Origin of the sequence: Pseudomonas sp. FP1740 (assembly GCF_030687165.1) — a bacterium.
Classification (GTDB): domain Bacteria; phylum Pseudomonadota; class Gammaproteobacteria; order Pseudomonadales; family Pseudomonadaceae; genus Aquipseudomonas.
In genome coordinates this window covers 2,260,851-2,373,292 of sequence record NZ_CP117461.1, presented here as the reverse complement: position 1 = coordinate 2,373,292, position 112,442 = coordinate 2,260,851, and the positions used below count along the sequence as shown (strand labels likewise).

Sequence of the window (112,442 nt, the reverse complement as noted above, 5' to 3'; positions counted from 1 at the left end):
CACCATGCCGAGGATGCGCGAGCTCATTTCGCGCTGGAAGCCGTTCATCACCGACAGCACCACGATCATCGCCAGCACGCCCAGGGCGAGGCCGATCATCGAGGTCATCGAGATGAAGGAAACAAAGCGATTGCGGCGCTTGGCGCGGGTATAGCGCGTGCCGATAAAGATCGATAACGGTCTGAACATTCGCTGGGGCACCGTATAAAAATAAAAGACCCGACGCACTGTTCAGTGTGCCGGGTTTCGGCCAATCAGATGGGGGTCAGGCAACCTTCCTGCAAATGCAGGACGCGATCCATCTGGCGAGCCAGGTTCATGTCGTGGGTCACCACCAGGAACGCCGTGCGCATCGAGGTGCTGAGTTCCAGCATCAAATCCTGAATGCCCTGGGCGGTGTGGGAGTCGAGGTTGCCGGTCGGCTCGTCGAGCATCACCAGGCCTGGCTTGTTCACCAGGGCGCGGGCAATGGCCACACGCTGGCGTTCGCCACCGGACAATTCCGCCGGTTTGTGCTCCAGGCGATGGCCCAGCCCTACCCGCTCCAGCAACGCCGTCGCACGCTGACGCGCTTCCGGGATCGCGGTCTTGCCGATCAGCAGCGGCATGCAGACGTTTTCCAGCGCGGTGAACTCGGGCAGCAAGTGGTGGAACTGGTAAACGAAACCCAGCGACCGGTTGCGCAACAGGCCACGGGCCTTTTCGTTCAATGCCGAGAGTTCTTCACCGGCCAGCCAGACGCTGCCCTTGGTCGGCGTATCGAGGCCGCCCAGCAGGTTGAGCAAGGTACTTTTGCCCGAACCCGACGTACCGACGATCGCCACGCGCTCCCCCGGATGCAGTTCCAGTTGCAGACCGGCCAGAACCTCTACCGATTCCGGGCCTTCCACGTAGGATTTGCCCAGGTTGCGGCAGCTCAAGATTGCTTTATCACTCATGCCCGACTCACTCATAACGTAGCGCCTCCGCAGGCTGGGTGCGCGCGGCACGCCAGGCTGGATACAGGGTGGCGAGGAAACTCAGGACCAACGCGGCGGCGCAGACCATCAACACGTCCTGGCTCTGCACTTGCGACGGCAGGTAATCGATGAAATACACGTCGGCGTTCAAGAACTTGTGGCCGATCAGACCTTCCAGGGCCGAGATCGCGGCGCTGACGTTCAGCGCGGCGAAGATCCCGACCACGGCGCCGATCAGCGTACCGACCACACCAATGACCGTGCCCTGGACCATGAACGTCGCCATGATCGAGCCCGGCGTGGCGCCCAGGGTACGCAGGATCGCGATGTCGCCCTTCTTGTCGTTCACCACCATCACCAGCGTGGAAATGATGTTGAACGCAGCAACGGCGACGATCAGCAGCAACAGCAGGCCAATCATGGCTTTTTCCATGCGGATTGCCTGATACAGGTTGCCGTGGGTACGAGTCCAGTCGCGGGCGTAGTAACGGTCTTCGCCGAGCTGCTGGGCGATGGTCCACGCGGTGCGCGGCGCCTGGAACAGGTCGTCGAACTTCAGTCGCAGGCCCTGGACCTGATCCGGTTGCCAGCGGTGCAACCTGGCCAGATCCTGCAGATTGGTCAGGCCCAGATAGCCGTCCAGCTCACCGGCGCCGACATGGAAGATGCCGACCACGGTAAAGCGTTTCATGCGCGGGAACATCCCGGCCGGGGTCACGGTGACTTCCGGCGCGACAAACGTCAGCTTGTCGCCAACCGCCGCGCCGAGCTTGGCTGCCGCCTTGTCGCCGATGACGATGCCGAAACTGCCCGGCGCCAGGTCGTCGAGTTTGCCCTGCTGCATGAAGTTATCAATGATCGACACCTGCCGTTCCTGCACAGGGTCGATGGCATTGAGCAGCACTTTGGAAACCTTGCCGTTGTTGGTCAGCAGACCCTGCATCTGGACGAAGGGCGCAACCGCCGCCACCTGCGGGTTCTGCTTGACCTTGGCGGCCAGGCTTTGCCAGTCGCTGATCGGCTCGCCGGACTCGATGGTCGCGTGGGGCACCATGCCCAGTACGCGGGTGCGCATCTCATGATCGAAGCCGTTCATGACCGACAGCACCACGATCATCACGACCACGCCGAGGGCGAGTCCGATCATCGAGGTCAGGGAAATGAATGACACAAAATGATTGCGACGTTTTGCACGGGTATAACGCGTGCCGATAAATACGAAGAGAGGTCTGAACATGTCGGGGCTTGTTCGGAGGGAAAAGGAACGTCCTTGTGGCGGGGGTCGATAACCAGCTTTACACTCAGACCACCGCCGCTACCATGGGTTCGCCATGTCGACATTAGATGAAGAAGATCGCCGCGAATACTACCGTATCGAGGACACGATCGCACTGGAAATTCGGCCCCTGTCTGCTCCCGAAGCCGCAGGCCAGGAAGTGTTGCAGGATGCTTCCCCGCTATTCAACCTGCTCAGCGAACTGCACCTGAGCGAATTCGAGTCGCAACACCTGTTGCGCCAGATCAACGAACGCGACAGGACCATCGCCGCGTTCCTGAAATCACAGAACAAACGCATCGATCTGCTGAGCCAGGTGGTCGCCCTGACCGTGCTCGGACAGATCGGCGAACCGCAGCCGGTGATCATCTCCGAAGGCGGCATCGACTTTCAGCATCCGACGCCCATTGCCGTCGGCGCGCACTTGTCGGTCAAGCTGGTGCTGATGCCACAAGCCCTCGGCCTGTTGCTGCGGGCCCGCGTCACCCATTGCGACCGCAAGGGCGGCGGCTACGACGTCGGCACCGAGTTCGAATACCTGTCCGATGCCCAGCGACAACTGCTGGCCCGCTACATCTTGCAGCGACAGGCACAAGAACGACGCCTGGCGCGCGAACAAAACGAATCCGGCCATTAATTAAGGAAGAACCGTGACTCTCATCTACGGCCATCGCGGCGCCAAGGGCGAAGCACCGGAAAACACCCTGACCAGCTTTCAGCAATGCCTCAAGCACGGCGTGCGCCGCTGCGAACTGGACCTGCACCTGTCCAAGGACGGCGAGTTGATGGTCATCCACGACCCGACCCTCAAACGCACCACCGACCGCCGCGGCAAAGTGGCCGAACACACGGCTGCGGAACTGGTGACTTATGATGCGCGCAAGGGCGGCCCGGGCTGGATCAAACCCTGCCCGATCCCGACGCTGGAAGAATTGTTCGAAAAATGCGATTTCGAGCATTGGCAGCTGGAAGTCAAAAGCGCTTCACGCACCCGCGCGGCAACCACCGTGCTGGCGATTCGCGAAATGGCCCAGCGTTTCGGCATGCGGGACAAGGTCACGATTACCTCGAGTTCACGCGAAGTGTTGAAAGCCGCGCTGGACCTGGTGCCGGACGTGTCTCGCGGACTGGTGGCCGAGTACGCCTGGCTCGACCCGTTGAAGGTCGCGCAAAACTATGGCTGTGAGATGCTGGCGCTGAACTGGACCCTGTGTACGCCGGAACGCCTGCAGAAGGCGCAGCGTCAGGGGTTGCATGTGTCGGTGTGGACAGTCAACGAGCCCGCGCTGATGCGCAGGCTCGCCGACTTCGGCGTTGACAGCCTGATTACAGACTTTCCCGGTTTGGCCACCGCCACGCTCGAGAATTGCTGAAATCGGTCTCCCCGGCCGGCTCAGGCCACCGGCCGGAGCCGCTCAAAAAAGCCGGTTGAGGCCATCGTACGCCGCTACCCGATAGGCTTCGGCCATGGTCGGGTAGTTGAACGTCGTGTTGACGAAGTACTTCAGGGTATTCAGTTCGCCCGGCTGGTTCATGATCGCCTGACCGATGTGCACGATCTCCGACGCCTGATAACCGAAGCAGTGAACGCCCAGCACTTCCAGCGTCTCGCGATGGAACAGGATCTTCAGCATGCCCTGAGGCTCGCCGGCGATCTGCGCACGCGCCATGCTCTTGAAGAATGCCTTGCCCACTTCGTACGGCACCTTGGCCTGAGTCAGCTCCTGCTCGTTCTTGCCGATCGAGCTGATCTCCGGAATGGTGTAGATGCCGGTCGGCACGTCGTTGACGAAGCGCCAGCTGCCGTTGTCGACGATGCTGCCAGCGGCCGAACGGCCCTGGTCGTGTGCGGCACTGGCCAGGCTTGGCCAGCCAATCACATCACCGGCGCCATAGATGTTCGGCACGCAGGTGCGGTAGTTCTCGTCGACTTCGATCTGGCCACGGCTGTTGACCTTCACGCCGATGTTTTCCAGACCCAGCTGATCGGTGTTGCCGGTACGGCCGTTGCACCAGAGCAAGGCGTCGGCCTTGATCTTCTTGCCGGACTTGAGGTGCAGGATCACGCCGTTGTCCACGCCTTCGACGCGGTCGTAGTCTTCGTTGTGGCGAACCGTGATGTTGTTGTTGCTGAAGTGGTAGCTCAGGGCCTGGGAAATTTCCGAGTCGAGGAAGCTCAGCAACTGACCGCGGTTGTCCACCAGTTCAACCAATACACCCAGACCACTGAAGATCGAGGCGTATTCGCAGCCGATCACGCCGGCGCCGTAAACAATGAGTTTACGCGGGGTGTGGCCGAGGCTGAGGATGGTGTCGCTATCGTAGATACGCGGGTGATGGAAATCGATGTCCGCCGGGCGATAAGGACGCGAACCGGTGGCGATGATGATGTGCTTGGCCACCAGTTTTTCGACCACGCCGTTGGCGCAGACGACTTCGATGGTTTGCTCGTCGGCGAAGCTGCCGGTGCCGAAGAACACGTCGACGCGGTTACGGGCGTAGTAGCCGGTGCGCGAGGCGACTTGTTTGGAGATGACTTTTTCAGCGCTCTTCAACACGTCCGGGAACGAGAACCAGCGCGGCTCACCAATGGCCCGGAACATCGGGTTGGTGTTGAACTGCATGATCTGCCGGACCGAGTGACGCAAGGCCTTGGACGGGATGGTGCCCAGGTGGGTGCAGTTGCCGCCGACCTGGCGACGGCTATCGACCATCGCCACCTTGCGCCCTGCCTTGGCGGCGTTCATTGCCGCGCCTTCTCCCGCCGGGCCGGAACCCAACACCACCACATCGTAGTTGTAGACAGCCATGCGTACTCCTCAGAACAGGCCGCGGCACCTTCGGCGCCTGCGGCTAAATCACGCCGATCGGCGGCGTGAAGGAACAATTTGGGGCCAGTGCAGAACCCGGACACAGTCTATAGAAGCGTCAACGCCGCGCACATTAACCCTTGGTCGCGTCGTAGGCTAGTTTTGCCTGCACTACAAAGCCATCGAAAAATGCTTTTGCAGCCGCAATCACTCGGTTTTCTCACCGGCCAGGCGCTCAAAAGCCTGATTGGTGCGTGTGACAAAACCTGTATCGGCACGAATCACAAAGAATGCAGCAATGTCATGCGTTTGGGCATAGTCCCAACCCCGTTCAGGGCCAAGAATCAGCAACATCGTCGATAAGCCATCGGCCATCAACGCTGAAGGATGAATCACCGTAACTGACGCCAGGGTGTGTAGGACCGGTGTTCCGGTGCGGGCATCGAAGGTGTGGGAATAGCGCCGGCCACCCTGCTCGAAATAGTTACGGTAATCACCGGAGGTGGACACGCCGTAGCCGTCGACGGCGATGACACGCTCGGCCACTTGCTGATCATCACGGGGTTCTTCCAGGGCGATGCGCCACGGTGAGCCGTCGAGTTTTTTGCCGACGGCCTTGAGTTCACCGGTGGCTTCAGCGAGGTAGTCGTGGATGCCCAGCGCTTCGAGTCTGGCGGCAATCGTGTCAACCGCGTAACCGGCAGCGATGCTGTTGAAGTCGACCTCGACCGCGGCATCCTTGCACAACTGGTCGCCATCGATGCGCAAGTGACTGTGGCCGACGCGCTGCTGCACCTCGGCCAGTGCTTCGGCGCTCGGGACTTTTTCCTCACGCGCCTGCGGGCCAAATCCCCAGAGGTTGAGCAACGGCTCCACCGTCAGGTCGTAGGAGCCGTCACTTTGCAAAGACAAGCGCTCGCCGACACGGACCAATTCGAGGATCGGCGCAGGCATTGTCTGGCAGTGGTTGGCGGGCAAGTTATTGAAGCGTTCGATGTCGGAGTCTCTGCGATAGGTCGACATTTGCCGATCGACATCAGAGAGGATTTTTTCGACCTGGACGCGGACTTCCGCCGATGCGGGAAGACCGGCATGGCGCACATATTGGATCGAATAGCTGCTGCCCATGGTCGGGCCGTCGAAGCGTTCCAGGCTGTCGCCGTTGCCACAACCGGACAAAACGCCGACCAGAACCACAAGTCCACTCCAGCGTCCAGTTAACAAATCTTCATCTCCCCTCAAAACCGCGCCCGCCATTATGGGCTTCAGAGCGCATGGGAGCGAGCCTGCTCGCGATAGCGGTGACCGGTTTTACGATTGCTGCGCAATCGAACGGGAGCAAGCTCCCTCGCCACATAGGTGCAGCGCTTTCAAACAAGATCGACCAGAGTGAGTACCTACACATGTCTTCCAATACGAGCAAAGGCAAAGCGATTTTTCGCGTTGTCAGCGGTAACTTTCTCGAAATGTTCGACTTCATGGTCTATGGCTTTTACGCCACGGCCATTGCCAAAACCTTCTTTCCCGCCGATAGCGCATTTGCTTCCCTGATGCTGTCTCTGGCCACTTTCGGGGCCGGCTTCCTGATGCGTCCGCTGGGGGCGATTTTCCTCGGGGCCTACATCGACCGTCATGGCCGCCGCAAAGGTCTGATCATCACGCTGGCGATGATGGCCGCCGGCACGGTGCTGATTGCCGGTGTGCCGGGTTATGCCACGCTGGGCGTCGCGGCGCCGCTGATCGTATTGTTCGGCCGACTGCTGCAAGGCTTCTCGGCGGGCGTGGAACTGGGTGGTGTGTCGGTGTACCTCGCCGAAATTTCCACACCGGGTCGCAAAGGCTTCTTCGTCAGTTGGCAGTCCGCCAGCCAGCAAGCCGCGGTGGTATTCGCCGGCCTGCTCGGCGTGGGTTTGAACCACTGGCTGAGCCCCGACCAAATGGGTGAGTGGGGCTGGCGCGTGCCGTTCCTGATCGGCTGCATGATCGTGCCAGCGATCTTCGTGATCCGCCGTTCGCTGGAAGAAACCCCGGAATTCCAGGCACGCAAACACCGCCCTACCCTGCGGGACATCGTCCGCTCGATCGGTCAGAACTTCGGCATCGTCCTCGCTGGCATGGCGCTGGTGGTGATGACCACGGTGTCGTTCTACCTGATCACCGCCTACACCCCGACCTTCGGCAAAGCCGAGCTGCATCTGTCGGATCTGGATGCGTTGCTGGTGACGGTGTGCATCGGCCTGTCGAACTTCTTCTGGTTGCCGGTGATGGGCGCGCTTTCCGACAAGATCGGACGCAAACCCCTGCTGCTGGGTGCGACGATTCTGGCGATCCTCACGGCTTATCCGGCGCTGTCATGGCTGGTGGCGAATCCCAGCTTCAGCCATCTGCTGATCGTCGAGTTGTGGCTGTCGTTCCTGTATGGCTCGTACAACGGCGCCATGGTGGTGGCCCTGACCGAGATCATGCCGGTGGAAGTGCGTACGACCGGTTTCTCCCTGGCCTACAGCCTGGCGACCGCAACGTTCGGTGGTTTCACCCCGGCGGCCTGTACGTACCTGATCCATGTGCTGGACAACAAGGCAGCGCCGGGGATCTGGCTCAGTGGCGCGGCGGTGCTGGGGTTGATCGCGACACTGGTGTTGTTCCGTGGCAATCGGCATGCGTTGCGCACGGCGCAAGCGGCTGTCATCAGAGGCGCTCACTAAAAGGAACGCAGTCAGGTGCAGATCCTGTGGGAGCGGGCTTGCTTGCGAAGAGGGAGTGTCAGTAAACACTGATGTTGCCTGACACACCGCCTTCGCGAGCAAGCCCGCTCCCACATTTAATCGGCGTGCCCCATAGGTTTTAGTTCGCTTCGGTCCACATGCAGCCAAGGCGGCCCCTCTGCAAATCTGGCCTCCAGCCATGTCTTGAACGCCATGAGCGTCGACTGCGCGATGTTCAGGCAGTATCGGTATTCGATTTTATATGAACAATATAGGCTCACTGCAGTTCATTGCTGCACACAGTGCAGCAGTCTGAAGCCCGTGGAAACAGGGCCACGGCAAGGGCCAGGATGATCAGTGCCACGGCGACGGCAAACGTTGTCCGCATGCCGCTGGCGACGGCTGCGGGAGACGCGCTGGTGATGTCTGTCGTCGCCGAGGCAAGCGCAAACACCGCGCCCATCACCGAGGCTCCGGTGATCAGGCCGAGATTGCGTGACAGGCTGAGCATGCCGGAAATCACGCCGCGCTGGTCCGGGCGGATGTCGGTCATGATCGCGGTGTTGTTGGCCGCCTGAAACAACGCGTAGCTGGCCGTGATCACCGCGATGGGCGCGAGGTAACCGAGGAGGCCGAACCCCGCTGGCATCATTGATAAAGCACTCGCGCCGAGCGCCATTGTCGCGAGCCCGAGACGGGTCATGCGCCGAGTGCCAAAACGGTCCACCAGGCGACCGGCCGGCACGCCGGTCAATGCAGCCACCAACGGGCCGACCGACAAGGCGAAACCGACAAGTGCCGTGCCGAGGCCAAGCGCACCCGAGAGATAAAACGGCCCGACCACCAGCGTCGCCATCATCACCGTCGAAACGAGCGTGCTCATGGCCAGGCTGGCGCTCAATCCCTGTTGGCGGAACAGCGCTAATGTGATCAATGGCGATGCGACCGTGGCCTCAACGAAGATGAAAAGCCCAACGCCGAAAACAGCCGCCAGTAGCAGCGCGATATTGAGCGGTCCAAAATCACCGTGCCCGATCGTCATGGCCAGCGCGTACGCTGCGAGCGTCAGCGCCAGCAGCAATGTGCCGGCCTTGTCGAACCCCACCCGCCCCGCTTTCACTCGCCGAACATCCGCCGGTAAATAGCGATACGCGAGCCAGATGTTCAGCACACCCAGCGGTATGTTGATCAGAAAAATCGCCTGCCAGCCAACGCCGGCAATCAACATCCCACCGAGCGACGGCCCCAGCGTGGTGCCGATCGCCGACATCGTTCCAAGCAACCCCATGGCGCTGCCGGTCTGCGCTTTCGGCACCGTTTCACCGACAAACGCCACGGTCAGCGCCAGCATGATCGCCGCCCCAAGCCCCTGCACCGCCCGTGCGCCGACCAGCCACCCGAGCGACGGCGCGACACCGCAGGCCAGCGATGACAGGGTAAAAATGGCGATGCCCACCAGTAGCAAACGCCGACGGCCGAGCATGTCGCCAAGCCGTCCGACGCTGACGATCAGCGTGGTGATCGCCAGCAGATACGCCAGCACAATCCACTGCACGTGCTGGAAGGAAGCATCGAACGCCTCGGCCAACGTCGGCAATCCTGCATTGGCGATGCTGGTGTCGAGTGAAGGCATCAACATCGACAGCGAAAGGCTGGCGAGCGCCCAGCGCACCGAACCTGATTGAGTGATGGATTTCATTGTCTGGCCACGTCTGAAAGGTAGATCAGCAGCGTATGCCCGCGTGTGACAAGGCGGAAGGCGCAGCATTTGCACTTGATAGATGCGTTTGACGCCATGTCAGCCCCGCGCCGTGCTAACGTTGCGGCATGACCACTCCCGATCTCAATCTGCTGATTACCCTGGACGTGCTGCTCGCCGAAGGCAGCGTCGCCCGCGCCGCCCAACGACTGCGGCTGAGCCCGTCGGCCATGAGCCGGGCGTTGGCGCGGTTGCGCGAAACCACGGGCGACCCGCTGCTGGTCCGGGCCGGACGCGGCCTGGTGCCAACGCCCCGAGCGCTCGAATTGCGCGAACACGTCAGTCGATTGGTGCAAGACGCCGAAGCGGTTTTGCGCCCCGCCGAACAGCTCGACCTCAAGCAACTGGTTCGAACATTCACGCTGCGCACCAGTGACGGTTTCGTCGAAAACTTCGGCCCGGCGCTGATCGCCCGCGTCGGCGAGGAAGCCCCCGGCGTGCGTTTGCACTTTGTGCAGAAGCTGAGCAAGGACAGCGCCGCACTTCGCGACGGTACCGTTGACCTGGAAACCGGTGTGGTCGGCGGCACGACCAGCCCGGAAGTGCGCACCCGTGCATTGTTCGAGGATCGTTTCGTGGGCGTCGTTCGCACGGGGCATCCGCTGAGCGAGGGCGAGATCACTGCCTCCCGTTATGCCGCTGGCCGGCACATCCTGGTCTCACGGCGCGGGCTCGATAAGGGGCCGATGGATGAAGTGTTGGAAGCGCTGGGACTGCAGCGGGAGATCGTCACCGTCGTCGGCGGTTTCTCGGCCGCCCTGGCGCTGGCTCGCGCCTCGGACCTGATCGCCACCGCACCCGCCCGACACACCCGAAACTTGCGTGCCGGCCTGCACAGTTTCGATCTGCCGTTCGAGCTGCCGCCAATCACCATTTCGATGCTCTGGCATCCACGGATGGATGCCGACTCGGCGCATCGCTGGCTACGTGAATGTGTTCGAGAGGTTTGTGCGCGGCCCTGAGGAACCCTCAACCCTTCCTTTTCTGAAGCCCTTTCAACCGCACACTCGCCCGTTGCGCCGCCGCCATTTTTTCCGGACGCTTCATGCGTTTCCATTTTCTGATGTCATCCTTGGTGCGACCACAACTGACACACAGCTCACCACTGAGCTGGCAAACGGAAATACACGGATTTTCGATATCCTTGGCCACGTTTCAACCCCGCGTCGAGCGCTTGGGCGCCAGGCGTTGCTGCCAGTTGCCGCCATTGGCGCGCTGACATTGTTCTTCAGAATCAAACTGCACATGGGCCGCGACGGGGCTGACGAGAACGTCCGCTTCATTTAATGCTACGGCCGTCAGTTCGACCATGCGCTCGCCCTGCCCGCTCGCCAGCGCCTGATCCTTATGGGCCAGGGTATCGAAGACCCAAATCACCCGCAGGCTGGATGGAAAGGCGTCGTAATCGATTTCGTGGGTCAACCAGCAAAACCCGACTATTTCTGCTTTGGCTGTTTCGCACGCCTCGGTCAGAGTGGCGACCAGGCGACGTTCGATGTGTGCCTGATCGCGTTTGCTTAAAGACATCGGGTGGATCCTTGGGTGGCGGTCAACGAAAAAGGCCCATCATACGTGACCTCACTCGCCTTTTCGGCTCGTTCCTTAAACAAGACACGGAACGAATGCGAAGTTGATTTTCCCCTCAGACCTGCCGCCATCGTCCTACTTGCTTGTCTTTCGCATGTGTATCAGGGCGACACGGCGCCCATCCTGCGACACCCGCTCCTCAACCCCAAACGGCACAAACCCGAGCTGCGGATACAAAAGCAGCCCCGCTGTGTTCTCGTTGAAGCACGAAAGCTGCACTTCGCTTGCCCGATGACGTTCAAACGCCAGCCCCACCATCGTTTCCACCAAAAACCTCGCGACACCTTTCCCCCGAGCCTTGGGTGAAACGATCACATTGCCGATCGCGCAAACGCCATCGCGCTCAAACGAATAAAAGTTAGCAAAACCGACAACCGCATTATCCCCTTCAACCACCGTTGAGTCCGAGCGTTGAGCTATTGATGCAAGCAACTGAGCTTCCGTCAGCGGGTACTGCGCCTTCGGGAACATGAAAAAAAGCTCTTGGGGAGTTTGAGGAAAGTCGCAAATCGTCAACACGTCTTCAGCACTGACGGGGCGGTGGGTTAGCAGCATTGGTTTGGTTCCATCCAAAGGTCGATGCGACAGATTACGTTTTGCCGGCGCTGGATAAAAGAAACGCGTAACAGCGACTCCATCTCGACGGCTCAGATAAAAGACTATCCCTATCACCTCCCAATACTCCCCCTATTAGCTGACTGCTTTATAGGCGTCTAACCTTACTGGAGCGCTGGCGTCAGCCGGCCGGTTGAGACCTGAGAAGAGATACGAATGAGTCAGGAAACGTACTAGGCTTGCCGTGGGCCACCGTGCTGGCAACTCGATTGCCGCTATCCGGATTTCCCGTGTGACCACGACGATCAATTGATCGCACGGCTGCAGCCTATGTCATTGATTCCGCTCGTCGCTATTGCGTGCCCAACCCCGGGCCGGATAGCCGGATGAACACGACCAAAGGTAGCGCACACATGGCAAATGAATCGAAATGCCCGTTCAATCACGCCGCCGCTGGCGGTGGCACGACGAACCGCGATTGGTGGCCGAACCAACTGAATCTGAAGATCCTGCACCAGAACTCGCGGCTGGCCGACCCCACGGACGAGGGTTACAACTACGCCGAAGCGTTCAAAAAACTGGACTTTGCGGCGGTCAAGCAAGACCTGCATGCACTGATGACTGATTCACAAGACTGGTGGCCTGCGGACTTCGGTCACTATGGGCCACTGTTTATTCGCATGGCCTGGCACGCCGCCGGCACCTACCGCGTCGGTGACGGTCGTGGCGGTGCCGGCTCCGGTCAGCAGCGCTTCGCCCCGCTCAACAGCTGGCCGGACAACGTCAGCCTCGACAAGGCGCGCCGGCTGCTTTGGCCGATCAAGCAAAAGTACGGTCGCAATATCTCCTGGGCTGACCTGATCGTCCTCACCGGCAACGTCGCACTGGAGTCGATGGGCTTCAAGACCTTTGGCTTTTCCGGCGGCCGGCCAGACGTCTGGGAACCGGATGAGGCCGTCTACTGGGGCTCCGAAAACAAGTGGCTGGCAGGTGACACCCGCTACGAAAAAGACAAAAAAGAACCCATGCAAGAACCCGGCGAAGGCCCTCTCGTCGCTGAGCCGGGGAAAAATGAGGACAGCCGCACCGAGGGCGGACGCAACCTGGAGAACCCGCTCGCCGCCGTGCAAATGGGCCTGATCTACGTCAACCCCGAAGGCCCGGAAGGCAACCCGGACCCGGTCGCTGCGGCGATAGATATCCGCGAAACCTTCGGGCGCATGGCAATGAATGACGAAGAAACCGTGGCGCTGATCGCTGGCGGCCACGCTTTCGGCAAAACCCACGGCGCCGGCCCTGCCGACAACGTCGGTGCCGAGCCCGAAGCCGCGGGTCTCGAACAACAGGGCCTGGGCTGGAAGAGCAAATTCGGCAGCGGTAAAGGCGGCGACACCATCACCAGCGGCCTGGAAGTGACCTGGACCACCACGCCCACCAAATGGAGCAACAACTACCTGGAAAACCTGTTCGGCTTCGAGTGGGAGCTGACCAAGAGCCCGGCGGGTGCAAACCAGTGGACGGCAAAAGGCGGTGCTGGCGCGGGCATCATTCCAGATGCTCACGACCCGTCCAAGCGGCGTAATCCGACCATGCTGACCACGGACCTGTCACTGCGATTCGACCCGATCTATGAACCGATTTCGCGGCGCTTCCTCGCCAATCCGGACCAGTTGGCCGACGCCTTCGCCCGCGCCTGGTTCAAACTGATCCACCGCGACATGGGCCCCCTCTCCCGCTACCTCGGCCCGGAAATGCCCAACGAAGTACTCCTGTGGCAAGACCCGATCCCACCGGTCGACCATGCCTTAGTCAACGACAGTGACATCGCCGCTCTCAAAGGCAAGCTCCTGGCCAGCGGCCTGACCGTCTCGCAACTGGTGTCGACCGCCTGGGCAGCGGCTTCCACCTTCCGCGGCTCCGACAAACGTGGCGGCGCCAACGGCGGACGCCTGCGTCTGGCCCCGCAGAAATCCTGGCAGGTCAACCAGCCTGAGCAACTGGCGAGCGTGTTGGCGAAACTCGAAAGCATCCAGAACGAGTTCAACAGCGCGCAAACCGGCGGCAAGAAAATCTCCCTGGCCGACCTGATCGTGCTGGCCGGTTGTGCCGGCGTCGAACAAGCGGCAAAAAATGCCGGCCATACCATCACGGTGCCTTTCACACCGGGACGCATGGACACCTCGCAAGAGCAAACGGACGTTGAATCCTTCGGCTACCTCGAACCCGCCGCCGATGGCTTCCGCAACTACCTCAAAACCCGCTACAGCGTACCGGCCGAGGCCCTGCTGATCGACAAGACCCAGCTGCTGACCCTCACCGCGCCGGAAATGACCGTGCTCATTGGTGGCCTGCGCGTGCTGAACACCAACGTCGGCCAAACCCAACACGGCGTGTTCACGAAGCAACCGGGAGCGTTGACCAACGACTTCTTCAAAAACCTGCTCGACATGGGCGTGGAATGGAAACCGGTGTCAGAGGCCAATGAAGAGTTCGAGGGACGCGACCGCAAAACCGGCGATCTCAAATGGACAGGGACGCGTGTTGATCTGGTGTTTGGCTCGAATGCCCAGCTGAGGGCGTTGGCTGAGGTTTATGCCAGCAACGACGCGAAGGAGAAGTTTGTGAAAGACTTCGTGGCAGCCTGGGTCAAGGTGATGAATCTGGATCGGTTTGATCTGAGGTGATGCTGGCGCTCAATCCAGCGTGAAAAAAGCCCACCGACCGTTACTGGTTCAGTGGGCTTTTTATTGCTTGGCCTCAGGCTCAATCCCAAGTGGAACCGAAGCACTAGCGACAAAGGTTTTTCCCAACTAGGGTTCTCTGTGTCATTGCGATTAAACCACCGATCGCAGTGGCGCATCACCGACGTGGCGAACCGAAGGAGCCAGATCAATTGATGAGGTCTTTTTGTGTCGCGGTCGCATTCGTAGCGCCCATCGTGTTGTCCACCACGGTCACGGCTGAAGTACTTGCGCATAAGACAGCGCTCGCTTTTGTTGCTCAAACCCATGTGGGTGACAGCCTGCCAACACTGGCACTGTTGGCGGCAAAGAAAACCCAAACCTTTGCGATGCTCATTGAAAAGTTAGGGAGTGAAAAAGCATACAGTGCCGTATCGAGCGAAATTGACGCGCTACTTCCGCAGTACCAGCCGAAATGGAATCAAAATCTTGCTGCGGCTTATGAGAAGTCTTTTACTGAAGAAGAGCTGTTATCACTCACGTCTGAAGGCCAGGCATCCAAATACGCTGGCAAAGTGCTGGAACGGCGAACTGACATTGGCAGAGACATGCAGTCCAGCTCTACCCCGATACTGATTGCCCTTGTATCCGAGGCACTTAAGGCGGCCTATTCCAAGCATATTCGTTGAAGCAGTCTTGCCCCCCTCTGCCATCAGCTTGTCCGAAGAAAACCAACGCCTCCCAGTGTGGAGGCGTTGTGCTTTTTGCTGATCGCAGGACGAGACTAAACGGGAGAAATCGTGGCCAGCGCGCCAATCAAAATGGTCAACACCAGAAATCCACCCAGGAAAATTGCCATCTTGCCCATGGGGCCTCCTACGCTATGAGTTTGCGGTGCAGCGGTTACCGCCACTGCTGACCGTGCCGTCATTGTGAGCCGCAGACTGATCCCATTACAGATGCAGATAGTCGAGAAAAATACGGATCAGATCCGCGATTCACGCCCCTGTAGGAGCTGCCGAAGGCTCGGGCCGCGTTCGGACGATCTTTTGATCTTAAACACGTCGCCCTGGCTATGTGGCATCTGCTAATGATTTCACATGAGTCGCAAAATCATCGTGTATCTGTTGAAACCCGCAGCGAAGGTAAAATGCCGATCCCTCAGGTGTATCCGTGGATAGGCGCACAACACGGAATCTCTGAGCCGCATATTCCAGAAGCTGCTGTACCAGAGCTTTACCCACGTTCTGCCCCCTTGATGCACGCGCGACGTATACCCTCCGTAGCCTCCCGGTATCCGACCTGGCATATGGATCATATGAAAGACCACCGATGGCAATCAGTTGTCCGTTGCGGAAGGCTCCCAAAAGACATTCACCTGGTTGGTCGAATCGATTCGACCCGTTTTTCCAATCTGCAACCAAGCGTGTGAGAAACCTGAAACCCTCTGTAACGGCCTCCGCTTCCAGTACCAGGATTTCCGGAGGAAGTGCTGATATCTGACGTATCGTCAGTTCGCCCGTTGACGTAATCACTCGATATCCCTTGTTTGCTTTGGCACCCTGCCTGACTCATCTGCGCGGAAGGTGTTTTTACACAGGACCGCGTAGGAGCTGCCGAAGGCTGCGATCTTTTGATCTTTTGTAGCTACGACTCTTCAATTGGCGCTCTCTAATCTCTTGTCGAGTGTATGGGTGAGACACAACGCCTCATCTTTCAACGAGCTGCAGAAGGCGTCGACGAAGATTGACGAGGGTCGATAGTCAGGCCTGATCAACATAACGCGATAGGGAATAGACACGCTGATCGGCCGAATGGCCAATCCTCTGCCTGACTCCTCCACGGCAGTCAACGGGTTGATAATCGCTACCCCCAACTGTTGCCTGACCATGGCGCAGACCGATGTGGCGTTGGTTGTTTCGATGACGGTATGCCGATCGACTCCGGCCCGGCGAAAGTGCTCATCGAGCGTCTGACGATAGATATCCAGACCCGAAAAGTTGATGAAATCGACACCGCAAAAGTCTTCCATTACGAGGAGTGACCTGGACAGCAAAGGGTGACCCTCTGGAAGTATGCAGACCATGTCGGAACAAAAGAGCAATTCCCCTTGGGTGCCTCGAGGTACATGCTCACCTTCGGTCAGTCCGAGGTCGTAACGCTGGGCGCTGAGTGACTCTTCCAGTAAGGGGGATTCCTGTGCAGCAATGCTCAAGCCTATGCCGACATGCCGTTGCTGAAAGTGCTTACAGGCCTTGGGCAACAAGGTCTGGGACAACATCGGAAGACAGGCAATGCTCAGTTGGCCATGTTCGAAGCGACGAATCGATTGTGCAACGCTGTTGATTCGTTCCAACCCAATGTAGGACTGTTCTACCTCTTCGAACAGCATAATGGCCTGAGCCGTCGGTACCAGTCTCCCTCCCTCTCGGTCAAACAGCCGAAGGCCAGAGATACTTTCAAGCCGCGCCAGTTCTCGGCTGATCGTGGGTTGGGAAGTAAATAGTAAACGCGCTGCGCCGGTGACGCTCCCTGCCTGCATGATGGCGCGGAAGACTTCGATATGCCGTATGGAAATTCCCACATCTGGCCTCCGCCAGTTGATCAAGTCCCATATCAAAACTGAATCGACCAGCAAAGAATAGATATTTTATTGAATACAGAATGGTCGACATGATGGCTTCTCTCTTTACTTCAGATTGAATACCTCCATGCCCAATCATTCCGTTTTCCTGCCATTAGCCGAGACTGCGAGACAGCACGGCACCCCGCTCTGGTGTTATGACGCCCAGACCATCAGGGCACGCATCGACCAACTGCAAGGCTTCGATGTCATTCGATATGCGCAAAAAGCCTGCTCGAACCTGCATATTCTCCGGTTGATCCGCGAACAAGGCGTGCGGATCGATGCCGTATCACTGGGTGAAATCGAGCGGGCGCTGCTCGCTGGATACAGCCCAGCAGGTGACCCGGCGGGTATTGTTCTGACCTGTGATCTGTTCGATGAAGCGACATTGCGACGCGTCGTCGAACTGAACATTGAGGTCAATACCGGCTCGATTGATATGCTCCGTCAATTGGGCCAACAGTCTGCGGGCCATCGCGTCTGGCTGCGGATCAATCCTGGGTTCGGCCACGGCCACAGCCGCAAGACCAATACCGGTGGTGAAAACAGCAAGCATGGAATCTGGCATGGTCAGGTTCAGGAAGCCCTCAGCGTGATTCGGCAATTCGGACTGAAACTGGTGGGATTGCACATGCATATCGGTTCCGGTGTGGATTACGTACACCTTGAGCAAGTGGGCTACGCAATGGTCTCGGCCGTGAAGGCACTCGACCACGATATCGAAGCATTCTCCATCGGCGGGGGGCTTTCCACACCTTATCGTGTGGGGGATGAGCCGGTGGATATCCAGCGTTATGCGAACGCCTGGCGCCAGGCCAAACAGGACATCGAGGCTTTTCTCGCTCACCCGGTACGGATGGAGATCGAGCCAGGCCGATTCCTGGTAGCCGAGTCAGGCTATTTGGTCACCGAAGTCCGTGCGGTAAAAAAAGTGGGCAATCGAAACTTCGTCCTGGTGAATGCCGGCTTTAATGACCTGATGCGACCAGCCCTCTATGGCGCCTATCACCACATGACCTTGCTGGACTCCCAGGGTGTCCCGGTCAGTCGTCCGGAGCACCTCTATGCAGTGGGAGGTCCCTTGTGCGAATCCGGTGATATTTTCACGCAGGATGAACAGGGGGTCACACCCCGTTTGCTACCTGAAGCGCAGGTTGGCGACTTGCTGGTCATGCACGATACCGGCGCGTACGGTGCCTCGATGTCATCCAACTACAACAGCCGGCCACTGTTGCCCGAAGTGTTGATCGAGCAAGGGCAAGCTAGATTGATTCGACGCCCGCAGCCATTGTCGGATTTGCTGGCCTTGGAGTTGGGGCTTTAAAAGCCAGTCGGTGATCGAAACAATCGCTTGATAAAAATCCATTGAAGGAGCTGAGTACGTGAAAAGCACTATCGATCACCTTGTTATCGTGGCGCCGGACCTCGATACAGGCTGCGCGTTCGTCACTGACTTGCTAGGTGTCGACCTTCAACAGGGCGGTGCCCATCCACGCATGGGCACCCACAACAGGTTGCTTCGCCTTGGCCCCCAGCTCTACCTGGAAGTGATTGCCGTGGACCCATCAGCCAAATGCCCGGACCGACCTCGCTGGTTCGGCCTTGATCAACTTACTCCCAACTCGCCGGCGCGCCTGGCGACATGGGTTGCACGGACCGACGATATCCACAATATTAGTGATTCCTGCCACGACATCGTCGGGGTTGTCGAACCCATGACACGAGGAACATTGTCCTGGCAAATAACGATACCGAAGGACGGAGGCCTTCCCTTGGCAGGATCAGCCCCCACCATAATTCAATGGGGACATGGGACTCATCCCGCGAGCGCACTCCAGGATAAAGGCTGTTCTCTGCTGGCATTGGACGTCTTCCATACGGATCCGGAAAGAGTCAAAGCTATTCTGACGGCCATAAACTTTTCTGGTCCGGTTTATCTTCATGCGCTCAAAAATGCTTTAACACCCCATCTGCTCGCGCATATTCAAACGCCAAATGGCTTAAAAACATTGACGATTTCGAGAGTGTGAGTCGCACTCCGAATATTCATCTGTGCATACATTGCATTACCGTTAGCGGACGTAAACCGACGCATCAATCCACAATGAACAACTTCGCACCGCTAGTGGTAAACGAGCGATGTCCCTCGGCATCGTTGCCCACCTGATAGCTCATTCCGGCAGTCAGCGTGAACTGGCGGCCATCTTCCAGTTCTGTGTGTAACTCGCCTTCCAGGCACAACAGGATATGACCTCTCCAGCACCAGTGATCGGCCAGATATCCGGGGCTGTATTCAACCATCCGCACACGTATCGAACCAAACTGGCAGGTCCGCCAATAGGCCATGCCCGTCTGGCCGGCATGTTCGACCGGTTCAATCTTCGACCAATCGGTAGTCCCAAAGGGGATGGCGGTAAGGTCCATTATTGCCTCATCAACGTGGAGTGAGTACGGACCCTATCAATCGGGCCACGCTGCCGATAGACACAGATAGCCCACATTTACGGAATACAGGCTTGAGAGCAAAAACTAGTTGCCCCGCCCGCCACCAAACGACCACTCATCTGCCGCTGTCGTGGTAATCACCACCATCACGTCCTCAGAATCGATGCCCGGCGCTCGGCCCAGTCTCTCGACCAGGTTGCGATAGAAACGCTGTTTCGTCTCGATGTCTCGAGGGCGACCGGCAGTAATCGCGATCAGCACAAAGTCATCACTACGAGGACCGCCCAGGTAGTCGGGATCAAAGATCAGCTCGCCCGTTTCATGTTGGTGAATGACCTGGAATCGATCAGCCATCGGCACTTCGAAGCTTTCTACCAAGGCGTCGTGCAGCCCTTCTGAGAGGGCCTGTAAATACTCGGCAGACTTTCCCCGGTGCAGTGAAATACGTGCAAATGGCATTAAGACCTACTCCTGAAAATCCAACTGACAGGGGAAAACTATCAAGTCGCGATCATTCCGAATATCAGATTTAATAGCGGCCTTAGTCCCGAATTAATGGATGATTCGATGCGCCGTCCGACCTTCGATCTTGATGTGCTGCGTACTTTCGTGACCGGCGTGGAGTTCAACAGCTTTGCCAAGGCGGCAGATCGGCTCAATCGCTCGACGTCTGCCGTGAGCGCACAACTCAAGAAGCTTGAGGAACAGGTAGGCACGCCAGTGCTGTCAAAATCCGGTCGAGGGCTGGTGTTGACGCCGGTGGGTGAAACCCTGCTCAGCCATGCACGCCGACTGCTTGAACTGAACGACAGCATTTTCCAGACCCTCCACGAAAGCCAGACCGCCGCCACGGTACGCCTCGGGCTTCAGGAAGACTTTGGCGAACACTTTCTCAGCGACATTCTGCGACGCTACGTCAAGATGTACCCGATGGTGAGCCTCGAAGTCAGGATCGCACGTAATACCGAACTGCTTGCATTGATTGACAGCGGTGGCCTTGACCTGGCCCTGTCTTGGGACACAGGGCACAAGTCCCCCTACGCCACGCGCCTGGGTGAAACACAGATGCACTGGATCGGGCCTCGTGACACGCCCCCCATCAGCGGTTCTGTCGATTCCCCCCTGCCATTGATCATGTTCGACGCCCCTTGCGTGTTACGCAGCGCGGCCACCCAGGCACTGGATGAGGTGCGGATTCCCTGGCGAATCGCGCTGACCAGCCCCAGCGTTGGTGGAATCTGGGCGGCCGTTGCGGCCGGTTTGGGCCTCACCGTGCGAACCCGCATTGGTCTGCCAGGACATCTCGCCGTGATTGCCGGTCTACCCACGCTGCCGACCCTCGGCTATGTGCTTTATCGAGGGGCAGAACACTTGGCGCCTGCCACCCGACAATTGGCTGCGTTGATACAAACGAGTCTGGAAGCGCAGGCATTCAGTATCACTGGCGGAGCCCCCGAGGCGGGTAGCGAATAACTAACGAGCCTGCGGATCAATCTGACCCAACAGTATATTGACGTCAAAAAATAGAAGTCGCGCGATTACAGCTGAGGGGTTGGGCGTGAAATATAGGCCTATGATTTATATAGACTTTTAAAAAAGTCGGAATTGGTAGCGCAGAGTTATCTAGAGGCTTCTATTATTTCGTTACCGCCGAATTCGGCCCAATCATTGTTATGCGTCAACGACAACGCAAGCCCTTAATCAATAATTATGGGAGGGTAACATGTCGACAAAAAAAATAACTGCCTTACTCGTGCTGGCTTTTAGCTTTTTCGGAGTGACGAGTTGCGCCAACATAAGAAATTATTCAGAAGTCTCAAGCGAAAGAAACAAGAGCATTGTTCCTGATATTGACTATTATGACCTTGCATACAACATAGACATTATTGTGCTTCCTGCAGAAATAAAAATCAAAGAAAATGCAGATATAGACAAGAACATTTCAGACGAATTACAAATGTCAAACTGGGGTAATAGCATCAAGAATGCGACCCAGAAAGAAATCCATAACAGTGATCGCTTTATCGAATTTGGAAATTACAGCGGCCGCATTGAAATAAGCACAGAAGTATCTTCAGTGTCTACAAGCAACGCCCGGAGTGGAGCTCGATCAAAAAGCAATGTTATTTACACATATAAAGATTTAGTGTCAGGGAAAATACTTTCCAAGCACGAGAGCGCCATTGAATTAATAGCTCCACCCTCTGCCATACCAGAAACCAGCAATAGTTCTTCTTACAGCCTTGATCAACTGACATATGCTATTGCTCGCGAGGCGATTTTTGGCCTCATTCGATTGTCGCCTGTTGCCGATATCCAGCTAACGCAGAAGCAAGTGAAATTTTATAATTCAAATATTAAAAGAAAACCCAACCAAATTATTAGCTATGTGCCGATCGATAGTCTTATTCACAAGAACAAAAAAGAACTAAACTCCGCTTTTTCAATGGCTAAGAAAACGCAAAAAAATAGTAACAAGTCGACGAAGAAAAACAAGCCAACCGTTAGAGTAGACACCGTCTCCGCTCCCGCTACCCTCCCTCTGAAACCTGGCACAGCTAGTGAGCCCCCCACCGCAAACACCGTTACATCGAGTAAAAACCCTGTCAGTCAGAACTCAAGCCAGGCCGCGACTGAAACTAAAACAGACGATAACAGTTCAAGCGGCATTACTAGCTCATTGGAGCCATTGAAGGATGACACCATTAAAAACGACGCGCCAAGTTATGACACCAGCAGACCTCAAATCGATGTATCGGCAGAGCAAGAAAGAGCAATGGATGAATGCTTGAAGGAGGAAAAAGCAAAGTTACAGGGATCGACAGGCAATGCCGCCTCACGCACCGGATATACAGCCATCCCGGTACGCTATCAACCTCAAATCAAGGTATCGGCAGTGCAAGAAAGAGCAATGGATGAATGTTTGAAGAGGGTAAAAGCAAACTTACGGTGAGCGACTGGCAATGCGGCTTCACGTACCGGATATAAAGCCGCGCCAAGACGCTATCAACCTCAAAGCAAGGTAGAGGCAGAGCAATGGATGAATGGACGACATTGAAGCGGCCGGCCCAGACTTCGCCGTACCCCCGGGTTTCCAAGCGATGCCGGTTCGCCCCGCGACTCAACAGAAATAGCGAAAGGCTGGCACCCGATAGGGGGGAATGTACACCCCATGGCCGGGGCCGATCTGCCCAAACGAGTATTCGTGCGCTGGCAATCCGCTATGACCCCAAAAACCTAATCAGACTACTTTTGCAACGCTGCCTCAGACTGAGTCTCGATAAACTCGAGATAAGGTGTACCATCAGGCTCTGTCCATCAGATATTAGTCCGTCATGTCCACGCTAAGCGAAGAGAGCCGCCAGATCGTAGCTTCTCTGGCGCACCGTGTTGGCCCCGACGCGGACATTGCAAGGGTCGCCCAGGCGATCGTTTCAACCTTGCAGGATATGGACGCAGCCCTCACGCCCATCATTGGGCCGCAAGGGGTTGCCGCGCTTTACCGCCGTAGCCTCCAGCTTTGCACTTGCGCTCATCCGCGCCTGGCCGGGACCTATGACCGCGTGCAGGCCGCGCTGGATCTGGCTGCCCTCAAATCCGTACTCGTTGAACAAAGCGAAGCCGATGCGTTGTTTTTCGGTGAAGTGATGCTGATCACCTTCTACGAACTGCTGACCACGCTGATCGGGCCCTCGCTCACCGCACGGTTGCTTCGTGACGTGTGGGAACCTTCTTTGAGCGACACCCCATCGCAGGAAAATTCGCCATGAGCACCAAAGTGACTATCAACCGCTTGGCCACCGGCGTGCCAGGATTGGACGAAGTGCTGGGCGGAGGTTTGCCGGAGTTTTCGTTCAACTTGATCGCCGGCCCTCCCGGCTGCGGCAAGACCACCCTCGCTCACCAGATGATGTTTGCCCTGGCGACGCCCGAACGTCCGGCGCTGTTCTTTACGGTGCTTGGCGAGCCGCCGCTGAAGATGCTGCGCTATCAACAGCAATTCGATTTTTTCGACAGTGAAGCAATCAACCATTCGATTCGCTATATCAACCTGGCCAACGACACTCTCGCCGGAAATCTGGACGAAGTGCTGCGGCGCATCGTCAGCGAGGTGGAGGCGCACTCTCCGTCACTGGTGTTCGTCGACTCGTTCCGTTCGGTGGTGCTGGCCAGCCAAACCCAGGACAACCCCAACAACAACCTGCCGCAGTTCATTCAGCAACTGGGCATGTTGATGACCACCTGGCAGGCGACGACCTTCCTGATCGGCGAATATTTCACCGAAACCGACACCAACCCGATTTTCACCGTGGCCGATGGCCTGATCTGGCTGCGTCAAAGCGTTCAGCGCAATTCCATGGTGCGCAAGATGGAAATCATGAAGATGCGCGGCCAACCGACACTGCCGGGGCTGCATACCTTCCGCATCGCGACGTCGGGGATCAAGGTCTTTGCGCCAGCGGCACCCAACCCGGTTGAAGCGCCGCTGGAGTTCCCTATCAAGCGCCTGAAGATGGGCGTGCCGCAGCTCGACGAGATGCTCGGCGGCGGTCTGCCCCGTGGTTATTCCTTGCTGGTAGCCGGGCCGTCGGGCTCGGGCAAAAGCATTCTGGCCGCGACATTTCTCGCTGAAGGCGCGCGCAATGGCGAAACCGGCGTGATCGCGGTGTTCGAACAGCGGCCCAATCACTCCCAGAATGCCACCCTCGCTGGCCTGATCCAGAGTGGCCAGGTCGGTCTGGTGGACAGCCGGGCCCCGGACCTCTCCATCGACGAAATCGTGCAGTTGCTGTTGAGCGAGATCACCCGGCTGAAAGCCACCCGCGTGGTCATCGATTCGCTGTCGGGCTTCGAACTGGCGCTGGCGCCGACCTTCCGCGATGACTTCCGCGAGTCGCTGTCACGCATGGTCACCGCGCTGACCGGCGCCGGGGTCAGTGTGTTGATGACCTCCGAGCTGGAAGACCGCTACACCGATCTGCGGTTCAGTCCTTACGGCACCGCCTTTCTCACCGATGCGATCATCGTTCAGCGCTATATTGAAGTAGAGAGCCGCTTGTTGCGGATCATGGCCGTGGTCAAGGTTCGCGCCAGCGCCCATTCAGATCAGTTGCGCCAGTACCACATCGACGATAACGGCCTGCAGATCGGCGAAATGCTGCCGGACCAGGAGGGGCTGCTCGGTGGTCGACCGACAAAACAGAGTTCAGGAGCGGTACGTACGGGAGATAAAAATGTTTGAGCCCGACTCATGAGTAAAGCCGGTGGCAAGAAGGAACGTGAGATGGCCAATGCTGCTCACGAACTCTTCCTGCTTGGCCAAAAAACTGTTGAGGCACGCGCGGTGCTGGCAGCACTGCAAAAACAGTTGAGCGACGCCAGCAGCCGGTTGGTGAATACCCAGCAGGTCGAGCAAGTGATCGAGGCCAATCAGCAGCTGGTACTGGCGATACTCTTGGCGCAATCAGACGCTGTCCCCCCCCCTCGTCTGGAGGAGCAGCGTTTGTACCAGCAATTGCGCGAGGCTAATGCGCAGCTGGTAATGGCTGCGCTCAGCGCTCAAGACCTTCAGGCTACAGCCGAGCGCGCATTGAGCCAGCAGAAAAGCGTACTGGCGATGGTGGCCCATGAGCTGCGAAATCCGTTAACACCTATCAGCATGATTGCAGAGCGTATGGTTCGACTGCCCAGCGACCAACTGCCGCGAATGCGTGAGTTGATTGAGAGTCAAGTACAGCATATTTCACAGCTGGTCGACGATCTGCTCGACGTCTCCCGCGCCAGCACGGGCAAGCTGCGAATCAATCGCCGCGATGTCGACATGATGCAAATTCTGATTGAGGCTGTTGATGCGTGTGGTCCTGTGATGATCGCGCAACAGCAGCAGTTCGACGTCCACCTTCCAGATGGCACCTTGATGGTGAATGGTGATTCAGGACGCCTCGCTCAGATTCTCCACAATCTACTGGCGAATGCGGCCAAGTACACTCCGGCCGGAGGCAGAATCAAGCTGTCTGCCACGGTAGAGACCGACGTTCTGAAAATAAGTATTTCCGACAATGGAATCGGCGTTTCGGCTAAAGCACTCCCTTTTATTTTTGACCCTTATGTTCAAGACGAACACGCCATAGGTTTCAACGGCTCCGGTTTGGGCATCGGGTTGACCGTCGTTCGGGAGCTGGTCGAAGCACACGGTGGCAAGGTCACCGTCACGAGCGAGGGTAATGGTAAGGGAAGTGAGTTCGTGGTGATGTTGCCGCTGGTGAGCCATTGATGCTTCTTTAAAGCTAATCGACAGAAAACTACTGCTTGTATTTGGATCAAGCTCTCTTTGGAAGGTCATATGAAAACTATTAAAGGGGCGTTGTTCGTCATTCTTATTGTTGCCCTGGCCATTGGAGCGTTTAACTTGATATTCATGGCAGTGTCTGGCTACTTTGGGCCGTTCTACAAGAGTGAGGCAGACCAAAGTCGGAACTTTGCAATTTGGCTTTTGGGTAATGCGGGGGTTGGGTTGCTTTCGGTTGTCATGGGTGTCGTTTTGTATCGGCGATATCTGCGCAGGGCACGACACGCAAACACCACGAACTCGTAGGAGCTGCCGAAGGCTGCGATCTTTTGATCTTTCGCCCACAAAAAAGCCCACTGACCGTCACCGGTTCAGTGGGCTTTTGACAGGGCCTCTAGTTACAGAGCCATATCCGTCGCAGCATTCTCTTTCACAGCCTTAGGCTTCTCAACCGGAGCAGCAGGAGCCGCTGCCTGACCAATCACCGGCGGCGGAGTCAGCTCCAGCACCTTGGCGGTGTAAGCCCACTCTTGAGCCACTTTCTCAGGGCTGCTGTTCAGCTGAGTGCCGTAGCTAGGCACGATCTGGTGCAGTTTTTCCTGCCAGGCTGGGGTGGCAACCTTGTCCTTGAACACTTTCTGCAGCACGGTCAGCATGATCGGTGCGGCAGTCGATGCGCCTGGCGATGCGCCCAGCAGGCCGGCGATGGTGCCGTCAGCGGAAGCAACGATTTCGGTACCCAGCTTCAGCACGCCACCGGCGGCTTCATCACGCTTGATGATTTGCACGCGCTGGCCGGCTTGCCACAGGCGCCAGTCTTCGGCTTTGGCGTTCGGGAAGTATTCTTTCAGGGCGTTGAGGCGGTCTTCGTCAGACAGCATCAGTTGGCCTGCGAGGTACTCGACCAGTGGGTATTCCTTGATGCCGACGCGGGTCATTGGCCACACGTTGTGTGTGGTAGTGGTGGTCAGCAGGTCCAGGTACGAGCCTTCTTTGAGGAACTTGGTGCTGAAGGTCGCGAATGGGCCAAACAGGATGACGCGCTTGCCGTCCAGGACACGGGTGTCCAGGTGCGGAACCGACATTGGCGGTGCGCCAACGGAGGCTTTGCCGTAGGCCTTGGCCAGGTGTTGTTCGGCAATGGTCGGGTTATCGGTGACCAGGAACGAGCCGCCAACCGGGAAGCCTGCGTATTCCTGGGCTTCAGGAATGCCGGACTTCTGCAGCAGGTGCAGTGCACCGCCGCCCGCGCCGATGAACACGAACTTGGCGTCGGTTTCGGTTTTGGTGCCGTCTTTCAGGTTTTTGTAGCTGACGCGCCAGCTGCCGTCTGCGTTCTTGGTGATGTCTTGCACTTCGCTAGACAGCTTCAAGTCGAATTTCGGCGTGGTTTGCAGGTGCGCAACGAACTGGCGGGTGATCTCGCCAAAGTTCATGTCGGTACCGATCGGGCTCCAGGTGGCCGCGACTTTCTGGTTCGGGTCACGCCCTTCCATCATCAGCGGAACCCACTTCTTGATCACAGCCGGGTCTTCGGAGTACTGCATGCCGGCGAACAGCGGGCTCGCTTGCAGGGCTTCGTAGCGCTTTTTCAGGAACTTGATGTTGTCATCGCCCCACACAAAGCTCATGTGCGGAGTGGAGTTGATGAACGAACGCGGGTTCTTCAGCACGCCTTGCTGAACCTGCCAGGCCCAGAACTGACGGGAGATCTGGAAGGCTTCGTTGATTTCAACGGCTTTCGCGATCTGGACGTTGCCCTTGTCGTCTTCCGGGGTGTAGTTCAGCTCGGCCAGGGCGGAGTGACCGGTACCGGCGTTGTTCCAGCCGTTGGAGCTTTCCTGGGCGACGCCGTCGAGGCGCTCGACCATTTCCATCGACAAGTCGGGTTCCAGCTCATTGAGCCATACGCCCAGCGTTGCACTCATGATGCCGCCGCCAATGAGCAGCACATCGACTTTCTTTGCCTCCGCGTAAGCGGACGTGATCCCCATCGACAAAGCCAGCCCCAGCAGGGCTGTGTTCAGTTTCTTAAACATTTGTAGCACCTATGATAAACGCCATCCGCCTCCAACCTTCATTCATGAGCAACCCAGGTTCACGGGTACGCAGGCAGCGTGCCGCGGGTTTCTGCATTCAGAAAGATTTGAAGGTGGGCACACAAGGCCGACGTGTCTCCATCGACCTCAGTTATATGTCCCTCGTGCACTGACTTCTTATCATTATTGGCTCAGCTACTTGAGCGACATTGATTCTGTCGCACGTCTGTGGACGTACGAACCGAATAAGTCAAACCAAGTTAATGCGACAGAATATCACGCCTCGGCCAGCCTGCGCGCCCGAAAGGACTCGACAGTCTAGACGGGACGAGGCCCGCGCTCGGCGTTTTTGCTCAAACGATCCAGCACAAACGCCTTGGCGTTGCGCGTCATTTGGTCGAGATGCCGGTCGCGTTGCTTCTCTGCATCGATCATTGCCCGCTTGCCGTGTTTTTGCAGCAGATACGTATGTATCTGCCGCACCTCCAAAGAACTGTAGATCGAGGTGACATCCAACAGGCCCATCAGGCCTTCAGTGCCGTGATCCCGGGTGTTCATCAGCACCTGAGTGCCGCGCACGCCCAGCACTTGAAAACCCATCGACTCGAACCAGGGCACCTTGGCGACGGTGCACGTCAACTCGGCATGGGGGTAGCGACCGAGCATGTCTTGCAGCATCGCCCGCGCGACACCCTGTTGCCGGTGACTGGCCTGCACCGCCATGTACGCCACGCCGCAGGCCTCGGGATCGTCCTTGACCGGCAGGTACAGCAAAAACCCGATGACCTTCTCGGGATCTTCATCATCCATGGCGACGATCAGCTCGACCGCAATGCCTTTGGCGCCGCCGAGCGCTTCCAGGTAGAGATGAACCTCATAACCCACCGTGTATTGATAGACGTTGTACAACGGGTTGCTCGGCGCGATGCCTACCATGCTGATGTCGGTCAGGTTGTCGACGACCATCTGCAGAATCTGGCTGTTGATGGGCTCCGGGCATGGAGTGGCAAAGTGGGTGAGCTGGGGCATTGCGTTTCTGACTCCGGGTTAAGGCTTACTGAGCATCAGCCCCGCCATTGTCACAGATCGAGCCCCTCGCAGGAAAATCAACGCTGCGGCGCGACGATGCGGAAGCGGATGTCGATGTCGTTGGAGACCACCGTATCGGCCCACTCCCCCTCCCCGATCTTGAAGTCACTGCGTTTGAGAATGATGTTGCCATCGAAAATCCCGATGGCCTGCTCCGGCTTCAACAGCACCTTTACCTGCAGCTCACGCGTCATGCCCCTGAGGTTAAGTTTGCCGGTGATCAGATAGCGCTGATTGCCCAACGCTTTCACCCGGGTCGATTCAAAGGTCGCCACCGGATAGTCCGCCGTGTTGAACCAGGCAGGCTTTTGCAATTCGGCATTGGCATCGCTGCTGCCGGCGTCGATGCTGGCAAGGTCGATGGTCATCCTGGCGTGGGCCGCCTCGGGGTTTTTTGTATCGAAATCGAGTGTGGCGTCGAACTTGCCAAAGGTGCCGTAGACCCTGGAGCCGAACTGGTTATAAGTGAAGGAGATCTTGCTGGCGGTGGTGTTGACCCGGGTGTATTCAACGGCTTGGGCACAGGGCAAGACGCCAATCGTGAGGATGGCGAGCAATGCGGCTAAACGCGGGAATCGAAGGTGCATGGAGTTCTCCGGGTGGAACGCCCTTCAGGGATTGAAGTGCTGCACCCGTGTGGCTGCGATAGCTGGACTTAAGCAAATATTCGGAGGTTATTCCAGCCAAACTACGCTCCGTAGCAGCTGCCGAGCTCGCGAGGCTGCGTTCGGCTGCGCAGCAGTCGTAAAATCAGGCACTGCGGTCCGTCAGGCACACTGTGCATTCAGGGTTTACGACTGCTGCGCAGCCGAACGCAGGCTTCGCCAGCTGCTACGGAGCGCATCACAACTTAAGACTTCGTCTGTAGAGGCTGACTATGTATAAGCCCCCACCACCCACTTCACTTTCTCCAGCGCCTCCCTGAGCGCCCCCATCTCCACGGAGCCCAGCGCCAGGCGAAACGCATGTGGAACGTTGGCCGATGTGGCAAACGGTTCGGCGTTTGAAACCGAGACGTTTTCCCGCATCAACGCCATGGCGATCTGGTCGGCCCGTGCGTCTTCCGACAATGGCAGCCAAAGAAAATACGACGAGGGATGGCGAATACAGCGCAGCCCCGCCAGTACCTCGCCGGCCACGATTTGCCGGGCCTGCGCGTCCCGGCGCTTTTCGGCTTCCAGTTGCATGACGGTGCCGTCGTCAAGCCAGGTGGTGGCAATCGCCGTCATCACACCCGGGGTATTCCAGGTGGTCGCTTTGATTGTGCGTTCCAGCGCGGGCACGTTCTGCAGGGGGGCGGCGACGAAGCCGACGCGCAGTCCGGTGGCCACGCTTTTGGACAGCCCGGACACATAAATCGTCCTCTCGGGGGCGAGTACCGCCAGCGGCGCGGGCGGATTCTCCGCAAGGAAGGCATAAGCGGCGTCTTCAATGATCAGCAGCCCATGCTGGCGCGCAATCGTCACCAGGTGTTCCCGTTGCTCGGCACTCATCACCCAGCCCAGCGGATTGTGCAGGGTCGGCATCGTGTACACGGCCCGCACGCGTCGATGCCGGCACAGGCTTTCCAGCGCTTGCAGATCAGGCCCGTGATCGAGCACCGGAATGGGCACGATTTCAAGGTGCAGGGTGTCGGCCAGGGCCTTGAACCCCGGGTAGGTCAACGCGTCCGCGGCAATCACGTCACCGGGTTGCAACAGCGCCATCATCGTCACCGCCAGCCCTTGCTGGGCGCCGGTGACGATCAGCACTTGCTCAGCCTCGACCGTCAGCCCTCGAACGCGCAGATGGCGCGCTACAGCGGCGCGCTCATGGGGTCGCCCGGCGTGTGGCTGGTAGCGCAGCAACGCTTCCAGATCACCGGCCGAGGCGAGCTGCCGCAGGGCATTGCGCAACAATTCGGCCTGCCCGGGAAGCGCCGGATAGTTGAAGTTCAGGTCGGTCATGCCGGCGGCAACGCTGTGTTGATCGATAGCCTGGTTGGGTGACCACGAGGTTTCCCTGACGAACGTCCCCCGCCCCGTCTCCCCGCTGACCAGGCCCATGGCTTCCAGCTCCGCATAGACCCGGCTAGCCGTCACCAGGGCCAGGCCTTCCGTGGTCGCCAACTGACGGTGAGTCGGCAAGCGTGTGCCCGGCAACAGGCGCCCTGAGCGAATATCCGCGGCAAACGTATCCACCAGTGATTTGTAGCGGGAACGAGGCATGAGCAGATGTATCCATGACAATATTTTGATTGTATTGAGTTTCGTCCATACGATGCCTTCCATGCAACCTGAGCATGAAGGGGATCCAGAATGGAACGCACATCGAACCTGCAACAGCACACCACGGAAAAGACCGCGAGCGGATGGCTCAACGGGTTCATTGGCGTGCTCATCTTCAGCGGCTCGCTGCCGGCGACACGGGTGGCCGTTCTACAGTTCGACCCGGTCTTCCTGACGGTTGCCCGGGCCAGTATCGCTGCCATTGTGGCGCTGTGCTTGCTGTTGCTGTTCAAGGAAAAACGCCCGGCCAGGCATCAACTGTTCTCCCTGGCCATCGTGGCCCTAGGCGTTGTATTAGGATTTCCGCTGTTGACCGCACTGGCGCTGCAATATGTAACGTCTGCGCACTCCATCGTCTTCGTTGGCCTGTTGCCGCTCGCCACCGCAGCGTTCGGGGTCTGGCGCGGCGGCGAGCGGCCCCGGCCGGTGTTCTGGTTCTTCTCGGTGCTGGGCAGCCTGCTGGTGGTGGGGTTTGCCGTCTCCCAAGGCCTGACGGCCTCTCCTGCGGGGGACATTCTGATGTTGCTGGCGATCCTGGCGTGCGGGTTGGGCTATGCCGAAGGTGCGAAGCTTTCCAAGACTCTGGGAGGCTGGCAGGTGATTTCCTGGGCGCTGGTGCTGTCGCTGCCCGTCATGGCGCCGCTGACCTGGTTGCTGGCCCCGCCTTCGCTCTCGGCAATCACCCCGCCCGCGTGGTTGAGCCTGGCTTACGTGTCGCTGTTCAGCATGCTGATTGGCTTTGTGTTCTGGTACCGCGGGCTGGCTCAGGGCGGGATTGCCGCCGTCGGCCAGCTTCAGTTGCTGCAGCCGTTTTTCGGCCTGGCACTGGCGGCCACGTTGCTGCATGAGCAGGTCAGCGTTGCCATGCTGGGGGTGACCGCGGCGGTGATTCTTTGCGTGGCCGGGGCACGAAAGTTCTCGAAATAGACGGCTCGCGTGGCGAAACAAATCGGCCAGGGGCTTTTTTTAGAGCCCCTTTTCTATAGTGGCCAGAGCACTAAAGAGGCCCCGTCAGCTCCACGCTGTCGCGGTACTCCGGCACCGAGACCGACCAGCCCAGCTCCAGGCTGATGCGCCGGCGTAATACATCCGAGGCATTGGGTTCGCCATGTACCACATAGGTGTGTTTCGGCGGCCGCTTGAAGCCGCGCAACCACAGCATGATTTCATCGCAGTCGGCGTGCGCGGACAGGGTTTCCATCGGCACCACTTCGGCGCGGATCGGCACATCCTTGCCGTGAATACGTACCGACGGGGCGCCTGCGATGATCTGCGCGCCGCGGGTACCGCCCGCCTGAAAGCCCGGCACCAGCAGCGTATTGAGCGGGTTGGGCGCCAGCGCCTTGAGGTGGTGCAGCACCCGCCCGCCAGTGGCCATGCCGCTGGCGGCGATGATCACCGCGGGTGTGCGCTGCTGGTCCAGCTCGATGGAGTCTCTGGTGGAACGCACAAAACGCGTGACATGGCACATGCCTTCGCACTCTTCCAGGGACAAGCGGTGTTCGCTGCGAAAGCGCTGGTACAACCGCGTGACGTCGGTGGCCATGGGGCTGTTGAGGTAGATCGGCAGGTCGGGAATCGCGCGTTTTTGTTGCAAGCGATACAGGTGATACATCAGCAACTGCGCGCGACCGACCGCGAACGATGGCACCAGCGTGATGCCATGGCGCAGCGCGGTACGGGTGATGACCTCGGCCAGTTGATCCTCCGGGGGCTCGTCGGGATGCCGACGGTCACCATAGGTCGACTCCACCAGCAGATAATCGGTCTGCTCGATCGTTTCCGGGGCAAACATCAATGGATCGTTCGGCCGCCCCAGATCCCCGGAGAACACCAGGGTCATGCCATCGGCGACGACTTCCACGGTCGCTGCGCCCAGAATATGCCCGGCACCGCGCAACAGAATGCTCATCCCCGGGACAATATCGACCCGGTGGTGCAACTGCACCGGCCGCAGCAATTTCAATGCCCGCTCGGCGTCTTGCTCGGTGTACAGCGGCAAGGCCGGAGAGTGTTTGGAGAATCCATGGCGATTGGCGAATTCGGCCTCTTCTTCCTGCAAGCGGCCGCTGTCACGCAGCAGGATTTTCACCAGTTCACAGGTGGCTGGCGTGGCATATACAGGGCCGCGATAACCGTTGCGCACCAACACCGGCAGGTAGCCGCTGTGGTCCAGATGAGCGTGGGTCAGCACAATGGCTTCGAGGTCGCGAACCGGCAACTGGAACGGGTCCCAGTTGTGCAAGCGCAGTTGTTTATAGCCCTGGAACAGGCCGCAATCGATCAGCACATGCTGGTCGCGATGTTCCAGCAAGTACTTGCTGCCCGTGACCGTGCCCGCAGCACCGAGAAATGTCATTCGCATGGCCGTTTCCTTGCGCATTCATGGAGCGCTATTGATCGCTCCTTTACGCCCATGGGTAGTTGATTTTTGTCAACCGAGGCCACACGGGTTGATCTTTTCAGTCGAGCCGGGGTAATGGCTTGACGATCGTCAGGCTGCAAGGTGACCGGTTCAATACACTTTCGGCCGTACTGCCGATGAATATATCGATCCCGCGATGGTAGGTCGTTCCCAGCACCACCATGTCGAAAGCACATTGTTGTGCGAAACGGGCAATCACCTCGGGGGGAGTGCCGGGCAGCAGATGACGCTGTTGTTTCTCGATTCCGTAGCGTTCGGCAAGCGCCTCAAAGGCCTCCAGCTGAGCATCGCTGACCGCGTCTCTCAAACTGCCGCCCAGTGTCGCGGTCGGCACGTTCATTTCAGCCTCGCCCAGCTCCGACCAGCCGCTGACATTGAGCAGGTGCAAGGTGGCGCCGCAGGACTCGGCCAGGCTCGATGCGAGGTCGAGAATCCGGTCATTGAGCCCTTGGGTCAGTTCCTCCAGATGGGACAAATCGATGGTCGCCAGTATGCTCAACGGCTTGGGATTTATGGCATCGATGACCAGGTGCAAGGGCGCCGGACAGTCGCGCAGCAACTGCCAGTCCAGCGGCCGATGGAAGGCGCGATCAAGCGCTGATACGCGGTGGGTGTCCTTGATCACCAAGTCTGCATGGAAGTCATTCACGTACTCCAGCAGATGCGCCAGGGTCGGTCTGGCCCACACCACTTCAGTGCTCACTTGCACGCCTTCGCATCGTTGAAACCGGGCTTGCTGCTCCAGCCATTGACGATGTACCTGCAAGTAACCTTCCCGCGCCTGGGCCATTGCGTCGTGGTCGAACAGGCCGGCCGCCGCCAGCGCCTGGACATAATCGAAAGCGACAATGTGCAGCACCGCACCGGTTGCACAGGCCAAGGCCCGCGCCCGTTCGAACGCCGGGGTGCGGATCATTTCGGTCGGGGCAATCAGTAGCAAACGTTGAATTTTCACCCTCACCCACCTCATCTGGATAGCTTCAGGTTGTGGCTCAAGTATCGAGGGGCTCTCGCCATGAGGCTCTGATTTTTATCAACTAATGGCCCGTCAGGCATCGGCTTGGCGCCCGACGCTTGAACCCGGCTGCCTGACCGCCAGAATGCTGCCTGGCACCGAATACAGCGCCCGCTCGGTGTTGCTGCCGATCAAGCGGTCAATCCCCACGCGATGCACCGTGCCCATCACCACCACGTCCGCCAGGTATTGCTCGACAAACTCACTGATCACCGGCACCGGCAGACCCATGACAAAGTGCCGACGCTCGGGAGGAACACCGTAACGATCCGCCAGGGTGATAAATGCCCGATGCAGGGATTCGCGCAATTCTTCGACGAAGTCCACGCCCCAGCCACCGGCGATCAGCGGCGCATCGCCATTGAACGCGGGCGACAAGTCGTAGGCGTACAGCAGATGCAGCGGTGCGTCGCATTGCAGCGCCAGTGCGTTGGCCGTCTGGATGATGGTGTCGTTCAATCCACTGATTTGCGTCGCCGGATCGAACGGGTCCACGGCGGCCACGACCCGATGCGGCAGCCCGTAACGGACCTGATTGACCAGGTGCACGGGGATCGGGCATTCACGCAGCAGGTGACAATCGAGCGGCGTGATGAACACCCGCTTGAGCGCCGGTTCCAGGGTGACATCCTTGATCAGCAGGTCAGGCTTGAGTTCTTCGACAGCCTTCAAAATGTCCGGCAACGGATGGGTGGTGAAGACGGCTTCGACTGTCACGTCCACGCCCTGCCCGCTAAGCCGTTCGACCTCGTCGGCCACCCAACGATGACAGTGGCGCAGATAACGCTGATACCCCGCCTCGTCGATTTTTTCTTCCCATAAATGAACAATCGGTGCCGGATCGACAAAGGCCCGCACATCCAGCGCGGCCCCGCTAGCCTTGGCCAGCGCGACGGCACGGAGCAAGGCAGGAGACTGATGCAGGGTTCGGTCGGCGATCAGCAACAAACGTTGATATTGACCCATCACACACCTCCGCTCGAAACCGGGCCTTACCCGCCGGCATGGGCCAAGACTGCGCCCGTTGCCCCCTCCCCGAGGTTGATTTACATCAAATACCCGCAAATGAACGCCCTCGTGACGGGTGTCTGATCCAGATCAGATTCAAGGGCTGCCAGTGGCGTAGAAAGGAATCAACCGCGTGATGGGTGAATACGCACCGACCTTTCAAACAAGATGGAGGATCATCCATGCTCACTGTCAAAGACCACAATGATCGGGCCGCGGCCGCCTATGCCGCAGTCGCCGGAAAATACTGGATCGAAGCGCTCAAGGACGGCCGCCATGTGCTGATCCGGCCACTGCTGGAAAAGGACCGCGAACTTGAATACGCCTTCATCAAGCGCCTGTCGCCCGAGTCCCGGCACATGCGTTTTCTCGCGCAGATCAACGAGCCCGGCGCCGCCATGCTCGATCAGTTGATGGACACCGATAACAAACAGCGCATGGCTTACATTGCGCTGGTTCACGAAAACGGCAAATTGATCGAAATCGGCATCAGCCGCTACGCCGCCACGTCGGAACGTGAGTGTGAGTGCGCGGTGACGGTCGCCGATGAATGGCAGCATCTGGGCCTCGGCACCGCCTTGATGGAGCATCTGATCAAGGCCGCCCGCAGAAACGGCTTTAATCAGATGTATTCGATCGATGCCGCAAGCAATACCCCCATGCGCGACCTGGCCAAAGCCTTGGGTTTCGAGCGGCACAATGACCCCAACGACAGCCGCCAGGTCATCCATCGTCTGTATATGTCATAAAAGCCGATTGCCCCACGACGTACCGGCCAACGGTCCGCCGTGGGGCAAGTCTACGTTCAGGGTTACAACGACCTGTCGGGTTTGATCGCCAGCACACTGCAAGGGGCCCGGTGCAAGAGCTGTTCGGCAGTGGTCCCCAATAGCTTGTTCAACCCCGAGTGCTGCACCGTCCCCATCACAATGACATCGGTGTGATGGTCCTCGACGAACTTGCAAATACTCGGCACTGGCGCACCTTCGACGAAGTGCCGACGCTGCGACGGCACGCCGTGACGCTCGGCCAGCGCCGTGAACGCCTGGTGTTGCGCCGTGCCCATGGCTTCGTAAAGACCGGAGGCCAACGGGAGTGCGCCAACGCCCATGTCCAGGGCATACACGGCTGTCCAGTCATACGCATGCACCAACTCGATCTGCGCCTCACACTGTTCAGCCAGCTTGGTGGCGGCGTCGATAATCTGGTCATTGAACACCAGGTCCTGCTCTTCGCTGCGCAGCACATCGACGATGGCCAACACGTTACGTGGCCGCGCGTTCCGGGCGTTGGTCACCAGATGCACCGGCGCCGGGCAATCGCGTAACAACTGCCAATCCAGCGGGGTGAAAAACACCCGTTTCAACGCCGACTCTTCCTGGGCGTCCTTGATGATCAGACTCAGCGACATCTCGTTGACGAATTGCAGGATTTCCTCGTAAGGGTGCTGTACCCACACCACCTCGCTGGTGACCTCGACGCCGTGTTTGCTTATCAAATGGGCTTGCTCGGCAAGCCATTGCCGATGGGTTTGCAAATAGCCTTCCCGGGCCTGGGCAATTTGCTCGGGGGCGAACAGGCCGGCGACGGCCAAGGCCTGCAAGTAATCGAATGCCACGATGTGCAGCGGCGATTGCATCGCGCGGGCCAACGCGGCGGCCCGGTCGAACGCCGGAGTACGGGTCATGGAATGGGGGGCGATCAACAGTAAACGCTGAGTCTGCGACATGGGACACCTCGGCACGCGGCCATCTCGATGCAATGAGTAGAACCCTAGAGTGATCGCGGCAGATTCGGGCGACTTGATCTTTGTCAGCTAGAGCGCTCGGATGCCCGTTAATGCAGCAACATGCCCACCCACATCGCCAACGTCAGCAAGACCTGGCCGGGAATGACATACGCGGCGAACCGTCGCCCACCGCTGACCCAGGCCACCAGGCATTTGCTCAGGGAGTTACTGCTGATGGCAACCAGCGTGGGCCCGGCAATGGCGTCGAACGGCAACAGTCCGGCCTTGGCCAGGGCGCCAATGGACGCCGTCGAAGAATGGGCATCGGCGAAACCGGTGAGCGTCGTCGTGACCATCACGCCCACTTCGCCAAAGTGATTGAGTACCATCGAAGACACAAAGGTAACGCCGGTCATGGTCAGTACGATGACCAACGCCAGCTTGAGGTTGAACGCACCGCCGACCTTGACCGGCTGATTGTCGCCACTCGCAGGTTTGGGCAACATCAGGCTCAAGCCATACAGCGCCGTGGCGGCGGCACCCAACAACAGCGGCCCCCACATGTAGCGCAATAGACCGATGTCGACCGCCCCCAGGATCAGGCCGACCTGAATGATGGTCGCCAGGTTGGACAGCATCGCTGCCGCACTCAAGACTTTGATGTTGCCTGGCTCCTTGGCGACAAGGTGCCCCATCGCGGCGATGGTCGCGATGCTTGAAGCAAACCCGGAGGCGATGGCGCTGACCACATAGCCGTAACGGGTACCCAGGGTACGAACGGCAATATGCCCGACCGCCCCGACGGCCATCAGCAACACCGTCAGGGTGCAAATGGTGCGCAGATTGATGGCGGCATAGGGGCCGATAAAGCGATCCGGCGCCAATGGCAACACCACCAGGGCGGCGACCAACAGCACCAGACCGTCGCGCATCTCCCTTTCAGTCAATTGGCTGCGCGCAAAATGATGCAGTTTCTGGCGATACGTCAGCAGCCCCGCCACTACCACGCCGATGGCGATGGCCAGTTCGGGCGCGCTGTTACACAACGCCCCCAGTGCCAATACCGTGAATAACGCCACTTCACTGGTGACGCCAGGGTCAGTGCCCAGGCTTCGCCAGTAAGCCACAGTGACCAGCAAGGCCACCGAAACCGCCATGATGCCCACCAGCAAACCACCACCGATTTGCATCGCCACATAACCCAGCAACGCGGTGATCGCGAACGTACGCAATCCGGCACAGGCGCGACTGTCCCCACGCCCCTTGTGCCGTTCACGTTCAAGGCCGACGAGCATGCCGATCCCCAGCGCAGCTGCCGCCCCTGCCAGGCCCAAGGTTTCGTTCATGTGATTCCTGTCCGGGTAAGCCACAACCCCAAGACTGCACCGGCATGACGCAGGAGAGATTGATAGTGGTCAATGTTTTATAGATGGACGTGGCGCCCCCCGCCACACGTCGGGCTACAAGCTGGATCACTCGCCAGATTGATAAAGATCAATCCCGCCCCCTCGGTCAGCGGCAGGATAAAAGCCAGAGGACCACTGCCCAAACGCAGGGGTGCCAGTGAGTACAGGAATATCTACGATTATTGACGGGAGTTTGGTCATGTCTGAGCAATCACGCTTCATGCTGGTCGTATCGCCCCTGATGGAAAACAGCCCCGCGTTCGACCGCGCCGCTGCGTTGGCCAAGGCCTCGGGCGCGGCCCTGCATATCGTCGCCTTCGATTACCTGCAAGGGCTGGCAACGGCGAGCATGGTCAACGAACAAGCGCTGGAGGAGATGCGGCTGGGGTATGTCGAGCGCCATCGGCAATGGCTCGAAGAACAGGCCCGCCCCTTGCGTAAAATCGGGGTGCCCGTCACCACGGAGGTGATCTGGGTTGAACGACCTTTGCAGGAAATCCTCATTCATCTCAAAGAACAGCCGATGGCGGTACTGATCAAGGCACTGGAATACGAGTCGCTGCTGTCACGCATCATGTTCACGCCCCTGGATATCCATTTGCTGCGCGAATGCCCGGTGCCGCTGCATTTTGTCAGCCACGTGAAGCACGTGCTGCCGCGCAAAATCGTCGCCGCGGTCGATCCCTTCCATAGCAATACCCAGTACAAGGATTTCAACGACAGGATTTTGCGCGAGGCCTCAAAACTGGCCAGCACCTGTAACGCCCAGCTCGACGTAATCTACGCCCACGACCTTTCATCCATCAGCGCAGACGAGTTCGATTTCGACAGTAGCTCAGCGCTGTTTTCCCCAGGCAAAGCCAAGACACTGTTTGATGCTCAGGCCGATGCCTTCCGTGAACTGGCCGAGCGCAATGGTATTGCGCCAGAGCAACAGCACATGATCATGGGCAACCCGACCAAGGTTCTTACCCAATACGCCGATGCCTACGACATCGACGTGCTTGTCATGGGCCGGGTCGGCCACCGGGGCGTAGGCCGACTGGTGGGCAGCACGGTGGAGCATCTGCTGTACAAAATGCCGTGCAGTGTCTGGGTGGTTTCACCTGAGGAACTGTAGAGCGCTGTTTCGCACCTGGCCTACCAACCTTTCAGACAAAGGACATCACCATGAACGACTTGAGTCTGCGTCAGAGCATTATGGATGAGCTTGAATTCCAGCCTGAGATCGAAGCCGCCAACATCGGGGTAACCGTGGACAATGGCGTCGTCACGCTCACCGGGCACGTTAAAAGCTACGCGCAAAAAGTCAGCGCGGAACGCGCGGTAAAAAGCATAAAAGGGGTACGGGCCGTGGCCGAAGAAATTCAGGTCAGGCCGATGAAAGGCGCCGGCACGGCGGACGATGCCATTGCCTCCCGCGCCTTGAATATCCTCACCTGGAGCTCCGACATTCCCGAGCAGGATATCAAGGTCATTGTGCAGAAAGGGTGGATCACCCTTGAAGGCGAAGTGGACTGGCAGTACCAGAAAGAAACCGCCGAGATGGCCGTGCGCAAGTTGTCGGGAGTGGTAGGCGTGGACAATCGGCTCACCCTTCGCCCGCAGGTGAACGTGGAGGATATCCAGCGTCGCATCGAAGAAGCCCTCAAGCGCAATGCCGAAGTCGATGCCCAGGAAATTCACGTCAAGGTCGAAGGCGATGTGGTGAAGCTGGAAGGCAAGGTTCATTTGTGGCGCGAACGTAAGATCGCCGAACGTGCCGCCTGGTCAGTACCGGGGGTGAGGCAAGTGGATGATCATCTGCGCATTGCCTGAGTCAATGAGCCCGGGGAACCTGTAATTCCCCGGGATAACAAGCACTTGCGACGGGCCAACGGTTTTCCGTTTGTCGATTGCTGCCGGCGATCTTCCGAATGGAATCCGTGCCCTGGCGCACAACACCTATGCTTTATATATAACCCCCATGGCGCCATTGACATGACCGAAGTCCGCCTGCTTCAGGGTCAACACCTCAAGGCTGCCTGTTCCAATTGCAGTGTATTAGAGTTTTGCCTGCCTTTTGGTCTCGACAAACTGGAACTCGAGCGCCTGGACAAGCTGATTTTGCAACGGTTCAAGGTCAGGAAAGGCGCCCCCCTCTACCGCGCAGGCGATCCATTGCGTTTGCTGTATGCGATCCGTATCGGCTCATTCAAGACCAGCGTGCTGTCGCTCGATGGCCGCGAGCAGGTCACCGGATTCCAGTTACCCGGCGAGATGCTCGGCCTGGACGCCATCAGCACCGATGAGCACGCCTGTAATGCATTTGCCCTGGAGGACAGTGAAGTCTGTCCCATCCATTTTTCTCAGCTGGAAAAACTCGCACGGGAGCTGCCGGCACTGCAACACAACCTGAACAGGTTTCTGAGCCGTGAAATCGTCCGCGATCACGATCTGCTGATGATGTTGGGCAACATGAACTCGGATGAGCGTCTTGCCGCCTTTCTGCTGAACCTGTCGCAACGCTTGAGCATGCGCGGCTACTCATCGAACCAATTCATACTCAAGATGCGACGCGACGAAATAGGCTCCTACCTGGGGTTGCGCCTGGAAACCATCTGCCGGGGCATTGCCCATCTGCGGGAACAGGAGCTGGTGGAAATAGCCGGTCGTGAGGTCAAGGTGCTGAACATGCACGGGCTCAAGCAGCTGGTCGCCGGTTGCCATTCAGCGATCCTCCACTGACGCTGCACGGCTTTTCAGCGCTTATCAAGGTAACGAAACAACTCTTCCTCCTGATCGAAGTGCAGCCGTACGAGGGTATCCAGGCGGATCAACTGATGCTGGATCTCATCGACAGAAGCTGTTGCAGGGTCGGCACTGAAATCCGTGCTCATGCGCGCCAGCAAATGGATCAGGCGAAAAATCTCGCGGTGGACGTGGCTCATCGCCGACATGGGGTCCTCGCCGGGCAGGCTTTGCGTCAACAGCGGGTACAGGGTGTTTTCATCGTCCCGTTCATGGCGGGCCAGTGATTCCTGCAGGCTTTTTACCAGCGCCAGCAAGTCGCTCTGCGCTTGCTCGAGTGGGCGCTGGGCGAAGTCGCTTGCCAGTTGGTGCAGATCGCTGAGGACCGAAGCGAGCTGGTCGTGTTCGTCTTGCAGGTGATCGATATGCTCGGCGGCCAGCTTGCGTTGGCGCAAACCCGGTAACGGCCCCAATGCACGCAAGGCATTGAAGATGATCACCACGTCGATACCCTCCTGCACCACGGCACCGACCAGCGGCGGCAAGTAGCCGAAGGCGGCTACCCCCATGGCCAGCACCGACATGCCCATGCCGGCCAATACACCTTGACGGGCGATGTGGCGAGTCTGACGGGCGATGTCCAGCGCCTCGACCAGACGGTCCAGACGATCCACCAACAGCACCACACCCGCCGCTTGCGCGGACGCCGTGGCACCGCTCGCCCCCATGGCCACCCCGACATTAGCCGCCGCCAGGGCGGGGGCATCGTTGATGCCATCACCGACCATCAGTGTGCTGGCGTGCTGGCAGGCATCCTGTACCGCACGCACCTTGTCCCCAGGACTCAACCCGGCGCGCAACTCATCGATCCCGGCCGACAATGCAATCATCTCGGCGGTTTCCACGCGATCGCCCGTGAGCATGACGATCCGCTCGATGCCTCTGTTGCGCAGTCGGCGCAGGGTCAACGGGGTTTCCCGACGCAGCTTGTCGGAGAAGATCAGCAGGCCCGCGAGTGCCCCATCCACTTCAACGAAGCTGCCGCTGCACGCCAGGTAATCCATGCGACGCAGCATGGTGGCGGCCCAGTCGCCAACCGGCGATTCATTCTGAACAAAGGATAACGTGCCGAAACGCACCCGCAGACCATCGATCAACCCGCAAAGACCGGAGCCCGGACTTTCCTCGACCGCCTGCGGCACGCTGAGCGCCAATCCACGCTGACAGGCCGCCTCGACAATGGCCTGGGAGATGGGGTGCGTCGAGGCCTGTGCCAGCGAAGCGGCCAGGCCCAGCAGACGCTGCGGATCGAGCGCTCCGTTGGTCTCGATCGATTGCAGACGGGCGTGGCCGCTGGTCAACGTGCCGGTCTTGTCGAGAAACACTTGCTTGACCTCGGCCAGCGCTTCCAGGGTGACGCCGTCCTTGATCAGGATCCCGCGTCGCGCTGCCCTGGAAATACCTGACATGATCGAAATCGGCACGGCCAGGATCAACGGGCAAGGCGTGGCCACCACCATAACCGCCAGCGCGCGCAACGAGTCGCCACTCAGGTACCAGGCGAGGCCGGCAATCAGCAATGTCAGCGGTATGAAGAACAACGCGTAACGGTCGGCCAAACGTACAAAAGGCGCGCGCGATCGCCGTGCGGCTTCGGCCAGGCGCACCACCCCGGCATAGGTGCTCTGCGCTGCGGTTCGAGTGGCTGTCAGCAGCATTGGCGTACCGACATTGGTCACCCCGCTGGGCAATAGCTCTCCTTCCAGGCGGGTGACCGGCAATGACTCGCCGGTGAGCGCCGACTCGTCGAGAATCGCCGTGGGGCTGAGTAGACGGCCATCGACCGGTACCACTTCCCCCAGGCGCACAAGCAGCGTCTGATGCGGTTGGATCTGCTCGACCGGAATCTGTCGTAAATTGCCGTTCTCCTGCAGCCAGGCAACGCGTGGCGCCCGGTCAACCAGCGCACGCAGTTCGCGTTCGGCGCGTTGTTGGGTGAAGAACTCCAGGATGCGCCCCGACGCCAGCATCAAGGCAATCACCGCCGCCACCAGCGTCTGCTGAAAAAACAACGCGGCGGCAATCGACAGCAGGGCTATCAGGTCCACACCCGCCTCGCGCCGGGCCAGGCGCCTGACAATCTCGACGAGCAGCACCAGGGCCATCACCAGACTGCCCGCGGCCCAGCAAATCGAGGCCCAGTCAGACTTGTGAGCAAGCTGCGCAATGCCCCCGGCCAGCAGGGTCAGGGTGGTGAGCAGCAATAAAACCGGGTCCAGCCACTTACTGAACATCGATGTGGGTTCCTCAAGAAACGCTGCGCAGCCCTCGTTGTACAAATGCCTGCGGCTCATCGCCGTCATGGGTTGAGCTTAGGTCTGGAATGCCCGGCATGTTCGCTGCGCGCTATCAATTGAAGCCTCGCCTGGCGTTAGCGCAATGGCCGCTGCGGGACAAAATCGCTGTGTGCTTTCTTTCTGATTTAAATCAAACAGCCAGGGGCCGTTCACGTAGACATTTAGAGTCAGCGTTCACACCGCCGTGTCTGCGGTCAGCGCTCATTCTTTCGTTTCGTGGAGGCCTGACATGGCGACTCATCTGCACGGCACGCAACCGATTCTCCCGCCGACTGCCCCCCAACCCCTGGCCGGCAGTTGGCGACAACTGGAGCCTAAGCGCCTGTCCCTGAGCCTGCTGACGGCTCTGGTGATCGGCTCGATGATCGGCAGCGGCATTTTCAGCCTGCCGCAAAACATGGCCGCCAGTGCGGGTGCCGGTGCCATCCTTATTGGCTGGCTGATCACCGGAGTCGGCATGCTGTCGCTGGCACTGGTCTATCAAACCTTGTCCAGCCGTCAGCCGACTCTGGACAACGGCGTGTTTGCCTATGCCCGGGCGTTGGGCGGTGAGTTCCTCGGCTTCAACTCCGCCTGGGGCTATTGGATCAGCGCCTGGGTCGGCAACGTCAGTTACATGGTGATTCTGTTTTCCGCGCTGAGTTTTTTCTTCCCGCTGTTTGGCGAAGGCAACAACAAGGCGGCGATTGCCGGGGCGTCCGTGGTGCTCTGGTCATTGCACTGGATGATCCTGCGGGGCATGCGCACCGCGGCCAAAGCCAACGCCCTGACCACACTGGCCAAAGTCGTGCCCTTGCTGCTGTTTATCGGGTTGGTGATCGCGGCCTTCCAGCGTAAAACCTTCATGGTCGACTTCTGGGGTTCTCCCGCACTGGGCAGCACGCTGGATCAGGTCAAAAGCACCATGCTGGTGACCGTCTGGGTGTTCATCGGGATCGAGGGTGCCAACGTGTTTTCCGCCCGTGCGGCCGAACGCGTCAATGTCGGCCGTGCCACCGTTATCGGTTTCGTCATTACCTTGTTGCTGCTGATTGCGGTGTCCCTGTTGTCGCTGGGCATTCTCGGGCAACCGGAGCTGGCGACCCTGAAAAACCCTTCGATGGCGGGCGTACTTGAGGCAGTTGTCGGGCCGTGGGGCGCGATGCTGATCAGCATCGGTTTGATCATTTCAGTCGGTGGCGCCCTGCTCGCCTGGACGCTGCTGGCAGCCGAATCGATATTCACCCCCGCCAAGGAAAAGGTCATGCCGGGCACGCTCGCCATGGAGAGCACCCGTGGCGTACCGGCCAATGCGCTGTGGATCACCAACGGCTGCATACAACTGTTCCTGCTGCTGACGCTGTACTCGAGCGCCACTTACCTGACCCTGATTTCCCTGGCCACTTCGATGATTCTGCTGCCGTACCTGTTCAGCGGTTTGTACGCATTGAAACTGACCTGGCAGGGCCAGACCTACGCCGGCCACCGAGGCCTGCAACTGCGCGACATGGTCATTGCCTCGGTCGCCACACTGTATTGCCTGTGGTTGCTGTATGCCGCCGGGCCTAAATACATGTTGCTCAGCGCTTTGCTCTACGCCCCCGGCTCGTTGATTTACCTGGGCACCCTGAAGGCTCGTCAGGGACAAGCGCTCAACGGCCCCGAGACGGGACTGTTGATCATTATCTGGGTGGCGGCCGCCATCGCCGGCTGGATGTTGTGGTCCGGAGCACTGGCCTTGTAAGGGCGAGTGCCGGGTTGTTGTTTTGTCGTGGTGGGCCGAAACCAATGCTCGCGGCTCACCTTATTCGCCAAGAGGAGAAAAGAAAATGAGCAACTCCGTGAAGAAAGTACCCGTTCATACCGAAGCGAAAACCGCTCCGCGCCCAAAGACAACTGAACTGATGCGCCCCTTCGAAAAGCTTCGGCAACAGGTCGACCATCTGTTCGAAGACTTCAGTCTTGGCTCGGGGTTGTCGCTGTTCAACCGTGGACTGTTCGATGTCGCCCCCCTGTGGGACCGGGAGTTGATCGGTCAGAGCATGCCTGCGGTAGACATCGTCGAGAAAGATAAAAGCTTCGAAATCACTGCCGAACTTCCCGGCATGGATCAGAAGGACATCGAGATCAAACTGTCCAATGGCAGCCTGATCATCAAAGGGGAAAAGCAAGAAACGAAGGAAGAAAAAAAGAAAGGCTACCATCTCAGCGAACGTAGCTATGGCTCCTTCGAACGGATGTTCAACCTGCCCAAAGAGGTGGATGCCGATAAGATCGAAGCCAGTTACAGCAAAGGCGTACTGAGCATCTCGTTGCCGAAAAAGCCTGAAGCCCTGAAGGCTGACAAGGTCGTGCAGATCAAAGGCAACTGAGTCCCGGGCCTGCCCCTTGTCGGGAAACCGACAAGGGGTTTTTTATGGGTACCAGACACCCTCGCCCTTCATCTCCTGAACGTTGTGGGGCTCTTAATGACCAACCAATGCCTTGAGCTCGGTCAGCGAGCGGGTATTGATCACGTTGTGTTTTTCCAGCCAGCCGCGGCGTGCCTGAGCGACGCCATAACGCAAGTTGGCGAAATCAGCAGTGCGGTGTGCATCCGAATTGACGCTGATCAGCACACCTTCATCCTTGGCGTACTGGCACTGCAGGTCGAACAGATCCATGCGTTGCGGTTGCGCGTTGAGTTCCAGGCAGCAACCACGCTGAGCGGCAGCCTTGATGATTGCCGGCAGGTCCAGGTTCAGAGGATCGCGTTCGTTGATCAGGCGACACAGGGGGTGGGCCAGGATGGTGAAGTAGCGATGGTCCATGGCCCTGAGAAGGCGTTGGGTCTGTTGACGCAGCGTCAGGCCGAAATGACTGTGGACGGCGCCCACCACCAGATCCAGGCGTCCCAGAATCTCGTCGGGTAAATCCAGGTGGCCGTCTTCGAGAATGTCCACCTCGATACCCTTGAGCAACGTCATGCCCTGCAAGCGACTGTTAAGCGCATCGATTTGGTCGATCTGCTTCAACAATTGCTCGACACCCAGCCCATGGGCCACCCTGAGAGACTGTGAATGGTCGGTAATCGCCAGGTATTCCAGCCCGGCCCCCCGGGCCGCCAACGCCATCTCTTCCAGGCTGCTGCCTCCATCCGAAGCGCGGGTATGCGCATGAAGGTCGCCTTTGAGGTCGGTCAGCTCAATCAGCCCAGGCAAATGGCCGGCCAACGCCGCAGCGACTTCGCCACGGTCTTCGCGCAGTTCCGGCGTGATCCACGGCAAGCCCAATGCCTGATAGACCGAAACCTCGGTGGTGCTGGCCAGGCGATTTTTGGCCCGGAACACGCCATATTCATTGAGCTTGAGCCCCAGCTTCTGAGCCCTCTGACGAATCGCGATGTTATGTGCCTTGCTACCGGTGAAATACACCAGTGCAGCGCCATACACCGCCGGCTCGACGACACGCACATCCACTTGCATGCCTGAGTTCAGCATGACGCTTGCACGCGTGTGCCCCTTGACCAGTACGGTGGAAATGTCCGGATGGCTGATGAACTGCGTGGTGACATCCACCGAGGGCGCTGCCGCCACCAGAATATCGATGTCGCCGACGGTGTCGCGCATGCGTCGCAGGCTTCCGGCAGTGGTTGCTTGCTCGACTCCCGGCATCTGCCGCAGGTATTCGGTCAGTCTGCGCGCCATCGGCTCAACCAAAGCCAACGGCAAACGACGATCCTTTCCGATCCCCTTCTGCGCGGCACTCAACAGCCGCGCTTCCATCCGCTCACCGAAGCCGGGCAAATGGCGAATGCGACCCTGTTGAGCGGCCAGACAGAGTTGCTGCGCAGTTTCGATACCCAGGTCGTGATAAAGGTTTTTGACGCGCCTGGGCCCCAACCCGGCAATGGAAAGCAGCCCGACCAGCCCGGGCGGCAATGTCGAACGCAAGCGTTGGCGTAGCGAGCAATCACCGGTGGTCACGATTTCATTGATCTTGCCGGCAAGATCAACCCCGATCCCGGTCAGTTTGGGTAGCGGCTCGCCACGAGCGAGGGTTTTCGCCACGTCAAATGTCAGCGCCCTCAGGGTCCGTGCTGCATTGCGGTAAGCCCGGATCCGGAAGGGATTGGCGTCCTCGATGTCCAGCAGATCAGCGATTTCATCAAAAACCGCAGCGATATGATCGTTGTCGACCACCTGACTGCCGCTGGTCGGGGGCGGCAAGGCCGACGAAGGTGCCTGGAAAGGCGCGACAGCGTGCTTCATGGCATGACTCCCATCGCACAGGCTTGATGAAATCAGCATTACCGATCCAGCCTTCCCGGCATTGATATAGGTCAGACAGCAACCGGACATTCATCGGCCCCTTCGTGCACCGACTATTGATAAAACTCAAATGCTCGACTGCATTCAGGCGTAGGAATGATTGAAGAGGCGGTACAGGCCCGCGACGTCGAATGGATCGAAAACAACCCCGTGCGAGCCCTGCCCTGACAGTCGACGTGATGCCGCGCCGCATCGCACGTCGGGCAATCCACCCTTATGGGGATGACGTTCATGAACACACCTTCCCAAAACATGCTGAACCAGCTGTATGGCACGCATACCCACATTGACGAAGCCTCCATCGTCCCGCTCTTGCGCCAATACGCCGAACCCCTGCCGGAACTGAATTCACCGGCCTTTGGCGAAATGTTCGACCGCTTCGCCGATGCGCGCGTGGTGATGATCGGTGAAGCCAGCCATGGCACCAGTGACTTCTATCGGACCCGGGCGGCGATTACCCAACGGCTGATCGAGCAACACGGATTCAATATCGTGGCCGTTGAAGCAGACTGGCCGGACGCGGGCCATGTAGACCGCTATGTCCGGGGGCTGGCGCGCTCGGCCTGGACGCGGCACATTTTCAGCCGGTTCCCGACCTGGATGTGGCGCAACACCGATGTGAGAGCGTTCACCCATTGGCTGCATCAGTACAACCACCAACACGCGCCTGAACAGCGCGTCGAGTTTCGCGGTCTGGACGTTTACAGTTTGCGCAATTCCATCCATGAGGTACTGAGCTATCTGGACCGTGTCGACCCGCAACTGGCACACGAAGCACGGCGTCGCTATGGCTGTTTGACCCCGTGGCAGGATGATCCTGCGCTGTACGGCCACTTCGTCGAACGCGACGGCATAATGCCCTGCGAGCATGCGGTGGTCGAACAGCTCAATGCCATGCTGGCCGAGCAACTGGCCGGGGATATCAAGGACGATGAAGCGTTCTTCGATGCGACCCAGAACGCCCGGGTCATCCTGGCGGCGGAACAATATTACCGAGCGATATATCGAGGTTCGACGGCCTCCTGGAACCTGCGCGACAGGCACATGTTCGACACGTTACGTGCGTTGCTCGAACACCGCGGTCCGCAAGCCAAGGCCGTGGTGTGGGCGCACAACTCCCATATCGGCAATGCGGCCGCGACAGAGATGGGTTGGAAAGGTCAGTTCAATATCGGTCAACTGTGCCGCAATGCCTATGGGCGCGATGTGGTTCTGATCGGCATGAGCACCGACCGTGGCCAGGTGGCCGCGGCCGACGACTGGGATTGCGAGATGCTCATCAAGGACATCCGGCCGTCCCGGCCAGACAGTTGGGAGCGCAAGTTCCTCGACGCCGGCGTCCCGGCTTCATTGACCGACTGGCGGGATCCACAGCGAAAAGAGCTGCGCCGGGCCCTGTCCAAACCGCTGCTGGAGCGGGCCATCGGTGTGATTTATCGACCCGCCAGCGAGCGCAGCAGCCACTACTTCGAGTCAGTGCTGACCGAACAATTCGACGCCATGGTCTGGATTGAACAGACGCAACCGGTAACAGCGTTGCCCCTGCCGAAAAGCCAGGCGCTGGAACCGGAAGACGAAACCTTTCCATTCGGTATATGACAGGCATCGGACGGTGGTCGTCTGCGTGGGATGACTACCGTCGCAAATACTGCTCGAACCAGTCGCCGGCCAGTCTGGCGACTTCTTCGAGGGTTCCTGCTTCCTCAAAAAGATGTGTCGCGCCCGCCACCACTTCCAGCCGCTGTTCGCACTGCAGGGCGCGACTGCTTTGCACATTGAGATTGAGCACCACCGGATCCAGCTCACCGACAATCTGCAAGGTCGGCGCCTTCACGCGGGACAGCGCCTCACCCGCAAGATCGGTCCGCCCTCCCCGGCTCACCACCGCATGCACCACGTCCGCCCGCTCGGCCGCTGCCAACAGTGCCGCCGCAGCACCGGTGCTTGCGCCGAACAATCCGATCGGTAGCGGTTGCAGTTCGGCGTCCCGACCAATCCAGTCGATCACCTTCACCAGTCGGTTGGACAGCAGCGCAATATTGAAACGCAATTCCCGGGTCTGGTTATCCAGGTATTGCTCTGGCTCCGTGAGCAGATCGAACAGCAACGTGCCCAACCCCCGCTGAGCCAGAGACAGTGCAACTTGTTGATTACGCGGGCTTGAACGACCACTGCCGCTGCCATGAACGAACACCACCAGGCCGCCAGCGTGCACTGGCAGACGCAGGTCGGCAGACAGCTCCACGTTCCCCAGGTCCAGCTTTCGATAGCGAAGCTCAAACATCGGAGTTCTCCTGACCGGAAGCACTCGTACCGGATTCTCTGCGCCAGGCCCGATGCAAAAGATCGATGACTTCTTCATCCGATGTCTGGGAAAAATTCAAATACCAATTGCCGATCGACATCAGCCATTCGGGAGTGAGCGGGCAGATCACCTCATCAACTTCGCTAAACAGCGCCTCTACCGTCTCCGGTGGCGCCACCGGCACGGCGACGACAATACGCGACGGTGCTTGCAGGCGCGCCGCCTGGACCGCTGCCATCATCGAGGCCCCGGTCGCCAGGCCATCGTCAACCAGAATCACCACCTGATCCTTGAGTGCCAAGGGGGCACGCGAGCCCCGGTACAGGCGCTCGCGACGCAACAGCTCCTGGGTTTCCCGTGCCACCACGTTATCGAGCGTGCGCTGATCGATACGGTTCGCCCGCAGCGTATCGTCATTGACGATCTGGATGCCGCCACTGGCAATCGCGCCCATGGCGAACTCCTGATGGAATGGCACCCCGAGCTTGCGGACCAGCATCAGGTCCAGGCGAACCTCCAGGGCCGTGGCAATTTCATAGGCAACCGGCACGCCACCACGGGGCAAGGCGAGAACGATGACATCGGGTCGATGAGCGTATTTGAGCAACGGCTCCACCAGCCTTCGACCGGCATCAACCCGGTCACGCAGGAGGGTTTGCGTTGAGGGACTATGAATCACTTGAAAACCTCCCCAGGCGATCACACCTGTCGGTTCGTATCACACGGCCTTGACCTCTCCACGTCCTTGCGGGTTCAAGCATCAGTTTTCATTAAAAGTCCTCCGCTGGAGTCTCCTTGTCGTTGATTTTTATCAAGCTCGCGCGCAAGGCCAACCCTGTCCGCGCAAGGGACCGGGCATTTCATTTCGCCGTTGTTGATCAATATCAATCAGGCTGGGGCCCAATGGATTACGTTGCCAATAGTGGACGGCGCCGCCCCGCAGCGGCGCGCTATGGGAGACTGTCATGCCGACCTTGTTTGCGAGCCCGCGATTGCGCCTGTACGACAGCGATGAACTCGATTCGGTGCTGCAGGCAATGGCGCGCCAGGCAGCGGCACTGTTGCCGCCCACTCAAACGGCACTGATTGGCATCCAGCGCCGCGGCGAACCTCTGGCGCAGCGTCTACAACAGCATCTGTCACGTCAGACCGGCCAGCCGGAACTGCCGCTCTACCCCTTGAAGGTCAAGCGCTATGCCGATGACCTCAAAGTGCTGCATGCCCACACCGAACTGACCGAAAACCCGCTGCTGGGCGAGCTGGACCTTGCCAGCACCACCCTGCTCGTTGTCGACGATGTGCTGTTTGAAGGCCATTCGCTCCTGCGTACCTGCGCGTATCTGGCGCAACTCGGTGCTCGTCGGGTCTACACGGCCGTATTGGTCGACCGGCACGTCTGCCAGCAACCGATCCATGCCGATATCGTCGGCGTGCATCTGCAAGTGGCCGCCACTGACATCGTCGAATGCAACGTGCCCCCTTACGAAAGGGAGTTCTGTATTGAGGTCTGGCGGCATGGCGCCGCGCGATGACGGCGCAACATGCGTAATCGAACAGTGAGTACCGCTTACTGTTTACTTTTTTCGTCCTGGTCGCCTTCCATCATTCGTGGTCTGAACATGTGCATCGGCATCTGCCAACGGTCATTGCCGTAGAGCCGGTGATGCACCACCGTCCAGAACAGATCGAAAATGGTTTTCTGCTCGGCATCCAAAACCTCGTAGAAGGTTTTGGTACGCACCAGCGCAGCATCCAGGTGTTCCAGATGCGCCTCCATCCACTTGGTTTGTGCGCGCAAACGCTCTATCTCTCTGGCCATTCTTTCGGGGGTCGTTTCATCCATCGGCGCCTTCTTCGTGCTCGCCATTTCATCACGCGCGGCCTTGGCCTTTTCCTGATGCTGATTGGCGTCCGCCATGACCCCCGTGGCCCATGTATCCCAGGCAGCCATTTGCTCCGGCTTGAGATTGAGCTTGCCCTTGAGATCGTCCAGGGTCTGTTGCGTGTATTTGACCCAATCGAAATCCTGAAAACGATGATACATGCCACCACTTTGCGCAGCAGACGTCGGCGGGTTGGCGAAGACGCTGGTAGATGACGCCAGCAACACGCTTGCCGCCATCAACATGCATTGGCCGATCAGGCTTGATCTGTTCATTTCAGTTCATCTCGATACCGTGGGTTGATTCGAGAATAGGAGTCGGCCTGGGGGTGTATCTGATCCACATCAGAAAACAGGCAGACCGCCGGGCAAGTGGATAAATGGTCGAGCTGCCCCGTAAGAAGAGCTGCCAGCAATCGTTATCCACGGTGCTGTCACCCAATCCAGCGGATCACGGGTTCATTCCGGGGCACGGGCGCGGGCGCAGATTTCGGGTGACCCACGATGATCGGTGCCACTGGCGTCCACTCGGTGGGAAGGCCAAGTGCATGCTTTCCTTGCGCAGTACCGAGAAAACCCTGGGCAAAACCGATCCAGCAACTACCCAGCCCTTCGGCGTACGCCGCGAGCATCAGGTTCTCGGCAGCCAGCGCGCAGTCTTCGACGACCCACTGACCCGGCGCGGTTCCCGAAATCAGGATGAGTACCGGCGCGTGGTAGAAGATTTGATAGTTTTCATCATCGAGCAACGTATGGAAGTGCTCGGGCTGGGCCTCTGCGGGTGTTGTCGCCAACAGGTGAGCCTTCGCTTCGCGTGAGACCCGATCCAGCAGGCGCTGGTCGCGTATGACGGTAAATGTCCACGGTTGTTGGTTCATCGCGCTGGGCGCCTGCGCAGCGGCACTGATCAAACGACGAATGACGTCTTCATCAACCGCTTCTGTCGTGTACTCCCGCGTCGAGCGACGGCCCGAGATCGCCTTATCGATGTTCATGGGGGGCATACCTCAAAAGAGTGTCATATCCTTTATAAAGTCATCCGCCCACGAGGGCTTGCTGTTGATCTAAATCAAATCAAGACAGAACCGGCCTCCCGTTTTGTCTGATGACTCCCCCCTCGGAGCGGACCACATTGCGCGAAATTGATCTGCATCAGATAGACGATAACCGCTCAATGCACACTGCAAGCGTCTGGCTCGCGCAGGAGCGCTGACATGGGCGGGAAAATCATGGCGTGTATCGGTGGCAGCGCCGCGTTGCGGCTGCTGATCCGCGTCATGCTGACAGGCGTCTGCGCACTGGCCTGGAGCGCGGACGGCGCCACACAGAACGTCGCACAGAGCGTCGAGCCACGCGTCACGATCCTCGTTTACCACCGTTTTTCGGACACGGCGGACGACTCGATGACCGTGCGCATGAGCACCTTCGAAACTCAGTTGCGCGTCCTACGCGAGCACGGTTATCACATTGTGTCGCTGCGTGAGGTGGTCGACTGGCTGCGCAATCCCGATGCGACATTAGCGTCGAAGCCGGTGGCGATCACCGTCGACGACGGGCATCGTTCGGTCTTCGACAAACTGCTGCCCGTCATCCAGCGCGAACGCTTTCCGGTGACCCTGTTTATCTATCCATCGGCCATCTCCAACGCGTCCTATGCGCTGACCTGGGAGCAGTTGCGAACCCTGAAGCAGACCGGCCTCATCGACATCCAGTCGCATACGTACTGGCATCCCAATTTCAACGTCGAGCGCAGGCACCGCACGCCGGCGGATTTCCAGCAATTCGTCCGAACCCAACTGCAAAAATCACGTCAACGCATCGAGTCGCAAACCGGTGCGCAGCAGGTCGACATGCTCGCGTGGCCGTTCGGTATCTATGACGACGAGTTGATCGCACTCGCCTCCGACGAGGGTTACGCAGTGGCCTTCACTCTAGACGCGCGCAAGGCCGACCGGCACGCGCGACTGCTCGCCCTGCCGCGCTTTCTGATGAGTGATGCCTACGGCGCACACGCGTTCGCGCAGTTGCTCGGTGAACCGGACACTCAGCCGACCGCGGGGAACCCGCGATGACCTTCATCCGCGCATTGAGGCGCTCTGCGATCCCGGCGCTATTCGTCGTCACGGCCCTGCTGAGCGGGCGAAGCGCACTGGCCGTCACCGGTGTCGTGCTTGACTCGAGTACGCAGGACCCGCTCGCCGACGCAATCATCACGACCTCGGCCGGTGTGATGCGTACCGACGAAAACGGGCGGTTCGAGACGGCCGAGGCGGTCGAGAGTGTCGCCGCCCGCGCCCCTGGGTATTTGCGCACCGAGGCCAAAGTGAGCGACGAAACGCCCGTGACGCTCGCCCTGACCCCGTTTCGCCCCAAAGCGGTCTATCTGTCGGTGTTCGGTGTGACCAGTTCGACCCTGCGCAACAACGCTGTCAGCCTTGCTGAAAACACCGAGATCAATGCATTGGTGATCGACGTCAAGGGTGACCGTGGCCTGACGCCCTATCGCAGTGCGGCGCGCGAGGCGATCGGCGCAACGGCCCACTTGACCACACGGGCACCTCAGATGCGCGACTTTCCGGCGCTGCTTGCCAAGCTGCGCGCGCAACACCCGTACCTGATCGCGCGCATCGTGGTGTTCAAGGACGATCCATTGGCCAGTGCGCATCCAGAGTGGAGCGTGCACACCGCTGACGGCCAGCCGTGGCGGGATCTCGAAAAACTGCAATGGATGGATCCGTTTTCGCACGAGGTCTGGCAGCACAATCTCGATGTCGCCGAGGAGGCCGCGCAGATGGGTTTCGACGAGATCCAGTTCGACTATGTGCGTTTTCCCGACAAGAGCGGGCTACGCTTTGCTCTCCCCAACAACCGCGCCAACCGGACTGCGGCGATCATCGGCTTTCTGCAGGCCGCACGCGCACGGCTCGCCCCCTACAATGTATTCGTCTCCGCGGACATCTTCGGCTACGTCTGCTGGAACCTCGACGATACGGCGATCGGCCAGCAAATCGAACTGCTGGGCGCGGAGCTCGACTACATTTCGCCAATGTTGTACCCGTCCAGTTTCACATGGGGGCTGCCGGGCTTTACCAACCCGACAGCCGACCCCGGCCAGATTGTCAGGCGTACCCTGGCGGAGGCGATGAAGCGCACCCACCTGCCGGGCGTGCGCTTTCGTCCCTGGTTGCAGGGCTTTCGCGACTACGCCTTCGATCGTCGGCCGTTTGACGCCGAAGCGATCAGCGCACAGGTGAACGCCGCCGACGCAGCCGGCACCGATGGATGGATGTTATGGAACCCACGCAATCACTACGAGGCCGCCGATTTGCCACAGCGCTGAAGCGCTGGGCGATGCTGCTTGGCCTGGCGATGGCGGCGCACATTGCATGCGCCGCCGATCTCGATGCGACGACGCGCCTGCAAGTCGCACAGATCGTCGAGGGCCAGATCGCCGCCGGACGCGTTCCGGGAGCCGTTGTCCTGATCGGTGACGCCACAAAGGTGTTCTATCGTCAGGCCTTTGGACAACGCACGACGACGCCCCCCCGCGAACCGATGACGCCGGACACCGAGTTCGATCTGGCATCGTTGACCAAGGTCATCGCGACCACCACGGCCATCCTGCAACTGGCCGAAACGGGCCGCCTCAACCTGGACGCACCCGTTGCCCGGTATTGGCCGGCCTTTGGGGCGCAGCGCAAAGAGGCAGTGAAGGTGCGTGACCTGCTGGCGCACACGTCCGGGCTGCGCCCAGATTTGCCTGGGAGGCCACCCGTTGCGGGCCGCAAAGGTGTGTTGAACGCCATCGCGGCGCAGCGGCTGCGCAACGCGCCGGGTGCCCAAGTCATTTACAGTGACCTGAATTTCGTGGTGCTCGGCGAGCTGGTCGAACGCATCACCCACAGCTCGCTCGACGCCTATTGCCAGGCTCACATCTTCGGGCCGCTGGGCATGCGCGACACGGTTTTTCTGCCCGATACCCTGCGAGCGACACGCAGCGCACCGACACTCGCCACCAAGGCTGGCACGCTCCGGGGGCACGTACACGATCCGACGGCACAATGGATGGGCGGCGTCTCCGGCAACGCCGGGCTGTTTTCCACGGCGGACGACCTTGCGCGTTTCGCGCAGATGGTGCTGAACCAGGGGCGCGCCGGCAACCGACAGATCCTGCGGCCGGCGAGTATCTCCGCCCTGGCGAGCGCCGTTTCACCGCTCGACAGCGTGCCGTGGCGCGGCCTCGGCTGGGAACTGGCCGCACCGTTCGTATCGAACCATGATCGTCTGCCGCCGATTGGCGTCATCGGCCATACCGGATACACCGGCACGGGGCTGTGGATTGATCTGGTGACCCGCCAATTCATGGTCATCCTGAGCAACCGCGTGTATCCCGATGACAGCGGTGACGCTCGCCCGCTTCGTGCGCAATTGCTTGCACTGATGGCCAGTCGCGGGGCACCTGCAAGCGGCGCGCAAATCGGCCGGTTGCTGCCCTCAGCGGTGCCGGCACTGCGGGCCGCCGATCGCCTGCCCACCTCGACGGGCCCGGTGCAGACAGGCATTGACGTGCTTGAGGCACAGCAATTTGCCCCGCTCGCCGGCCTGCGCGTGGGCTTGATCACCAATCGCAGCGGATTCGACGCCAAAGGCCGACGCACCGTCGACGTCCTCGCCCATGCGCCAGGCGTCAGACTGGTGGCGCTGTTTTCGCCCGAGCATGGGCTGAACATCGACGTGGACGAACGAGTCGGCGACACCCGCGACCCGGCGACGGGCCTCACCGTGCACAGTCTCTACGGCGCAACGCAGCGCTTCCCGGCCGGTTCGCTCAAAGGGCTGGATGCGCTGATCTTCGATATTCAGGACGCCGGCGTGCGCTTCTTCACCTATGAGACGACACTCGGCTACGCACTCGAAGCCGCCGCGGCGCAAGGCATTGCGCTGTTCGTGCTGGACCGGCCCGACCCGCTCGGCGCACAACGTTTCGGCGGCCCGGTGATGGACAGTCGCCGTGAATCGTTTACCGGCTATTTCCCAGCACCGCTGCAGCCCGGCATGACCGTCGGTGAGCTGGCGAGTCTATTCAATCGCAACAAGCACATTGGTGCGGATCTGCGCGTTGTGCCGATGCAGGGATACCGGCGCACGATGACCTTTGCCGACACCGGGTTGGGATGGGTGCCGCTCTCGCCAAACCTGCGCACACTCTCCCAGCTGGACCTGTACCCGGATATCGGTTTGCTCGAAGGGGCGAATCTGAGTGTGGGGCGCGGCACACCGCACCCGTTCGAGTGGGTCGGCGCGCCGTGGATCGACGCGACCCGGCTCGCAACCGCGCTGAATGCGTTTGACGTCGGCGCGCATTTCGAGCCGGTCGACTTCGTCCCCACCGAATCAAACTGGCACGGTCGGCTCTGTCATGGTGTGAGCATCACCCGCCTTTCAATGCCTGCGCAACGCCCTGTAGCCAGCCTTGGACTGACCCTGCTCGCCACCTTGCACACGCTCTATCCCCACATACTCGACCTGGCGGCGACCCGTGATTCGATCGGCTCGCAAAGCGTGTGGCAGGCGATTCGCGATGGCGCGACACCTGACGCGGCGCAAGCGCTCGACGCGGTGCCACTTGCGCGCTTCGCGCGGCTACGGCAGGAGAACTTGCTGTATTGACCTGCCCGGCAGCGTCATCGACTACCTATTGATGGCGCCTGTCCGCCGGTTTTTTCCTTTTGCATCAGATACGCGACGAGCTTGTCCAGGGTGTCCACCTGTTGGTAATCGACTTCAGGAATGACCACCCCCAGGCTCCGATTCAGGGCCTCGATGAGGCGAAGCCAATCCATGGAGTCCAGATCAACCTCCTCGCGTAGCGGGCGGTCACCGGGTAATTGCTCGGGGTCGACTTCAGGAGCGATGCTCTTCAACGCGTTCAACACCTGATTGCGTACCGATAGCGGGTCCATGGGCTCACCCTCACAAATTCTCTGGGTTTTGTAACAAACGACGGACTTCCCCCAGGAAGCGTGCGCCGTAGTGACCATCGCTGACCCGATGATCGGCTGACAAGCTGCTGACGACGGTGGACATCACACACAACTGGCCATCCTTGACCCAGGGCCGCTCGCCGATACGGCCAAAACCGACCAAGGCAACCTGGGGTGGGTAGATCACCCCCAGTACGCTGTCTACGCCCTGATCGCCGAGCTGGGTGACCGTGATGCCGGCGCCACCCAGTTCGGAGCTGCGCAGAGAACCGCTGCGGGCGCGCTCCACCAGGCTGGACAGTTCACGCATCAGATCGGTCAAGGACGTGTCGGCCACATGCCGCAGAACCGGGGCGACCAACCCGCCCTGGCGTAAGGCGATTGCCACGCCAAGGTCTGTATCGGCTGCCGGTTTAAAGCCGTTGTCCTGCCAGGAACCGTTGAGTTGTGGATAGTCGCGCAAGGCCAACGCCACCGCTTTGAGCAGCAAGACACCGGGTAACAGGCGCTCCGGCAATGGGCTTTGCGCGTTGTGTGCCTGTAGCCAGACCATGGCCTTATCGAGGGCGATGGTTTCGCTCAGGTAGTAATGGGGAATCTCGCGTTTTGAACGACTCATCGCCGCCGCGATCGTGTGACGCATGGCCTGGTTGCGGTCGGGTTCCGGCGCCACACGGGCGGCTGTTTCGACATTTTCCAGGGTCACCACGCCGTGTGGACCATGGCCCTGCAAGTGACTGGCATCGAGCCCCAATTCGGCCGCGCGCTTGCGTGCCGCGGGAGAAATCTTCGGCCGCCGCGCAGAAAGGTTTTCCGCCTCACGCGGCACTGGCGCGGGCGTCGCTGTCCGTCGCGCGCTCTGCGGACTTTCACCCGGTTCCAGCAACTGCGCGATGACGGTACCGACAGGCACCTTGGCGCCGACATCGATCAGCAGTTGCAATACCGTGCCATCGTGCCAGCACTCTACGTCGATAGCGGCCTTGGCCGTATCGACGACGGCAATCACCTGACCACGCTTGACCGCATCGCCGGGATGGACTTTCCATTCCAGCAACGTGCCTTCATCCATATCGGCTCCCAGCGATGGCAGTTTGAATTCGATCACGCTTGCCCCTCCTGGCCCGCTACCCGGACGCGGTATCTGCCTGCCATCACGTTGCAGTCCCCTCGCACAGCTCGTGCGCGGCGGCGACGATGGTCGACACTTGAGGCAGCGCGGCCTCTTCAAGATGCCGGGGATAAGGTATCGGCACTTCGGCGCTGCACACCCGCGCTGGCGGTGCGTCCAGTTCGAAAAAGCCCTGCTCGACAATCCGCGTGATGATTTCCGCCGCCAGGCTGCCGCTGCGCCAGCCTTCATCGATGACGAGGGCACGACGGGTTTTGCAGACCGACGTCATGATTGTGCTGTCATCCAGAGGGCGCAGAACCCGCAGGTCGATGACTTCACAATCAATGCCCTCCCCGGCCAGTTGCTCAGCCGCCGTCAGGGCTTTGCCGAGGGTGCCGCCATACGCAATCAGGGTCAGGTCGTTGCCGACTCGACGGACCTTGGCGGCACTGATGTCCAGAGCCTTCCAGTCGCCGGTATCGCCTTCCATGTTGTAGAGCTGGGCGTGTTCGAAAATCAGCACCGGGTCCGGATCCAGCAGCGCAGGCCAAAGCATGCCGCGTGCATCCTCGACGGTCGCCGGGGCGAGAATTTTCAGCCCGGGGATATGCGCATACCAGCCTTCGAGGCTGTGAGAGTGTTGCGCCGCAAGCTGACGTCCCGCGCCCGTCGCCATGCGTACCACCAGAGGAACCGAGAATTGTCCGCCGGACATATGCCGCAGGGCAGCAGCGGTGTTCATCAGAGGATCGAGGGCTAGCAGGCTGAAGTTCACGGTCATGATTTCTACAATCGGCCGCATGCCCCCCAGCGCCGCCCCGATACCGGCCCCCACGAAGCCCAATTCGGACAACGGCGCATCTCGAATGCGTTCCGGGCCGAATGCTTCAAGCAGCCCCAAAGAGACGGCATAGCTGCCACCGTAACGACCGACGTCTTCGCCCATCAGAAATACCCGAGGGTCCCGTTGCAACGCTTCACGCAGTGCCTCGCGCAACGCATCGCGGTAGGTCATGCGAGTGCTCATGGCGCGGCCCTCGGGGTGTAGACATCGCGAGACAGATCCTCCAGCGGTTCCAGGCTGGCGCTTTCGGCATAAGCGATGGCGGCCTCCACTTCAGCGTCCACCTGGGCCAGGATCGCCAGAAAACCGGGTTCGTCCAACAGGCCTTCGGCCTTGAGCCGGGCACTGTAGGTGTGAATCGGCCCACGGGTCTTCCACTGCTCCACCTCGGCCTTGTCACGATACAGCTGCGGGTCGAACATCGAGTGGGCGCGAAACCGATAGGTACGAAACTCCAGGAAAAAAGGCCCGCGCCCTTGCCGGATGTGTTCAACCGCCTCACGGGTGGCTTCGTACACCGCGACCACATCCATGCCATCGACAGACCGGGTCTGGACCTTGTAGGCCGAAGCTTTGGCGCACAGGTCGGTTTGCGACTGCGAACGCTCCAGGGCCGTGCCCATGGCATAGAGGTTGTTCTCGCAGCAAAACAGCATCGGCAACTGCCACAAGGCGGCCAGGTTGATCGACTCGTGAAATGCTCCCTCGGCCATGGCACCTTCACCAAAAAAGCACGCGGAGAGCCGTGATCCACCCTGCATACGCTCGGCCAGCGCCAGGCCGACGGTGAGTGGCAAGCCGCCGGCGACGATGGCATTGCCGCCGAAGAAACGTGTCCCGGCATCGAACAAGTGCATCGAACCGCCACGCCCTCGCGAGCAGCCTTCCTGGCGCCCGTACATCTCGGCCATGATGGTCTTCATGGGCACTCCCTTGATCAGGGCATGGCCATGTTCGCGATACGTTGCGACCACTGCATCGTCGGCTGCCAGTGCATGCAAAGCGCCGACCGCCACCGCTTCTTCACCGATGTACAGGTGCAGGAAGCCACGGATCTTGCCCTCCCCGTACAGCTCGCCGGCGCGCTCCTCAAGGCGACGGATACGCACCATGTCCCGCAGCAAATCGAGAGCAAAGTCCTTGGGCAACGATTGAAGACTCATGACGGATTCTCCAGGCTGGAAGTATCGCCCTCCGGCAACCCCAGTTCCCGAGCCTTGAGCAGGCGTCGCATGAGCTTTCCGCTGCGGGTATGCGGCAGTGCCTGGATGAATGCCAGTTCCTTTGGCGCGACCACGGCACCGAGACGCTTGCGTCCATGGCCCAGCAACTCATCGTGCAGGGTCGGGCTGGCGGTGAATCCGCTCTTGAGCGAAACAAACGCCTTCACGGTTTCACCCAGCAGAGGATCGGGCTTGCCAATCACGGCGGCCTCGGCCACCGCCGGATGTTCCATCAGTGAGCTTTCCACCTCGAACGGGCCGATCAGGTGCCCGGCCGACTTGATGACATCGTCGCCGCGACTTACGAACCAGAAATAACCGTCGGCATCGCGACGCACCAGATCGCCACTGAGGTACCACTCGCCGACAAAACTCTGTCGATAACGCGCCTCTTGCCCCAGATAAGTACGGAACATGGCGGGCCACGGTCGTTTCAGAGCCAGTTCACCGACTTCATTTGCCTCGAGAAACACCAGCGAACCGTCCGCCTTGCGCTCGACGATGGCCGCCTCGACACCGGGCAACGGTTTGCCCATGGAGCCCGGTTTAATGGCCATCGAGACCGTGTTGGCAATCATGATTCCGCCGGTTTCGGTCTGCCACCAGTTGTCGTGGATCGGCAGCCCCAACACCTCTTTGCCCCACCAGACAGCCTCGGGATTGAGCGGCTCGCCGACACTGGCAATAAACCGCAGGCAGGGAAAGTGATGGCGGCGCGCCAAGGCGTCACCGGCTTTCATCAAGAGGCGAATGGCCGTCGGTGCCGTGTACCAGACCGTCACCTGTTGCTCTTCGAGAATCCTATACCAGCGTTCGGCATCGAATTCGTTGCCCTCGACCACGCTGGTCACCCCCATCAGCAGCGGCGCGAAAATTCCGTATGAAGTCCCCGTGACCCAGCCCGGATCGGCGCTGCACCAGTAAATATCTTCAGGGTGTAAATCCAGGGCGTATTTGGCGGTGACCCGGTGCGTCAGCGCGGCGCCGTGCACATGCAACACGCCTTTGGGGGTGCCGGTCGTGCCGCTGGTGAAGTGTAAAAGTGCTGGGCTGTCGACCGTTGTCCGGGCGATGTCAAAATCGTCAGCGGCTTCGGCCAGCAATCGATGCACACTGAGGGTGCCCGCCACAGCGTTCGTATCCCCACCCTCGGCGTCATATAGCAGTACATGCTTGAGTGCCGGCAAATGCTCACGAACCGCCGCGATCTTGCGTCGATAAAGAGTTTCGCTGGTCAACAGCACGCTGCCTTCACCAAGACGCATCCGGGTTTCGATGGGCTCGGGGCCGAACGCGCAGAATAACGGCGAAACCACGCAACCGAGCTTCAAGCCACCGAGCACGCCCAGATACAGCTCCAGCCCTTGGCCACAGAGCACAAACAAGCGTTCACCGGGGGCCACGCCCAATGTTTTCAGCACATTGGCAAAGCGATTAGTCAGCGTGCTCAGTTGCCCGTAGCTGATGTCGCGGTGCCCGCCATGGCGATCGAGAATGCGCAACGCCGTATGTTCGCGCTCCCCTCCCATCGCATGCCGATCCACCGCCTCATAGGCAAGGTTCATGCCGCCCCCTGGCAATCCGGCCAATTCGAGCGCCTCCACCTGCCATGAAAAGGCTGCGCGGGCTTGCTCGCTGTCCAGCCAATTGGGCTTTGTCGGCAAACGGGTGAGTTTCTTTTTGATCATCGGCAAATGCATGGGCTTCACCTCAACGGCTGTTCATCACAACCCGTCACCCTGGGGGGTGATCAACCGTGAACGGGGCCGTCCCTAGACCGCCAGGACGCTGCATGGCACCTGATACAGAATATGTTCGGTCGTACTACCCACCAGTTTGTTCAATCCATGGGACTGGACTCTGCCCATCACGATCACGTCCACCTGATTTTCCTCGGCAAACTCACTCAGCGCCGAGACCGGGTGCCCCAGAATGAAATGCCGGCGGTCAGAGGCCACACCGTACCGACCGGCCAGCGCCAGGAACGATTTCTCCAGTTCCCTGCGCAACTGCTTGGTCAGCTGCGACAGTGTCAGGCCGCCGCCGCCCATATCGCCCAGATAGTCTGTCGTGTCGCAGGCATACAGCAGGTGCAACTCGGCATTGCACTGCAGCGCAAGGCCATTGGCCTGCTGGATGATCCGGTCATTCAACTCTTTGTCGGTATCGGTACCCGAAGCGTCAACGGCGGCCACGATCTTGTGCGGCAAGGTATGGCCACTGCCGCCCATCAGATAGACCGGCACTGGACAGTCGCGCAGCAAGTGCCAATCCAGCGGGGTGAAGAACGCGCGCTTGAGCGCCGATTCATGCTGAACCTCCTTGATCAACAGGTCGGGCTGCATTTCCGTGACGTGATCCAGAATGTCCTGCTGCAGGTCATCGGCCCAGGCCACTTCTGCCGTCACCTCGATCCCCAGGCCACGGATATTTTTTGCCTGATACTTCAACCAGTCGCGGTGGTCCTGCAGGTAGGTCTCCCGCGCCGTTTCCCGCACGCCCTCTTCAAGCAGCGACAGAATATCCAACGACTTTATCAAGGCAGCGATATGCAAACGTGCCCCGCTGGCCTTGGCCAGGGCCGCCGCATGTTGTATCGCAGGAGACTGGCGCAGGGCCGGGTTGATGATCAATAACAACCGTTGATACTGGCTCATGATCTGACTCCAGGCAGGTGGGCTTCAACGCGCCATGGCCTGTTGCGAGGGCGCGGTCATTGCGCCCTCGCTGGACCAGGCACCAGCGTCAACCCAGACTCCTCCGTTGGAATCGCTTTGGCGTTGATATAAATCAAATACCTTCGCCGGGCAGGCTAGCGGCAGCAGCCCTCCATCATGAGTCGCTCTTGTTCATGGTTTTCAACCATTCCTGGTGGGCTTGACGGTATTTGTCATCCGCCAGTTTTTTCGCTGCAGAAAATCGTTGTATCGTCTGGGTCGAAACAGGCTCGCTCAACAACGCATAGGCTTGTTTGCTCAGTCGGTCGGCTTCGGAAAAGAGCGCTGCGCAACGATTGATTGATTCAGAACAGGCGGCAGATTTTGTCGTTGAATCATTGGCGATCATGGTCGTACTCCTCCCGCAAGTACCTGTAAACGATCCCGACCTACTGTCACTTCTTCAAGTTCGCAGCGTCGAGTACACCCTCGCCCGGTTCTACTCATCACGCGTCCAGTCGATGTTCACCCCGAACTCATCATCGCTGTACTGATAATCGGCGTGCCCTTTGAAAGCCGCTTTCAGTGCATGACCCAGGCGGTTCGCGAGATGGATGCCCGTGGTGGTCACAACCAGCGCCCCCTCCGAATCGGTCAGACTCATGATGCGCTCCAGGGCATGCTCTGCTTTTTCCTTTTTCTCGGTGTTTTCGATCAGGTTGATGATTTCGTTTCGATGCGCGGGCAAGAAGCTGCCCGATAGCGTGAGCGTACCCGCCGGATGATTGTCATTGGTACGCTGACAGGCTGGGCAGGTCACTGATTGCGCATCATGAACCACCGTGTTTTCAGGAACTTTCCAGGTCCAGTTACCTGCCTGGTAAGCGGCCCCACACTGCGGGCAGACGGCAGAGCCTTCGATTTTCGGCAAGCAATAAGGATCATGGGCCGGTGTTTTGAACAGCTGGTTTTTCTGACTCTGCTGAAACTTGTCCATGGTCTTTCCTCGCAAATGAGTTGGCTAAAAATCCCACGCGAACCGTGTTTTCAAATCGCCCCCCTTCCAGTCAGGTCCACTGAAAACACGGTGTATTTGAAGATTTCATTTGGGCCCGGTTTGCTGCGGCGCAGGTTGATATTTGTCAATTCTGGCCAACAACCGACGGTCGATCATCCGAACGGTACGTACTGCGACTGCACGCCTGCCTGTGTGACTTTGTTGATAAAAATCAACGCTGCACGTGCCATTTCATAGAAGCTGAAACAATGCAGAACTCTTCAGGAGAACAACCTGATGGCTCACACTAAAATCCTGTTTCGTGCTGGCGCTCGCGAGAAAATCCTCAGCGGAGCCACACAATTGGCGGACGCTGTCCGGGTGACCCTGGGACCGAAATCGAAATCGGTGTTGATCCAGAATAAATGGGGCAATCCGACGGTCTGCAACGATGGCGTGACGATTGCCAAACGGATCGACCTGCTGGACCCCGAGGAGAATCTGGGTGCGCAAATGCTGCGTCAGGCGGCGGAACGCACCGGCGAGGCCGTGGGGGACGGGACCAGCACATCGACGGTCCTGGCCCATGCAATCCTGGCCGACGGCATCCGCAACGTCGTCGCCGGTGCCAGTGCGATCGACCTCAAGCGCGGTATGGACCGGGGGCTTTCTCTGGTCATGCAATCACTGCTGGCGCAATCGCGCCCGGTCAGCACGCCCAAGGAAAAGGCCCAGGTGGCCACGCTTTCGGCACACAACGACGCGGTCATCGGTCAGCTGGTGGCCGACGCTCTGGAAAAGGTCGGCATTGAAGGTGTTGTCAGTGTCGAAGAGTCCAAGACCACCGAAACAGTGGTCGAGGTCATGGAAGGGATGCGCCTGGACCGTGGTTATGTCTCGCCCTACTTCGTGACCGATACCGAGAAGATGCAGGCCGAACTCGACGATGCCTACCTGCTGCTCTGTGACCATAAGATCGGCGTGCTCAAAGACCTGCTGCCATTGCTGGAACTGATTGCCAAAAGCGGCCAGCCACTGGTCCTGATCGCCGACGACATAGAGGGTGAAGCGTTGACCACGTTGGTGGTCAACCAGATTCGAGGGGTATTGCGCGCGGTGGCGATCAAGGCGCCAGGCTTCGGTGATCGACGCAAGGAAATGCTTCAGGACATTGCCGTTCTGACCGGCGCAACCGTGATCTCCAATGAGTTGGGGATCAGCCTCGAACAGGTGGAATTGAGCCAGTTGGGCCGGGCTCATCGCGTCGTGGTGCAAAAAGACAGCACGGCGCTGATTGGCGGCGCAGGTACACGGGAGGCTATCGAGGCGCGCCTGCAACAGATCCGCGTGCAAATGGACAACACCACCAGCGATTACGACCGGGAAAAGCTTCAGGAACGCCTGGCCAGGCTGTCTGGCGGCGTGGCGGTAATCCGCGTCGGCGCGCCTTCCGAAGCTGAAATGAAATCGCGCAAGGATGCACTCGACGACGCGATTTCCGCGACCCGGGCGGCGATCGCCGAAGGCATTGTTCCGGGGGGCGGCCTGGCGCTGCTCAAGGCGGTACCGATGATCGCAGCCGAGGAAGCCAGCCATGAGGGCGATGTCAAAACCGGCCTGCAGATTCTGCGCCGGGCTCTGGAAGCACCGGCCCGGTTCATCGCTGAAAACTCGGCGGTGGATGCCGGCGTGGTCATTGCCCGCATGCTCGCCGAACCGGGCAACGTGGGCTTCGATGCGGCGGCCAATTGTTATGTGGACATGTACGAAGCCGGCATCATCGACCCGACCAAAGTGGTACGCATTGCCCTGGAAAATGCCGTGTCGGTCGCCAGTGTCCTGCTGCTCACCGAGGCGACCATGACGGATATTCCAGAAAAGGAATCGCCTGCCCAGCCACCGTATCCTGAATGACCGGCACGAGGTGAGGTGATCTGTGCACATCATCCGGCGCCCTGCGCGAGGGAGAAGCTGAAGCAGGCTATCTTTATTAAATGGGTTGGCCGCGGGCTTACCGATATGCGTTCCCACTCTGAGCCAAGGCCATGAAAAAGAACGACCAGTGGAACCTGTCCTACTTGGCGATTGCTTTTATCGTCATGGGCCTCATGCAGGTCTTCTTTGTCGAGCGCCAGGCCGTGCAGCCCCTGCCCTACAGCCAGTTCATGCAATTGTTGAACGAGCAAAAAGTCAGTGACTTGCAGATCGACAAAGACCGGATCAGCGGCAAATTGGTGGAACCCATCGACGGACGCGACCGGTTCTCCACGGTGCGGGTCGATCCGTCGCTGGCGACCGAACTCTCCCAATCGGGCGTCGGTTTTACCGGAGTCAACGAAAACACCTTTATGAACAGCCTGTTGGGCTGGTTGTTGCCGTTCATAATGATCATGGTGTTCTGGCATTTCCTGTTTCGCGGGATGGCGGACAAACAAGGCCTTGGCGGGTTGATGAATGTCGGCAAGTCGCGGGCCAGGATCTTTGTCGAACGCGACACCGGAGTGACCTTCGCCGATGTCGCGGGCATTGACGAAGCCAAGGCCGAACTGGTGGAAATCGTCTCGTTCCTCAAGGACAAGGCCCGATACGCACGCCTGGGCGCGCACATTCCCAAGGGCACTTTGCTGGTCGGCCCGCCCGGCACCGGCAAGACCCTGGTGGCCAAAGCCATCGCCGGTGAAGCCGGTGTGCCGTTTTTCTCGATTTCGGGGTCCGAATTTGTCGAAATGTTCGTCGGGGTCGGTGCGGCCCGGGTCCGCGACCTGTTCGAACAGGCCCGCCAGGCGTCACCCTGCATCATCTTCATTGACGAACTCGATGCGCTGGGCAAGATGCGTGGCGTCGGCGTATTAGGTGGCAATGACGAAAAAGAACAGACCCTCAACCAGTTATTGGCCGAGCTGGACGGCTTCGATCCGCGTGAGGGCGTGGTGTTGCTGGCTGCGACCAACCGGCCGGAGGTCCTTGATCCGGCGTTGTTGCGCGCCGGGCGCTTCGACCGGCAAATTCTGATCGACCGACCCGATCGCAGAGGCCGGGAAGCGATCCTCAAGGTTCACCTCAAGAAAATCACCGTGGAACCAGGCCTCGATGGCGCACGTATCGCCGAAATCACCACCGGTTTCACCGGCGCCGACCTGGCCAACCTGGTGAACGAAGCGGCCATCGTCGCCACCCGCCGCGGCGCCGATGCCGTCAACCTGAATGACTTCACGGCCGCGGTAGAACGCCTTATCGCGGGGCTCGAACGAAAGAGCAACCTGCTCGATCCCGACGAGCGCCGGGTGGTGGCCTATCACGAGATGGGGCATGCTCTGGCCGCCAGCAGCCTGCCAGCCATGGACCCGGTGCATAAAGTGTCGATCGTGCCCCGGGCCATCGGCTCGCTGGGCTATACCTTGCAACGACCGACCGAGGATCACTTCCTGATCAGTTGCCAGACACTCAAGGACCGGATTGTCGTGCTGATGGCCGGACGCGCCGCCGAGGACCTTGTCTACGGCCAGATCTCCACCGGGGCCGCCGACGATCTGGGTCGCGCGACCGATATCGCCCGGCAACTGATCACACGCTTCGGCATGAGCCCCGAACTCGGGCAGTCAGTACTGGAGAAGCAAACCCCAACGTACCTGGGAGATCGCATGGCCACGATGGGCGAAAAGGATTATTCGGAACAGACAGCCCGGGAAATCGACCTGGGTATTCGCGCCCTGCTCGATGAAGCCTACCAACGGGCCAAGGCGCTGCTTCAGAGTCGTCGGGCCGACCTGGACGAGGGCGCCCGCCTGTTACTGGAAAAGGAAACCCTCACGCCCGAGGAGTTCCCGGCGCTGATGCCATTCAAGCCCACCCCGGCATTACCAGCCCCATGACGCTGCGAACAATCGCCCGCAGACGGCGCCCTGCCCCCATCGCTGAAGGCTCATCATGTTCGCAGTCACGCTAATCAACACGTTGGTGGTGGTCATCACGGTGGTGATTCACTACGAATGCCTGCTGCGCCTGAACGATTGGCTGCCCAGGCTCAAACTCTGGAGCCGCTTTCGGATCGTCGTCGGGGTATTCGGCGCGATGGCGGCCCATGCGTTAGAAGTCTGGTGTTTCGCGCTGGTCTATTACCTGCTGATCCGCTCCGGTGAATGGGGCAGCCTGAGCGGCAATTTCGATGGTTCGTTCATGGACTGCGTGTACTTTTCCTTCACCACGTTCACGACTATCGGTTTCGGCGATATTTCACCCATGGGTAACCTCAAGTACCTGACCGGGTTGGAGGCACTGACGGGACTGGTGCTGATTTCCTGGACCGCTTCGTTCCTGTTTCTGGAGATGCAGAAGTACTGGAAGAGCAAGTAACGCCCAGCGCCGTCCATCAGCCCTGATTGCCCGGCGCGGGCGTCCATTGCCACTCCATCACTTCGGGCATGTCCTGCCCGTGTTCGATAAGGTAAAGCTTGTGTTTCTCCATCGTCGCCCAGTAGCGCGCCCGGGCGGTCTGGAGCTGATCGTGCAGTCGGGGCACGCGCTCGATGACATCCAGGGCCAACTGATACCGATCCAGGTTATTGAGCACCGCCATGTCGAACGGCGTGGTGGTCGCCCCCTCGTCCTTGAACCCGCGAACATGGAAGTTTTCATGATTGGTGCGCTTGTACAGCAGCCGGTGGATCAGCGCGGGGTAGCCGTGGAACGCAAAGATCACCGGCCGGTCGACGGTAAACAGTTCATCGAAGGCACTATCGGGCAAACCGTGGGGATGGTGGTACGACGGCTGCAGGACCATCAGGTCGACGACATTGATCACCCGCACCCGCAGATCCGGCACGTATTCGCGCAGCAAAGTGACCGCCGCCAGGGTTTCCAGGGTCGGAACGTCGCCGGCACAGGCCATCACCACGTCCGGATCGCTGTCATCGCGGCAGGCCCAGTCCCAGCGTCCGATACCGGCCTGGCAATGACGAATGGCGGCATCGATGTCCAGCCACTGCCACTCCGGTTGCTTGCCGGCCACGATCACGTTGATGTAGTTGCGGCTCCTGAGGCAGTGATCGGCCACTGACAGCAGGCAATTGCCATCGGGCGGCAAGTAGATCCGCACCACGTCCGCCGTTTTGTTCGCCACCAGATCGATGAACCCCGGGTCCTGATGGGAAAAACCGTTGTGGTCCTGGCGCCAGACATGGGAGGTGAGCACATAGTTGAGCGAGGCCACGGGTTTGCGCCACGGCACTTCGGCGGCGGTTTTCAGCCATTTGGCATGCTGGTTGAACATCGAGTCGACGATGTGGATGAACGCCTCGTAACAGGAAAACACCCCATGACGGCCGGTCAGCAAATAACCTTCGAGCCAGCCTTCGCACACCTGTTCGCTCAGAATCTCCATCACCCGGCCATCGGTCGACAGATTGACGTCATCAGGCCCCAGCGGCTCCATCCACGCCTTGGCACTGACTTCATACATTGCATCCAGCCGGTTCGAGGCGGTTTCGTCCGGACCGAACAGGCGAAAATTGCTCGACGTCAGATTGCATTTCATCACGTCGCGCAAAAACCGGCCCAGCACCCGCGTGGCCTCTGCCCGCAGGCCACCGGGCGCCTCGACGTTCACCGCATACTGGGTGAACCGTGGCAGATCCAGCGCGCGCAACAGCAGCCCACCGTTGGCGTGGGGGTTGGCGCTCATTCGCCGATGGCCGGTCGGCGCCAACGCCGCGATCTCGGGCAACAGGGTGCCATTGGCGTCAAACAATTCGTCAGGGCGGTAACTGCGGAGCCATTCCTCCAGTTGCCGCAGATGCTGCGGCTGCTGGAAGTCGGCCAAGGGCACTTGATGCGCCCGCCAGGTGCCTTCGACCCGCTGGCCATCGACGAATGTCGGCCCCGTCCAGCCCTTGGGCGTGCGCAAGATCAGCATTGGCCACAGGGGCCGCTCCAGCGTCCGGGCCGACGATCGTTGACGCGCGCCCCGCTGAATGTCGCGAATCTCCTGCACGATGGTGTCCAGCGTTCTGGCCAGGGTTTGATGAACCTCTGCCGGGTCATCGCCTTCGACGAAATACGGGTCGTAGCCATAGCCGTACATCAACGCCGACAACTCCTCCTCGCTGATGCTGGAGAGCACCGTCGGGTTGGCGATTTTGTATCCGTTCAAATGCAGAATCGGCAACACCGCCCCGTCACGCGCCGGGTTGAGAAACTTGTTGGAATGCCAACTGGCCGCCAGCGCCCCGGTTTCCGCCTCGCCGTCGCCAATCACACACGCCACGATCAGGTCCGGGTTGTCGAACGCGGCGCCATAGGCATGGGCCAGGCTGTAGCCCAGCTCGCCGCCTTCATGGATCGATCCCGGAATCTGCGCCGACACATGGCTGGAAATGCCATAAGGCCAGGAAAACTGCCGAAACAGTCGGGCCAGGCCATTGGTATTGCGCCCCACCGACGGGTTGAATTCGGTGTACGTGCCTTCCAGGTAGGTCTGGGCCACGATGGCCGGCCCGCCATGCCCGGGGCCGGCGATGAAGATCATGTTCAGGTCGTGGGCCGTGATCAGGCGATTGAGGTGCGTATAGATCAGGTTCAACCCCGGCGTCGTGCCCCAGTGCCCCAGTAACCGTGGCTTTACATCCGTCAGTGTCAGCGGCACCGCCAGCAGCGGATTGTCCTTGAGGTAGATCTGCCCGACCGCCAGGTAATTGGACGCCCGCCAGTAGGCATCCAGCCCTTCCAGCTGCTCGGCACTCAGAAAATCGCTCATGACGTCCTCCGCCAGGGCTTCGGTTTAAACCGCAAGATATGCGTCGATTCTGGGTGTCTGCACGGCCTAAGACTTGATTTACATCAAGTCTTAGGCCGTCTATCCCGGCTCAACAGGAACAAGCTTTTCCCCGCTCATCGACTCTATCTGTAAACGCCCGATTGAAACGGGGGATCCGAACTATGCTCTAAGCTCCTGTCAGGGGGGACTTTTGCAATGCCTGAAACCCGGCCGTATCAACATCATTATCTGAAAGCCGCGTGTGCCAATTGCAGCGTTCTGGAGTTGTGTCTGCCGATTGGCTTGACCAGTCACGAAGTCGAACGGCTGGATACCCTGATCATTCAGCGTGTAAAGGTTAAAAAAGGTGCAGCCCTGTACCGGGCCGGCGATCCGTTGCGCTCGCTCTACGCGGTGCGGATTGGCTCATTCAAGACCAGCATGCTGTCGGTCGACGGTCGCGAGCAGGTCACCGGGTTTCAGATCCCCGGCGAGATGCTCGGTCTGGACGCCATCAGCGACGATCATCACACCTGCAGTGCCTTTGCCCTGGAGGACAGCGAAGTCTGCCCCTTCAACTTCACCCAACTGGAGAAGCTCGCTCTGGAGCTGCCCTCGTTGCAGCACAACATGAACAAGATCCTGAGCCGGGAAATCGTCCGTGAGCACAACCTGCTGATGATGATGGGCAACATGAACTCCGATGAACGCCTGGCCGCCTTCCTGCTGAACCTGTCGCAACGGCTGAGTATTCGGGGTTACTCGTCCCGAGATTTTGTGCTGAAGATGCGTCGCGAAGAGATCGGCTCCTACCTGGGCCTGCGTCTGGAAACCATCTGTCGGGGCATCGCTCATCTACGGGACTCGGAACTGGTCGAGATTTCCGGGCGTAACGTCAAAGTGCTGAATCTGGACGGGCTCAAGCAACTGGTCGCCGGCTGCCACCGGGAGTCCCCCCCCTGACGCCTGCGGTGCATCGGTTTTAGGAGAATCGTCATGCGCGCCATGGTTCTGCATGCCCCCGGCCAGCCGCTGCAACGGGAAGAACGTCCCGTGCCGCGGCCCGGCGCGCAGCAACTGTTGATCAAGGTGTTGGCCTGTGGCGTGTGCCGCACCGACCTGCATTTGATGGACGGTGAATTGCCGCAAGCAGTGCTGCCGCGGGTGCCGGGCCATGAAATCGTCGGTGAAGTGACGGCGGTGGGTGGCGACGTTTCGCCCGACTGGGTCGGCAAGCGCGTCGGCGTTCCCTGGCTTGGCTGGACGTGCGGTGAGTGCACGTTTTGCTGCTCGGGCCGGGAAAACCTCTGCGACCGGGCGCAGTTCACCGGCTGTCATCTGGATGGCGGTTATGCCGACTACACGGTTGCCGATGCCCACTTTTGTTTCCCCCTCCCGGACGCGCTCTCGGCCACCGAAGCCGCACCGCTGCTGTGCGCCGGGCTGATCGGTTTTCGCGCCTTGCAAATGGCCAAAGGCGCACGCCACCTGGGCCTCTATGGCTTCGGCGCGGCGGCGCATCTGGCAATTCAGGTGGCGCGGGGACGGGGGCAGCAGGTGTACGCCTTCACTCGACCGGGTGACAGCGAGGGCCAGGCTTATGCCAGGACGCTGGGAGCCGTGTGGGCAGGCCCTTCGGATCAGCCGCCACCGCACTCGCTCGACGCCAGCCTGATCTTCGCCCCTGTCGGAGCACTGGTGCCATTGGCACTGGAAGCCACCGTCAAGGGCGGTTGTGTGATTTGCGCAGGCATCCACATGAGCGACATCCCCGGTTTCCCTTATCGACTGCTGTGGGGCGAACGCAGCGTCCGCTCGGTGGCGAACCTGACCCGCGAAGACGGCACGGCGTTTTTTGCAGAGCTGCGTCATACGCCCGTGCACAGCGACGTCACCTGTTTTGCCCTGGACGATGCCAATCAGGCGCTGGCAAGCCTCCGGGCCGGTCAGGTCAAAGGCGCGATCGTGCTCGTCCCCTGACGCTCGCCCCTGCCGTTCGGTGTTTTTTCCGGCACCGTCCACTAACAACGCTAGGCTTACGGATGACGTGGCGATGCCTCGTCATTCTGCAGGGAGCGCAAAAAATGGAATTAATTGACCGTTGGCAGCCTCTCTCTCTCAGGACAGCCTGTATCAGGGAGGAATGCCGCCATGCAGATTTCTAATCATTACAAATGGTCTGCCTTGGCAGCCATTGCACTGACCCTCTTCAGCGTACTGATATTTTTGCTGATCAAATCCTACTCGTACGACACATCGACCTACTTCGAATCGCGCGACTTCGTTCGTCAACTCAAGCAATACGATGCCAATTGGAACGTGAAGCTCCTGCGAGCCAAAATCGGCATGAACAACAACCTGTTGCTGGTGGCGCCGCCTGAAGCGGAAGAGCGCTGGCAACAGCTCGATAGCCTCAACGCTGTCGGCCCACTCCCGACCCTTTGGCAAACCCGACGCCAGGGTTATCTGGAGGCGGTAGAAAACAAAGCCCGGTTGGTTGAGCAATTCAAACAGCACAACACGGCCTTGCGAACAGCATTCGAGGCCCTGCCTACGCTGGAAGATGCCATTCGGGTGTTGCAGGAAGATTCCAACGACAAACTCTCGTCGGTGGATGCCCGGGCGGCCTCAGTGGTGTTCGACCTTACCTTGGATACCCTTGAATACGCCCTCTATGTCAGCAGCGAACGGGCCGAAGAAATCTCCGGGCATCTGAAATATCTGGATGAATACATCCATCAACTACCGACTGAACAGCGCCCGCCTTTCACTGCCTTGGTAGAGGCTGTGAATGCCATTGTTCGAGAGCAGCCCATCGTCAATGACCTGGTTGATCGCATCAGTGTCATTCCGGTTGCACAGCAACTGGACAGCATCAACGAATTATTGAACGAGACACAACGGCGCACAGCCGCGACAGACCGCCAATACCACCTCTACCTGGGGATCTGCGCCGGCATCATGGCGCTGCTGTTGCTGTACCTGGCCGCCCGTCTGATTCGCAGTTATGCGCTGATCAACAAGATGAACAACCAATTGCAGACGGCAAACGAGCGACTGGAGCAACGCGTCGAGGAACGCACCCGCGAACTGCTGGAAGCCGAGCGCGAACTGATCGACGCCGCGCGGATGGCCGGTATGGCAGAGATCGCGACCAACGTGCTGCACAACGTCGGTAATGTGTTGAATAGCGTTAACGTCTCCGCGGAATTGATCACCCGCAAATTGTCGACCAGCAAAACCCTCGGCCTGGGAAAAGCGGTAAAAATGATCAATGAACATGCCGAAGACCTGGGGCAGTTCATGACGCACGATGAAAAAGGCAAGTTGCTGCCCCTTTACTTCAATCAACTGGTCGATTCCATCGCGGCCGAGCAATCGAGCATCGTTGACGAGCTGGCGCAACTCACCAAGAGCATCGATCACATCAAGGATATTGTTGCCACCCAACAGGCCTATGCCGGCGCCGCCCGGCTGGTCGAGCCGCTGAATGTCGTCGATCTGTTCGAAGATGCGTTACGCATGAATTCCGGTGCCTTGAATCGGCACCATGTGACGGTCACCAAAGACTACCAGGCCACGCCGACCATCATCGGCGACAAACACCGTCTGCTGCTGATCCTGATCAACCTGATCAGCAATGCCAAATATGCGCTGTCGAAAGTCAGCGATCATGAGCGCCACATGACGCTGGGCGTCAGGATCATCGATAACGCAACGCTATGCTTCAGCGTCAAGGACGAGGGTGAAGGGATCGCTGCCGAAAACATGACCCGCATCTTCAATCACGGCTTCACCACACGCAAGGAAGGCCATGGATTCGGCCTGCACAGCTGCGCGCTCGCGGCGGTGGAAATGAACGGGCACCTTCGCGTCCATAGCGATGGACCCGGCCGGGGAGCGGTTTTTACCCTGGAGATTCCGCTGGAGACGGCGCAAGTATTGCCAGCCGCCGTAAGCCTGTAGCCGTCAACCTGGCTACCCCACCAGCGCAATCAATTGCTGGCGCTGTGCATCCGTGAGCATCGGGCCTCCACCTGCACCGGCGTTTTCCGCCATGTAGCGCGGGTTGCCGGTGCCGGGGATGACGCAGGTCACCGCCGGATGAGCCAGCAGGAACTTGAGCGCCAGTTGCGCCCAGCTGTTGATCCCCACTTGCGCAGCCCATCCCGGTAGCGGTTTGCCTTTCAATCGAGCGATCAGGCCGCCGCCACCGAAGGGCCGATTGCAGATCACCGCCACACCGCGCTCACGACACAGCGGCAGGATTCGCTTTTCGACAGCGCGGTCGTCCAGGGCATAGTTGATCTGCAAAAAATCCATCGGTTCGGCTTTCAACACCGCCTCCACTTCGTCGTAGGCCGACGCCGTGTAATGGCTGATGCCGATGTAGCGGATGCGCCCTTCTGCCTTCCATTGACGCAAGGTCGGCAAATGGGTTTTCCAGTCCAGCAGGTTGTGAATCTGCATCAGATCGATCCGGTCGGTCTGCAACAGTTTGAACGACTGCTCCATCTGCGCGATACCTTCTTCGCGGCCACGGGTCCAGACCTTGGTGGCCAGGAAGGCCGGCGAGCGCGGCCGATGGATCGACAGCAACTCACCGGTGGTCTGCTCGGCGCGACCGTACATGGGCGAACTGTCGATCACCTTTCCACCCTTCTCGAACAACGCGCTGAGCACCGCCTGCAGTTGCTTGTAAGCGGCGTCGGCAGGCGCGACATCAAAACCGCGATAAGTACCCAAGCCGACGATGGGCAACGGCTCGTTGCTGGAAGGAATCGCTCGGGTCAGCATGTTCTTGTCTCCGTGTGGCGAGGGGGCTTGCCCCCGTTCGGCTGCGCAGCAGTCGTAAAACCATTGCATGTGGTGTACCGCGATTGCAGGTTTTGGGGCCGCTTCGCAACCCAACGGGGGCGAGCCCCCTCGCCACAGGTGCTCGCACCCACACGGGCACTGGGCGGCGCGCCTGCACAGCTGAAATTGCTGGACTACACTCTGGCGACGCTCCAGCAATAGCTGTCTCAAGGCCCGAAGCAGTCCATGCCGTCCATTAAACTTAGCCGAATGTCGCGAACCCTGGTGTCTCTCTTCGCTTTCATTGCCGTTGCATACCTGCTGCTCTGCGTCGCGCTGTTCGTGTTTCAACGGGCCCTCATCTACTACCCGCAACCTCGCGCCATCGACACACCCGAATCGCTTCTTACCTTGTCAGTCGCCGACGCGCAGGTGCAGGTGACCGTCAGGCCGCACGACGGGCCGAAGGCGTTGATCTACTTTGGTGGCAATGCCGAGGACGTTTCCCGCAGTTTGCCCGGGTTTTCGCAGGCATTTGCGGATCATGCGATCTACTTGCTGCATTACCGAGGCTACGGTGGCAGTACCGGGTCGCCGTCCGAGGAGGCGATTCAGCGTGACGCCATGGCCTTGTTCGACTATGTCTACAACAGCCATCCCGATATTGCAGTGATCGGACGCAGCCTGGGTTCAGGCGTTGCCGTGCGTCTGGCCAGCCAGCGCCCGGTGTCGCGGCTGATCCTGATCACGCCCTACAACAGCCTGGAAGACCTCGCCGCCCGCCAGTTTCCCTGGTTCCCGGTGAAATGGCTGTTGCAGGACAAGTTCGAATCCTGGAAATACGCCGCTCACATCACCGTCCCGACGCTGTTGGTTGCGGCCGAGCACGACGAAGTCATACCGCGCGCAAGCACAGACCGGCTCTACACCCATTTCGCCAGAGGCGTGGCCTCGCTGCAGGTCATACCGGACACGGGCCACAACTCGATCTCCGAGAGCCCCAACTACCTGCAAATGCTAGGCGCCGCGTTGTGAGCGCCCTCACACCAGCACGCCTTTAAGCAGGCGGTCAGAAAAACGAAGTAATTACTTAACGTTTTTTTTACAATCCAACTGGCAGGGTATACGGCTGCCATTTCTGCGGCTCATGATGTGCACTGCACAGAACTTTACCAATACAATGGAGCAAGGCATGGAGCCAATGGTGGCAACAAGCCCAAAAAATATACTGATCAGCGAGTACTTACAGGGGATTGTGATGCAAAAGCGCCCTTTGCGCAGAATCGGAATCAGTCACGCACAGGCGCAGGCCTCATGACGGTTCTGGTTACTGGCGCCGCCGGTTTTATTGGGTATCACACCGTCAAGCGTTTGTGTCAAGAAGGCCTTGAAGTCGTCGGTATCGACAATCTCAACGACTATTACAGCGTAGAACTCAAACACGCACGGCTCAAAGAGCTGGAATCGTTGCCGGGCTTTCGTTTCCAGGCCATGGACATCGTCGACAAACCAGCCTTGATGGCCTTGTTCAAAGACCATGCTTTCACCGAGGTTGTGCACCTGGCCGCCCAGGCGGGTGTTCGCTATTCACTGGACAACCCGGATGTCTATGCGCAGTCCAATCTGGTGGGTTTTCTGAATGTGCTGGAAGCTTGCCGGCACCATCGCCCCGCGCATCTGATCTATGCCTCAAGCAGCTCGGTGTACGGCACCAACAGCAAAATGCCGTTCAGTGTCGAAGACGCCGTCGATCACCCTATTTCGCTGTACGCCGCCAGCAAACGCGCCAATGAACTGCTGGCGCACAGCTATTGCCATCTCTATGGCCTGAAAGCCAGCGGCCTGCGCTTTTTCACCGTTTACGGACCTTGGGGGCGCCCCGACATGGCGCTGTTCAAGTTTACCGAGGCGATCCTGAAAGGCTTGCCGATCGACATCTATAACCATGGCCAGATGTCGCGCGATTTCACCTATGTCGACGACATCGTTGAAAGCGTCGCCCGCCTGCGCTCCAAGCCACCGGTGCCGAACGAGCCGGGCGCTGGCGTAAACCGGATTTTCAACATCGGCCGTGGCCAACCCGTGCCGCTGCTGGAGTTTGTCGACTGCCTGGAATCGGCGCTGGGCATCAAGGCCCAACGTAATTTCATGCCGCTACAGGCAGGCGATGTGATCAAGACCTGGGCCGACATTTCGGCGCTGGCCGAGTGGGTCGATTTCCGCCCTCAAGTGGCGGTTGAAACTGGCGTAGCGGAATTTGTGAAGTGGTATCGCCACTTCTATCAGATATAAAACGTTAGCCCTTGATAAAAATAGACCAGGGAGCAAGGGAGAGGACTCTATGAGCCAAGACATTTTTGTATCTGTATTGATTCCAGCAAAGAACGAAGCAAACAACCTCAAGCCGTTACTTGAGGAAGTCCGCGCCGCATTGAACGGTGAGGCCTACGAAATCATTGTGGTGGACGATGGCAGCACCGACTCCACCCTGCATGAGCTGCGGCAGCTGAAAAACAATGGCCTGGACGCGTTGCGCATCCTGCGCCATGAGCGCTCGCTGGGGCAAAGCACCTCGCTCTACCACGCGGCAATCGCCGCCCGGGGGCAATGGCTGGCCACGCTTGATGGCGACGGTCAAAACGACCCCGCGGACATCCCCGGAATGCTGGCGCTGGTGCGCGGTGAAAAGGGTCTGGTCGACGTTCAGCTGGTAGCCGGGCACCGGGTCAACCGCCGCGATACCGCAAGCAAGCGCTGGGCTTCGCGCTTCGCCAACGGGCTGCGTCGCCGCCTGCTCAATGACGATACCCCGGACACCGGCTGCGGGCTGAAGCTGATCGAACGCGCGGCGTTTCTGCGCCTGCCGTACTTCGACCACATGCATCGGTACATTCCCGCGCTGATCCAGCGTCACAACGGCCGCATGATCGTCCACCCGGTCAACCACCGGCCCCGCACCGCGGGTGTGTCCAAATACGGCAACATCGACCGCGCCCTGGTGGGTATTCTCGACCTGTTCGGTGTGTGGTGGCTGATCAAGCGCACGCGGTTGAACACCAACGCGCAGGAGATTGAAGGATGAACCTCTCCCGCGAAACCCTGTGGCTGGTGGTCGGTTTCGCCGGCCAGATCGCCTTTACCGGTCGCTTCATCCTGCAGTGGCTGTACAGCGAATACAAAAAACGCAGCGTGATCCCGGTGAGTTTCTGGTACCTGAGCATTGTCGGCAGCGCCCTGCTGCTCGCTTATGCCATTTACCGGGCAGACCCGGTGTTCATCGCTGGCCAGGCCTTTGGTTCCATCGTCTATCTGCGCAATTTGCAATTGATTGCCCGCACCAAACACCTGAAGGACTGAGCCATGCGTAAAACCCTGTCGCCCGGCATCGAATGCCTGGGCCTGGTGCTGCTTGCCTTGCTGTTGATCGGCGCTGGCCTGGGGCTGCGTCAACCGCAAAACGTCGACGAGGAACGTTTCCTCGGCGTAGCGCTGGAGATGCTGCACAACGGGTCATGGTTCATCCCTCACCGAGCTGCGGAGATCTACGGCGATAAACCGCCGGTCTTCATGTGGATGGTGGCGTTCTTCGCGTGGCTCACCGGCCTGCCCGCCCTCGCCCTGTATATTCCGGGGATGTTGTCGGCGGCGACGGTCACGGCCGTGGTCTATGACTTGGGCCGCCGGTTGTGGAATCAGCGCATCGGTCGAATAGCGGCGCTGTTGTACCTGGCCACCTATCAGACTTACAGCATCCTGCGTACCGGCCAGATCGACAGCCTGTTGATTCTGTTCACCTCCCTGGGCCTGTACGGACTGGCGCGGCACCTGCTGCTCGGGCCAGCCTGGCGCTGGTTTTACGTGGGCTGCGCCGCCATGGGCATTGGCATAATCACCAAAGGGGTCGGCTTCGTCCCGGCCTTGATGCTGATTCCGTATGCCTACGCGGTGCGCAAAAACTGGTCCGGCGTGGTAGCCATGCCCGGCCAGAAGCGCAAGTGGCTCCTGGGCTTTTTGGTGGCGCTCGGGGCTATCGCGATCTGGCTGCTGCCTCTGGCACTGTCCATTGTGCTCAATGGCTCCGCGGAAGAAGTCGCCTATGCGCGAGAAATCCTGCTGCGCCAGACAGCGGGACGCTATGCCGCCGCGTGGGACCATCGCGAACCATTCTGGTACTTCTTCGTCAACGTGATCCCGCAATACTGGCTGCCGTTGGTGCTGGCCCTGCCGTGGCTGGTGCCGGCCTGGCGCAAGCAACTGCGCAAGCACGACGGTCGAGTGCTGGTGCTGTTGAGCTGGGTCGTGCTGGTGGTGCTGTTTTTCTGCCTGAGCACCGGCAAGCGCAAGTTGTACATCTATCCGGCGTTGCCCGGTCTGGTGCTGGTGGCGGCGCCGCTGATTCCCTGGCTGCTCAAGCGCTGGTTCGGTAAACGTCCACGCGCTATGCGGGTATTCCGGGCGATCGTGGTGGCCTGGTTCGTTCTGTGGTTCGCCCGCGGGTTTATCGAGCCGATCAAGGAAGGTCCGAACCCCCACGAAGCGATCATGGCGCAGGCGGCGACCATGACCCACGGCGCCGACCTGGTACTGGTCAACTGGCGCGAGGGGCACTGGCTATTCGCCCGGCAGCCGATCGTACATTTCGGGATGACCAACTCCACGGTCGAACTGGCGGCGCAGTGGCTGCGCGAGCACCGTGATGCCTACGCCCTGGTCCCGGACGAAGTGCTGAGCCAGTGTTTCAATCCCGAGGCCGCTCATGAGCTCGGCGAAACGTCTCGTGCGCAATGGTCGATCGTCGGCGCCGATGCCGATAACGGCAAATGCCAGCCCGGACAACCCAAAAAGGTCTATCGCTTCAGCTGGGACAAGGACAAGTCATGAGCAAGAGAGGGACGCTGGGGATAGTGTTCATTGTTGTACTGCTTGGCGCCTACGCGATTTCTGCGCATTTCATGGTCCACCAGCAGCTGTATGCGTACTGGCAAAACCTCTGGCATGGCAATCAGGCGCCCGATAAAAATATCTGGCTGCCGGACTATAAAGCCGTGATCCAGGCCAAGCCCGTAGCGGACATCACCAATTTGTCCGGTATCGCCTATGACCCGGACCATGATCGGCTGCTGGGCATCACCAATGGTGGGCCCATGCAGATTGTGGCCATGAGCCGCAACGGCGATCTGCTTGAACGTTACCCGCTGATCGGCTTTCAGGACACTGAAGGCCTTGCTTACCTGGGTAACGGACGCGTAGTGATCGCCGATGAACAGTTGCAGCGACTGTACGTCATCACCTTGCCGGACAGCCCTGGCCCGATCCATGTCGAGAACGCCCCGTTCGTTGCCATCGAGATCAACCTGAGCGAACACAACAAGGGCTTTGAAGGCGTGACCTATGACGCGGCCAATGACCGTATCTTCGCGATCAAGGAGCGCGATCCGCGGCAGCTGTTTACGGTCACGGGCATGCTGGCGTCCATCGGCAGCCCGTTGCAGGTGCACATCCAGGACTTGACCCACTGGATCGACCGTAGCGTCTTCGGCCTGGATCTTTCCGAGGGATACTACGACCCGCGGACCGGTCACTTGCTGTTATTGAGCGAGCAATCCAGCAACGTGACCGAACTGGACCAGGACGGCAACTTCGTCAGCTTCCGCTCCCTGCTCGGCCTGAACGACTTGAAAAAAACCATACCGCAAGCCGAAGGCATGACCATGGACACCTCCGGCGAGCTTTACATTGTGAGCGAGCCCAACCTGTTCTATCGGTTCTCCAAATCAAAGGTTGCTGTGGCGGAGAATCAGCAGAAGCAATAATGGGTTTTGCACCGGATGGGCCGGCCCCGACCATCTATCGGACTAGTTTCCAATCTCTGCGCCATTGAGGACATTCCGGGTCTTTAATGGTTGCAGGATTCCAAGCCAGCCCCCCACCCCGACCAGAAACACGACGTCCAAGCGGGGCTGACACCTCGCACCCCACTGCGCACGCATCGGGAGACTTGTCATGAAAATCGTCGTGATTGGCGGTACCGGGCTGATCGGCAGGCAGCTCTGCAAAAACCTGCAAGACCTGGGGCATGAAACCCTGGCCGCGTCACCGAGCACCGGCGTCAACGCCCTCACCGGCGAGGGCTTGCAAAACGCCTTGCAAGGCGCCGATGTAGTGGTCGACGTGGCCAACTCGCCCTCCTTCGAAGATGCCGTCGTGCTCGAGTTCTTCGAAACCTCCGGGCGCAACCTGCTCGCCGCCGAGAAGGCCGCCGGGGTCAAACACCATGTCGCGCTGTCGGTGGTAGGCACCGAGCGCATGCTCGACAGCGGCTATTTCCGGGCAAAAATGGCCCAGGAACAACTCATCAAGGACTCAGGCATTCCTTACACAATCCTGCGGGCCACGCAGTTCTTCGAATTCATCGGGGCCATTTCCCACTCGGGCGTACAGGAAGGCGACACCGTGCGCTTGACCTCCGCCGCGCTGCAGCCGATTGCCGCAACCGATGTCGCGATGGCGCTGGCGAAAGTCGCGGTGCAAGCGCCGAGCAATAACACCCTGGAAGTGGCCGGGCCTGAGCGCTGGCCGCTGGTGGAGTTCGTGCGCTTGTTTTTGCAACACACCAACGACCCGCGCCAGGCCCAACCGGACGACACGGTCCCCTACTTCGGCGCGCCGATCGATGACCACTCGCTGACGCCGGGAGAGCACCCCATCGTCGGGCCGACGCGCTTCGAAACCTGGCTCAAGAGCAATAGTTGAGGGGCCGTCGAGGGCCTAGGGGGCGTTCTCCATTAGTTTCCCCGCCGCGTTGTCGCCTTAAAGCGAGCCAGGCAAGGCGCAGGCTGCTGGGAATGGTTGTTCCCTTTCCAAGGCCTGCAACGCAGGCTGGCCCGCTTTAAGGCACAACCCGAAGGGCCGGGCCTGCTGTTGTGCAGGGCTGCGTTGCTCGAAGCTTATTTGGAATGACCAAACCACGCTTCTCGCGCCTTGCCCTGCACAACAGCAGACCCGGCGCGGCGGGGAAACTAATGGAGAATGCCCCCTAGACCAACCGCTCGATCCGCTGATGCTGCCAGACCATTTTGTAATACAGCGTCTGCAGCATCAGCATGCCCAGATACGCCACCGGAAACGCCATCCACACCCCTGGCAGCCCGAAGCGCGTATCCAGCAGATACGCCACCGGCAACTGCACCCCGACCACGCAAACGATCGACACCGCTACCGGCACCAATACCGTGCCGCTGGCGCGCATGATGCCGCCGACAATCGCCTGAAAACCAAACACCAGCAGGCTCCAGAGCATGATGTGCAACAGGTGCTCGGCCATCGCCCGGGTGGAATCATCCGTAAGAAACAACCCCAGCAACCAGTGCGACAGCAGATAACCCAACAGCACCAGGCCACCGGTCAGGCACACGTTGATCAACAACCCGGTGCGTAAAATCGCCCCCATGCGCTCTATGCGCCCGGCCCCGATCGCCTGCGCGCCAAGGATCGACGCCGTGATCGCAATCGACAGCGCCGGGAACTGCACGTAATTGACGATCTGCGTCACCGCCCCGTACGCCGCCGTCGCCTGGGACCCGTGCTGGTTCACCAGCGCCAGAATCACCAACTCCGACAACGACAGCACCACCATCTGCAACCCGGTCGGCAGCCCGATGCGCAACACCTTGCCGAGGATGACCCTGTCGAGCCGCATCGCCGCAAACATCTCCCGATCCGGCGCCAACGGATGCCCCTTGCGAATCAACCGCCACGCCAGCCACCCCATCGCCGACAGGTTACCCACCAACCCCGCCCACGCCGCACTCTGAATCCCCATCGGCGGCAGCCCCAACCAACCGAGAATCAACGCCGGCGTCAGCGCCAGCCCGACACACGTCGACACCACCAGCGCCAACAACGGCGACAGCGTATCGCTCACCCCACGCAGCAACTGGGTGAACAACACAAACACCAACAGCGACGGCAAAATCCACATCATCACATGCGCATACGCCACCGCATCGTCCAGCACATCCCCCGGCGTGCCCAACCCCTGCAATGCAGGCCGGGCAAACACACTGCCCAACACCGCTGCCACCAACCCGATCATCGCCCCCAACAGCAACGTCGAACCGGCGATGGCCTTCACCAGATGCGGCTCCCGAGCGCCCCAGGCCTGGCCGATCAACACCCCGGCGCCCGCACCGAGGCCAATGACCAGGGCGATGAAGAAGAACACCACGGGGAACATGCCCGATACCGCCGCTAACGCCTGGGTGCCGAGCAATTGGCCGATGTAGATGCTGTTGACGGTGCCAGACATGGACTGGAGGAAGTTGGAGAGGACCATGGGGGCGAGGAACAGGAGGTAGGTTTGCCAGAGGGGGCGTTGGGGTTTGGCTGGGGTTTGCATTGAGGGTCCGTCTCGGGTGAGGGCTGGCATTTTGGAAATTCTACGCTAGGGCACTGGGAATAACGCGGTCCTGTTTTCCCCGGATTTGGATCGCATGAGTAATGGCTGCTTTCAGCTGTGGATTCAACCAGAAACGGACAGTGGACAGGTAACCGCTGACGTCCTTACGCAGGTCAATCTAGTGACAACATAGCGCTAAGAGGATCATTCATGTTGGTGGTTGCGATTGATCGAGACAGCGTGCATGCAGCAGACGATCTGGAAAGTCATGCCACGTCCAGCAGCAATGCTAAGCGCCCGAAGTGGTACAGAATATGGGCTACCTCCCGAATATCACTGAAGGTAAGCTACTTGGATTTTTAGCGCAGCAATGGCCAGAACCTAAATTGGCCGTATCCTCTGAGAGCACAGCACGTTTCTACGTGAAGCCGTAGCCTAATTTACGCGTCAGGTGCCACATGTACGAAGTCAAAGCCCTTGTCTTGTCCGATGTCCCAGTGTTTCCAACGTGGGCGCATCCGGCGGTCTATTACTCAGGTTCAGACCTATACATCTGCTTTGAAGCACACGAAGATGATGTATTTTCCGTGATCTGCCTTACCGGCCTCATCGAGTACCGTGTGCAACCGCTCACCGATGAATCAATCTGGAAGCATCAGTATTTTTCAGCCGGGCTTGAATCCTATAAGTTTCATCTTATGGAAAACTCCCCTCTAACAAAACCCTGGCCAAATTCTCAGCACTGGGCCATCACATTTAAAGACGAAATCCACGATGTTGTAGCAAGTTCATTGACTGTAATCAGTAGAGAATTGCGCGCGCCCTCTAAAGAAAAAGCCCTACTAACTTCAATGAAGCCCGAGGCTGCCAGCGTTTCCTGAACAGTGGCGGCTCCACAGGGCGAAGTGCCTGGCGGACTAATCCAAATCCTGTTTCGCTCGACATTTGGGGTAGGCACTGCAGCCCCAGAACCGCTCTCCTGCTCTATCGCCTGTCTTACGAATACGAATGACAAAATCGCTTCCACAACGCGGACAACGGCGTTTTGCTAAAGGGTCGTTTCGCTGTTTCAGGTGTTGTACATGCTCGTGGTGGGTAGCGAGGGTACTGTCCCTCTTCCCGCTTTCCAGCGCCTTCACCATTGCACTCACCTGCGCGTCGTTAAACACAGGCTGCTGAAAGGACTTGATGTAGCGGATGCAGCTGATGCCTTGGGTGACATTGTCCGGCATGACGGTTTTGAAGCTGCTGCCACCGACGAAGGCGATTACAGAATGGATGTGCTCGGGCGGAACGTTGAGCAGCGCTTCTAGCGCCTTCAAGTGTTTGTAATTCTGTCGCAGCGGGTTCTGGAACCTGAAGCGATGCCGAAAGATCTGCTGTGTCCACTGGGCCTGGCGCTCACCTCCGAAGATCCAGCCACGCATGTTTTTGGTCTCCAGCACGAAAATGCCAAAGGGCGACAGGAACACATGATCGATCTGGGTAGTGCCATCGGGTGTATCCAGTGTGACGTTGTGCAACCGGCGATAGACCTGGCCATCCAACCCATAGTGGGCGAATGTCCGCACCAGTAGCTCACCGAACCAGCCCTTGAACCAGGGCGTCTTGATGATGATGACCATGACCAACAATGGCAGCAGCCACTTCAACATGTCGAACAGCGGCGGGAACATCAAAAAAATATTCATCTCTTCCTTCGCGTGGCGTAGGTGTATCAGTACGCCAGACGAGGCCACACCTTCACCCTTTTGTTCCTTGCTAGCTTAGGCGAGGTAACTAACGTCTGCTTTCGGCAGCTCTTGCTTTGGTAGAAGTTTCCAGCCCAGTTTTTTTTACGTAGAAGCGTGCAAAAATGCATGGTGGTTTTAGCCCGGATCGCAAAGACCTTGTAAATGCCATTCATTAACCCGATTGAAGGCGGCCCTTCGCGACTAGCTGCAATCGGCCAGAAGAACCATGTGTAAAAGAGGGACGAGCACTACCCAGTGGCCGGGATTCCCACGGTCAAGTGATAGGGCTTTTCAACGGAGCATTAACAGATGAAAACCTACTGCCCGATATTCTGGTCTCAGGATCTTGGTGTTGACTACAGCGCTCCGGTCATCCACCTCAAAGACATTTTGCCGACCGTGGGCCAAAAAACATTCGCGTACTTTGATAAAAGCGACCGTTTACAAGCCGGCGAAACCATACTTCTTATATGGTGCCCCCCTGTTTCCGACTTGAATGGCTGGAGTGAACAACCTTCAGAAATTGCGCTAAGCCACCTCTTAAAAGCGAACGTAGTCGACGCGGCTCAGGCTTCAGAGGCATCAGCAGAAGCCATGCACCCCGCTCACTATGGTAAACGCAAGTACGAACTCGATATCCTCTCCTGCGAGCGATTTTTGTCGGTATTGCAAACACTTCAGGAAGATTCAACGTCCTGGCATCTACAAGGAGTTGGAACCGCACAAAAGAATTTCCTAACGTGGGATGAAGTGCATTGGTGTGGCAGCGCGGTCGTTGAAGGGCTTACCTACATAACAGCGAGTACCTCGAACGAAGCCTGCATGGAATTGATCGTCGAAGAAGCTGACGACGAGATAGTCGGGCTTTTTTCGTTACACATTGATCCGGGTGGTGTTGTCTACGATTTTGGCAGGAAACGGCTCACGGGCGAGGAACTGCGGGTCATCAAACAGGCACTCAACAGAGCGCACCCACTTCATGACTCACAGGCCGCTTACCTTGCAGTCAGTGAGTCATGAAATAAGCGGTGCTCCTCTCGGGTTCAATGCTTTCAACCAAACTAATCACGCCAGCTTTACATACAAGTCCTACACCCACCTCGGAAATCGCCCCTACCCCCTACCGGCGCGAAGAACCTATAGTCACCCCACCGCCCACGAAGCGACCAGGTTTGGCGACCTGCAGATCGGATCAGTCCTATTAAATCTGATTCGGAGTTTCACCTATGGATAGATACATGCCCCTCACCGGAATCGATCTGATCCCGGCCTCCCTGCTCATCGACACCCAAGCCCCACTCGACGTCCTGCAAGCCATGGCCGACTACCGCATCCGCACGGTCACGCAGGTGCTGGAAAACATCGCCTTCCGCGCCGAGATCGGTTGCGATACGGTGGTGCTGTCGGATTTTGCCAAACTGCTGGCCATTCCCCTGCGCGATGGCTGTGACTTGATGGATGTGATTGGCCGACGCTTGCGGGCGCAGGCGGCGGAGTAAATGAAAACGGGTGCCTTGCGGGCGCCCGTTTCTTTGTCGGAAAACACACAGAGGCATAGAATCCATCGCTCACCTCGCTCTCACTTTGCAAGGACCGTGAATGCCTTCCCATAAACGCCTTGGTAGCGTGTGTCATAGCCTCGCTCACCACGCGGGCAGTTCGCTGTCTTATGTCCATCCCCATCTAAGTGTGGCGTTGCGACCGTTGGGCGTCAGGGCTGCGGCGGTTGATCTGATGAAACAAGACCCCTGTCCTCCGGAGCTGAAAAGTCATCCCTATTTGTCCAACGGACTCAATGCACTGAAAGCGCGATTCGAGGACATCCTTGGGCGGGAAGGATTCACACTTTCGGAGCTTCAAGAGGCGACAGTGCTGTTTAACTACGATCAGAACGGCCTTGATGACTATTGTTGCGAGTGCCACGCGAGGTTGGTCAGCCTCAATGGCCGACAGTACGTGTCGGCAGTCAATTACCTGGGCAAATCCATCGTTCCGCAGTTTGGGTGATTTCAAAAATGGGACCAAAGACCGAACAGCTGATTGGCGTGCTCGATCAGCTCGCCGTCGTGCTTGAAAGCGATGGAGCCACTCACTGGAGCCAGTGGATGCGCAAAGCTAGAGCACACTTACTGAACGCTGATTACTGCGGGATTGAATATCTGCTGTCAGCCTACGGCGGGATGGGCTCGTTCAATGACCTCGTTCTTGGCGAACGATGCGTCGATGGTGTTTTTGCCTGGGAACCTGGGCATGTTGAGCTGAACGAAAAGTTCGATTCACTAAGAGGTGAAGCCGCAACGCTCGCCAATGCAATTAAACGTGCTCAAGATTGAATGCAAAAAAGAATTCGTCACCCGCTTCGACTTGGTGCTGCGAGTACATTCGGCGGAATAAATGAAAACGGGCGCCTTGTCAGGCGCCCGTTCTGTTTTTTTCGAACCCGGCCAACACACAGATGTCGAAACAAGTGATGACATTGCCACTGATCACAGGCCTCTGGCCTGCTTCATTCAAGGGCGACGCCAGTAGCTCACACACTTTAGGGTGCGCCGGATAATTTCAGCAGGCTCGGATTCTGCCGAGGGCAGGTGCTGACTGCTGCTCACATCCAATGCTCCCGTATCGGAGTACTAACATGACTCAGTCAATGCGGTTCTTCCTATCGATCGTCCTTGCGACAGCCTCACTGGCATCGGCAAGTTTCCTGAACACTGCTGGTGCGGCAACCGCCGAGGATCTGAATGTCGACTCTCGGCAAGCGTTGCAAACGCTCTACAAGGCCAGACCAGTTGCCGAAAAAATCTCACACGACGCTAAAGCGATTCTTGTCTTCCCGAAAATCATCAAGGCGGGCCTGGTGTTTGGCGGCAGCTATGGCGAAGGCGAATTGTTGATGGGTAAGAAAGTCGAGGACTATTACAACTCCGTAACCGGGTCCTGGGGGTTGCAGGCAGGCGCCCAGTCATATGGCTATGCGGTGTTCCTGATGACCGATAAAGCCGTGAAATATTTACGTGAAACCAAGGGTTGGGAAATTGGCGTAGGCCCCACTGTTGTTGTGGTTGATGAAGGGGTGGCGAAGAATCTGTCCAGCTCGACGCTGAAGGACGATGCTTACGCGTTCATTTTCGACCAGCAGGGATTAATGGCTGGGGTCAGCATCGAAGGAACCAAGATTTCCCGGATCAAGCGCTGAAACCGGTCGTTTGGCGCTTGCGGGCGCAAGCGGTGAAGTGAAATGAAAGCGGGCAGCCGAGTGGCGCCCGCTTTTTTATGTCCGCGATTCGTGATGCGTCAGGCCCCCTGGAGCGTTACTGCATGCTTTCGATCAAGACTTTCACCAAAACCACGGATCATCTCCAGCAACGACTTCACCCGCAGCGGCAGATTCCCGGCCGGGTACACCGCGTGCATCTGCGGGCTCTCACCACTGCTGGAGGTGAGTTTGTACTCGGGACAGACCCGCAGCAGGCGCCCCGCTTGCACTTCGGGCTCTGCCAGCCAGTCCGCCAGGCGGGCAATACCGAGGCCTGCCAGGGCCGCCTGGAACACCGCCGAACCGGAGTTGAAACGAAACTTGGGATGAGCCCGAACGCTGATGGCCTGTACCTCACTGCGAAAATTCCACTCCTTGAGAATCCGCGGCGCCGTGTGCAGGATCAGCGAGTGCGCCTCCAGCGCCTCGATGGAGTCGGGTATCCCGTGCCGCTCCAGATACTCGGGGCTGGCGTACAGATAACGTGAATAACTCCAGAGTGGAAAGCCGATCAGGTCACTGGATTGCGGATACCCGCCGCGAATCGAGAAGTCCAGTTTGCTCTTGGCCGGGTCGATGGTTTCATCGGTGAAAATCCCATCGACGTTCACGTCCGGATAACGCTCGGCGTACTGCGCGATCAGCCGGGGCAATACCCCGTGCCCGAGAAACTCGGGGGCGGAAAAGCGGACCCAGCCGTAGGCCTGGCCACTGATGCCGGCCAGGTCTTCATCCGCCTCACGTTGCAGATCCAGCATTTTGTAGGCGTGGGGCAACAAGCGCTCACCCGCCTCGGTCAAGCTCACGGCATTGGAGGAGCGATTGAACAACTTGCCCCCGACACTTTCCTCCAGGGCCTGAACGGCGCGGGTCAGCGCACTGGGGGAGCGCCCCAGAGCACGTGCCGCCGCGACGAAGCTGCGCTTGAGAGCCACCGTCGCGAAGGCTTCAAGTTCCCCCAACATATCCAATGCCATGCGCCACCTCGTTGCACTTTTCACAACGTGGTATTGCAACACAAAAAAAGCGCTTTGGTTAACCTTCCGTTCAACCTTGGACTCTCACCCACCTTTCACCGTCAGAGCCTGATTCCATGATCGATATTGTCATCCTTTGCGTATTCGCCTTCTCTGCCGGCCTGATCGATGCGGCGGTGGGCGGCGGTGGACTGATCCAGATTCCCGCGCTGTTCAACGTGCTGCCCACGGCACAACCGGCGGCGCTGCTGGGGACCAACAAAGTTGCGGCAGCCTGCGGCACTGCATTCGCCGCCCGATCCTTCGTGCGCAAGGTAGTGATCAACTGGAGTCTGGTGATCCCCGCCGCCAGTGCGGCGTTTGTCATGTCCTTCTTCGGAGCGGCCACGGTGTCGTTCGTGCCCCAGTCGGTGATCCGGCCAGCGGTGCTGGTGTTGATCGTGCTGATGGCGATCTACACCTTCTGGAAAAAGGACTTCGGCGCCCTGCACAAGCCCATGCACATCGGCACCAAGGAAAAACTGCTGGCGATCGTCATCGGCGGCGCCATCGGCTTCTACGACGGACTGTTCGGGCCCGGCACTGGCAGCTTCCTGATCTTCCTGTTCATCCGCTGCTTCGCCTTCGACTTCCTGCATGCCTCGGCGTCGGCCAAGCTGGTGAACATCGCCACCAACGTAGCAGCGCTGATGTTCTTCATTCCAACGGGTAACGTGCTCTACCTGATCGCTATTCCCATGGCGGCATTCAACATCCTGGGTGCGCTGACCGGCACCTGGCTGGCGGTTCATAAAGGCGTGCCCTTTGTCCGGGCGCTGTTCCTGGTGTTGCTGCTGATCCTGATCGGCAAACTGTCTTATGACCTGTTCGTGTAAGCCTGAGGAAAACAGCCCGCATCCAATGTTCGACAGGTGTGGGCCCATGTCGCGTGGACGCGGCATTTGCCCACCGCGTTTCAACCATTGTTGACGTCGATAGTCACCATCACGTCAATGAAGTTCTCATAAAAAATCCTCGGCGTAACATCCGCTCCATACCCAACCAATAACACCCCGGAGCACACCATCATGAAACGCCAAACCCTTCTCAGCATCGCTTTCTCGGTTTTTGCAGTAAACGCTTTCGCCGCTTCCCCTGCTCACCCGGTCGTCGCTGAAGGCGGCTCGGATCGCCTGATTGAAAGCCGTGTGGCTGAAGGTGGTTCGGATCGTCTGATCGAGAATCGCGTCGCTGAAGGTGGTTCGGATCGTCTGATCGAAAACCGCGTCGCTGAAGGCGGTTCGGATCGTCTGATCGAAAACCGCGTCGCTGAAGGTGGTTCGGATCGTCTGATCGAAAATCGCGTCGCTGAAGGTGGTTCGGATCGTCTGATCGAGAATCGCGTCGCTGAAGGTGGTTCGGATCGTCTGATCGAGAATCGCGTCGCTGAAGGTGGTTCGGATCGTCTGATCGAAAACCGCGTCGCTGAAGGTGGTTCGGATCGTCTGATCGAAAACCGCGTTGCTGAAGGTGGTTCGGATCGTCTGATCGAAAACCGTGCAGCATGAATAGTGGCTTTACCGCAACACTCGACCAAAGAACCCGGCCTCATCAGCCGGGTTTTTTCATGCTTTTTTTAATACCCGACTACATCGATGTTCGCCCGAAGCCGCATAGATGCGGGTTTTAGCGAAATTGGCGCCGGCGCTGAATCATCAACAGCGACCGTCCGTAACCCCGCCCCGACGGCCTCTCACCCTTCGCTATTCTTAACCACACACACCGCGGGCACGGCTTGCGGCATCAAAACCAGGAGTAAGGATCCGGGTAAGGAGCGCGCCACTTCAAACTGAGTATCAAATAATGAAAATGCTACTGATGGTCGAGTTTCCCCATGAGCCTTTCAACGCGTTTGTCAGGTCGGGGAAGGTCGGCGAAATCATGAACCGTATCCTGGAAACCATTAAGCCCGAGGCGGCTTATTTCACTGAGCAAGATGGCATGCGAGGTGGGATTTTTCTGATCGATGTCGTGGATCCCTCCGAAATACCCGGATATGCGGAACCCTTCTTCCTCAACTTCCAGGCCAACTGCAAATTCCGTGTGGTCATGAGCCCGCAAGACCTGCAAAACGCCGGTCTGGAGGAACTCGGAAAAGCGTGGGCGTGAGGTTCGATCAATGAGCCGGGTGATGGCATCTGGATGTGCCTCACCCCGGTCGATGTCCTAAGCCGTAATGCGATCTGTAGCAGCTGCCGAGCTCGCGAGGCTGCGTTCGGCTGCACAGCAGTCGTAAGATCAGAACTTGCGGTGCATCAGGCAGACCGCGTCAGTCGGATTCACGACTGCTTCGCAGCCGAACGCCGCCTCGCGAGCTCGGCAGCTGCTACAAGGAATGCGCCGCAGCTGAAATGACTGAAGGCGCACTGCACTTACTGAACGGTTTTCAGCTTGACCACATCACCGGAGATTTTGGTGGTGTAGCCGGTCAGGACCCAAGCCCAGAACCAGTTTTCCTGCACTTGGGTGTTGATCATGGCGTCGCCGCCCTTGGCTTTGATCGCCGCATCCTGAGCGCGGATGAAGCGGTTGTTCTGCTGGATCGGGATGACGCCGAACAGCAGCAGGCCAGTGGCGGTCGCTTCACTGTGGCCGACAACGGTGTACTGGCTGCTGTCGTATTGCTGGGTCTTCATCGGGGTGCCGGTGCAACCCGCCAGAACCAGGCCAAACAGGGCTACGGCAACCGCTTTGCTGAGGTAATTCACTGTGTCACTCCATTAGAAATACCCGGGATCCATCTCTCGGGCGGTGCATACTCTAACGGATGAAGTGGCCCATTGACATCATTCGACGCTTAAAAAAACGGATCGATGAGGCACCGATCATTGCGGCTGAAACGTCTGCAGATAGGCCAACAGGTTTTCGATCTTTTCCGGATCGCTGAGGCCCCAGAAAATCATGCGGGTGCCGGGGACCACTGCTTTTGGCGCTTCGATGTAGGCGGTGAGTGTTTCGCGGGTCCAGACGACGCCTGATGATTTCATCGCGTCTGAGTACTGGTAGTCCGCCGTGCTGCCCGCAGGGCGCCCGAAAATAGCGTTGAGTTGCGGACCAAAAAACCCTCGCGCTGAACTCCCTACCTGATGGCAGCCGCCGCAGATTCGCTTGAACAGTTTCTCGCCCGCCTCAGCATCGCCAGCCGCTACTGCTTGCGTACTGAACAACCCCATATTGAGCATCAAGGCCAAGGTGAGTACGGCGGCGTTTTTCATGTTCGGCTCCAAATCAGGCGTTGCTGACAGCAAAAGCGGGTGGCTATTTCATCATGACTGGCGCCCACATCGAAGCCTGAAGCTAATCTATAACTCTCTTTGCTCCATTAACGCCGCTGCAGGAGGGCCAGAATGAAATCCATCGTACTGGCGCTGGCTCCCCGTGATGATTAGAGTGCAAACGATGTCCGTCATACCTGTTGAAAGTCCTCCAGTAATGTTGGTTCCGGCTCACCCCGCCGACCTGGACAATCTTGTGGCCATTCGAATCGAGGCCATGCGCGAAAGTCTTGAACGGATTGGGCGATTTGATCCGGTACGTGCACGTGAGCGCTTTATCAACGGTTTTGATTGTCGCAACACGCGTCACATTGAGCTGGCCGGTGAGCGAGTCGGTTTTATTGTGGTCAAGCCCCAGCTGAACGAACTGCTACTTGACCACTTGTACGTGCGACCGAATGCTCAGGGAACAGGTGTAGGTTCTGCTGTCCTCGAACAGATTTTCAAAGAAGCGGATGCCGCCGCGCTCCCTGTCAGGGTAGGCGCGCTCAAAGAGAGCGCTTCGAATCGGTTTTACATCCGTCATGGCTTCCAATTCGTCGAAAGCGGCGAGTTCGACAATTACTATGTTCGTCCGAGCGCTGCGGCTCGATAAAAAGCGGATGCCACTCAACTCCCACTCGCTTGAAACTTCTTCCGGTAAGCCGCCGGTAGCAGGCCCACGCGCTGCTGGAAAAGCCTGCGAAATGAGTTGCTGTCCTCGTAGCCGACTTTGTACGTGATGCTGTCCAGGGTCATTCGTGTGGATTCAAGCAACTGCTTTGCCTTTTCCAGACGCAGTGTTTGCAGGTAGGTCAGCGGCGTGTAACCGGTGGCTTCCTTGAAACGCCTTTTGAAGTTCCTGACGCCGAATCCGAATCGCTCGGCCATGTCATTGATCAGCAGCGGCTGATGGAAGTGATCTTCCAGCCACGCTTGAACCTGCAGAATTTCGCCGTCCCCATGGTTCTTCGGCATCGACCACATGACATAGACCGATTGCTCGCTGCGTACGTTGTCGGCCAGCAAGTATTTGCCGCACTTCTGCGCCAGCTCCAGTGATGCGAAGCGGCGGATCAGATGCAGCAACAGGTCCATGGCGGCCGTCGCGCCACCGCAGGTGATTACGCGATTGTCCTCGCAGAGGATCTGCGCCGCCTCCAGACAGGCCTCTGCATACCGGCGACGAAAAAGATCGGCGAAGGCCCAGTGCGTGGTGGCACGAATGCCGTCCAGCATTCCCGCTTCGGCGAGCATGAACGCCGCCGTACACATGGAAGCCACGACGGCACCTTGCGCGTGCTGTTGACGCAGCCACGGCCCATAACCGGGAAATGCCGGCAAGGCGTCTTTCAGGGTAAAGAGAAACCCCGGGATCAGCACCAGATCGGTTCGGGTGATGTCGGCGATGGATCGGTCCACGCGCAGCGTTTGCCCTCCCCATGCGGCGACATTGGCGCCATCCAGCGAGGCGGCAACCACCTCAAACGGCGCACTGGCGGTATCGGCGAACAGGTTGGCGGCACTGAGCACTTCCAGCGCCAGGGTGGCGCTGGCGGCGGAACATTGATCAGCCAGTAGCAGGGTGACGTGCATGAATCATCCAGATTGCGCTTTTCGCATGAAAAAAGTCATTTGTGCACCTACCTTATCCGATTTCCGCCCCCTAAAGTTCACCGGTCATTCAATCCTCGGCGTACTTATGAATCTCTGGTTCCGACTTATCCTCATGCTGTTCCGTCGCCCATGGCGCAAACCGGTGGACGGCCTGGCCACCACCGTCATCCGTATGCGCGTCTGGCCGCTCGACCTCGACCTCAACCGGCACGTCACCAATGGCCGCTATTTCACCCTGGCCGACGTAGGCCGCATGGATTTCACGCTGCGCAGCGGCGCCTTTCGAGTAGCCTTGCGCAACAAGGCTGTACCGATCGTTGGCGATACCTGGGGCAAGTTTCGTCGTGAACTGAAGCTGTTCGAATCGTTCGAGATTCATACCCGCATACTCGGCTGGGACGATAAATGGAGCTTTATGGAACACCGCTTCGTGAGCAAAGGACGGGTAATCGGCGTCGTCATCATGCGAGGTCTGTTCCGCTCGGCCAAAGGCACGGTTGCACCGGTCGAGTTCGTCCGCGAGCTGGGATTGGCCGAACAGTCACCCGAGATGTCGATGTGGCTGACTGCCTGGTCGCAAAGCTGCGACGACATGAGCCGTCAGCTGCGAGGGGAAGAAGCATCAGCACCGCCAGCACGATCAACTGGTCCATGAGGGTCAGCGGCGTGTTGGTCGCCTGGGCGATGAAGATCGCGGCGATGGTGTAGTAGATCGCCTGGCCGTCCGGGTTAAAGGTCCGAACACTTTTGCGCGCGGCCCGACATGCGCCAGGGCAACACCCAGCAGAATGGAGAACAGCAAGATTTGCAGGACGTTGCCTTTGGCGAAGGCATCCACGATGGTGTCGGGGATGATGTTCATCACAAAGTCCATGAACGACGCATGTTTCACCGCCGTGGTGTAGGTCGCCAGGCTGGCGTGCCGCAACGCCTGGCGGATTTACAGCAACACAACTGCATCTTCCTGCGGCAAAACGAAACGCCCTACGGCGTATGGAGCTTTACCAACGGTGGGCGCACGCAAAACGTCAAAGTGCGTGGCGCGTTAGGCTGCAACGACGGTGAAGTGGCCCTCAATTGGGCGCTGGAAGGTCATGGGATTCTGCTGCGGGCCGAATGGGACATCGCCCGCTACGTGCGCAGTGGCCGCTTGCGCCTGATGCTGGAGGACCAGACACCGACCCGCGCCGATGTCTATGCCATCTACCCGCAACAGTTGCACCTGTCGGCGCGAGTGCGCAGCCTGATCGATTTTCTGGTCGAGCGTTTCAAGCACATCGATCACCTGGATGAACCGGAATCTGTGTTCGACTGAACGGCGCTACGACAGATTGAGTGCCACGGCGGCACGAATCAGCGCTTTCAAGGCTGTTTCATCAATCCGGTCGCCCTCATGAATATCGATGGCACGTCGGGTGTTGCCATCGAGGCTGGCGTTGAACAGTCCTGAAGGGTCTTCCAGCGAGGCGCCCTTGGCGAACGTCATCTTCACGGCATTCTTGTACGTCTCGCCGGTGCAGATGATGCCGGCATGCGACCACACCGGAACGCCCCGCCATTTCAACTCCTCGACCACATCGGGGTCGGCCTGTTTGATGAGCGTTCGAACCCGAGCGAGCGTCTCGCCCCGCCAATCATCCAGTGCCTTGATTTTCGCCTCGATCAGCGCAGAGGCAGAGCCTTGCCCCCCAGTGTCCTTTGAACCGGCCATCTCCTTGCTCATGGTGGTTATCCCTCTTCATAATGAATGTCGCTCGCCTGCCTCTTGAGTATCGCTGACAGAACTACAACGCAGGCGTTGCAGTTTGACCCACAACGGGTCGTTTGCCTTCAAATCTCCGATGGGTGCAACCTGTGCACTCACGGAACAGCAAAACAAGGACGTAACAACAGTGGAAAAGGAAATCATCTTGATGCGCCATGGCCAGCCAGATCTGGCCGTGCAAGACAAAGTTTCAGCGCGCGATATGAAACGCTGGATCGAGCAATACGACCTGTCAGAAATCATCGACCAACCCGCCCCGCAATCGAGTGTGGCGCTGGCGCGTACCGCCAGAATGATCGTGTCGAGCAGTGCGCCCCGGGCGCTGACGTCGGTTCGAGCGCTAGGCCTTCAAGCCGGCCTTGTCGATGATATGTTCTGCGAAGCGCAGCTCCCCCATGGACGATGGACACTGCCGCGCCTTTCACCGTTTACGTGGGCATTTATTCTTCGTGTCTTATGGTTGTGCGGTTTCTCGGGGAAGGTCGAGTCTGCCAGGAAGGCCAGAATGCGCGCCAATACGGCAGCTCAACGGCTTCAATCCCTTGCCGACGAAGGGCCCGTTTTACTACTCGGTCATGGAATAATGAATCGAATGATTGCCAAGCACCTGGAGGCTACCGGATGGATTCGCCATACCAGCAATGGTAACCGGTACTGGAGCGCGACGGCCTATCGTATGAAACCGCGTTAAGGTACGACGACAGCCCACAGACTGAATCCCGGCGCCCTGGCTGGTGGTCAAATAGGAGCTAATATTCATCTGTATTCCTCTGCAAAGGACTGCAATCATGAGCCGGCTCGAGTTACTGACCAAATGGAATCGCATGATCGTGCGGTTGCAGATCGAGCACGAAATCAGTGCCCGGGATTTCGAGAAGTTCAGCTGGAAACTGGGCATCCCTTGCGTGGTGTTGTCGGCGATAGTCAGCGCCAGCGTCTTTGGTTCAATCAGTGACTCATCGCCAGCATGGCTCCAATATGCAGCCGGCATCCTTTCACTGCTGACCCTGGTGCTGAGTTCAGTGCAGACCTTCCTGAACTTTGATACCCGGGCTGCCGGGCACAAAGACACCTCCGAGAAGCTCGGTGCGATGTCTCGCGAGATTCAGGACGAAATCGCCAGCGGCAAGGACGAGGCTATCCTGGGCCCGATCGTGCTGGACATCCGCAAGCGCATTGATTCGATTCTTCTGGATGCTCCGACCTTGCCCAAGTCAACCATAAGGAGACTGGGTGATGTTCGCATCCACCCGGAGACACAGCCAGAGGAGCAGGAGATCGTCCCGGCTTGAATAGAGGCCCGATGCCGGGCCGCGACATCGTGACAGGAGGCGTTTGAGATGCAACTCATCACGTTGAAAATCGACAAACCGGAAGCGACGAATTTCATTTTTGGTCAGACGCACTTCATCAAGTCCGTTGAAGACCTCCACGAAGCGTTGATAAACGCCGTGCCAGGTATCCAGTTTGGCGTGGCTTTTTGTGAAGCCTCCGGCAAATGCCTGGTGCGATGGTCTGGCACCAATACCGCCATGATCGAGCTTGCGCAGAAAAACGCGCAAGCCATTGCCGCCGGCCATAGCTTCATCATTTTCCTCGGCGACGGTTTCTATCCGCTGAACGTGTTGAACGCCGTCAAAATGGTGCCAGAGGTGTGCCGCATTTTTTGTGCAACAGCCAATCCAACCGAAGTGATTCTTGCCGAGACGGAACAGGGACGCGCGATCCTGGGCGTCGTGGATGGCTTCTGTGCCAATGGCATTGAAGGCGACGAAGATATTCTGTGGCGCAAGAATTTGCTGCGGCAAATCGGCTATAAGTTGTGATCGGCCGACGGGTTAAATGCAATCAAATCACGATCACGCTAATAGCCGACAGTACTATAACTACATCAACCTACCGTTCGTCTCCATTTTTAAATTTTCTCAAACCGCAACATTGACTAAACACTTTGAAGATCTAGAGTTCATTCACGATCTGCGGGAGGCACACTCAACGGCACTAAATACAGTGAAGATATTTCAGCAATCCGCAATCGTATAACCTGAACTTATGCTGCACCTGGCTTTAGCGCCAAGGACCTGCTGCAACAACAAGGAGCTGGACATGTCTAACGACACAATGGATATACTCGTTGCAATTGATACAGACACCATACTTAACAGCGTTGGTAAAAGCTTTAACGGCAAAGTATTCACCCTCAGTAATGACTCGACCAAGCCCAGCCAGCTTTACAGCTATGCAGACAACTTCGGCAGGCTTGACCAAAGCGTCGTCTACATGATCGCCCCACGCAATAGCGTCATCGGTAATTCACAGGGAGGCAGCGAGCTGAACGTTCAGATGAACCTCGGCGATAGCATCCGCTGGCGCGCAACATCGCTGTCCAAAGGGCTGGACCATGCGGTTGTCCTCTATCAATACACTCAAACCGACGGCAATGGACGTATTGGTCATCTAGACCAGAATGGGCCTGAACCTTCTCCCGTCTATGGATCACCACTTCCGGTTATTAACTTCGACAACTACGCGTCCACGCCCAAAAAACAAGATGTGGAAAACTACTTCTGGCAGGGCGAAGCCCAAATCAAGGGTAATATCAGGTACTCCTGGGCCTTCATGATTGTAGACAGCCAGAACAAAGTCCTTGGTTACTGCTCGTGGGACCCGTACATCACGATCAACTAAGTATGTCTTCTCCCTGCTCAACTAATGAGTAGAGAGAACATAAAAACCCCGGCGGCCAACGTCCGGGGTTTTTATTATCAACCCAAAAAGTTCACCTGCCGGAATTCTGCACGAGTTGCTCAACGAAGAACTCTACGTGCCCTCTAGGGTGAGTCGGCAATGGCCAACTGTCGACGTTGTGAGCAAGAGCCTGGAAAGCTTGAGCACACTTGGAACGAGGGAAGGCTTCAAACACTGCGCGTCCCTTCTGCACGGCTTTGTGCGCACTTTCGTCGTTTGGCACCGCGCCGACGTATTGCAGCGAGACATCCAGGAACATTTCGGTAATCTTTTCCAGCTTGGCAAACAGATTGCGGCCTTCCGCCGGGCTGCCCGTCATGTTGGCCAGCACGCGAAAACGCTGCAGACCGTAGTTCAGGTTGAGCAATTTGATCAGCCCGTAGGCGCCGCTGATCGAGGTGGGTTCATCGCACACCACCACCAGCACTTCCTGAGACGCGCGGATGAAGTTGATCACTGAGCCACCGATACCGGCGGCCGTATCGATGATCAGCACATCCAGTTTGTCGCCGATATCGCTAAAGGCCTGGATCAGCGCGCGGTATTGCGCAGGCTCCAGATGAGTCATGTTCTGCAAACCAGAAGAGGCCGGGGCCACACGAATGCCTCCAGGCCCTGGCATGAGTGCCTCGGACAGCTCGCAACGCCCTTCGAGAACATCGGCCAGTGTGTAGCGCGGGGTCAGCCCCAGCAGAATATCGATATTCGCCAGGCCAAGATCGGCATCCAGCAATACGACGCGCCGCCCCATTTTCGCCAACGCCAACGAGAGGTTAACCGCTACCGTGGTCTTGCCCACGCCCCCCTTCCCGCCGGTCACAGCGATTACTTGCACGCAATGCACATCATCCATTTGTCTTTCCCTTCCCTGCGCATCGTGTGCCAGCACGTAATGGCATTCTCCAGATGCCGCAAGAATAGCTGAAAAGCACGCAATAGCTGCTTTATCTCCCGACGAGAGGCATTCTGCCGGCCTCCATCGAATCGCTTCAACGAAAAGGCCGGCAGAAACCACTAAAACGTCTAGATCCACACATCATTCATTGCGGTTCTTTCTCCGGCTTGATCACCGGTATTCAGCACACCTCGCGGCTCGATCAGCAACAGCTTCACCTCGCGTTCGGCGTAAGGCTTGTGTTCGACGCCCTTGGGGACGACGTACATTTCTCCCCGCCCAACCACAACGGCCCCCTCCCGAAGATCGATGCGAAGCTCGCCATCAAGGACGATGAAGGCTTCATCGGTATCGGCATGGGAATGCCAGACAAAGTCGCCTTCGATTTTCACCACCTTGAACTGATAGTCGTTCATTTCGGCAATCACCTTTGGCGCCCATTGCTCGCTGAACAAGGCATATTTTTCGGCAAAGTTAATCGCGGTGCAGGCCTGGGAATTCATTTAAGTCACCCTCATTGGACAAGATATCGAGCCCTGACTCTAGGGATGACCTAACGCTACGTATTGCATGATTGTGCAAGTTGACCGGGGCCATGCTCAATCAAGGCCCAATCTCTTCAGCCACCGGCCGGGGGAGACGCCGTAGGTCTGGACGAATTGACGCGTCATGTGGCTTTGATCGAAAAAACCTGCGCATACGGCCGCCTCTGCCATCGAGTGGCCCCCAATCATCAATGCTCTTGCCAGGTCGAGCCGGCGTTGGGTCATGTACCGATAGGGGCTTGTGCCATACAGCGCCCGAAAATCACGGCTCAGGCTCCACCGGTCTCGACCACTCGCCTGGGATAACTCATCCAGGGTAATGACTCGATCCAGCGAATCATGAATCAGCGCACGCGCGCGCTCGGCCGCTGCAAAATCAAATGACTTGCGCCGCCCACGCTGACCAGAGAGCGTATCCAGCGCCTGCGCGAGATCGTAAATGGCATCGTCTTCTTCCAGGGGCTCGATGCAAGCGTCGAGGTTTTGCAGCAACACCTGGGTCGCGGCACCCAGCCGTGGGTCGCTCGATAAGCCACCCTCGATAAATGGCAACGGCTTGCCGCCCAGCACCTGCTGAATCAAGGCAGGTTCGATGTAGATCATCCGGTAATGAAAACCCGCTTCGGTACCAGCCTCACCGTCATGCACCTCGTCCGGGTGCAAGACGATGGTTTTACCGGGCAGGCTGTGGCGCTGGGATTTGCGGTACTGGAAACTTTGTACACCCGACAGCGTTCGCCCGATGGCGTAAGTATCGTGGCGATGCGGCGTAAAGCCATGGCCGCCAAAAAAGGCTTCGATGCGCTCCATCTTCAATGGCTGCGCTGAGCGCTTGACCCAATCCTTGTTGCCCTTGGTCTTAGTCATGTCCCTGTACCACTCGAATGATGTCAGTACGTTACCAGTGCGAGCGTCTGCTGTCCCAGGCTGGTGACCCGCCTGAATCGGGCCTCTCAGCGTAGCCGTCAAATTTGTCTGTTCCCCTCGTGAACCAGTTTTGAGACCCGCAGTCATAGCCGTGCCGTAAAAGACGCTCGCCCAAAGAAGCGCTCATGCGGTTATTGCTCATCTTTATCCCACCCTTATCGTCGTCAACTCATCAGAGCTGTCTGTTCATGCGCCCGACTGTCCGCTGCTGCCGCTTTATTTCGCTGTGCCTGATGCCTTTGTTTCCGCTGTTCGCCAGCCCCGCCCAGGCCAGTGGGGAACGGCAACTGGTGGAAGTCATTAACGACTATCGCGCCGATCCCGACCGCTGCGCGGGGCGTGCGGTCAGGCCGTTACGGCCACTGGCGCTGAAATCGGACTTGTCCTTGCCGATCGGCTATGGCGGTGGCTTGCGGGAGGGGTTGAAGGCTAACGGCTATCAGGCTGTAACGGTGCGGACCATCCGCCTGGTCGGCGCGCAAGACGCCGATGAGGCGTTCGACATGCTTCAAAGCGATTACTGTGGGGCGCTGCTCGATACCCAATACGCCGACATCGGCGTCACTCGTGCCCGCAGCGAATGGCGGGTGGTGCTGGCGCAACCGGTGCTCGACGGGCGTATCGGCGATTCGCGCGCTGCGGGCAAGACGTTGCTGGCGCAGGTCAACGCGGCACGGGCCAGGCCACGCATGTGTGGGCGCCAACGCTTTGCCGCCGCACGGCCATTAACCTGGAATGCCGCCCTGGGCGCCGCCGCGCAAGGGCACAGCAAGGCAATGGCCTACGGCAACTACTTCGCCCACCAGGACCCCGACGGTGATATGCCGGCGGATCGTGCCAGAGCCGCCGGTTACCGCGGCCGGCAGATCGGCGAGAACATCGCCGCCGGGCAAGGCTCCCCCGGCCAGGCGATGTCCGGCTGGCTGGCCAGCCCCGGGCATTGCGCCAACCTGATGAACCCGATGTTTACCCAGGTCGGCGCGGCGTATGCCAGCGATTCGCGCAGCAATAAAGGGGTTTATTGGACGATGCTGTTTGGCGCGCCGTGAGTGAGGGTTTCGAACCGTCCATAGAAAATGGCTGGCGCTGGGGTCACAAGTTTGCGCCTACTTCAAGTCGAGGCAATAGGTGTAGTAACCCGTATCACGCACATAGCCCAATGACTCATACAACCGTTGCGCAAGGTGATTGTCCGTGGCCGTTTCCAGCACCATGCCCTTGGCGCCGGTCAACAGCGCAAAGGCTCGGGCGGTGTTCATCAGCAACGTCCCTACCCCTCTGCCTCGGGCGGCAGGTGTGGTGAAGAGGTCGTTGAGCAGCCAGGTGCGGTGGGCGTCGATAGAGGAGAACGTCGGGTACAACTGGACAAAGCCGAGCGCTTCGCCCGTGGAGTCTTCGGCGAAGAAAATCACCGATTCGTCCCTGGCGATGCGCTCTGCGATGAAAGCGCGAGACTGCATCAGGTTCGAGGGCTGGCCGTAAAAGCCTCGATAGGCGTCGAAGAGGCTGGCGACTTTATCGATGTGGGTTGCATCAACGCGCAGGACCTGGACGGCCATGTGGGTGCTCTCCGAACAGATGAGTTACTTCGGTTGCGCCACGGTGCGCAAATAAGGTTTCAGCGTCTTGAAGCCATCCGGGTATTTCTTCCTGGCGTCCTCATCGGAGACCGAAGTGGGAATGATGACGTCCTCGCCCGGACGCCAGTTCACCGGCGTGGCGACGGTGTGCTTGGCGTTCAGTTGCAGAGAGTCGAGCAGACGCAGCACTTCATCGAAGTTGCGCCCGGCACTCATCGGGTAGATCAGCATCGCCTTGACCTTTTTGTCCGGGCCGATAATGAACACCGAACGCACCGTGGCGTTGTCCACGGCAGTCCGTACGCCACCACTGGCATTCGGATGAATCATGTCGTAGAGCTTCGCCACCACCAGATTCTCGTCGCCGATCATGGGGTAGTTGACCGCATGCCCCTGGGTCTCTTCGATGTCTTTGGCCCAGGTCTTATGGTTACTGACAGGGTCGACACTGAGCCCGACGATTTTGGTGTTGCGCTTATCGAACTCCGGCTTGAGCCCCGCCATGTAGCCAAGCTCAGTGGTGCACACCGGGGTGAAGTCCTTGGGGTGCGAGAACAGAATCGCCCACTTGTCACCGATCCACTCATGGAAATGCAGCGGGCCCTCGGTGCTTTCAGCGGTAAAGTCCGGTGCCTCGTCGCCAATACGGATTGCCATGTTCGTTCTCCTTACTGTTGAGTCGTAGGGAAGTCGCCGGAACGCTGGCTGCTGTTCCGGCGGCATTCGGTGTCTGCGTTGAACCGTCAACGCGGATCAGTATAGGAGACGCTCGAGGACCCGGTAGTTAGCCGCGCGCCCGCCCTGCCCCCTTTGATGACCGGGCATTCAAGCCTGCGAACTGCGCTCGACCGACACCGCAAGCGCTGATGTCCTGGCCAGCCAGTAATAGAGCATGCCCGGCACCACCAGCCCGACGATCCAGGAAATATCGACACCGCCGAGCTGCGCGACCATTGGTCCGGAGTAGAAGTGAGTGTCTACAAAAGGCAGCTGGACCAACACACCGAGCACATACACGCTGATCCCCAACACATTCCAACGGCCATAACGCCCCGCCGGGTCGGACAACGCCGGGATGTCATAGCGCTCCTTGTTGATGAAGTAGTAATCCACCAGGTTGATCGCGCTCCACGGCGTGAAGAACGTCAGCAGGAAGAGGATGAAGTACTTGAACGTGCTCAGGAACGAGTACTGCCCCAGCAGCGCGAGCGTGGTGGACGCGCCGACAATCACCAGCACAAACAGCATGCGTTTACCGGCGGATATTTCGAAGCCACGACGAAAGCCACTGATGATGGTGGCCACGCACATGAAGCTGCCATAAGCGTTGAGGGTCGACACCGTGACCTTGCCGAACACCACACTCAAGTACAGCAGGGAGGCCATCACCCCGGTACTGCCCAACCCGACGATGGTGGCGACTTCATGCCCACGAAAATTCGCGCCCGCCAACGCAGCGGCGAACACTCCCAGCACCATGGAAGCCTGGGCCCCCACCACCGTCCCCAGGCCGACGGCGGTGAAAGTCTTCCAGGACGAGGTCTTGCTCGGCAGGTAGCGTGAGTAGTCGGCCACATAAGGGCCGAACGCAATCTGCCAGGATGCGGAAAGAGACACCGCCAGCAAGAAAGTACTCCAGCCGAAATGGCGGTTTTCCAGCAACAGACCGATGTCGTTGAGCGTCATCAACCGGGTAAACAGATAGACGAAGGCGATGATGCCCAGCACGCTCGCCACCCTGCCCACCAGGTGGATGACCCGATAACCGAAGAGGGTCAGAAACGCGATGCAGGAGGCGAAAATCAGGATGCCGGCGCTGTCGCTGACATGGACCAACTGAGCAATGGCCTGCCCCGACAATACCGCGCCGGTGGCGCTGAAGCCGAGGTACATCAGGCACACCAGCACAATCGGAATCGCCGCCCCATAGACCCCGAATTGCACGCGACTGGAGATCATCTGCGGCAGCCCGAGCTTAGGTCCTTGTGCAGCGTGCAGCGCCACCACCGCGCCGCCGAGCAACTGGCCGACCAGCAAACCAATGAGTGACCAGAACACATCGCCACCCAGCACCACGGCCAGCGCGCCGGTCACAATCGCCGTGATCTGCAGATTGGCGCCGAGCCACAGGGTGAACTGGCTGTAGAGGCTGCCATGGCGCTCGGCCTCGGGGATGTAATCGATCGAGCGTGTCTCGATCAGGGGACTTCGCTGCTGGGTATCGCTGACCTTGGTCATTTTTGTGTTCTCTTCTTATTGAGGTAGACGCTAATGCCAGTGAGCCAAAGTGCAGAACCTGTGGGAGCGAGGCTTTCGTCGCTCAAATTTCTTAACTTACCGGCATTGGGGCGTGCTTTTATTTCTGTTGTTCCGTTACCGCCCACTTCTATCGAGCCAACAACCGAGTCTAGACATAACTACTCGTCAGCGTCGCATTAGCGCGGTCGCCAACGAGATTGCATTAAGGCATCAGATCCAACGGCATCACCTGCCCTTTCGTTCGCTCGTCATACCAATGCTGCAGCACATCGGGTAAGCGGCCTTTCCAATCCGACGCGTTGGTGTAGTAACGGGCTCGGGAATTGTTCTGCTCATCGAACACCAGCAGCACTAGCCAAAATCGAACGTCCGCTGTACGCATGAGGATGGCGGCGTTGGTATTGCCCAGCCCGCGTACCCACATTTCAGTCACTTCGGCGCCCGGCAGGTCATTCGACTCATCGCCGATCAGCCTGGAACTGCTGCTGTCCACCAGCGTCTGGTAATCGTCCTTGAGCAATTGCCGCAATGCATCGTCTTCTTGCTGTGTACGCGCCAACCCCAGACTCAGCAAATCGTTGTCCAGAGCCAAGGGCTGTTCCGACGCGACATAGCGCCCGGCATAGAACACGCCCATGCCCGCACCACAATCGGCATCGGCGCCGTCCTGGGTGACATCAAGCACGCCGTTGATGGCTTGGAAGGTCAACGCGCATGCACCTTCGACGTAATGCGCCTGAGTGCCATCCAGTTTGGCGACGCCATCCAGGTCGCCAGAGTTGGCGCCGCTCGCGGCAGAAACTTCGAAGACGAGATGAGTCGAATCCCGACGCTTTGTCTTCAACTCAGCTCCCGTCGAAACGCCCCAGGGAATGCGCTGCCAAGTCGCGTCCCAGGTAAACGGAATGGCCGCGTGTTCGAGTTCAGTGATGCGCATCAAGTACTGTTGGCGCAGGCAATCGATTTGGTCTGCGCAGCGGTTACGTTGTTTCAACCACTCACGCTGGTCTGCTTTTAACACTTTAGGGGCGGTGACTTTTTCCAGCGTCGAGCGCCAGACCGCTCCCAGTTTTTGGTCCAGCTTCGACGTGTAAGCGTCGGCGCAAATGGCTTTTTCACTGGAGCTGGCGGCGCTGGTGCAATCGAAGCTACTGGCATGGGCTGCGGCAGAGAATGCGAGAAACCCCAGCAGTAAAGCGCGGCGAGCGTTAGAGCAGAACAAGGTCGGGGGCATGGGCAGATTCCATTCTTTGAGCGCGCCAGTATGCCGAGACAAACGTGAAAAGGCGCTTGTTTTGGTATGGCTCGCTCGCCACAAATCCAGCAGGAAGCGTAAAGTCATGCTCATTCTCAAGGAGCAAAACATGACTGATCCGTCGCCCCCGCCGCCACGGGAAATTTATCTCTCGCAAACATCCGACCGGGATCTGTTCAATCGCATCGCCAGTGAGTTGGCACGAGGGCTGGGCGGGACCTGGACGGCACAGATCAATGGATTGGACCAGCGTTATTGGGACCTGGCCGTCGAGGGGCAGACGATTACGCTGCATCTGGAACACTATCTGGGGATCATGCTGCTGGTGGAGGATGCGGATCCGGACTGGATCGCGTCGGAGCGTTTTCAGGCGGTGGTGCGGCGGCTACAAACGGATTGAACAAAAATGGGCGCCATGATCGGCGCCCGTTTTATTTGAAGCGAGAGGGAAATACATCCAGGAACCACCGATGCTTTCAGATATTGATTTCGCTGGCCGGCACGACATCGATCCGCGCCACGGAACCGGTCAGATGCGCCAGATCCTTGTTGTGTTCGGTGATGATGTCTTCGGCGCTCATCGTGCCATTGTCGATCGTGGTATGGGCGTCGGCTGCCAGCACTACGTCATAGCCTCGCGATAATGCCTCACGGACCGTGGCATTGACGCAGTAATCGGTTTGCAGGCCGCAGATAATCAGGCGGTCGACGTCCAGCTCTTGCAGATGTTCATGCAGGTGGGTCTGGTAAAACGAATCCGGAGTGGTTTTGCGCACGCGCAGGTCTTGGGGTGACGTCTTCAGGCCGTCGGCCAGTTGCCAGCCTTCGGTGCCGTATTGCAGCAGGTCGCCCTCTTCTTCGTGCTGGATCAGGATGACCGGAATATTGGCGGTTCGGGCTTTGGTGCTGAGGCCGTTGATGGTGTCGATGACGCGCTGGATGTCGAAGCATTCATACTCGCCGGTGCACAGCGCGCGTTGGACATCGATGATCAGGAGTGCGGTGCTCATGGCTTCCTTCCTTAGACAGGTCACTGGAACGATGGATTTCAACTCCCTTCTAGCCTATGTAGCCTATGTAGCCTATGTAGCAGCTGTCGAGCTTGCGAGGCTGCGTTCGAGCGCGCAGCGCTCGCCATATCAGCGAATGCGGTTGCCCGAATGAACGTGGCTAACCGACTTTACGACTGCTACCCGGGATCGAGGCCACCCAGGGAGTCGGGGTGGCCGATGATCGCCTGTTTCAGTAACCGAGTGACAACCCGGTATTACGCCGTGGGTCGTTCGCCCCATAGAACCGGTTCTTGCCCACAGGTTTGCCTTCCAGCGAAGGCGCACCTACCAGAATAGCCGCAATATGGTTGGGGTCCTGGGGGCCGGCAAACTTGTGCCCCCAACTTTCGAGCATCCTCTTGGTGTCCGGACTGGTGGCGAAGTTCTCCAGGTTGGTTTCTTCCGGCAGCCATTGCTGATGGAAACGCGGCGCATCCACCGCTTCCTGGATGTTCATGCCGTAGTCGATCACGTTGAGCATGGTCAGCAGGGTCGCGGTGATGATGCGGCTGCCACCGGGAGTGCCGACGACCATGACGACTTTGCCATCCTTGGTGACGATGGTCGGGCTCATGGACGACAGCGGTGCCTTGCCAGGGGCGATGGCGTTCGCTTCGCCCTGCACCAGGCCGTACATGTTCGGCACACCGATTTTCGAGGTGAAGTCGTCCATTTCATCATTGAGGATGACCCCGGTTTTGCTCGCCATCACGCCGGCGCCGAACCAGTCGTTGAGGGTGTAGGTCACCGATACCGCGTTGCCCCATTTGTCGACGATCGAGTAATGGGTGGTGTTGCTGCCTTCGTGGGGCGCTACACCGGGTTTGAGTTCGCGGGACACGCCGGCCTTTTGCGGATCGATGGCGGCGCGGATTTTGGTCGCGTAGTTTTTATCCAGCAAATGGGCGATCGGATTTTTCACGAAGTCCGGGTCGCCGAGGTAGCTGTTGCGGTCCACATACGCGTGGCGCATCGCTTCGATCTGGTAGTGCATGGCCTGCGCCGAGCGGTAGCCGAGGTCTTTCATCGGGTAGCCGTCGAGGATGTTCATGATCTCGCAGATCACCACACCACCGGAGCTTGGCGGCGGCGCCGAGACCACGTGGTAGCCGCGGTAGTCGCACTCGATGGGTGCCAGTTCGCGGGTCTGGTATTTGTCGAGGTCGGCCTGGGTGATGATGCCCTTGTTGGCCTGGCTGGAGGTGACAATAGCGTCGGCCACCCAGCCTTTATAGAAACCGTCGGCGCCCTTCTCGGAAATTTCCCGCAGGGTTTTGCTCAAGTCTTTTTGCACGAGTTTCTGCCCGACCTGCATCGGCTCGCCATTGCTCAGGAAGATCGAGCCCGAGTCGCGCATGTCTTTCTTGAAGACGTCTGTGGCGTACTCCAGCAAATCGACATCGCCCTGCTCCAGTACAAAACCGTCTTCAGCAAGTTTGATCGCCGGGGCGATCACTTCCTTGCGGGGTTTGGTGCCGAATTTCTTCAGCGCCAGCTCCATGCCAGACACAGTGCCTGGCACGCCGACGGCCAAGTGGCCGCGGGTGCTGAGATCAGGGATGACGTTGCCCTGCTTGTCGAGGTACATGTCGGCCGTGGCGGCCAGCGGCGCTTTTTCACGGAAGTCGAGGAAGGTCTTGCGCCCGTCCGCCAATTGAATCGTCATGAAGCCGCCGCCGCCCAGGTTGCCTGCAGCGGGGTACACCACCGCCAGCGCATACCCCACCGCCACCGCCGCATCGACTGCATTGCCGCCATTCTTGAGGACATCGACGCCGACGTGGCTGGCCAGATGCTGGGCGGTGACGACCATGCCATTTTCGGCCGCGACCGGGGCGACGGAGGCCGCATGGGCCATCAGGCAGCTCAGCGCCAAGGTGGTCGCCATAAGCGATTTGGCAAAAGGTTCGAACTTCATGAGTCGGTCTCTTTTTTGTTTTTAGGCTCTGTGCAAAGACAGAGGGAACGGTTCAAAAGCAGTAGGCAAGTATGGCTGCAATTGCGTATTGCGCCTCCCCGGCGAGGCAGTATGCTGGACCCCTGTTCAACACGTGTGCGGAGTCCGCCAGCATGACCTACACCTTCACCACCCTGGCGTCGCCGGTCGGCGAGTTGAAGCTGGTCGCGAAAGGCACGCGTCTGGCGGCCATTCTCTGGGAAAACGACAAACCCGGTCGGGTAAGACTGGGGCCGATGAGTGAAGCGGCGGACAACCCGATCCTGATACGCGCCGCACAGCAGTTGCGGGAATACTTTGCCGGCACGCGTAATCATTTCGAGCTGGAACTGGACTTTGCCGGGACGGACTTTCAGAAGCAGGTGTGGCAGGCATTGCTGACGATTCCGTTTGGCGAGACGCGCAGCTACAGCGAGATAGCCCGGCAGATCGGCAATCCCAGCGCGGTTCGGGCGGTGGGTGCAGCCAACGGCAAAAATCCGATATCGATCGTCGCGCCGTGTCATCGGGTGATTGGGGCGTCGGGGAAATTGACGGGGTTTGCCGGGGGGCTTGAGGCGAAAGAGCGGTTGCTGACGCTGGAAGGCTGTGAATGGTCGGGGGCCGGCAGGATGGGTGATTTGTTTTGACTGAATGGGGACCGACACGAACAGCCTGACTTATTCATTCTCCAGCGCAAACGCCTCGACAATCTGCTCGATCACCGCTCGCACCCGTGCGGTGTGACGCAGGTCAGCATGGGTCACCAGCCACACTTCATACGGCAGCGGGCGCGTGCGTTCCGGCCAGAGCCTGACCAGCCCATCGCGCTCGCCCATGTACACCGGGATCTCCCCCACCCCGAGACCCGCGGCAATCGAACGACGCACCAGCAGGCTGGAACTCAGGCTGGCGACAATCCGCCCACGGCTCAGGGGTTCCGAGACCAGGGTCATGTTCTTGTTGCCCTGCAAGTACGGCTGATACACCACCAGATCATGCCCCTCGAAGGCCGAGCCCGGTTGCGGCATGCCGTTGGCCTCGACATAACTTCGCGAGGCGAACAGCCCCACCGGCCAGCGCGCGATGCGCCGGGCGATCAGGTCGGGGTTGTCCGGCCGGGTGTTGCGCACGGCGATGTCGGCTTCACGCTTGGCCAGGCTGAGGATTTGCGTGGAGGCGTCCAACTGCACCCGCACGTCGGGGTGCACCGCATGCAAACGAGCGATGGCCGGGATCAGAAAATCGATGGCCAGAGAATCGGTAGTGCTGACGCGCACATTGCCGATCAATCGTTCGTCGAGGCCCTGAATCTGTCGCTCCAGCTCAAATGCCGAGTGCTCCATCTTCTCCACGGATTGCAACGCCGCTTCGCCGACCGCTGTCAGCGCATAGCCCTCGGAGGTGCGCAGAAACAAAGTCGCATTCAACGATTTTTCCAGCGCGGCGATTCGCCGGCCGACGGTTGCCTGATCGACCTTCAGCACCCGCGCTGCACCGCGTAATGTCGATTCGCGACAAACCGCCAAAAACACTCGCGCATCATCCCAATTCATGGCGTTTCCCGTAGTGATGCATATACGCATCATCGTAGCGCGAAATCGCA

The 112,442-nt window shown here is 58.9% G+C and carries 112 protein-coding genes and 2 pseudogenes (1 of these 114 only partly in view); 58 read left to right on the top strand and 56 right to left on the bottom strand.

Features of this window, described 5'->3' with window-relative positions:
- The 3 genes from PSH69_RS10680 to PSH69_RS10670 all read right to left on the bottom strand — a co-directional run.
- Positions 1-189 carry the 5' portion of a lipoprotein-releasing ABC transporter permease subunit gene (locus PSH69_RS10680; protein WP_018928148.1) on the bottom strand. 1,056 nt of this gene lie to the left of the window's left edge, so 189 of the gene's 1,245 nt are visible here — the first part of the coding sequence; the start codon lies at positions 187-189; the stop codon falls past the left edge of the window.
- A 65-nt stretch (positions 190-254) separates the two neighbouring features.
- Positions 255-938: a lipoprotein-releasing ABC transporter ATP-binding protein LolD gene (lolD, locus tag PSH69_RS10675; RefSeq protein ID WP_018928149.1), complete on the bottom strand. Its 684-nt coding sequence runs from the start codon at positions 936-938 to the stop codon at positions 255-257.
- Between the two features lie 7 nt (positions 939-945).
- Positions 946-2,196: a lipoprotein-releasing ABC transporter permease subunit gene (locus PSH69_RS10670; protein ID WP_007935280.1), complete on the bottom strand. Its 1,251-nt coding sequence runs from the start codon at positions 2,194-2,196 to the stop codon at positions 946-948.
- Between the two features lie 94 nt (positions 2,197-2,290).
- Here PSH69_RS10670 and PSH69_RS10665 point away from each other — a divergent pair, with 94 nt between their 5' ends.
- Together PSH69_RS10665 and PSH69_RS10660 are read left to right on the top strand one after the other, a co-directional pair.
- Entirely contained in the window at positions 2,291-2,872 is a 582-nt protein-coding gene (locus tag PSH69_RS10665) for a PilZ domain-containing protein (protein WP_305411961.1), read from the top strand.
- Positions 2,873-2,885: 13 nt separating this feature from the next.
- Positions 2,886-3,608, top strand: a complete 723-nt coding sequence (locus tag PSH69_RS10660; protein ID WP_305411959.1) for a glycerophosphodiester phosphodiesterase family protein — start codon at positions 2,886-2,888, stop codon at positions 3,606-3,608.
- A gap of 42 nt (positions 3,609-3,650) precedes the next feature.
- Here the strand turns inward: PSH69_RS10660 and sthA are convergent, their stop codons facing one another.
- Together sthA and PSH69_RS10650 are read right to left on the bottom strand one after the other, a co-directional pair.
- Complete coding sequence (sthA, locus tag PSH69_RS10655) at positions 3,651-5,045, bottom strand: Si-specific NAD(P)(+) transhydrogenase (protein WP_095189133.1); 1,395 nt, start codon at positions 5,043-5,045, stop codon at positions 3,651-3,653.
- A 207-nt stretch (positions 5,046-5,252) separates the two neighbouring features.
- Positions 5,253-6,302: an FAD:protein FMN transferase gene (locus PSH69_RS10650; protein WP_305411957.1), complete on the bottom strand. Its 1,050-nt coding sequence runs from the start codon at positions 6,300-6,302 to the stop codon at positions 5,253-5,255.
- A 146-nt stretch (positions 6,303-6,448) separates the two neighbouring features.
- Between PSH69_RS10650 and PSH69_RS10645 the strand changes: the two genes are divergently transcribed.
- A complete protein-coding gene (locus PSH69_RS10645) occupies positions 6,449-7,750 on the top strand; it encodes an MFS transporter (RefSeq protein WP_305411955.1) in 1,302 nt (433 codons plus the stop codon).
- Positions 7,751-8,027: 277 nt separating this feature from the next.
- On the opposite strand, the gene PSH69_RS10640 is transcribed toward PSH69_RS10645, so the two are convergent.
- Positions 8,028-9,449: an MFS transporter gene (locus tag PSH69_RS10640; RefSeq protein WP_305411953.1), complete on the bottom strand. Its 1,422-nt coding sequence runs from the start codon at positions 9,447-9,449 to the stop codon at positions 8,028-8,030.
- 128 nt (positions 9,450-9,577) lie between these two features.
- Between PSH69_RS10640 and PSH69_RS10635 the strand changes: the two genes are divergently transcribed.
- A complete protein-coding gene (locus PSH69_RS10635) occupies positions 9,578-10,471 on the top strand; it encodes a LysR family transcriptional regulator (protein WP_305411951.1) in 894 nt (297 codons plus the stop codon).
- Positions 10,472-10,478: 7 nt separating this feature from the next.
- On the opposite strand, the gene PSH69_RS10630 is transcribed toward PSH69_RS10635, so the two are convergent.
- The 3 genes from PSH69_RS10630 to PSH69_RS10620 form a co-directional block, all read right to left on the bottom strand.
- The gene (locus tag PSH69_RS10630) at positions 10,479-10,661 is read right to left on the bottom strand and encodes a DUF1289 domain-containing protein (protein WP_081626539.1); all 183 of its coding nucleotides are present in this window, start codon (positions 10,659-10,661) and stop codon (positions 10,479-10,481) included.
- A 3-nt stretch (positions 10,662-10,664) separates the two neighbouring features.
- The gene (locus PSH69_RS10625) at positions 10,665-11,036 is read right to left on the bottom strand and encodes a hypothetical protein (protein ID WP_305411950.1); all 372 of its coding nucleotides are present in this window, start codon (positions 11,034-11,036) and stop codon (positions 10,665-10,667) included.
- A gap of 135 nt (positions 11,037-11,171) precedes the next feature.
- Positions 11,172-11,651, bottom strand: coding sequence for a GNAT family N-acetyltransferase (locus PSH69_RS10620; RefSeq protein WP_096480712.1), 480 nt, complete (start codon positions 11,649-11,651; stop codon positions 11,172-11,174).
- A gap of 386 nt (positions 11,652-12,037) precedes the next feature.
- Here PSH69_RS10620 and katG point away from each other — a divergent pair, with 386 nt between their 5' ends.
- Complete coding sequence (gene katG / locus PSH69_RS10615; RefSeq protein ID WP_305411948.1) at positions 12,038-14,335, top strand: catalase/peroxidase HPI; 2,298 nt, start codon at positions 12,038-12,040, stop codon at positions 14,333-14,335.
- A gap of 254 nt (positions 14,336-14,589) precedes the next feature.
- Complete coding sequence (locus PSH69_RS10610; RefSeq protein ID WP_305411947.1) at positions 14,590-15,021, top strand: hypothetical protein; 432 nt, start codon at positions 14,590-14,592, stop codon at positions 15,019-15,021.
- A 384-nt stretch (positions 15,022-15,405) separates the two neighbouring features.
- On the opposite strand, the gene PSH69_RS10605 is transcribed toward PSH69_RS10610, so the two are convergent.
- Positions 15,406-15,867, bottom strand: coding sequence for a GNAT family N-acetyltransferase (locus PSH69_RS10605; RefSeq protein WP_305411946.1), 462 nt, complete (start codon positions 15,865-15,867; stop codon positions 15,406-15,408).
- A gap of 122 nt (positions 15,868-15,989) precedes the next feature.
- Positions 15,990-16,916, bottom strand: a complete 927-nt coding sequence (locus PSH69_RS10600; protein ID WP_111453763.1) for a LysR family transcriptional regulator — start codon at positions 16,914-16,916, stop codon at positions 15,990-15,992.
- Between the two features lie 127 nt (positions 16,917-17,043).
- Here PSH69_RS10600 and lysA point away from each other — a divergent pair, with 127 nt between their 5' ends.
- Positions 17,044-18,282, top strand: coding sequence for a diaminopimelate decarboxylase (gene lysA, locus PSH69_RS10595; protein WP_305411945.1), 1,239 nt, complete (start codon positions 17,044-17,046; stop codon positions 18,280-18,282).
- Between the two features lie 58 nt (positions 18,283-18,340).
- Positions 18,341-18,988 carry a VOC family protein gene (locus tag PSH69_RS10590; protein WP_305411943.1) on the top strand — a complete coding sequence of 216 codons (648 nt, stop codon included), beginning with the start codon at positions 18,341-18,343 and terminating at the stop codon, positions 18,986-18,988.
- A gap of 64 nt (positions 18,989-19,052) precedes the next feature.
- Here the strand turns inward: PSH69_RS10590 and PSH69_RS10585 are convergent, their stop codons facing one another.
- Both PSH69_RS10585 and PSH69_RS10580 read right to left on the bottom strand, forming a co-directional pair.
- The gene (locus PSH69_RS10585; protein ID WP_305411942.1) at positions 19,053-19,382 is read right to left on the bottom strand and encodes a DHCW motif cupin fold protein; all 330 of its coding nucleotides are present in this window, start codon (positions 19,380-19,382) and stop codon (positions 19,053-19,055) included.
- A 105-nt stretch (positions 19,383-19,487) separates the two neighbouring features.
- Complete coding sequence (locus PSH69_RS10580; RefSeq protein WP_305411941.1) at positions 19,488-19,862, bottom strand: tautomerase family protein; 375 nt, start codon at positions 19,860-19,862, stop codon at positions 19,488-19,490.
- A 108-nt stretch (positions 19,863-19,970) separates the two neighbouring features.
- Here PSH69_RS10580 and PSH69_RS10575 point away from each other — a divergent pair, with 108 nt between their 5' ends.
- The 6 genes from PSH69_RS10575 to PSH69_RS10550 all read left to right on the top strand — a co-directional run bounded on the left by PSH69_RS10575 (position 19,971) and on the right by PSH69_RS10550 (position 25,998).
- The gene (locus PSH69_RS10575; protein WP_305411940.1) at positions 19,971-20,876 is read left to right on the top strand and encodes a LysR substrate-binding domain-containing protein; all 906 of its coding nucleotides are present in this window, start codon (positions 19,971-19,973) and stop codon (positions 20,874-20,876) included.
- 250 nt (positions 20,877-21,126) lie between these two features.
- A complete protein-coding gene (locus tag PSH69_RS10570) occupies positions 21,127-22,356 on the top strand; it encodes a hypothetical protein (RefSeq protein ID WP_305411939.1) in 1,230 nt (409 codons plus the stop codon).
- A 382-nt stretch (positions 22,357-22,738) separates the two neighbouring features.
- The gene (locus tag PSH69_RS10565) at positions 22,739-23,173 is read left to right on the top strand and encodes a hypothetical protein (protein WP_225602876.1); all 435 of its coding nucleotides are present in this window, start codon (positions 22,739-22,741) and stop codon (positions 23,171-23,173) included.
- Positions 23,170-24,645 (top strand): ATPase domain-containing protein, encoded by a 1,476-nt coding sequence (locus tag PSH69_RS10560; protein ID WP_305411938.1) that lies wholly within the window; start codon positions 23,170-23,172, stop codon positions 24,643-24,645. Before PSH69_RS10565 ends, PSH69_RS10560 begins: the two co-directional genes overlap by 4 nt.
- A 9-nt stretch (positions 24,646-24,654) precedes the next feature.
- The gene (locus tag PSH69_RS10555) at positions 24,655-25,677 is read left to right on the top strand and encodes a sensor histidine kinase KdpD (RefSeq protein ID WP_305411937.1); all 1,023 of its coding nucleotides are present in this window, start codon (positions 24,655-24,657) and stop codon (positions 25,675-25,677) included.
- Positions 25,678-25,746: 69 nt separating this feature from the next.
- Positions 25,747-25,998: a hypothetical protein gene (locus PSH69_RS10550; RefSeq protein WP_305411936.1), complete on the top strand. Its 252-nt coding sequence runs from the start codon at positions 25,747-25,749 to the stop codon at positions 25,996-25,998.
- Positions 25,999-26,090: 92 nt separating this feature from the next.
- Here the strand turns inward: PSH69_RS10550 and mqo are convergent, their stop codons facing one another.
- From mqo to PSH69_RS10530, 4 genes are all read right to left on the bottom strand, one after another.
- A complete protein-coding gene (gene mqo, locus PSH69_RS10545; protein WP_305411935.1) occupies positions 26,091-27,731 on the bottom strand; it encodes a malate dehydrogenase (quinone) in 1,641 nt (546 codons plus the stop codon).
- Positions 27,732-28,049: 318 nt separating this feature from the next.
- Positions 28,050-28,760, bottom strand: coding sequence for a GNAT family N-acetyltransferase (locus tag PSH69_RS10540; RefSeq protein WP_305411934.1), 711 nt, complete (start codon positions 28,758-28,760; stop codon positions 28,050-28,052).
- 77 nt (positions 28,761-28,837) lie between these two features.
- Complete coding sequence (locus tag PSH69_RS10535) at positions 28,838-29,407, bottom strand: YceI family protein (protein WP_305411932.1); 570 nt, start codon at positions 29,405-29,407, stop codon at positions 28,838-28,840.
- Between the two features lie 288 nt (positions 29,408-29,695).
- Positions 29,696-31,027 carry a PLP-dependent aminotransferase family protein gene (locus tag PSH69_RS10530; RefSeq protein ID WP_305411931.1) on the bottom strand — a complete coding sequence of 444 codons (1,332 nt, stop codon included), beginning with the start codon at positions 31,025-31,027 and terminating at the stop codon, positions 29,696-29,698.
- A gap of 90 nt (positions 31,028-31,117) precedes the next feature.
- On the opposite strand from PSH69_RS10530, the gene PSH69_RS10525 reads away from it, so the two are divergent.
- Positions 31,118-32,014 carry a DMT family transporter gene (locus PSH69_RS10525; RefSeq protein ID WP_019582062.1) on the top strand — a complete coding sequence of 299 codons (897 nt, stop codon included), beginning with the start codon at positions 31,118-31,120 and terminating at the stop codon, positions 32,012-32,014.
- A gap of 70 nt (positions 32,015-32,084) precedes the next feature.
- On the opposite strand, the gene PSH69_RS10520 is transcribed toward PSH69_RS10525, so the two are convergent.
- The 3 genes from PSH69_RS10520 to PSH69_RS10510 all read right to left on the bottom strand — a co-directional run bounded on the left by PSH69_RS10520 (position 32,085) and on the right by PSH69_RS10510 (position 35,493).
- Positions 32,085-33,452 carry an MBL fold metallo-hydrolase RNA specificity domain-containing protein gene (locus tag PSH69_RS10520; protein ID WP_305411930.1) on the bottom strand — a complete coding sequence of 456 codons (1,368 nt, stop codon included), beginning with the start codon at positions 33,450-33,452 and terminating at the stop codon, positions 32,085-32,087.
- Positions 33,453-33,549: 97 nt separating this feature from the next.
- Positions 33,550-34,467, bottom strand: coding sequence for a universal stress protein (locus PSH69_RS10515; protein WP_305411929.1), 918 nt, complete (start codon positions 34,465-34,467; stop codon positions 33,550-33,552).
- A 93-nt stretch (positions 34,468-34,560) separates the two neighbouring features.
- Positions 34,561-35,493 carry a universal stress protein gene (locus PSH69_RS10510; protein ID WP_305411928.1) on the bottom strand — a complete coding sequence of 311 codons (933 nt, stop codon included), beginning with the start codon at positions 35,491-35,493 and terminating at the stop codon, positions 34,561-34,563.
- A gap of 224 nt (positions 35,494-35,717) precedes the next feature.
- On the opposite strand from PSH69_RS10510, the gene PSH69_RS10505 reads away from it, so the two are divergent.
- Complete coding sequence (locus PSH69_RS10505) at positions 35,718-36,284, top strand: GNAT family N-acetyltransferase (protein WP_305411927.1); 567 nt, start codon at positions 35,718-35,720, stop codon at positions 36,282-36,284.
- Positions 36,285-36,346: 62 nt separating this feature from the next.
- Here PSH69_RS10505 and PSH69_RS10500 read toward each other — a convergent pair whose 3' ends face one another.
- Entirely contained in the window at positions 36,347-37,264 is a 918-nt protein-coding gene (locus PSH69_RS10500) for a universal stress protein (RefSeq protein WP_305411926.1), read from the bottom strand.
- A 107-nt stretch (positions 37,265-37,371) separates the two neighbouring features.
- A complete protein-coding gene (locus PSH69_RS10495) occupies positions 37,372-38,610 on the bottom strand; it encodes a DUF4010 domain-containing protein (RefSeq protein ID WP_305411925.1) in 1,239 nt (412 codons plus the stop codon).
- A 259-nt stretch (positions 38,611-38,869) separates the two neighbouring features.
- On the opposite strand from PSH69_RS10495, the gene PSH69_RS10490 reads away from it, so the two are divergent.
- The 3 genes from PSH69_RS10490 (at position 38,870) to fnr (PSH69_RS10480) (ending at position 41,397) form a co-directional block, all read left to right on the top strand.
- Positions 38,870-39,790 (top strand): universal stress protein, encoded by a 921-nt coding sequence (locus PSH69_RS10490; RefSeq protein ID WP_305411924.1) that lies wholly within the window; start codon positions 38,870-38,872, stop codon positions 39,788-39,790.
- 50 nt (positions 39,791-39,840) lie between these two features.
- Complete coding sequence (locus PSH69_RS10485; RefSeq protein WP_305411923.1) at positions 39,841-40,488, top strand: BON domain-containing protein; 648 nt, start codon at positions 39,841-39,843, stop codon at positions 40,486-40,488.
- 162 nt (positions 40,489-40,650) lie between these two features.
- On the top strand, positions 40,651-41,397 hold the full coding sequence (gene fnr / locus PSH69_RS10480) for a fumarate/nitrate reduction transcriptional regulator Fnr (RefSeq protein WP_305411922.1): 747 nt from the start codon (positions 40,651-40,653) through the stop codon (positions 41,395-41,397).
- Positions 41,398-41,411: 14 nt separating this feature from the next.
- Here the strand turns inward: fnr (PSH69_RS10480) and PSH69_RS10475 are convergent, their stop codons facing one another.
- Positions 41,412-43,694, bottom strand: a complete 2,283-nt coding sequence (locus PSH69_RS10475; RefSeq protein WP_305411921.1) for a heavy metal translocating P-type ATPase — start codon at positions 43,692-43,694, stop codon at positions 41,412-41,414.
- A gap of 292 nt (positions 43,695-43,986) precedes the next feature.
- Between PSH69_RS10475 and arcD the strand changes: the two genes are divergently transcribed.
- Together arcD and PSH69_RS10465 are read left to right on the top strand one after the other, a co-directional pair.
- Positions 43,987-45,480: an arginine-ornithine antiporter gene (gene arcD / locus PSH69_RS10470; RefSeq protein ID WP_305411920.1), complete on the top strand. Its 1,494-nt coding sequence runs from the start codon at positions 43,987-43,989 to the stop codon at positions 45,478-45,480.
- Between the two features lie 85 nt (positions 45,481-45,565).
- Complete coding sequence (locus PSH69_RS10465; RefSeq protein WP_019582052.1) at positions 45,566-46,108, top strand: Hsp20/alpha crystallin family protein; 543 nt, start codon at positions 45,566-45,568, stop codon at positions 46,106-46,108.
- A gap of 93 nt (positions 46,109-46,201) precedes the next feature.
- On the opposite strand, the gene polX is transcribed toward PSH69_RS10465, so the two are convergent.
- Complete coding sequence (gene polX / locus PSH69_RS10460) at positions 46,202-47,986, bottom strand: DNA polymerase/3'-5' exonuclease PolX (RefSeq protein ID WP_305411919.1); 1,785 nt, start codon at positions 47,984-47,986, stop codon at positions 46,202-46,204.
- Positions 47,987-48,277: 291 nt separating this feature from the next.
- On the opposite strand from polX, the gene PSH69_RS10455 reads away from it, so the two are divergent.
- A complete protein-coding gene (locus PSH69_RS10455) occupies positions 48,278-49,645 on the top strand; it encodes an erythromycin esterase family protein (protein ID WP_305411918.1) in 1,368 nt (455 codons plus the stop codon).
- 34 nt (positions 49,646-49,679) lie between these two features.
- On the opposite strand, the gene PSH69_RS10450 is transcribed toward PSH69_RS10455, so the two are convergent.
- Entirely contained in the window at positions 49,680-50,330 is a 651-nt protein-coding gene (locus PSH69_RS10450; RefSeq protein WP_305411917.1) for a dienelactone hydrolase family protein, read from the bottom strand.
- Entirely contained in the window at positions 50,323-51,027 is a 705-nt protein-coding gene (locus PSH69_RS10445; protein ID WP_370695255.1) for a phosphoribosyltransferase, read from the bottom strand. Before PSH69_RS10445 ends, PSH69_RS10450 begins: the two co-directional genes overlap by 8 nt.
- 289 nt (positions 51,028-51,316) lie before the next feature.
- Here PSH69_RS10445 and PSH69_RS10440 point away from each other — a divergent pair, with 289 nt between their 5' ends.
- Positions 51,317-51,883 carry a phosphoribosyltransferase family protein gene (locus tag PSH69_RS10440; protein WP_305411915.1) on the top strand — a complete coding sequence of 189 codons (567 nt, stop codon included), beginning with the start codon at positions 51,317-51,319 and terminating at the stop codon, positions 51,881-51,883.
- Positions 51,884-51,918: 35 nt separating this feature from the next.
- Here the strand turns inward: PSH69_RS10440 and PSH69_RS10435 are convergent, their stop codons facing one another.
- Entirely contained in the window at positions 51,919-52,473 is a 555-nt protein-coding gene (locus tag PSH69_RS10435) for a Spy/CpxP family protein refolding chaperone (protein WP_305412812.1), read from the bottom strand.
- Positions 52,474-52,667: 194 nt separating this feature from the next.
- Positions 52,668-53,228, bottom strand: a complete 561-nt coding sequence (locus PSH69_RS10430) for a nitroreductase (protein WP_305411914.1) — start codon at positions 53,226-53,228, stop codon at positions 52,668-52,670.
- 219 nt (positions 53,229-53,447) lie between these two features.
- Here PSH69_RS10430 and PSH69_RS10425 point away from each other — a divergent pair, with 219 nt between their 5' ends.
- The 3 genes from PSH69_RS10425 to PSH69_RS10415 are packed head-to-tail and all read left to right on the top strand — an operon-like array spanning position 53,448 to position 57,903.
- Positions 53,448-54,305: a polysaccharide deacetylase family protein gene (locus PSH69_RS10425; protein WP_305411913.1), complete on the top strand. Its 858-nt coding sequence runs from the start codon at positions 53,448-53,450 to the stop codon at positions 54,303-54,305.
- Positions 54,302-55,573: a putative glycoside hydrolase gene (locus PSH69_RS10420; protein ID WP_305411912.1), complete on the top strand. Its 1,272-nt coding sequence runs from the start codon at positions 54,302-54,304 to the stop codon at positions 55,571-55,573. Before PSH69_RS10425 ends, PSH69_RS10420 begins: the two co-directional genes overlap by 4 nt.
- On the top strand, positions 55,525-57,903 hold the full coding sequence (locus tag PSH69_RS10415; RefSeq protein ID WP_305411911.1) for an exo-beta-N-acetylmuramidase NamZ domain-containing protein: 2,379 nt from the start codon (positions 55,525-55,527) through the stop codon (positions 57,901-57,903). The genes PSH69_RS10420 and PSH69_RS10415 overlap by 49 nt, the downstream gene beginning before the upstream one ends.
- Before the next feature lie 14 nt (positions 57,904-57,917).
- On the opposite strand, the gene PSH69_RS10410 is transcribed toward PSH69_RS10415, so the two are convergent.
- The 8 genes from PSH69_RS10410 to PSH69_RS10375 all read right to left on the bottom strand — a co-directional run bounded on the left by PSH69_RS10410 (position 57,918) and on the right by PSH69_RS10375 (position 65,052).
- Positions 57,918-58,196, bottom strand: a complete 279-nt coding sequence (locus PSH69_RS10410) for an acyl carrier protein (RefSeq protein WP_111453736.1) — start codon at positions 58,194-58,196, stop codon at positions 57,918-57,920.
- Between the two features lie 10 nt (positions 58,197-58,206).
- Positions 58,207-59,325, bottom strand: a complete 1,119-nt coding sequence (locus PSH69_RS10405) for a dihydrolipoamide acetyltransferase family protein (protein ID WP_305411910.1) — start codon at positions 59,323-59,325, stop codon at positions 58,207-58,209.
- 46 nt (positions 59,326-59,371) lie between these two features.
- Complete coding sequence (locus PSH69_RS10400; protein WP_305411909.1) at positions 59,372-60,358, bottom strand: alpha-ketoacid dehydrogenase subunit beta; 987 nt, start codon at positions 60,356-60,358, stop codon at positions 59,372-59,374.
- Positions 60,355-61,338 (bottom strand): pyruvate dehydrogenase (acetyl-transferring) E1 component subunit alpha, encoded by a 984-nt coding sequence (gene pdhA, locus PSH69_RS10395; RefSeq protein ID WP_305411908.1) that lies wholly within the window; start codon positions 61,336-61,338, stop codon positions 60,355-60,357. The genes PSH69_RS10400 and pdhA overlap by 4 nt, the downstream gene beginning before the upstream one ends.
- Positions 61,335-63,098 carry an acetate--CoA ligase gene (gene acsA, locus PSH69_RS10390; RefSeq protein ID WP_305411907.1) on the bottom strand — a complete coding sequence of 588 codons (1,764 nt, stop codon included), beginning with the start codon at positions 63,096-63,098 and terminating at the stop codon, positions 61,335-61,337. Before acsA ends, pdhA begins: the two co-directional genes overlap by 4 nt.
- 72 nt (positions 63,099-63,170) lie before the next feature.
- Entirely contained in the window at positions 63,171-64,055 is an 885-nt protein-coding gene (locus PSH69_RS10385) for a universal stress protein (RefSeq protein ID WP_305411906.1), read from the bottom strand.
- A 175-nt stretch (positions 64,056-64,230) separates the two neighbouring features.
- Positions 64,231-64,464, bottom strand: coding sequence for a hypothetical protein (locus PSH69_RS10380; RefSeq protein WP_305411905.1), 234 nt, complete (start codon positions 64,462-64,464; stop codon positions 64,231-64,233).
- A 90-nt stretch (positions 64,465-64,554) separates the two neighbouring features.
- A complete protein-coding gene (locus PSH69_RS10375) occupies positions 64,555-65,052 on the bottom strand; it encodes a BCAM0308 family protein (protein WP_192379393.1) in 498 nt (165 codons plus the stop codon).
- Positions 65,053-65,349: 297 nt separating this feature from the next.
- On the opposite strand from PSH69_RS10375, the gene groL reads away from it, so the two are divergent.
- The 3 genes from groL (at position 65,350) to PSH69_RS10360 (ending at position 69,405) form a co-directional block, all read left to right on the top strand.
- The gene (groL, locus tag PSH69_RS10370; protein ID WP_305411904.1) at positions 65,350-66,966 is read left to right on the top strand and encodes a chaperonin GroEL; all 1,617 of its coding nucleotides are present in this window, start codon (positions 65,350-65,352) and stop codon (positions 66,964-66,966) included.
- A gap of 131 nt (positions 66,967-67,097) precedes the next feature.
- Positions 67,098-68,924, top strand: a complete 1,827-nt coding sequence (gene ftsH / locus PSH69_RS10365; protein WP_305411903.1) for an ATP-dependent zinc metalloprotease FtsH — start codon at positions 67,098-67,100, stop codon at positions 68,922-68,924.
- 55 nt (positions 68,925-68,979) lie between these two features.
- Positions 68,980-69,405 (top strand): potassium channel family protein, encoded by a 426-nt coding sequence (locus PSH69_RS10360; RefSeq protein WP_111453728.1) that lies wholly within the window; start codon positions 68,980-68,982, stop codon positions 69,403-69,405.
- Positions 69,406-69,421: 16 nt separating this feature from the next.
- Here the strand turns inward: PSH69_RS10360 and PSH69_RS10355 are convergent, their stop codons facing one another.
- A complete protein-coding gene (locus tag PSH69_RS10355) occupies positions 69,422-71,803 on the bottom strand; it encodes a phosphoketolase (RefSeq protein WP_305411902.1) in 2,382 nt (793 codons plus the stop codon).
- A gap of 216 nt (positions 71,804-72,019) precedes the next feature.
- Here PSH69_RS10355 and fnr (PSH69_RS10350) point away from each other — a divergent pair, with 216 nt between their 5' ends.
- The 3 genes from fnr (PSH69_RS10350) (at position 72,020) to PSH69_RS10340 (ending at position 75,769) form a co-directional block, all read left to right on the top strand.
- Complete coding sequence (gene fnr / locus PSH69_RS10350) at positions 72,020-72,766, top strand: fumarate/nitrate reduction transcriptional regulator Fnr (protein ID WP_305411901.1); 747 nt, start codon at positions 72,020-72,022, stop codon at positions 72,764-72,766.
- A gap of 33 nt (positions 72,767-72,799) precedes the next feature.
- The gene (locus PSH69_RS10345; protein ID WP_305411900.1) at positions 72,800-73,783 is read left to right on the top strand and encodes a zinc-dependent alcohol dehydrogenase family protein; all 984 of its coding nucleotides are present in this window, start codon (positions 72,800-72,802) and stop codon (positions 73,781-73,783) included.
- Between the two features lie 171 nt (positions 73,784-73,954).
- Complete coding sequence (locus tag PSH69_RS10340; protein WP_305411899.1) at positions 73,955-75,769, top strand: DAHL domain-containing protein; 1,815 nt, start codon at positions 73,955-73,957, stop codon at positions 75,767-75,769.
- Positions 75,770-75,781: 12 nt separating this feature from the next.
- Here the strand turns inward: PSH69_RS10340 and PSH69_RS10335 are convergent, their stop codons facing one another.
- On the bottom strand, positions 75,782-76,600 hold the full coding sequence (locus PSH69_RS10335; RefSeq protein WP_305411898.1) for an aldo/keto reductase: 819 nt from the start codon (positions 76,598-76,600) through the stop codon (positions 75,782-75,784).
- Between the two features lie 246 nt (positions 76,601-76,846).
- Here PSH69_RS10335 and PSH69_RS10330 point away from each other — a divergent pair, with 246 nt between their 5' ends.
- The 7 genes from PSH69_RS10330 to PSH69_RS10300 all read left to right on the top strand — a co-directional run bounded on the left by PSH69_RS10330 (position 76,847) and on the right by PSH69_RS10300 (position 83,353).
- Positions 76,847-77,635, top strand: a complete 789-nt coding sequence (locus tag PSH69_RS10330; protein WP_305411897.1) for an alpha/beta hydrolase — start codon at positions 76,847-76,849, stop codon at positions 77,633-77,635.
- Positions 77,636-77,914: 279 nt separating this feature from the next.
- On the top strand, positions 77,915-78,892 hold the full coding sequence (locus PSH69_RS10325) for an NAD-dependent epimerase (protein ID WP_305411896.1): 978 nt from the start codon (positions 77,915-77,917) through the stop codon (positions 78,890-78,892).
- A gap of 49 nt (positions 78,893-78,941) precedes the next feature.
- On the top strand, positions 78,942-79,682 hold the full coding sequence (locus PSH69_RS10320; protein ID WP_305411895.1) for a glycosyltransferase family 2 protein: 741 nt from the start codon (positions 78,942-78,944) through the stop codon (positions 79,680-79,682).
- Positions 79,679-79,957, top strand: coding sequence for a lipid-A-disaccharide synthase N-terminal domain-containing protein (locus tag PSH69_RS10315; RefSeq protein WP_018928220.1), 279 nt, complete (start codon positions 79,679-79,681; stop codon positions 79,955-79,957). Before PSH69_RS10320 ends, PSH69_RS10315 begins: the two co-directional genes overlap by 4 nt.
- Positions 79,958-79,960: 3 nt before the next feature.
- Entirely contained in the window at positions 79,961-81,481 is a 1,521-nt protein-coding gene (locus PSH69_RS10310) for a glycosyltransferase family 39 protein (RefSeq protein WP_305411894.1), read from the top strand.
- Positions 81,478-82,413 (top strand): SdiA-regulated domain-containing protein, encoded by a 936-nt coding sequence (locus PSH69_RS10305; RefSeq protein WP_305411893.1) that lies wholly within the window; start codon positions 81,478-81,480, stop codon positions 82,411-82,413. Before PSH69_RS10310 ends, PSH69_RS10305 begins: the two co-directional genes overlap by 4 nt.
- A 190-nt stretch (positions 82,414-82,603) precedes the next feature.
- The gene (locus PSH69_RS10300; protein WP_258613437.1) at positions 82,604-83,353 is read left to right on the top strand and encodes an SDR family oxidoreductase; all 750 of its coding nucleotides are present in this window, start codon (positions 82,604-82,606) and stop codon (positions 83,351-83,353) included.
- A gap of 283 nt (positions 83,354-83,636) precedes the next feature.
- Here PSH69_RS10300 and PSH69_RS10295 read toward each other — a convergent pair whose 3' ends face one another.
- On the bottom strand, positions 83,637-84,998 hold the full coding sequence (locus PSH69_RS10295) for an MATE family efflux transporter (RefSeq protein WP_305411892.1): 1,362 nt from the start codon (positions 84,996-84,998) through the stop codon (positions 83,637-83,639).
- Positions 84,999-85,456: 458 nt separating this feature from the next.
- On the opposite strand from PSH69_RS10295, the gene PSH69_RS10290 reads away from it, so the two are divergent.
- On the top strand, positions 85,457-85,879 hold the full coding sequence (locus PSH69_RS10290; protein WP_305411891.1) for a hypothetical protein: 423 nt from the start codon (positions 85,457-85,459) through the stop codon (positions 85,877-85,879).
- 36 nt (positions 85,880-85,915) lie between these two features.
- Here the strand turns inward: PSH69_RS10290 and PSH69_RS10285 are convergent, their stop codons facing one another.
- Complete coding sequence (locus PSH69_RS10285) at positions 85,916-86,689, bottom strand: nuclease-related domain-containing protein (RefSeq protein WP_305411889.1); 774 nt, start codon at positions 86,687-86,689, stop codon at positions 85,916-85,918.
- Between the two features lie 351 nt (positions 86,690-87,040).
- Here PSH69_RS10285 and PSH69_RS10280 point away from each other — a divergent pair, with 351 nt between their 5' ends.
- From PSH69_RS10280 to PSH69_RS10260, 5 genes are all read left to right on the top strand, one after another.
- Positions 87,041-87,751: a hypothetical protein gene (locus PSH69_RS10280; protein ID WP_305411887.1), complete on the top strand. Its 711-nt coding sequence runs from the start codon at positions 87,041-87,043 to the stop codon at positions 87,749-87,751.
- Positions 87,752-87,957: 206 nt separating this feature from the next.
- Positions 87,958-88,230 (top strand): hypothetical protein, encoded by a 273-nt coding sequence (locus PSH69_RS10275; protein WP_007935387.1) that lies wholly within the window; start codon positions 87,958-87,960, stop codon positions 88,228-88,230.
- A gap of 100 nt (positions 88,231-88,330) precedes the next feature.
- Positions 88,331-88,738: a hypothetical protein gene (locus PSH69_RS10270; RefSeq protein WP_305411886.1), complete on the top strand. Its 408-nt coding sequence runs from the start codon at positions 88,331-88,333 to the stop codon at positions 88,736-88,738.
- 8 nt (positions 88,739-88,746) lie between these two features.
- Positions 88,747-89,064 carry a hypothetical protein gene (locus PSH69_RS10265; RefSeq protein ID WP_305411884.1) on the top strand — a complete coding sequence of 106 codons (318 nt, stop codon included), beginning with the start codon at positions 88,747-88,749 and terminating at the stop codon, positions 89,062-89,064.
- Positions 89,065-89,366: 302 nt separating this feature from the next.
- Entirely contained in the window at positions 89,367-89,927 is a 561-nt protein-coding gene (locus PSH69_RS10260) for a lipid-binding SYLF domain-containing protein (protein WP_258673042.1), read from the top strand.
- Positions 89,928-90,025: 98 nt separating this feature from the next.
- Here PSH69_RS10260 and PSH69_RS10255 read toward each other — a convergent pair whose 3' ends face one another.
- Positions 90,026-90,964 (bottom strand): LysR family transcriptional regulator, encoded by a 939-nt coding sequence (locus PSH69_RS10255; protein WP_305411883.1) that lies wholly within the window; start codon positions 90,962-90,964, stop codon positions 90,026-90,028.
- 116 nt (positions 90,965-91,080) lie between these two features.
- Between PSH69_RS10255 and PSH69_RS10250 the strand changes: the two genes are divergently transcribed.
- The 3 genes from PSH69_RS10250 to PSH69_RS10240 all read left to right on the top strand — a co-directional run bounded on the left by PSH69_RS10250 (position 91,081) and on the right by PSH69_RS10240 (position 93,112).
- Positions 91,081-91,839 (top strand): TSUP family transporter, encoded by a 759-nt coding sequence (locus PSH69_RS10250; RefSeq protein WP_019649478.1) that lies wholly within the window; start codon positions 91,081-91,083, stop codon positions 91,837-91,839.
- Between the two features lie 192 nt (positions 91,840-92,031).
- On the top strand, positions 92,032-92,511 hold the full coding sequence (locus tag PSH69_RS10245) for a phage infection protein (RefSeq protein WP_305411881.1): 480 nt from the start codon (positions 92,032-92,034) through the stop codon (positions 92,509-92,511).
- Between the two features lie 295 nt (positions 92,512-92,806).
- Positions 92,807-93,112 (top strand): panthothenate synthetase, encoded by a 306-nt coding sequence (locus tag PSH69_RS10240; protein WP_305411880.1) that lies wholly within the window; start codon positions 92,807-92,809, stop codon positions 93,110-93,112.
- Positions 93,113-93,375: 263 nt separating this feature from the next.
- On the opposite strand, the gene PSH69_RS10235 is transcribed toward PSH69_RS10240, so the two are convergent.
- Together PSH69_RS10235 and PSH69_RS10230 are read right to left on the bottom strand one after the other, a co-directional pair.
- Positions 93,376-93,711, bottom strand: a complete 336-nt coding sequence (locus PSH69_RS10235) for a hypothetical protein (protein WP_018928235.1) — start codon at positions 93,709-93,711, stop codon at positions 93,376-93,378.
- A 117-nt stretch (positions 93,712-93,828) separates the two neighbouring features.
- A complete protein-coding gene (locus tag PSH69_RS10230; RefSeq protein WP_305411878.1) occupies positions 93,829-94,218 on the bottom strand; it encodes a cytochrome c family protein in 390 nt (129 codons plus the stop codon).
- Positions 94,219-94,402: 184 nt separating this feature from the next.
- Here PSH69_RS10230 and PSH69_RS10225 point away from each other — a divergent pair, with 184 nt between their 5' ends.
- Complete coding sequence (locus PSH69_RS10225; protein WP_305411877.1) at positions 94,403-94,873, top strand: GNAT family N-acetyltransferase; 471 nt, start codon at positions 94,403-94,405, stop codon at positions 94,871-94,873.
- A 14-nt stretch (positions 94,874-94,887) separates the two neighbouring features.
- Here the strand turns inward: PSH69_RS10225 and PSH69_RS10220 are convergent, their stop codons facing one another.
- Complete coding sequence (locus PSH69_RS10220; RefSeq protein WP_305411875.1) at positions 94,888-95,853, bottom strand: GlxA family transcriptional regulator; 966 nt, start codon at positions 95,851-95,853, stop codon at positions 94,888-94,890.
- A 106-nt stretch (positions 95,854-95,959) separates the two neighbouring features.
- Between PSH69_RS10220 and PSH69_RS10215 the strand changes: the two genes are divergently transcribed.
- On the top strand, positions 95,960-96,529 hold the full coding sequence (locus tag PSH69_RS10215; RefSeq protein WP_305412811.1) for a thioesterase family protein: 570 nt from the start codon (positions 95,960-95,962) through the stop codon (positions 96,527-96,529).
- Here PSH69_RS10215 and PSH69_RS10210 read toward each other — a convergent pair.
- Positions 96,471-96,805 (bottom strand): annotated as a pseudogene (locus PSH69_RS10210) (cation:dicarboxylate symporter family transporter); the annotation flags it as partial. The gene PSH69_RS10215 and the pseudogene PSH69_RS10210 overlap by 59 nt on opposite strands.
- On the opposite strand from PSH69_RS10210, the pseudogene PSH69_RS10205 reads away from it, so the two are divergent.
- Positions 96,791-97,189: pseudogene (locus PSH69_RS10205) on the top strand (LysR substrate-binding domain-containing protein); the annotation flags it as partial. The pseudogenes PSH69_RS10210 and PSH69_RS10205 overlap by 15 nt on opposite strands.
- A gap of 6 nt (positions 97,190-97,195) precedes the next feature.
- Here PSH69_RS10205 and PSH69_RS10200 read toward each other — a convergent pair.
- Positions 97,196-97,597: a DUF1801 domain-containing protein gene (locus PSH69_RS10200; protein WP_305411874.1), complete on the bottom strand. Its 402-nt coding sequence runs from the start codon at positions 97,595-97,597 to the stop codon at positions 97,196-97,198.
- Positions 97,598-97,766: 169 nt separating this feature from the next.
- Between PSH69_RS10200 and PSH69_RS10195 the strand changes: the two genes are divergently transcribed.
- The 4 genes from PSH69_RS10195 (at position 97,767) to PSH69_RS10180 (ending at position 100,327) form a co-directional block, all read left to right on the top strand.
- On the top strand, positions 97,767-98,330 hold the full coding sequence (locus PSH69_RS10195; RefSeq protein ID WP_305412810.1) for a histidine phosphatase family protein: 564 nt from the start codon (positions 97,767-97,769) through the stop codon (positions 98,328-98,330).
- A gap of 97 nt (positions 98,331-98,427) precedes the next feature.
- On the top strand, positions 98,428-98,931 hold the full coding sequence (locus tag PSH69_RS10190; RefSeq protein WP_258673028.1) for an SLATT domain-containing protein: 504 nt from the start codon (positions 98,428-98,430) through the stop codon (positions 98,929-98,931).
- Positions 98,932-98,979: 48 nt separating this feature from the next.
- On the top strand, positions 98,980-99,465 hold the full coding sequence (locus tag PSH69_RS10185; RefSeq protein WP_019582007.1) for an adenosine-specific kinase: 486 nt from the start codon (positions 98,980-98,982) through the stop codon (positions 99,463-99,465).
- A 280-nt stretch (positions 99,466-99,745) separates the two neighbouring features.
- Positions 99,746-100,327, top strand: a complete 582-nt coding sequence (locus PSH69_RS10180) for an AidA/PixA family protein (RefSeq protein WP_305411873.1) — start codon at positions 99,746-99,748, stop codon at positions 100,325-100,327.
- A gap of 91 nt (positions 100,328-100,418) precedes the next feature.
- Here PSH69_RS10180 and PSH69_RS10175 read toward each other — a convergent pair whose 3' ends face one another.
- The 3 genes from PSH69_RS10175 to PSH69_RS10165 form a co-directional block, all read right to left on the bottom strand.
- Positions 100,419-101,240, bottom strand: a complete 822-nt coding sequence (locus tag PSH69_RS10175) for a MinD/ParA family protein (RefSeq protein WP_305411871.1) — start codon at positions 101,238-101,240, stop codon at positions 100,419-100,421.
- Positions 101,241-101,410: 170 nt separating this feature from the next.
- Positions 101,411-101,785: a cupin domain-containing protein gene (locus PSH69_RS10170; protein ID WP_305411870.1), complete on the bottom strand. Its 375-nt coding sequence runs from the start codon at positions 101,783-101,785 to the stop codon at positions 101,411-101,413.
- A 96-nt stretch (positions 101,786-101,881) separates the two neighbouring features.
- The gene (locus tag PSH69_RS10165) at positions 101,882-102,694 is read right to left on the bottom strand and encodes an AraC family transcriptional regulator (protein WP_018928246.1); all 813 of its coding nucleotides are present in this window, start codon (positions 102,692-102,694) and stop codon (positions 101,882-101,884) included.
- A gap of 248 nt (positions 102,695-102,942) precedes the next feature.
- On the opposite strand from PSH69_RS10165, the gene PSH69_RS10160 reads away from it, so the two are divergent.
- Positions 102,943-103,803 (top strand): CAP domain-containing protein, encoded by an 861-nt coding sequence (locus tag PSH69_RS10160; protein WP_305411869.1) that lies wholly within the window; start codon positions 102,943-102,945, stop codon positions 103,801-103,803.
- 57 nt (positions 103,804-103,860) lie between these two features.
- Here the strand turns inward: PSH69_RS10160 and PSH69_RS10155 are convergent, their stop codons facing one another.
- From PSH69_RS10155 to PSH69_RS10140, 4 genes are all read right to left on the bottom strand, one after another.
- Complete coding sequence (locus PSH69_RS10155) at positions 103,861-104,313, bottom strand: N-acetyltransferase (RefSeq protein ID WP_018928248.1); 453 nt, start codon at positions 104,311-104,313, stop codon at positions 103,861-103,863.
- Between the two features lie 24 nt (positions 104,314-104,337).
- Positions 104,338-104,991, bottom strand: a complete 654-nt coding sequence (locus PSH69_RS10150; RefSeq protein ID WP_305411867.1) for a peroxiredoxin — start codon at positions 104,989-104,991, stop codon at positions 104,338-104,340.
- 168 nt (positions 104,992-105,159) lie between these two features.
- The gene (locus PSH69_RS10145; RefSeq protein ID WP_086945331.1) at positions 105,160-106,572 is read right to left on the bottom strand and encodes a cytosine permease; all 1,413 of its coding nucleotides are present in this window, start codon (positions 106,570-106,572) and stop codon (positions 105,160-105,162) included.
- A gap of 223 nt (positions 106,573-106,795) precedes the next feature.
- Positions 106,796-107,827 carry a lysozyme inhibitor LprI family protein gene (locus tag PSH69_RS10140; RefSeq protein ID WP_305411865.1) on the bottom strand — a complete coding sequence of 344 codons (1,032 nt, stop codon included), beginning with the start codon at positions 107,825-107,827 and terminating at the stop codon, positions 106,796-106,798.
- Between the two features lie 130 nt (positions 107,828-107,957).
- On the opposite strand from PSH69_RS10140, the gene PSH69_RS10135 reads away from it, so the two are divergent.
- Positions 107,958-108,248 (top strand): DUF3630 family protein, encoded by a 291-nt coding sequence (locus PSH69_RS10135; protein ID WP_019582000.1) that lies wholly within the window; start codon positions 107,958-107,960, stop codon positions 108,246-108,248.
- Between the two features lie 76 nt (positions 108,249-108,324).
- Here PSH69_RS10135 and PSH69_RS10130 read toward each other — a convergent pair whose 3' ends face one another.
- Together PSH69_RS10130 and ggt are read right to left on the bottom strand one after the other, a co-directional pair.
- Complete coding sequence (locus tag PSH69_RS10130) at positions 108,325-108,858, bottom strand: cysteine hydrolase family protein (protein ID WP_305411863.1); 534 nt, start codon at positions 108,856-108,858, stop codon at positions 108,325-108,327.
- 232 nt (positions 108,859-109,090) lie between these two features.
- A complete protein-coding gene (gene ggt, locus PSH69_RS10125) occupies positions 109,091-110,818 on the bottom strand; it encodes a gamma-glutamyltransferase (protein WP_305411862.1) in 1,728 nt (575 codons plus the stop codon).
- Positions 110,819-110,970: 152 nt separating this feature from the next.
- Here ggt and PSH69_RS10120 point away from each other — a divergent pair, with 152 nt between their 5' ends.
- Complete coding sequence (locus PSH69_RS10120; protein ID WP_096480759.1) at positions 110,971-111,486, top strand: methylated-DNA--[protein]-cysteine S-methyltransferase; 516 nt, start codon at positions 110,971-110,973, stop codon at positions 111,484-111,486.
- 30 nt (positions 111,487-111,516) lie between these two features.
- Here the strand turns inward: PSH69_RS10120 and PSH69_RS10115 are convergent, their stop codons facing one another.
- Entirely contained in the window at positions 111,517-112,392 is an 876-nt protein-coding gene (locus tag PSH69_RS10115; protein WP_019581995.1) for a LysR family transcriptional regulator, read from the bottom strand.
- Positions 112,393-112,442: the final 50 nt, after the last annotated feature.

Excerpts from the sequence above, each read along its gene's own strand:
- lolD (WP_018928149.1), bottom strand. The coding sequence starts at position 938 with ATGAGTGATAAAGCAATCTTGAGCTGCCGCAACCTGGGCAAATCCTAC.
- PSH69_RS10670 (WP_007935280.1), bottom strand. The coding sequence starts at position 2,196 with ATGTTCAGACCTCTCTTCGTATTTATCGGCACGCGTTATACCCGTGCA.
- PSH69_RS10665 (WP_305411961.1), top strand. The coding sequence starts at position 2,291 with ATGTCGACATTAGATGAAGAAGATCGCCGCGAATACTACCGTATCGAG.
- sthA (WP_095189133.1), bottom strand. The coding sequence starts at position 5,045 with ATGGCTGTCTACAACTACGATGTGGTGGTGTTGGGTTCCGGCCCGGCG.
- PSH69_RS10650 (WP_305411957.1), bottom strand. The coding sequence starts at position 6,302 with ATGGCGGGCGCGGTTTTGAGGGGAGATGAAGATTTGTTAACTGGACGC.
- PSH69_RS10645 (WP_305411955.1), top strand. The coding sequence starts at position 6,449 with ATGTCTTCCAATACGAGCAAAGGCAAAGCGATTTTTCGCGTTGTCAGC.
- PSH69_RS10640 (WP_305411953.1), bottom strand. The coding sequence starts at position 9,449 with ATGAAATCCATCACTCAATCAGGTTCGGTGCGCTGGGCGCTCGCCAGC.
- PSH69_RS10635 (WP_305411951.1), top strand. The coding sequence starts at position 9,578 with ATGACCACTCCCGATCTCAATCTGCTGATTACCCTGGACGTGCTGCTC.
- PSH69_RS10625 (WP_305411950.1), bottom strand. The coding sequence starts at position 11,036 with ATGTCTTTAAGCAAACGCGATCAGGCACACATCGAACGTCGCCTGGTC.
- PSH69_RS10620 (WP_096480712.1), bottom strand. The coding sequence starts at position 11,651 with ATGCTGCTAACCCACCGCCCCGTCAGTGCTGAAGACGTGTTGACGATT.
- katG (WP_305411948.1), top strand. The coding sequence starts at position 12,038 with ATGAACACGACCAAAGGTAGCGCACACATGGCAAATGAATCGAAATGC.
- lysA (WP_305411945.1), top strand. The coding sequence starts at position 17,044 with ATGCCCAATCATTCCGTTTTCCTGCCATTAGCCGAGACTGCGAGACAG.
- PSH69_RS10585 (WP_305411942.1), bottom strand. The coding sequence starts at position 19,382 with ATGGACCTTACCGCCATCCCCTTTGGGACTACCGATTGGTCGAAGATT.
- PSH69_RS10580 (WP_305411941.1), bottom strand. The coding sequence starts at position 19,862 with ATGCCATTTGCACGTATTTCACTGCACCGGGGAAAGTCTGCCGAGTAT.
- PSH69_RS10575 (WP_305411940.1), top strand. The coding sequence starts at position 19,971 with ATGCGCCGTCCGACCTTCGATCTTGATGTGCTGCGTACTTTCGTGACC.
- PSH69_RS10570 (WP_305411939.1), top strand. The coding sequence starts at position 21,127 with ATGTCGACAAAAAAAATAACTGCCTTACTCGTGCTGGCTTTTAGCTTT.
- PSH69_RS10565 (WP_225602876.1), top strand. The coding sequence starts at position 22,739 with ATGTCCACGCTAAGCGAAGAGAGCCGCCAGATCGTAGCTTCTCTGGCG.
- PSH69_RS10560 (WP_305411938.1), top strand. The coding sequence starts at position 23,170 with ATGAGCACCAAAGTGACTATCAACCGCTTGGCCACCGGCGTGCCAGGA.
- PSH69_RS10555 (WP_305411937.1), top strand. The coding sequence starts at position 24,655 with ATGAGTAAAGCCGGTGGCAAGAAGGAACGTGAGATGGCCAATGCTGCT.
- PSH69_RS10550 (WP_305411936.1), top strand. The coding sequence starts at position 25,747 with ATGAAAACTATTAAAGGGGCGTTGTTCGTCATTCTTATTGTTGCCCTG.
- mqo (WP_305411935.1), bottom strand. The coding sequence starts at position 27,731 with ATGTTTAAGAAACTGAACACAGCCCTGCTGGGGCTGGCTTTGTCGATG.
- PSH69_RS10540 (WP_305411934.1), bottom strand. The coding sequence starts at position 28,760 with ATGCCCCAGCTCACCCACTTTGCCACTCCATGCCCGGAGCCCATCAAC.
- PSH69_RS10535 (WP_305411932.1), bottom strand. The coding sequence starts at position 29,407 with ATGCACCTTCGATTCCCGCGTTTAGCCGCATTGCTCGCCATCCTCACG.
- PSH69_RS10530 (WP_305411931.1), bottom strand. The coding sequence starts at position 31,027 with ATGCCTCGTTCCCGCTACAAATCACTGGTGGATACGTTTGCCGCGGAT.
- PSH69_RS10525 (WP_019582062.1), top strand. The coding sequence starts at position 31,118 with ATGGAACGCACATCGAACCTGCAACAGCACACCACGGAAAAGACCGCG.
- PSH69_RS10520 (WP_305411930.1), bottom strand. The coding sequence starts at position 33,452 with ATGCGAATGACATTTCTCGGTGCTGCGGGCACGGTCACGGGCAGCAAG.
- PSH69_RS10510 (WP_305411928.1), bottom strand. The coding sequence starts at position 35,493 with ATGGGTCAATATCAACGTTTGTTGCTGATCGCCGACCGAACCCTGCAT.
- PSH69_RS10505 (WP_305411927.1), top strand. The coding sequence starts at position 35,718 with ATGCTCACTGTCAAAGACCACAATGATCGGGCCGCGGCCGCCTATGCC.
- PSH69_RS10500 (WP_305411926.1), bottom strand. The coding sequence starts at position 37,264 with ATGTCGCAGACTCAGCGTTTACTGTTGATCGCCCCCCATTCCATGACC.
- PSH69_RS10495 (WP_305411925.1), bottom strand. The coding sequence starts at position 38,610 with ATGAACGAAACCTTGGGCCTGGCAGGGGCGGCAGCTGCGCTGGGGATC.
- PSH69_RS10490 (WP_305411924.1), top strand. The coding sequence starts at position 38,870 with ATGTCTGAGCAATCACGCTTCATGCTGGTCGTATCGCCCCTGATGGAA.
- PSH69_RS10485 (WP_305411923.1), top strand. The coding sequence starts at position 39,841 with ATGAACGACTTGAGTCTGCGTCAGAGCATTATGGATGAGCTTGAATTC.
- fnr (WP_305411922.1), top strand. The coding sequence starts at position 40,651 with ATGACCGAAGTCCGCCTGCTTCAGGGTCAACACCTCAAGGCTGCCTGT.
- PSH69_RS10475 (WP_305411921.1), bottom strand. The coding sequence starts at position 43,694 with ATGTTCAGTAAGTGGCTGGACCCGGTTTTATTGCTGCTCACCACCCTG.
- arcD (WP_305411920.1), top strand. The coding sequence starts at position 43,987 with ATGGCGACTCATCTGCACGGCACGCAACCGATTCTCCCGCCGACTGCC.
- PSH69_RS10465 (WP_019582052.1), top strand. The coding sequence starts at position 45,566 with ATGAGCAACTCCGTGAAGAAAGTACCCGTTCATACCGAAGCGAAAACC.
- polX (WP_305411919.1), bottom strand. The coding sequence starts at position 47,986 with ATGAAGCACGCTGTCGCGCCTTTCCAGGCACCTTCGTCGGCCTTGCCG.
- PSH69_RS10455 (WP_305411918.1), top strand. The coding sequence starts at position 48,278 with ATGAACACACCTTCCCAAAACATGCTGAACCAGCTGTATGGCACGCAT.
- PSH69_RS10450 (WP_305411917.1), bottom strand. The coding sequence starts at position 50,330 with ATGTTTGAGCTTCGCTATCGAAAGCTGGACCTGGGGAACGTGGAGCTG.
- PSH69_RS10440 (WP_305411915.1), top strand. The coding sequence starts at position 51,317 with ATGCCGACCTTGTTTGCGAGCCCGCGATTGCGCCTGTACGACAGCGAT.
- PSH69_RS10435 (WP_305412812.1), bottom strand. The coding sequence starts at position 52,473 with ATGGCGGCAAGCGTGTTGCTGGCGTCATCTACCAGCGTCTTCGCCAAC.
- PSH69_RS10430 (WP_305411914.1), bottom strand. The coding sequence starts at position 53,228 with ATGAACATCGATAAGGCGATCTCGGGCCGTCGCTCGACGCGGGAGTAC.
- PSH69_RS10425 (WP_305411913.1), top strand. The coding sequence starts at position 53,448 with ATGGGCGGGAAAATCATGGCGTGTATCGGTGGCAGCGCCGCGTTGCGG.
- PSH69_RS10420 (WP_305411912.1), top strand. The coding sequence starts at position 54,302 with ATGACCTTCATCCGCGCATTGAGGCGCTCTGCGATCCCGGCGCTATTC.
- PSH69_RS10415 (WP_305411911.1), top strand. The coding sequence starts at position 55,525 with ATGGAACCCACGCAATCACTACGAGGCCGCCGATTTGCCACAGCGCTG.
- PSH69_RS10410 (WP_111453736.1), bottom strand. The coding sequence starts at position 58,196 with ATGGACCCGCTATCGGTACGCAATCAGGTGTTGAACGCGTTGAAGAGC.
- PSH69_RS10400 (WP_305411909.1), bottom strand. The coding sequence starts at position 60,358 with ATGAGCACTCGCATGACCTACCGCGATGCGTTGCGCGAGGCACTGCGT.
- pdhA (WP_305411908.1), bottom strand. The coding sequence starts at position 61,338 with ATGAGTCTTCAATCGTTGCCCAAGGACTTTGCTCTCGATTTGCTGCGG.
- acsA (WP_305411907.1), bottom strand. The coding sequence starts at position 63,098 with ATGCATTTGCCGATGATCAAAAAGAAACTCACCCGTTTGCCGACAAAG.
- PSH69_RS10385 (WP_305411906.1), bottom strand. The coding sequence starts at position 64,055 with ATGAGCCAGTATCAACGGTTGTTATTGATCATCAACCCGGCCCTGCGC.
- PSH69_RS10380 (WP_305411905.1), bottom strand. The coding sequence starts at position 64,464 with ATGATCGCCAATGATTCAACGACAAAATCTGCCGCCTGTTCTGAATCA.
- PSH69_RS10375 (WP_192379393.1), bottom strand. The coding sequence starts at position 65,052 with ATGGACAAGTTTCAGCAGAGTCAGAAAAACCAGCTGTTCAAAACACCG.
- groL (WP_305411904.1), top strand. The coding sequence starts at position 65,350 with ATGGCTCACACTAAAATCCTGTTTCGTGCTGGCGCTCGCGAGAAAATC.
- ftsH (WP_305411903.1), top strand. The coding sequence starts at position 67,098 with ATGAAAAAGAACGACCAGTGGAACCTGTCCTACTTGGCGATTGCTTTT.
- PSH69_RS10360 (WP_111453728.1), top strand. The coding sequence starts at position 68,980 with ATGTTCGCAGTCACGCTAATCAACACGTTGGTGGTGGTCATCACGGTG.
- PSH69_RS10355 (WP_305411902.1), bottom strand. The coding sequence starts at position 71,803 with ATGAGCGATTTTCTGAGTGCCGAGCAGCTGGAAGGGCTGGATGCCTAC.
- fnr (WP_305411901.1), top strand. The coding sequence starts at position 72,020 with ATGCCTGAAACCCGGCCGTATCAACATCATTATCTGAAAGCCGCGTGT.
- PSH69_RS10345 (WP_305411900.1), top strand. The coding sequence starts at position 72,800 with ATGCGCGCCATGGTTCTGCATGCCCCCGGCCAGCCGCTGCAACGGGAA.
- PSH69_RS10340 (WP_305411899.1), top strand. The coding sequence starts at position 73,955 with ATGCAGATTTCTAATCATTACAAATGGTCTGCCTTGGCAGCCATTGCA.
- PSH69_RS10335 (WP_305411898.1), bottom strand. The coding sequence starts at position 76,600 with ATGCTGACCCGAGCGATTCCTTCCAGCAACGAGCCGTTGCCCATCGTC.
- PSH69_RS10330 (WP_305411897.1), top strand. The coding sequence starts at position 76,847 with ATGCCGTCCATTAAACTTAGCCGAATGTCGCGAACCCTGGTGTCTCTC.
- PSH69_RS10325 (WP_305411896.1), top strand. The coding sequence starts at position 77,915 with ATGACGGTTCTGGTTACTGGCGCCGCCGGTTTTATTGGGTATCACACC.
- PSH69_RS10320 (WP_305411895.1), top strand. The coding sequence starts at position 78,942 with ATGAGCCAAGACATTTTTGTATCTGTATTGATTCCAGCAAAGAACGAA.
- PSH69_RS10315 (WP_018928220.1), top strand. The coding sequence starts at position 79,679 with ATGAACCTCTCCCGCGAAACCCTGTGGCTGGTGGTCGGTTTCGCCGGC.
- PSH69_RS10310 (WP_305411894.1), top strand. The coding sequence starts at position 79,961 with ATGCGTAAAACCCTGTCGCCCGGCATCGAATGCCTGGGCCTGGTGCTG.
- PSH69_RS10305 (WP_305411893.1), top strand. The coding sequence starts at position 81,478 with ATGAGCAAGAGAGGGACGCTGGGGATAGTGTTCATTGTTGTACTGCTT.
- PSH69_RS10300 (WP_258613437.1), top strand. The coding sequence starts at position 82,604 with ATGAAAATCGTCGTGATTGGCGGTACCGGGCTGATCGGCAGGCAGCTC.
- PSH69_RS10295 (WP_305411892.1), bottom strand. The coding sequence starts at position 84,998 with ATGCAAACCCCAGCCAAACCCCAACGCCCCCTCTGGCAAACCTACCTC.
- PSH69_RS10290 (WP_305411891.1), top strand. The coding sequence starts at position 85,457 with ATGTACGAAGTCAAAGCCCTTGTCTTGTCCGATGTCCCAGTGTTTCCA.
- PSH69_RS10285 (WP_305411889.1), bottom strand. The coding sequence starts at position 86,689 with ATGAATATTTTTTTGATGTTCCCGCCGCTGTTCGACATGTTGAAGTGG.
- PSH69_RS10280 (WP_305411887.1), top strand. The coding sequence starts at position 87,041 with ATGAAAACCTACTGCCCGATATTCTGGTCTCAGGATCTTGGTGTTGAC.
- PSH69_RS10275 (WP_007935387.1), top strand. The coding sequence starts at position 87,958 with ATGGATAGATACATGCCCCTCACCGGAATCGATCTGATCCCGGCCTCC.
- PSH69_RS10270 (WP_305411886.1), top strand. The coding sequence starts at position 88,331 with ATGCCTTCCCATAAACGCCTTGGTAGCGTGTGTCATAGCCTCGCTCAC.
- PSH69_RS10265 (WP_305411884.1), top strand. The coding sequence starts at position 88,747 with ATGGGACCAAAGACCGAACAGCTGATTGGCGTGCTCGATCAGCTCGCC.
- PSH69_RS10260 (WP_258673042.1), top strand. The coding sequence starts at position 89,367 with ATGACTCAGTCAATGCGGTTCTTCCTATCGATCGTCCTTGCGACAGCC.
- PSH69_RS10255 (WP_305411883.1), bottom strand. The coding sequence starts at position 90,964 with ATGGCATTGGATATGTTGGGGGAACTTGAAGCCTTCGCGACGGTGGCT.
- PSH69_RS10250 (WP_019649478.1), top strand. The coding sequence starts at position 91,081 with ATGATCGATATTGTCATCCTTTGCGTATTCGCCTTCTCTGCCGGCCTG.
- PSH69_RS10245 (WP_305411881.1), top strand. The coding sequence starts at position 92,032 with ATGAAACGCCAAACCCTTCTCAGCATCGCTTTCTCGGTTTTTGCAGTA.
- PSH69_RS10240 (WP_305411880.1), top strand. The coding sequence starts at position 92,807 with ATGAAAATGCTACTGATGGTCGAGTTTCCCCATGAGCCTTTCAACGCG.
- PSH69_RS10230 (WP_305411878.1), bottom strand. The coding sequence starts at position 94,218 with ATGAAAAACGCCGCCGTACTCACCTTGGCCTTGATGCTCAATATGGGG.
- PSH69_RS10225 (WP_305411877.1), top strand. The coding sequence starts at position 94,403 with ATGTCCGTCATACCTGTTGAAAGTCCTCCAGTAATGTTGGTTCCGGCT.
- PSH69_RS10220 (WP_305411875.1), bottom strand. The coding sequence starts at position 95,853 with ATGCACGTCACCCTGCTACTGGCTGATCAATGTTCCGCCGCCAGCGCC.
- PSH69_RS10215 (WP_305412811.1), top strand. The coding sequence starts at position 95,960 with ATGAATCTCTGGTTCCGACTTATCCTCATGCTGTTCCGTCGCCCATGG.
- PSH69_RS10200 (WP_305411874.1), bottom strand. The coding sequence starts at position 97,597 with ATGAGCAAGGAGATGGCCGGTTCAAAGGACACTGGGGGGCAAGGCTCT.
- PSH69_RS10190 (WP_258673028.1), top strand. The coding sequence starts at position 98,428 with ATGAGCCGGCTCGAGTTACTGACCAAATGGAATCGCATGATCGTGCGG.
- PSH69_RS10185 (WP_019582007.1), top strand. The coding sequence starts at position 98,980 with ATGCAACTCATCACGTTGAAAATCGACAAACCGGAAGCGACGAATTTC.
- PSH69_RS10180 (WP_305411873.1), top strand. The coding sequence starts at position 99,746 with ATGTCTAACGACACAATGGATATACTCGTTGCAATTGATACAGACACC.
- PSH69_RS10175 (WP_305411871.1), bottom strand. The coding sequence starts at position 101,240 with ATGGATGATGTGCATTGCGTGCAAGTAATCGCTGTGACCGGCGGGAAG.
- PSH69_RS10170 (WP_305411870.1), bottom strand. The coding sequence starts at position 101,785 with ATGAATTCCCAGGCCTGCACCGCGATTAACTTTGCCGAAAAATATGCC.
- PSH69_RS10165 (WP_018928246.1), bottom strand. The coding sequence starts at position 102,694 with ATGACTAAGACCAAGGGCAACAAGGATTGGGTCAAGCGCTCAGCGCAG.
- PSH69_RS10160 (WP_305411869.1), top strand. The coding sequence starts at position 102,943 with ATGCGCCCGACTGTCCGCTGCTGCCGCTTTATTTCGCTGTGCCTGATG.
- PSH69_RS10155 (WP_018928248.1), bottom strand. The coding sequence starts at position 104,313 with ATGGCCGTCCAGGTCCTGCGCGTTGATGCAACCCACATCGATAAAGTC.
- PSH69_RS10150 (WP_305411867.1), bottom strand. The coding sequence starts at position 104,991 with ATGGCAATCCGTATTGGCGACGAGGCACCGGACTTTACCGCTGAAAGC.
- PSH69_RS10145 (WP_086945331.1), bottom strand. The coding sequence starts at position 106,572 with ATGACCAAGGTCAGCGATACCCAGCAGCGAAGTCCCCTGATCGAGACA.
- PSH69_RS10140 (WP_305411865.1), bottom strand. The coding sequence starts at position 107,827 with ATGCCCCCGACCTTGTTCTGCTCTAACGCTCGCCGCGCTTTACTGCTG.
- PSH69_RS10135 (WP_019582000.1), top strand. The coding sequence starts at position 107,958 with ATGACTGATCCGTCGCCCCCGCCGCCACGGGAAATTTATCTCTCGCAA.
- PSH69_RS10130 (WP_305411863.1), bottom strand. The coding sequence starts at position 108,858 with ATGAGCACCGCACTCCTGATCATCGATGTCCAACGCGCGCTGTGCACC.
- ggt (WP_305411862.1), bottom strand. The coding sequence starts at position 110,818 with ATGAAGTTCGAACCTTTTGCCAAATCGCTTATGGCGACCACCTTGGCG.
- PSH69_RS10120 (WP_096480759.1), top strand. The coding sequence starts at position 110,971 with ATGACCTACACCTTCACCACCCTGGCGTCGCCGGTCGGCGAGTTGAAG.
- PSH69_RS10115 (WP_019581995.1), bottom strand. The coding sequence starts at position 112,392 with ATGAATTGGGATGATGCGCGAGTGTTTTTGGCGGTTTGTCGCGAATCG.